Source organism: Bartonella eidoli (assembly GCF_036576145.1).
Lineage (GTDB): Bacteria > Pseudomonadota > Alphaproteobacteria > Rhizobiales > Rhizobiaceae > Bartonella.
Genome location: NZ_JBAFWX010000005.1, coordinates 26558 through 141900 on the forward strand (window position 1 = coordinate 26558; position 115343 = coordinate 141900).

The 115343-nt window shown below is 36.3% G+C and carries 87 protein-coding genes, 2 tRNA genes, 1 other RNA gene and 2 pseudogenes (1 of these 92 cut by a window edge); 52 read left to right on the forward strand and 40 right to left on the reverse strand.

Annotation, left to right across the window (positions count from 1 at the left end):
• The 7 genes and pseudogenes from V5N68_RS04355 to V5N68_RS04385 form a co-directional block, all read left to right on the forward strand.
• A pseudogene (locus V5N68_RS04355) lies at positions 1-234 on the forward strand (ABC transporter substrate-binding protein); the annotation flags it as partial.
• Positions 235-485: 251 nt separating this feature from the next.
• Complete coding sequence (locus tag V5N68_RS04360; protein ID WP_332065967.1) at positions 486-2120, forward strand: ABC transporter substrate-binding protein; 1635 nt, start codon at positions 486-488, stop codon at positions 2118-2120.
• A gap of 139 nt (positions 2121-2259) precedes the next feature.
• Positions 2260-3279: an ABC transporter permease gene (locus V5N68_RS04365; RefSeq protein WP_332065968.1), complete on the forward strand. Its 1020-nt coding sequence runs from the start codon at positions 2260-2262 to the stop codon at positions 3277-3279.
• A 2-nt stretch (positions 3280-3281) separates the two neighbouring features.
• The gene (locus V5N68_RS04370; RefSeq protein WP_332065969.1) at positions 3282-4211 is read left to right on the forward strand and encodes an ABC transporter permease; all 930 of its coding nucleotides are present in this window, start codon (positions 3282-3284) and stop codon (positions 4209-4211) included.
• Positions 4204-5079 carry an ABC transporter ATP-binding protein gene (locus V5N68_RS04375; protein WP_332065970.1) on the forward strand — a complete coding sequence of 292 codons (876 nt, stop codon included), beginning with the start codon at positions 4204-4206 and terminating at the stop codon, positions 5077-5079. Before V5N68_RS04370 ends, V5N68_RS04375 begins: the two co-directional genes overlap by 8 nt.
• Complete coding sequence (locus tag V5N68_RS04380) at positions 5076-5858, forward strand: ABC transporter ATP-binding protein (RefSeq protein WP_332065971.1); 783 nt, start codon at positions 5076-5078, stop codon at positions 5856-5858. The genes V5N68_RS04375 and V5N68_RS04380 overlap by 4 nt, the downstream gene beginning before the upstream one ends.
• A gap of 2088 nt (positions 5859-7946) precedes the next feature.
• Complete coding sequence (locus tag V5N68_RS04385; RefSeq protein WP_332065972.1) at positions 7947-8450, forward strand: DUF721 domain-containing protein; 504 nt, start codon at positions 7947-7949, stop codon at positions 8448-8450.
• Between the two features lie 83 nt (positions 8451-8533).
• Here the strand turns inward: V5N68_RS04385 and V5N68_RS04390 are convergent.
• Positions 8534-8610, reverse strand: a tRNA-Met gene (locus tag V5N68_RS04390).
• A gap of 163 nt (positions 8611-8773) precedes the next feature.
• Here V5N68_RS04390 and V5N68_RS04395 point away from each other — a divergent pair.
• Positions 8774-9730, forward strand: a complete 957-nt coding sequence (locus V5N68_RS04395) for a Gfo/Idh/MocA family protein (RefSeq protein ID WP_332065973.1) — start codon at positions 8774-8776, stop codon at positions 9728-9730.
• A gap of 53 nt (positions 9731-9783) precedes the next feature.
• On the forward strand, positions 9784-10902 hold the full coding sequence (locus tag V5N68_RS04400) for a DegT/DnrJ/EryC1/StrS family aminotransferase (RefSeq protein ID WP_332065974.1): 1119 nt from the start codon (positions 9784-9786) through the stop codon (positions 10900-10902).
• Positions 10903-10939: 37 nt separating this feature from the next.
• Here V5N68_RS04400 and V5N68_RS04405 read toward each other — a convergent pair whose 3' ends face one another.
• Together V5N68_RS04405 and V5N68_RS04410 are read right to left on the reverse strand one after the other, a co-directional pair.
• The gene (locus V5N68_RS04405; RefSeq protein ID WP_332065975.1) at positions 10940-11596 is read right to left on the reverse strand and encodes a hypothetical protein; all 657 of its coding nucleotides are present in this window, start codon (positions 11594-11596) and stop codon (positions 10940-10942) included.
• A gap of 26 nt (positions 11597-11622) precedes the next feature.
• Entirely contained in the window at positions 11623-12219 is a 597-nt protein-coding gene (locus tag V5N68_RS04410; RefSeq protein ID WP_332065976.1) for a DUF1134 domain-containing protein, read from the reverse strand.
• Between the two features lie 211 nt (positions 12220-12430).
• Between V5N68_RS04410 and chpT the strand changes: the two genes are divergently transcribed.
• Entirely contained in the window at positions 12431-13069 is a 639-nt protein-coding gene (gene chpT, locus V5N68_RS04415) for a histidine phosphotransferase ChpT (RefSeq protein ID WP_332065977.1), read from the forward strand.
• A 179-nt stretch (positions 13070-13248) separates the two neighbouring features.
• On the opposite strand, the gene ctrA is transcribed toward chpT, so the two are convergent.
• The gene (ctrA, locus tag V5N68_RS04420; RefSeq protein ID WP_332065978.1) at positions 13249-13950 is read right to left on the reverse strand and encodes a response regulator transcription factor CtrA; all 702 of its coding nucleotides are present in this window, start codon (positions 13948-13950) and stop codon (positions 13249-13251) included.
• Positions 13951-14531: 581 nt separating this feature from the next.
• On the opposite strand from ctrA, the gene V5N68_RS04425 reads away from it, so the two are divergent.
• Positions 14532-14918, forward strand: coding sequence for a flagellar export protein FliJ (locus V5N68_RS04425; RefSeq protein ID WP_332065979.1), 387 nt, complete (start codon positions 14532-14534; stop codon positions 14916-14918).
• Between the two features lie 123 nt (positions 14919-15041).
• On the opposite strand, the gene sciP is transcribed toward V5N68_RS04425, so the two are convergent.
• On the reverse strand, positions 15042-15317 hold the full coding sequence (gene sciP / locus V5N68_RS04430; RefSeq protein ID WP_332065980.1) for a CtrA inhibitor SciP: 276 nt from the start codon (positions 15315-15317) through the stop codon (positions 15042-15044).
• A 342-nt stretch (positions 15318-15659) separates the two neighbouring features.
• On the opposite strand from sciP, the gene mnmA reads away from it, so the two are divergent.
• Positions 15660-16838, forward strand: coding sequence for a tRNA 2-thiouridine(34) synthase MnmA (gene mnmA / locus V5N68_RS04435; protein WP_332065981.1), 1179 nt, complete (start codon positions 15660-15662; stop codon positions 16836-16838).
• A gap of 1308 nt (positions 16839-18146) precedes the next feature.
• Complete coding sequence (locus V5N68_RS04440; RefSeq protein ID WP_332065982.1) at positions 18147-19055, forward strand: cation diffusion facilitator family transporter; 909 nt, start codon at positions 18147-18149, stop codon at positions 19053-19055.
• A gap of 70 nt (positions 19056-19125) precedes the next feature.
• Here the strand turns inward: V5N68_RS04440 and V5N68_RS04445 are convergent, their stop codons facing one another.
• The 5 genes from V5N68_RS04445 to V5N68_RS04465 all read right to left on the reverse strand — a co-directional run bounded on the left by V5N68_RS04445 (position 19126) and on the right by V5N68_RS04465 (position 27097).
• Positions 19126-20019 carry a metallophosphoesterase family protein gene (locus tag V5N68_RS04445; protein WP_332066050.1) on the reverse strand — a complete coding sequence of 298 codons (894 nt, stop codon included), beginning with the start codon at positions 20017-20019 and terminating at the stop codon, positions 19126-19128.
• 241 nt (positions 20020-20260) lie between these two features.
• Complete coding sequence (locus tag V5N68_RS04450; protein WP_332065983.1) at positions 20261-22357, reverse strand: glutamine amidotransferase; 2097 nt, start codon at positions 22355-22357, stop codon at positions 20261-20263.
• Entirely contained in the window at positions 22357-25158 is a 2802-nt protein-coding gene (locus V5N68_RS04455) for a DUF4159 domain-containing protein (RefSeq protein ID WP_332065984.1), read from the reverse strand. Before V5N68_RS04455 ends, V5N68_RS04450 begins: the two co-directional genes overlap by 1 nt.
• On the reverse strand, positions 25155-26066 hold the full coding sequence (locus V5N68_RS04460; protein ID WP_332065985.1) for a DUF58 domain-containing protein: 912 nt from the start codon (positions 26064-26066) through the stop codon (positions 25155-25157). The genes V5N68_RS04455 and V5N68_RS04460 overlap by 4 nt, the downstream gene beginning before the upstream one ends.
• Positions 26066-27097, reverse strand: coding sequence for an AAA family ATPase (locus tag V5N68_RS04465; RefSeq protein WP_332065986.1), 1032 nt, complete (start codon positions 27095-27097; stop codon positions 26066-26068). Before V5N68_RS04465 ends, V5N68_RS04460 begins: the two co-directional genes overlap by 1 nt.
• 249 nt (positions 27098-27346) lie before the next feature.
• Here V5N68_RS04465 and V5N68_RS04470 point away from each other — a divergent pair, with 249 nt between their 5' ends.
• Positions 27347-28600 carry a CCA tRNA nucleotidyltransferase gene (locus V5N68_RS04470; protein ID WP_332065987.1) on the forward strand — a complete coding sequence of 418 codons (1254 nt, stop codon included), beginning with the start codon at positions 27347-27349 and terminating at the stop codon, positions 28598-28600.
• A gap of 214 nt (positions 28601-28814) precedes the next feature.
• On the opposite strand, the gene V5N68_RS04475 is transcribed toward V5N68_RS04470, so the two are convergent.
• Complete coding sequence (locus V5N68_RS04475) at positions 28815-29279, reverse strand: tRNA (cytidine(34)-2'-O)-methyltransferase (RefSeq protein WP_332065988.1); 465 nt, start codon at positions 29277-29279, stop codon at positions 28815-28817.
• Positions 29280-29802: 523 nt separating this feature from the next.
• Here V5N68_RS04475 and V5N68_RS04480 point away from each other — a divergent pair.
• Entirely contained in the window at positions 29803-30240 is a 438-nt protein-coding gene (locus V5N68_RS04480) for a PRC-barrel domain-containing protein (protein ID WP_332065989.1), read from the forward strand.
• Positions 30241-30370: 130 nt separating this feature from the next.
• Here the strand turns inward: V5N68_RS04480 and ychF are convergent, their stop codons facing one another.
• Positions 30371-31474: a redox-regulated ATPase YchF gene (gene ychF / locus V5N68_RS04485; protein WP_332065990.1), complete on the reverse strand. Its 1104-nt coding sequence runs from the start codon at positions 31472-31474 to the stop codon at positions 30371-30373.
• A 245-nt stretch (positions 31475-31719) separates the two neighbouring features.
• Between ychF and V5N68_RS04490 the strand changes: the two genes are divergently transcribed.
• Positions 31720-32451, forward strand: coding sequence for a L,D-transpeptidase (locus V5N68_RS04490; RefSeq protein WP_332065991.1), 732 nt, complete (start codon positions 31720-31722; stop codon positions 32449-32451).
• 153 nt (positions 32452-32604) lie between these two features.
• Here V5N68_RS04490 and pth read toward each other — a convergent pair whose 3' ends face one another.
• Complete coding sequence (gene pth, locus V5N68_RS04495) at positions 32605-33186, reverse strand: aminoacyl-tRNA hydrolase (protein ID WP_332065992.1); 582 nt, start codon at positions 33184-33186, stop codon at positions 32605-32607.
• A gap of 99 nt (positions 33187-33285) precedes the next feature.
• On the reverse strand, positions 33286-33894 hold the full coding sequence (locus V5N68_RS04500) for a 50S ribosomal protein L25/general stress protein Ctc (protein ID WP_332065993.1): 609 nt from the start codon (positions 33892-33894) through the stop codon (positions 33286-33288).
• 284 nt (positions 33895-34178) lie between these two features.
• Between V5N68_RS04500 and V5N68_RS04505 the strand changes: the two genes are divergently transcribed.
• Positions 34179-35678: a helicase HerA domain-containing protein gene (locus tag V5N68_RS04505; RefSeq protein WP_332065994.1), complete on the forward strand. Its 1500-nt coding sequence runs from the start codon at positions 34179-34181 to the stop codon at positions 35676-35678.
• On the opposite strand, the gene V5N68_RS04510 is transcribed toward V5N68_RS04505, so the two are convergent.
• The 4 genes from V5N68_RS04510 to lgt all read right to left on the reverse strand — a co-directional run bounded on the left by V5N68_RS04510 (position 35675) and on the right by lgt (position 39814).
• Positions 35675-36607: a ribose-phosphate pyrophosphokinase gene (locus V5N68_RS04510; protein ID WP_332065995.1), complete on the reverse strand. Its 933-nt coding sequence runs from the start codon at positions 36605-36607 to the stop codon at positions 35675-35677. The two genes, V5N68_RS04505 and V5N68_RS04510, sit on opposite strands and share 4 nt — an antisense overlap.
• Before the next feature lie 405 nt (positions 36608-37012).
• Entirely contained in the window at positions 37013-37801 is a 789-nt protein-coding gene (gene pgeF, locus V5N68_RS04515; RefSeq protein WP_332065996.1) for a peptidoglycan editing factor PgeF, read from the reverse strand.
• 85 nt (positions 37802-37886) lie between these two features.
• On the reverse strand, positions 37887-38969 hold the full coding sequence (locus V5N68_RS04520) for a class I SAM-dependent methyltransferase (protein ID WP_332065997.1): 1083 nt from the start codon (positions 38967-38969) through the stop codon (positions 37887-37889).
• Positions 38966-39814 (reverse strand): prolipoprotein diacylglyceryl transferase, encoded by an 849-nt coding sequence (gene lgt, locus V5N68_RS04525; protein ID WP_332065998.1) that lies wholly within the window; start codon positions 39812-39814, stop codon positions 38966-38968. Before lgt ends, V5N68_RS04520 begins: the two co-directional genes overlap by 4 nt.
• A 255-nt stretch (positions 39815-40069) precedes the next feature.
• On the opposite strand from lgt, the gene V5N68_RS04530 reads away from it, so the two are divergent.
• Positions 40070-40327, forward strand: a complete 258-nt coding sequence (locus V5N68_RS04530; protein ID WP_332065999.1) for an accessory factor UbiK family protein — start codon at positions 40070-40072, stop codon at positions 40325-40327.
• Between the two features lie 372 nt (positions 40328-40699).
• Positions 40700-41200 (forward strand): type III secretion system chaperone family protein, encoded by a 501-nt coding sequence (locus V5N68_RS04535; protein WP_332066051.1) that lies wholly within the window; start codon positions 40700-40702, stop codon positions 41198-41200.
• Positions 41201-42341: 1141 nt separating this feature from the next.
• Here the strand turns inward: V5N68_RS04535 and V5N68_RS04540 are convergent.
• Positions 42342-42467 (reverse strand): hypothetical protein, encoded by a 126-nt coding sequence (locus tag V5N68_RS04540; protein ID WP_332066000.1) that lies wholly within the window; start codon positions 42465-42467, stop codon positions 42342-42344.
• Positions 42468-43096: 629 nt separating this feature from the next.
• Between V5N68_RS04540 and V5N68_RS04545 the strand changes: the two genes are divergently transcribed.
• Positions 43097-43741, forward strand: a complete 645-nt coding sequence (locus V5N68_RS04545) for an MBL fold metallo-hydrolase (protein ID WP_332066001.1) — start codon at positions 43097-43099, stop codon at positions 43739-43741.
• An 81-nt stretch (positions 43742-43822) separates the two neighbouring features.
• Here V5N68_RS04545 and V5N68_RS04550 read toward each other — a convergent pair whose 3' ends face one another.
• The 3 genes from V5N68_RS04550 to V5N68_RS04560 all read right to left on the reverse strand — a co-directional run bounded on the left by V5N68_RS04550 (position 43823) and on the right by V5N68_RS04560 (position 47573).
• Positions 43823-44413, reverse strand: coding sequence for a BA14K family protein (locus V5N68_RS04550; RefSeq protein ID WP_332066002.1), 591 nt, complete (start codon positions 44411-44413; stop codon positions 43823-43825).
• A gap of 471 nt (positions 44414-44884) precedes the next feature.
• A complete protein-coding gene (gene uvrB / locus V5N68_RS04555) occupies positions 44885-47032 on the reverse strand; it encodes an excinuclease ABC subunit UvrB (protein ID WP_332066003.1) in 2148 nt (715 codons plus the stop codon).
• A gap of 232 nt (positions 47033-47264) precedes the next feature.
• A complete protein-coding gene (locus tag V5N68_RS04560) occupies positions 47265-47573 on the reverse strand; it encodes an SH3 domain-containing protein (RefSeq protein WP_332066004.1) in 309 nt (102 codons plus the stop codon).
• Positions 47574-47903: 330 nt separating this feature from the next.
• Here V5N68_RS04560 and greA point away from each other — a divergent pair, with 330 nt between their 5' ends.
• Positions 47904-48377, forward strand: a complete 474-nt coding sequence (gene greA, locus V5N68_RS04565; RefSeq protein WP_332066052.1) for a transcription elongation factor GreA — start codon at positions 47904-47906, stop codon at positions 48375-48377.
• Between the two features lie 62 nt (positions 48378-48439).
• The gene (locus tag V5N68_RS04570; protein ID WP_332066005.1) at positions 48440-49489 is read left to right on the forward strand and encodes a glycosyltransferase family 4 protein; all 1050 of its coding nucleotides are present in this window, start codon (positions 48440-48442) and stop codon (positions 49487-49489) included.
• A 433-nt stretch (positions 49490-49922) separates the two neighbouring features.
• Here the strand turns inward: V5N68_RS04570 and V5N68_RS04575 are convergent, their stop codons facing one another.
• Positions 49923-51317, reverse strand: coding sequence for a TrkH family potassium uptake protein (locus V5N68_RS04575; RefSeq protein ID WP_332066006.1), 1395 nt, complete (start codon positions 51315-51317; stop codon positions 49923-49925).
• 321 nt (positions 51318-51638) lie between these two features.
• Here V5N68_RS04575 and trxB point away from each other — a divergent pair, with 321 nt between their 5' ends.
• The gene (trxB, locus tag V5N68_RS04580; RefSeq protein ID WP_332066007.1) at positions 51639-52592 is read left to right on the forward strand and encodes a thioredoxin-disulfide reductase; all 954 of its coding nucleotides are present in this window, start codon (positions 51639-51641) and stop codon (positions 52590-52592) included.
• 48 nt (positions 52593-52640) lie between these two features.
• Positions 52641-53546 carry a LysR family transcriptional regulator gene (locus V5N68_RS04585; protein ID WP_332066008.1) on the forward strand — a complete coding sequence of 302 codons (906 nt, stop codon included), beginning with the start codon at positions 52641-52643 and terminating at the stop codon, positions 53544-53546.
• A 715-nt stretch (positions 53547-54261) separates the two neighbouring features.
• Here V5N68_RS04585 and V5N68_RS04590 read toward each other — a convergent pair.
• From V5N68_RS04590 to V5N68_RS04620, 7 genes are all read right to left on the reverse strand, one after another.
• Positions 54262-55464 carry a pyridoxal phosphate-dependent aminotransferase gene (locus tag V5N68_RS04590; protein WP_332066009.1) on the reverse strand — a complete coding sequence of 401 codons (1203 nt, stop codon included), beginning with the start codon at positions 55462-55464 and terminating at the stop codon, positions 54262-54264.
• A gap of 317 nt (positions 55465-55781) precedes the next feature.
• On the reverse strand, positions 55782-55991 hold the full coding sequence (locus V5N68_RS04595) for a cold-shock protein (RefSeq protein WP_332066010.1): 210 nt from the start codon (positions 55989-55991) through the stop codon (positions 55782-55784).
• A gap of 276 nt (positions 55992-56267) precedes the next feature.
• Complete coding sequence (gene carB, locus V5N68_RS04600) at positions 56268-59753, reverse strand: carbamoyl-phosphate synthase large subunit (RefSeq protein ID WP_332066011.1); 3486 nt, start codon at positions 59751-59753, stop codon at positions 56268-56270.
• Between the two features lie 1255 nt (positions 59754-61008).
• A complete protein-coding gene (gene carA, locus V5N68_RS04605; protein ID WP_332066012.1) occupies positions 61009-62211 on the reverse strand; it encodes a glutamine-hydrolyzing carbamoyl-phosphate synthase small subunit in 1203 nt (400 codons plus the stop codon).
• Positions 62212-63026: 815 nt separating this feature from the next.
• Positions 63027-63278: a GlsB/YeaQ/YmgE family stress response membrane protein gene (locus tag V5N68_RS04610; protein WP_332066013.1), complete on the reverse strand. Its 252-nt coding sequence runs from the start codon at positions 63276-63278 to the stop codon at positions 63027-63029.
• A gap of 571 nt (positions 63279-63849) precedes the next feature.
• On the reverse strand, positions 63850-65526 hold the full coding sequence (locus V5N68_RS04615) for a Na/Pi cotransporter family protein (RefSeq protein ID WP_332066014.1): 1677 nt from the start codon (positions 65524-65526) through the stop codon (positions 63850-63852).
• Positions 65527-65577: 51 nt separating this feature from the next.
• A complete protein-coding gene (locus V5N68_RS04620) occupies positions 65578-66804 on the reverse strand; it encodes a mechanosensitive ion channel family protein (RefSeq protein WP_332066015.1) in 1227 nt (408 codons plus the stop codon).
• Between the two features lie 132 nt (positions 66805-66936).
• On the opposite strand from V5N68_RS04620, the pseudogene dnaG reads away from it, so the two are divergent.
• The 3 genes and pseudogenes from dnaG (at position 66937) to V5N68_RS04635 (ending at position 72026) form a co-directional block, all read left to right on the forward strand.
• Positions 66937-68876 (forward strand): annotated as a pseudogene (dnaG, locus tag V5N68_RS04625) (DNA primase).
• Between the two features lie 345 nt (positions 68877-69221).
• Positions 69222-71234 carry an RNA polymerase sigma factor RpoD gene (gene rpoD, locus V5N68_RS04630; RefSeq protein ID WP_332066016.1) on the forward strand — a complete coding sequence of 671 codons (2013 nt, stop codon included), beginning with the start codon at positions 69222-69224 and terminating at the stop codon, positions 71232-71234.
• Between the two features lie 330 nt (positions 71235-71564).
• Entirely contained in the window at positions 71565-72026 is a 462-nt protein-coding gene (locus V5N68_RS04635) for a YcgN family cysteine cluster protein (RefSeq protein ID WP_332066017.1), read from the forward strand.
• Between the two features lie 26 nt (positions 72027-72052).
• Here the strand turns inward: V5N68_RS04635 and V5N68_RS04640 are convergent, their stop codons facing one another.
• A complete protein-coding gene (locus V5N68_RS04640; RefSeq protein ID WP_332066018.1) occupies positions 72053-72790 on the reverse strand; it encodes an SIMPL domain-containing protein in 738 nt (245 codons plus the stop codon).
• A 179-nt stretch (positions 72791-72969) separates the two neighbouring features.
• Here V5N68_RS04640 and V5N68_RS04645 point away from each other — a divergent pair.
• A tRNA-Ile gene (locus tag V5N68_RS04645) sits at positions 72970-73043 on the forward strand.
• A gap of 659 nt (positions 73044-73702) precedes the next feature.
• Here V5N68_RS04645 and V5N68_RS04650 read toward each other — a convergent pair.
• Together V5N68_RS04650 and V5N68_RS04655 are read right to left on the reverse strand one after the other, a co-directional pair.
• Positions 73703-73882, reverse strand: coding sequence for a YegP family protein (locus tag V5N68_RS04650; RefSeq protein WP_332066019.1), 180 nt, complete (start codon positions 73880-73882; stop codon positions 73703-73705).
• A 351-nt stretch (positions 73883-74233) separates the two neighbouring features.
• Positions 74234-74776, reverse strand: a complete 543-nt coding sequence (locus V5N68_RS04655; protein ID WP_332066020.1) for a helix-turn-helix domain-containing protein — start codon at positions 74774-74776, stop codon at positions 74234-74236.
• Positions 74777-75149: 373 nt separating this feature from the next.
• Here V5N68_RS04655 and V5N68_RS04660 point away from each other — a divergent pair, with 373 nt between their 5' ends.
• On the forward strand, positions 75150-76202 hold the full coding sequence (locus tag V5N68_RS04660; protein WP_332066021.1) for a DUF475 domain-containing protein: 1053 nt from the start codon (positions 75150-75152) through the stop codon (positions 76200-76202).
• Between the two features lie 47 nt (positions 76203-76249).
• Here the strand turns inward: V5N68_RS04660 and pncA are convergent, their stop codons facing one another.
• The gene (gene pncA, locus V5N68_RS04665) at positions 76250-76858 is read right to left on the reverse strand and encodes a bifunctional nicotinamidase/pyrazinamidase (protein WP_332066022.1); all 609 of its coding nucleotides are present in this window, start codon (positions 76856-76858) and stop codon (positions 76250-76252) included.
• 52 nt (positions 76859-76910) lie between these two features.
• Positions 76911-77441: a hypothetical protein gene (locus V5N68_RS04670; RefSeq protein ID WP_332066023.1), complete on the reverse strand. Its 531-nt coding sequence runs from the start codon at positions 77439-77441 to the stop codon at positions 76911-76913.
• A gap of 161 nt (positions 77442-77602) precedes the next feature.
• Between V5N68_RS04670 and ettA the strand changes: the two genes are divergently transcribed.
• The 23 genes from ettA to ligA all read left to right on the forward strand — a co-directional run bounded on the left by ettA (position 77603) and on the right by ligA (position 108775).
• Positions 77603-79252: an energy-dependent translational throttle protein EttA gene (ettA, locus tag V5N68_RS04675; protein ID WP_332066024.1), complete on the forward strand. Its 1650-nt coding sequence runs from the start codon at positions 77603-77605 to the stop codon at positions 79250-79252.
• Positions 79253-81677: 2425 nt separating this feature from the next.
• Positions 81678-82091: a hypothetical protein gene (locus V5N68_RS04680; protein WP_332066025.1), complete on the forward strand. Its 414-nt coding sequence runs from the start codon at positions 81678-81680 to the stop codon at positions 82089-82091.
• 788 nt (positions 82092-82879) lie between these two features.
• A complete protein-coding gene (locus V5N68_RS04685) occupies positions 82880-83392 on the forward strand; it encodes a lytic transglycosylase domain-containing protein (protein ID WP_332066026.1) in 513 nt (170 codons plus the stop codon).
• Between the two features lie 98 nt (positions 83393-83490).
• An RNA gene (gene rnpB, locus V5N68_RS04690) (RNase P RNA component class A) lies at positions 83491-83886 on the forward strand.
• A gap of 236 nt (positions 83887-84122) precedes the next feature.
• Positions 84123-85163, forward strand: a complete 1041-nt coding sequence (rsmH, locus tag V5N68_RS04695; protein ID WP_332066027.1) for a 16S rRNA (cytosine(1402)-N(4))-methyltransferase RsmH — start codon at positions 84123-84125, stop codon at positions 85161-85163.
• Positions 85160-85564, forward strand: a complete 405-nt coding sequence (gene ftsL / locus V5N68_RS04700) for a cell division protein FtsL (protein WP_332066028.1) — start codon at positions 85160-85162, stop codon at positions 85562-85564. The genes rsmH and ftsL overlap by 4 nt, the downstream gene beginning before the upstream one ends.
• Positions 85564-87315 carry a peptidoglycan D,D-transpeptidase FtsI family protein gene (locus tag V5N68_RS04705; protein ID WP_332066053.1) on the forward strand — a complete coding sequence of 584 codons (1752 nt, stop codon included), beginning with the start codon at positions 85564-85566 and terminating at the stop codon, positions 87313-87315. Before ftsL ends, V5N68_RS04705 begins: the two co-directional genes overlap by 1 nt.
• Before the next feature lie 29 nt (positions 87316-87344).
• A complete protein-coding gene (locus V5N68_RS04710) occupies positions 87345-88802 on the forward strand; it encodes a UDP-N-acetylmuramoyl-L-alanyl-D-glutamate--2,6-diaminopimelate ligase (protein WP_332066029.1) in 1458 nt (485 codons plus the stop codon).
• Positions 88799-90220: a UDP-N-acetylmuramoylalanyl-D-glutamyl-2,6-diaminopimelate--D-alanyl-D-alanine ligase gene (locus V5N68_RS04715; RefSeq protein ID WP_332066030.1), complete on the forward strand. Its 1422-nt coding sequence runs from the start codon at positions 88799-88801 to the stop codon at positions 90218-90220. The genes V5N68_RS04710 and V5N68_RS04715 overlap by 4 nt, the downstream gene beginning before the upstream one ends.
• A 19-nt stretch (positions 90221-90239) precedes the next feature.
• Entirely contained in the window at positions 90240-91310 is a 1071-nt protein-coding gene (mraY, locus tag V5N68_RS04720) for a phospho-N-acetylmuramoyl-pentapeptide-transferase (RefSeq protein ID WP_332066031.1), read from the forward strand.
• Between the two features lie 4 nt (positions 91311-91314).
• Complete coding sequence (murD, locus tag V5N68_RS04725) at positions 91315-92730, forward strand: UDP-N-acetylmuramoyl-L-alanine--D-glutamate ligase (RefSeq protein ID WP_332066032.1); 1416 nt, start codon at positions 91315-91317, stop codon at positions 92728-92730.
• A gap of 116 nt (positions 92731-92846) precedes the next feature.
• Positions 92847-93992, forward strand: coding sequence for an FtsW/RodA/SpoVE family cell cycle protein (locus V5N68_RS04730; protein WP_332066054.1), 1146 nt, complete (start codon positions 92847-92849; stop codon positions 93990-93992).
• A complete protein-coding gene (gene murG / locus V5N68_RS04735; RefSeq protein ID WP_332066033.1) occupies positions 93982-95118 on the forward strand; it encodes an undecaprenyldiphospho-muramoylpentapeptide beta-N-acetylglucosaminyltransferase in 1137 nt (378 codons plus the stop codon). Before V5N68_RS04730 ends, murG begins: the two co-directional genes overlap by 11 nt.
• Positions 95102-96529 carry a UDP-N-acetylmuramate--L-alanine ligase gene (murC, locus tag V5N68_RS04740; protein ID WP_332066034.1) on the forward strand — a complete coding sequence of 476 codons (1428 nt, stop codon included), beginning with the start codon at positions 95102-95104 and terminating at the stop codon, positions 96527-96529. The genes murG and murC overlap by 17 nt, the downstream gene beginning before the upstream one ends.
• The gene (gene murB, locus V5N68_RS04745) at positions 96507-97484 is read left to right on the forward strand and encodes a UDP-N-acetylmuramate dehydrogenase (RefSeq protein WP_332066035.1); all 978 of its coding nucleotides are present in this window, start codon (positions 96507-96509) and stop codon (positions 97482-97484) included. Before murC ends, murB begins: the two co-directional genes overlap by 23 nt.
• 268 nt (positions 97485-97752) lie before the next feature.
• Complete coding sequence (locus V5N68_RS04750; RefSeq protein WP_442879693.1) at positions 97753-98646, forward strand: D-alanine--D-alanine ligase; 894 nt, start codon at positions 97753-97755, stop codon at positions 98644-98646.
• Positions 98634-99542, forward strand: coding sequence for a cell division protein FtsQ/DivIB (locus tag V5N68_RS04755; RefSeq protein WP_332066036.1), 909 nt, complete (start codon positions 98634-98636; stop codon positions 99540-99542). Before V5N68_RS04750 ends, V5N68_RS04755 begins: the two co-directional genes overlap by 13 nt.
• Positions 99539-100840: a cell division protein FtsA gene (gene ftsA, locus V5N68_RS04760; protein WP_332066037.1), complete on the forward strand. Its 1302-nt coding sequence runs from the start codon at positions 99539-99541 to the stop codon at positions 100838-100840. Before V5N68_RS04755 ends, ftsA begins: the two co-directional genes overlap by 4 nt.
• Positions 100841-100910: 70 nt before the next feature.
• On the forward strand, positions 100911-102695 hold the full coding sequence (ftsZ, locus tag V5N68_RS04765) for a cell division protein FtsZ (RefSeq protein ID WP_332066038.1): 1785 nt from the start codon (positions 100911-100913) through the stop codon (positions 102693-102695).
• Between the two features lie 201 nt (positions 102696-102896).
• Entirely contained in the window at positions 102897-103772 is an 876-nt protein-coding gene (lpxC, locus tag V5N68_RS04770) for a UDP-3-O-acyl-N-acetylglucosamine deacetylase (RefSeq protein ID WP_332066056.1), read from the forward strand.
• Positions 103773-103939: 167 nt separating this feature from the next.
• Positions 103940-104839 carry an outer membrane protein assembly factor BamD gene (locus V5N68_RS04775; RefSeq protein WP_332066039.1) on the forward strand — a complete coding sequence of 300 codons (900 nt, stop codon included), beginning with the start codon at positions 103940-103942 and terminating at the stop codon, positions 104837-104839.
• Between the two features lie 6 nt (positions 104840-104845).
• Positions 104846-106513, forward strand: a complete 1668-nt coding sequence (gene recN, locus V5N68_RS04780; protein ID WP_332066040.1) for a DNA repair protein RecN — start codon at positions 104846-104848, stop codon at positions 106511-106513.
• 111 nt (positions 106514-106624) lie between these two features.
• The gene (gene ligA / locus V5N68_RS04785; RefSeq protein WP_332066041.1) at positions 106625-108775 is read left to right on the forward strand and encodes an NAD-dependent DNA ligase LigA; all 2151 of its coding nucleotides are present in this window, start codon (positions 106625-106627) and stop codon (positions 108773-108775) included.
• A gap of 162 nt (positions 108776-108937) precedes the next feature.
• Here ligA and V5N68_RS04790 read toward each other — a convergent pair whose 3' ends face one another.
• The 5 genes from V5N68_RS04790 to V5N68_RS04810 all read right to left on the reverse strand — a co-directional run.
• Complete coding sequence (locus V5N68_RS04790; protein ID WP_332066042.1) at positions 108938-110764, reverse strand: aminopeptidase P family protein; 1827 nt, start codon at positions 110762-110764, stop codon at positions 108938-108940.
• A gap of 15 nt (positions 110765-110779) precedes the next feature.
• Entirely contained in the window at positions 110780-111649 is an 870-nt protein-coding gene (locus V5N68_RS04795) for a 50S ribosomal protein L11 methyltransferase (RefSeq protein ID WP_332066043.1), read from the reverse strand.
• 30 nt (positions 111650-111679) lie between these two features.
• Positions 111680-112261: an SCO family protein gene (locus V5N68_RS04800; RefSeq protein WP_332066044.1), complete on the reverse strand. Its 582-nt coding sequence runs from the start codon at positions 112259-112261 to the stop codon at positions 111680-111682.
• A 605-nt stretch (positions 112262-112866) separates the two neighbouring features.
• A complete protein-coding gene (locus tag V5N68_RS04805; protein WP_332066045.1) occupies positions 112867-115182 on the reverse strand; it encodes an ATP-dependent helicase in 2316 nt (771 codons plus the stop codon).
• A gap of 132 nt (positions 115183-115314) precedes the next feature.
• Positions 115315-115343, reverse strand: the 3' end of a protein-coding gene (locus V5N68_RS04810) for a ribbon-helix-helix domain-containing protein (protein ID WP_332066046.1). The gene runs 223 nt beyond the window's last position; 29 of the gene's 252 nt are visible here — the last part of the coding sequence; the start codon falls outside the window, past its right edge; its stop codon occupies positions 115315-115317.

A 115343-nucleotide genomic window follows, 5' to 3' on the forward strand; every position in this document is an offset into this window, starting at 1 on the left:
TGGCAGAAGGGGTATTTTGATGCAAATATGAACCAGAAAGTCATGGATGCTTTATTTGAAAAGGATTTAAAGAAACGACTTAGCCTTTATGCTGATTTGCAGCGTGAAATGATGCAAAAAGGGCCTTATGCTGGTCTTTATCAAAGATATAACGTTGTAGCTATGTCACCTGTTGTTAAAAAGTGGGTTTGGAATAGTGCTCCACGTATTTTTTATAATGAAATTGAAAAATAAATGCGTGTTCGGTGTGTGAATATAGGGAGAAGTATGAACTGAATATAAGTGATAATAATGTAGCTATTCCTCTATAATTATGGAGCTATAAGGAGGGTAAAGTCCATTATCTATAGAGGATATTATTTTGATTATGATGAAAATCTGTTTTTTTGGGAGTTAAGAGGAAGAGTTTATAGTTTTGTTATTCAGTGATAAAATAGAGAAATCAGCAGTTCCTCATGTATAAAATTTTCAAAAGATGAAATAAAATGGGTAAAAAAAGAATATTAAAGAGATTTTTTATTTTATTAAGTGCGATTGGTTTTTTTAATGGATTTATGCCGTTAGCACTAAATGCATCGCCTGAAAATACATTGGTGATGGCGTGGAATATTGACGGGATTAGCAGTTTTGATCCGGCGCAAGCGATGGAAACTGTGACGAGTGAATTATTAAAAAATATCTGCAGTTCCTTGGTAGATTATGATAAATTAGATCCTACTAAATTTAGCCCTTCTATGGCTAAATCTTGGGATATTTATGATAATGGTAAAAGAATTGTCTTTTATCTTCGTGATAATTTGAGGTTTAACGATGGAAGAGTCGCGACTGCACAGGATCTTGCTTGGTCTATGCAGCGTGTTGTTAAATTAGGCATGAGCTATGCTCAGTTTTTTATGGACTATGGATTTACTCAGGATAATATAGAAACAAATATTCAAGCTCTTGATGATAAAACTTTACAATTAAAATTTGATAAGCCTTACCCTGATCAACTTATATTAGCTTTATTTGGGCAGTCTTATATTTCTACTATTCTTGACCGGAAAACGCTTGAAGAAAATAGTGTTAATGGTGATATGGGGAATAAATATTTATCTACTCACTCTGCTTGTGTTGGTCCTTATAAATTAGTGCGTTGGAACGCAGGGCAAGAGGTTGTCTTAGAGGCAGCAAAGCATTATTGGGGAGATGCACCAAAAACAGATCGCATTGTTGTGCGTCATATTGCTGAATCTGGGAGCCAGAGATTGCTTCTGGAAAAAGGCGATATAGATATAGCGCGTGACCTATCTTCAGAAGATGTTTTGGATATTGAAAAACAGGGAGGAGCGGTTAAGATTTCCCGTGTTTTGCGACCACAGTCTGTTTATTTGTCATTGAATAATAGGAATATGGTTTTTGCTAATGATAAAGTAAGAAGTGCTCTTCGTTATTTGGTTGATTATGAGGCGCTTGGGAGAACTGTTTTAAAGGGTATTGCTATACCACGTGCAAGTTATATGCCAATAGGTGTGTCAGGTGCTTTAGATGAAAAAGAGGGTGTTCCGTTTAAATCAGACTTAAAAAAAGCAAAAGAGCTGATGAGAGAAGCGGGTTATTCTAATGGTTTTAAAGCCAAACTTTTGATTGATAGTGTCCCTTATATGCAATCAGTCGCACAATTTCTTCAAGAGAATGCGCGTCAAATTGGTATTGATATTACAATTGAAAAATTGGCGAAGGTTCAGTTGTTAAGTCGTGTTCATAATGGAGATTATGATATGGCAATCATGAGGTGGGCAAGTACAGAGCCTGATGGACATCCTACTTCATATCGTCATATTTTCAATCCTGATCCGACGTTTACAAAAAAATACAATATGAATTTGGCTTGGCGTTCTGGTTATTATGATGAAACTGCCAATAAAATGGTGATGGATGCATTATTTGAAAAAGATCAGCATAAACGTATAGAAAAGTATCGTTCTTTGCAGCGTTATGTTCTCAAGAATGGTCCTATGATTTATTTATTCCAGACTTATTATACGATAGGTTTAGGGCCTTCTATAAAAAAGTGGGTCTGGAATAGCTTTAATATTTACTACAGTGATGCAGAAAAATATGCGCAGTCTGTTGAATAAAATTGTGTAAGTATTTGAGTTTGTTCAATTATGTGGCGAATGGGAGCGCCATGCGCATATTTATGGGTATGTAGGTATTATTAATATGACTTTATCATTACCAAAAGCCAATGTAACAGTTTTAGAAAGGTAGAAAAATTTGTATATATGGCCCTTTTTTTTAAAGATATTTAAGCTGTTGGTTTCAATATTTATTACATTGCTTGGTTTGGTAACCGTCACTTTTTTTATTGGTCACCTCCTACCTTTAGATCCTGTCATTGCTATTCTTGATGATAATATTAGTCAAGAAGCTTATGATACAATGTATATCAAGTTGGGTCTTGATAAACCATTGCTTGTTCAATATTGGAATTATGTTTGGAAGGTGTTTTTATTCGACTTTGGGGATGCCCTCATGTCGGGAAAACCAGTCTTAGAAGACATTGCGCGTGTATTTCCTGCAACGTTAGAGCTTGCAACAGTTGCAATGATTATCGGCACAAGTTTGGGAATTCCGCTTGGTATTTTTGCAGCGATGTATCGTGATACATATATTGATCACTTTGTTCGTGTTTTTACCCTCCTTCGTTATTCAACACCAACTTTTTGGCTTGGGTTGATGGCATTGTTGGTGTTTTACGCTAAACTTGATTGGATTGGTGGTCCGGGACGTCTTGATTTTATTTACGAGTATTCTTTTGAGCCTAGAACAGGATTTTTCCTGTGGGATACTGCTGTACAAGGGCAGTGGGAGGCTTTTTGTAATGCTTTTAGCCATCTAATTATGCCTGCTTTAATTCTAGCGTTTGGTGCTATGGCTTATATTACTCGTATGACTCGTGGGTTTATGATCGAACAGCTTAATCAGGAATATATTATTACTGCACGTGTTAAGGGGTTATCTTGGATGCGAACAGTTTGGTCTCATGCTTTTCGCAATGCTGCTGTTCAAATTATCACTGTTGTCGCTCTTTCTTATGCTGCCTTATTAGAGGGCGCTGTCTTAACAGAGACGGTTTTTGCTTGGCCTGGTTTTGGGCGTTATTTAACTAATGCTCTTTTAGCGGGAGATATGAATGCAGTTGTGGGGTGCACTTTGATTATAGGATTTATCTTTGTCGTTATTAATTTATTTTCTGATTTTCTGTATCGTATTTTTGATCCAAGGACACGTTGAATATGACACCAATGAACCATCATAAATCGCAATCATCATTTTCTTTAAAGTATTGGTTAAATGATCCCGTTCCGCGGTCAATAATTCAAGCAAATGTACAAAAAATTTATCATGCAACAATTAAATTTTTTCATAATATTTCGGCCGTATTTGGTTTGATCATTATTCTTGTTATCATTTTATGTGCAGCTTTTGCTCCATGGATTTCTACCCATGATTTTGTTAGTAATGATCTTTTAAATCGGTTGCAGCCACCCTCTAAATTCCATTATTTTGGAACGGATGAGTTAGGGCGTGATATTTTTAGTAGAATAATTTTTGGTGCGCGTATTACCCTTTATATTGTTTTTTTGACTACAATTATTGTAGGACCAATAGGGTTGATTGTTGGAACCGTGTCTGGTTACATGGGAGGATGGGTTGATACTGTCCTTATGCGTATTGTTGATATTTTTCTTGCTTTTCCAGGTTTGATTTTAGCATTTGCTTTTTCAGCAGCTTTGGGGCCAGGGATTGAAAATGCAGCTATTGCGATTTCAGTTGCGGCATGGCCACCGATAGCACGTTTAGCACGTGCTGAAACTTTAACTATACGCTCATCCGATTATGTTTCAGCAATTCGCTTGCAAGGAGCGTCTACTTTGAGAATTATTTTATTTCACATTGCACCGATGTGTATTCCTTCAGTTGTTGTGCGGTTAACATTGGATATGTCTGGAATTATTTTAACCGCTGCTGGTCTTGGTTTTCTAGGATTAGGTGCTCAACTTCCAAGTCCTGAGTGGGGAGCAATGCTTTCTACAGGTCGTGAATTTATGATGACAAGTTGGTGGTTAGCGGTAGTACCAGGTTGTGCAATATTACTTTCAAGTCTTGCCTTCAACCTTTTAGGTGATGGGCTTCGTGATGTATTGGACCCACGCAATGGATAAAAAGTTATTAGAAATAGAAAATTTACGGATTTCTTTTCCTGCAACGCGTGGCGTTTCGGAAGTTGTGCGTGGTGTTAGCTTTTCTATGGGAAAAGAAAAGATTGGAATTGTTGGAGAATCTGGATCTGGAAAATCCACAACAGGACGCGCAATATTAAAGTTGAGTGCCAAATCAGCAATTGTTAAAGCTGATAAAATGCGTTTTGATGATATTGATTTATTGTCAGCAAGTGAATCCCAAATGCAAGCTATTCGTGGAAAGCGTATTTCGATGATTTTACAAGATCCTAAATATTCGCTGAATCCACTAATGAGAATTGGTGATCAGATCATGGAAGCTTACCGTATCCATTATCGCGTTTCAAAGACGGATGCGCGTGAAAAAACAATTTCTATGTTAGAATCTGTTCAAATTCGTAATCCTGAGCACGTTATGCGGCTATTTCCTCATGAGATATCGGGTGGGATGGGACAGAGAGTTATGATTGCTATGATGCTCATTCCTGAGCCTGATTTGATTATTGCAGATGAGCCAACTTCTGCGCTTGATGTTACTGTGAGGTCTCAGGTTTTGTCAGTGTTAGATGAACTTGTGACAAAATCTGGAACAGGGCTTGTTTTTATTAGCCATGATTTAAATATGATTGCTGACTTTTGTGATCGTGTTTTTGTAATGTATGCAGGTCGTATCTTGGAAGAGTTGCAGGCGAGCGATTTATCGCGTGCACGTCATCCCTATACTCGAGCTTTATTAGCTAGCTTGCCAAGACTTGATAAACCAGTTGATGTTTTGGAGGTTCCTGAGAGAGATCCCAAGTGGCTATCTAGCTCAACGATTGTTAATGGTGTTGAAGGAGCATTACCGTGACCAATTGTGAAAATATTATTGATGTTTCTAATTTGTCTGTAGCTTTTGAGCATGGGCGCAAAGCAATAACAGTTGTGAAAAATGTCAATTTCCATATTAAACGTGGCGAATCTTATGGTTTAATTGGTGAATCAGGATGCGGAAAATCAACGATTTTAAATGCATTGATAGGGCTTATTTCCCATTATAGTGGGGAGTTTATCTTTGATGGAGAAAAGGTTTCAAAGAAAAAAAGAAAAGATTTTGTGCGCCGTATCCAAATAGTTTTTCAAGACCCTTACGCTTCACTCCATCCTAAAAAGATGGTGCATACTGTTCTTTTAGAGTCACTCATGATTCATGGTATGGATAATCGAAAGGAACGCGTGCATGATATTTTAAATGCTGTTGGTTTAGATTCTTCATTTCTTTATCGTTATCCACATGAATTATCTGGGGGACAACGTCAACGGATTGCTTTAGCCCGTGCTTTAATTATTGAACCAGAAGTTTTATTGCTTGATGAACCAACATCTGCTTTAGACGTATCGGTGCAGGCTGAAATTTTAAATTTATTGAAAACACTCAGGGAAGAAAGACAATTAACTTATTTGATGGTATCGCATGATCTTCCGGTTATTGCTCACATATGTGAACGCGTTGGTATTATGCATAAAGGTATTATTCTTGAAGAGCTTAGCAATGATGATCTACGTCATTTGCATGCAAAAAATGATTATACAAAAACATTTTTTGAAGCCAGTATTGACCCTATTGCTTATAGAGAAAGAAGAGTGTGATAGGGTTTTCAGAAATTTGAGTTGAATAAAGGGTTATACTTATTCTTAAAAAAGCAGGGCTATTTGTTTGAAGCTATTATTTTTAAAATATCTCGTAATATAGGTTATAGTGTTAGTCTGATCAGATCACAATAAATTAGAGATTTATTGATTTTGTTTTTATTTTGGCGGTAAAGTTAATTCTGCTACGATTGGTTGTGTAATTATTTATGTTCTGTGCAATAGGTTATAAGTGAATGCAACTGCGTGGGGCTGCAGAGTGAGGAAAAGAAGTGGATGAGATATCCTCTTTTAATATCAGAGCCTTATCAATTTTATTCTACGTTGATTAGTTTTTTAGTGGGACTCTAGGTTTATAATTTACCGGCTGACAATGATGTTAAAATCACTCGTTGGGTTTGTTTTTAGCAAATTTTTGTGATCGTAAAACAATTGATATGATTATCAAAAATTATTCATGTTGTGAAGTTTATCTGGGTAATTTGTTGGATCAGTGATTGTATCTATAGCATCCCTATGTCTGATATCTGGAGTTATTCCATTATCAGAAAAGATCAAGATTGTATTAGCTGTTTTGGTTCATCATACATATCCACTATATTCTGTTAATTTGTTGCTTTTTCTATAGAGAAGTAAGTTTCAAGTGCATTATCGACAGAGCTTTCTAAGAAATGCAAGCTTATACAATGGGAGGATATGAAGTTTATTTCGATTTATTATGAGTATTTGTTGTTTTGGTTTTAGAGGACCGCGCTCAAGCTAACTATTTATAAGGTTATTTAGTTATTATATCTATTAATCTAGGTTTTGCTCAATATGTTTTTTGCTGTGTGGTTTAAGTATTCTTCTACTTGAATTGATTATGTTTGATAAAAACAGTACGGGGGAATATTTTTGGAATTAAGGCGTACATTGTTCGTTTATTGTATAGTTAATACGAGTGATACATTTCTTTATGGATTTTTTACCAACGTTTTTGACTTGCAATTGTCATTGGTTATGCTGAGAATGAATATGATAGTACCTTCGAGGAAGAGTTTAATAATAGTGGCAACAATTTAGATATTTTTCCAAAAAAACGATCTCCAGGTTAGTTTTGATTATAAGTAGTGTATTTACACTTTTGTAGAGCGCTTTGTTATCGAATCGATTGAAAGTTTAAGCGATAGTAGTGGAGAAATATTGCAATATATTTGACAAAGTTATTTTAATGCACAAAGAAATTAAATATCGGGAAAAAGAGCATTGTGATGCCAAAACTGTTAGTGTAGCATTATTGAAACACTAACTAGTCAGCATCATCAGTGTCAAGCGAAGATTAACCCAGAATTTTATGAGTATATTTGTCTTATGTGATTACATGGATTAATTGACTATCAGGTTTTTATGCGACTTTTCGATTGGGTTGGGCATGATTTTTAATCAAGAATAATACATTTTATTTCTTGGTTGTGGTCATCTATTTACTAACGTTTTAAATTCATAAGCATCGTTGTTTTCATTAGAATCGTGAAGCTGGTATAGTTGAAGCCAGTTATTTTATCATACTAAAGGACAACGCTATAGATTAACATTAGTCAAGTTTTATAGAATCCGTGCATTTTTTACGTGATTTTTATCCTTATTAGAAGAAAGTTGTGGTGGTATCTGTTCTTAAAAGAAGATAGATTTTTTTATGGGCTTGGAAGTAGTTCGTTAATGATTGAAGAAGAGTTAATAAGATTATGTTTGATCAATCTCTTTTTTGACGTAGATTCCTTGAAAAAATTAATGGTAAGTGGAAAGTCTCTACATTTACGAATTGCTATCAAAAAAGCCAAAAAGTGTATAAATAAATATCATCTTAGAAGTAGACAATAAAGGAAGCAATGGTTCAACACAATAGCTGTATTTTCCGGCTATTATGTATGGAGGAGAGCAATTTTATTGCGCTATCATAAATTATCTAAGAATCAAAGAAGATGAGGGGCTTTGAATGATTTAAAAAAGAAGAACATAGGCATTTAAAAAGAACCTTTTAAAAAATTTGAAAGTCCTTTTAAAGTCATTTAAATTGTTACAAAAGTTAGTGAAGAGACAATTAAGAACATGAATAAACGATTTCAAAAACGCTCTTTTGATTCTCTTTCTGAAACTGTGTTGCTCATGCTTGATCCCATTTTACGCAAGCGCACGGGTCTTAATGTAGCACTCATAGAGCATTGGCCACAAATTGTAGGGCATGATATTGGTGATTATACAATGCCTCTTAAAATTATTTGGAAACGCCGTGCGGATCAAGATGAAGTTTTTTGTCCTGCAACGCTTGTTGTGGCTTGTGAAGGATTTTCTGCATTGAAAATACTTCATGAAACAGATGAACTTCTTCACAGAATTAATGGTTTTTTTGGGTATATAGCGATCGATCGCATAAAGATTGAACAAAGGCCCATATCTGTTCTTACCGATTGCTCGCTAGTAAAGTTAGTGCCAAATGAGGAGGAAAAAAAGTATGTGAAAAAGATGATTAAAGGGATTGCCAATGAAGGTTTGCGCCAGTCACTTTATGAATTTGGTTGCCACATTTTTGCAGAAAAAAAAGAAATAAAATAAAGCTCTAAGAAACTGTTAAAGTCTTCTTAAGGATTTTTTTATAAAGCTTGATAACAAGTTATAATATACTATAAACTCAAAAATGGTAGCGGAGGAGGGATTTGAACCCCCGACACAAGGATTATGATTCCTCTGCTCTAACCTACTGAGCTACTCCGCCAAAATAGACAATATTACCGGACTCATTTTGTCTTATGCGGATATAAGAGGTAGAATAGTGAGATGTCAAGCATCGTTTTTGCGCTTTTTTCTTGCCATTCTATTTTAGATTGGGTTTATAAGAATATGTTTTTTATATGACAAATGTAGGATAAATCGTAAAAATGGTGCCACGTATAGCGGTTTTGGGGTGTGGATATTGGGGTAAAAATCATATAAGAACACTTCAAAGTCTTGGAGTTTTAGCAGCGGTTTCTGATGTTAATATTGACCGCGCTAACAGTTTTTCTAATATGTATGGTGTTGAATCTATAGCACCTGATGATCTTTTTATTCGTAGAGATATTGATGCATTGGTGTTAGCATTGCCTCCGCAATTCCATACAGAAAATGTTTTAAGTGCTGTTAAAAATGGTAAAGATGTTTTGGTTGAAAAGCCTATTGCTCTGAATGTGGAGGATGCTGAAAAACAAGTTCAGGCTGTCAATAAGTATGGGCGGATTTTAATGGTCAGCCATACTTTGCGTTTTCATCCTGCTTTTGAAAAAATGTGTGAATTCGTGGAAAAAGGAGAGCTAGGTGATATTCGTTATATTTATTCTCACCGGTTAGGCTTTGGAAAGTTTCATACAGAAAGTGATGCTTTATGGGATCTTGCGCCTCATGATCTTTCAATGATTTTAGCTTTGACAGGATGTGAACCTTCTGAAGTTCAGGGAAAAGGAACAGCTGCAATTGATAAGCTTGCTGATTTTTCTCATATTCATATGGTTTTTCCAAATGGTGTACGTAGCCATCTTTTTACTTCTCGGCTTAGTCCTTATCGTGAAAGGCGTTTAACGGTTGTTGGTACGAAGGCTATGCTTATTTTTGATGATATGGAGCCGTGGAATCGTAAATTAGCATTTCATGGTTTTTCTGTTTGGAGAGAAAATGAAGAGTGGGCTTTTCATGCGGATCAATTGAATTACATTGATATTTGTGAGGATTTGCCACTTACTTGTGAATTGCAGCATTTCCTTCATTGTTTGAAAACGCGTCAATCGCCTCGTACAAATGGTGATGAAGCTATTGCTATCTTAAGGATTTTAGCTGCTGCTAGTGTCAATTATTGTAGATAAAAGAGGTAAATTGGCGTTTTTTGCATTATTGTAATGATATCGATGGAGTTAATATGCAGTTTGTAGATATTGGGGCGCAGCGTGTGCGCATTGAAGATAAGGTTAATGCTGCAATTGCGCATGTTGTAGCAAGTGGAAAATATATTTTAGGGCCCAAAGTAACAGAATTTGAAGAAAAATTGGCAAATTATCTTGGCGTTAAGCACGTGGTTGCATGTGCTAATGGAACTGATGCTTTGAAGATGCCCCTTATGGCTAAAAATATTGGTCTAGGTGATGCTGTTTTTTGTCCTAGTTTCACATTTTGTGCAACTGCTGAAGTTGTTGCTTTGGTGGGAGCTGAGCCTGTTTTTGTTGATGTTATGCCTGATACTTTTAATATTGACGTTGACAAACTTTGTGAATCTATTGAGATGGTAAAAAGAGAAGGACGTCTTAAACCAAAAGCAATTATTGCTGTTGATTTATTTGGGTTTCCTGCAAATTATGCTCAAATCTCTTCGATTGCGGAAAAGGAAAACCTCTTTATTCTTGAAGATAGTGCTCAATCGATGGGTGGTAAAAGCGGTGAAACTATGTGTGGAGCTTTTGGTGATGTTGCTGCGACTAGTTTTTATCCAGCAAAACCATTGGGCTGTTATGGCGATGGAGGCGCTATGATGACCAATGATGATGATTTAGCAGAACTTTTACGTTCTATTTTGTTTCATGGTAAAGGTGAAACGCAATATGACAATGTGCGTATTGGTTTAAATTCACGTTTAGATACAATTCAAGCTGCGATCTTGCTAGAAAAATTGGCTATATTCGAAGATGAAATAGAGAAACGTGCGGCAATTGCACAATATTATTCCGATGGCTTGAGAGATACCGTTACAGTTCCTGAAGTGGAAAAAGGAATCCGTCCTGCTTATGCGCAATACACTATCAAAGCGGAAAATAGAGATAAATTAAAGGAATATTTGCAGAAGCATTCTATTCCTACAATGGTTTATTATAAAACTCCATTACATCGACAGCCAGCTTATAAACGTTTTCCCTATGTAAAAGGTTCTCTTTGCGTTTCTGAGTCCTTAGGAAACTCTGTTTTAAGTTTACCTATGCATCCTTATTTAACACAAGATGATCAGGACTTTATTATTCAAAAAATAAAAGATTTTTACCATTCCTAAGAAATGCTATTATTTAAAAGGAGAGGTAGCTTTATGCTCAAGGTTCTTTTTTTGTGAGAGCTATTTTTTTGTGGATACGGGCTGCTAGGTCGTCTTTTTCTTGAGAATTTTCTGTTAGCGTGTTTATGGGTGAAGATTGTCCTTCTTGCAGAGCTATTTGTGCAGCCAATGTGGCCGCGAGTTCTTTTATTTCTTCGCGCAATTCATTTAAAAGCTGGGACTTAGTTGTTTCGTCACATTTATCTGTTTGGATTTTTTCTAAACATTGTAGATAGTATGTAATTTTTTTTCGTATAGTTTTTATTTCTATTGGGGAATTATTTTTTGCAAGATTATTTTGTTCATTTCTCATTATAATAGCTTCTTTTTCATGGGGAGTATAAGTGTTATATTGTGAGTGAGAACATAATTTGAAGAATTGTTCTGTTATTTGACTCAGTTTTATTTTTTGTTGGGCATACTTTTTTTGTAAGGAATTGTATTTTTGTTCATTGCGGACTAACTCGACAGCATGTTGCGCACGGAGAAAGTCATAGTTTGCTTGCATTTCCATAACTGATAATGGAGTTTGCTTAGAAACGATTTTTTTTGCAAAGTAAATAGCTCTGCGCCAAATAAGAGGGGAAAAAAGCGCTAGTAACCAACAAATAGAGGCAACTCCAAGAATAAAAAAAAGAAATGACTGAATAAGCATAAATTCCCCTTTCAATGAGATTCCATTTAAAATGGATTCCATGTTGGTGCGGGTGTTAATTTTAAATATCCTATATTGATACCGAGGCGCGCACCGATCCCTGTACGTACTGGAATTAGTATTATGTTATGTCTCTTAAGAACGTGAAAACCAACACCTGCAACTAAATAGGCCGAACCTGAAATTCCACCATAGCGTCCCCATAAATTATTTATATCATTAAAGTCATAAACTAAGATCATTAAACGAGAGCCTTGACCGCCAAAATCCCATCCTACAGAAGGCCCCTGCCAAAAAACTTTATACTGACCATAGTTTTTGGTAAAAAGCTTTCCTTCGCCATATGTTAATCCGGCAAAGAAAGCACCAGAAGCTTCTTCACCTAAGATATAAGCATTGGGATAGCCGTATTGTGAAAAGATATTTTCAATTGCTACTGCTATGCTATCTGCTGTTTTTCCAAAAAAAATATGGCCAGAATCAATAATTTCTTGCAAAGAATAATGTGGCTCATTTTTTCTGATTGATTGAGGTTGGGAATATGTAGAATTTATCGTTATAAATGAAAGAAATATCAAAGGTATAATACATTTATATCGACGTAACAGGAGAGAGAGAGCCATGAGTTTTTCCCTTTTATTAGTTACAAACAAGAATATAATATTATGGTTTTGATATGATTCAAATAAAATAGCGTATAAAGTTATTTAAATAATTGAATTTCTTCCTAAAGAAATTGAGCGTAATTGTTTAATTTTTCTTATATATAGCATTAAATGTTAAGAATTTTTCTTCAAAATAATCTTATTTTTCAATCTGGGAGTTATCAATATTATGACGCTTTCTTTTTCTTTAAAGCCTACCGATCTCGCTGCTTTGCTTTGTAGTCGCATTTGTCATGATTTGATTTCACCGGTTGGCGCCATTCAAAATGCCATGGAGCTTTATGATGAAGGAGGAATGGATGAAGATGCTCTGCAATTGGTGCGTTGGTCTGCTGCAAATGCTTCTGTTCGTTTACAATTTGCGCGATTAGCTTTTGGTTTTTCAGGAGCTGTCGGTTCTCAGATAGAGACGCGTTCCGCTGAAAAGGTTGCGCAGCAATATATGAAAGATGAAAAAGCAGTTTTAAAATGGCAAGTTCCTGCTTTATCTTTGCCAAAAGATGAAGTCAAACTCTTGCTTAATTTATTATTGATTGCAAATGCAACAGTTTCTCGTGGTGGTGAAATAGTTGTTATGATTTTGCAAAATGAAAACAAACGCTCTTTCCGATTTGAAATTTACGGTAAAAATTTGCGGGTTCCCCCTCATTTTATTGAGCTATGTAATGGAAAATTTCAGGAAGAATTAATCGATTCTCATGTTATTCAATTTTACTATACAGTGTTACTTTCTGAGGTGACAGCCATGAAAATAAATATAGATGAAACTGATAAGTTTATCATTTTAGAAAGTGAGAAAGATCTTTAAATAAAATAACTGTAAATCATACCTAGTGGGAATAGATGACTTGGAATATATCGGTAAATGATGATCTTTTAAATGCATTAATTTATTTGTAGCTTTTTCCTTTATATGTAAAAAAAATTTTAAAACAGAGAAAAAACCTCGGCCCGCTCCCCGAGATTTTATAATATGTATTTTATTTTTTAGGCGGTTTTTCGTACGTTTTCTTCAATTGGATCACGTAATACATAACCGCGTCCCCAAACTGTATCAATATAGTTTATACCAGAAGATGCTGCTTCCAGTTTTTTCCGCAATTTACAAATGAAAACATCAATAATTTTAAGCTCTGGTTCATCCATTCCACCGTAAAGGTGATTGAGAAACATTTCTTTTGTGAGTGTGGTCCCTTTGCGCAAAGATAGCAGTTCTAGCATCTGATATTCTTTACCAGTTAAATGAACAGGGTGTCCTGCCACTTCAACTGTTTTAGTATCAAGATTGACCGTGAGATCGCCGGTAACAATAATTGATTGTGCATGACCTTTAGAGCGACGCACAACTGCATGAATACGTGCTATCAACTCGTCTTTGTGAAAAGGCTTAGTCATGTAATCATCGGCCCCAAATCCGAAACCACGTACTTTATCTTCTATAGCTCCCATACCGGAAAGGATGAGAACAGGGGTTTTTATTTTTGCTAATCTTAAAGTTCGCAAAACATCATAACCTGATATATCAGGTAAATTCAGATCAAGCAAAATGATATCATAATCATAGAGCTTCCCTAAATCGACGCCTTCTTCACCTAAATTTGTGATATAAACGTTAAAATTTTCTGATTTTAGCATTAACTCGATGGTTTGAGTGGTTGCTTTATCATCTTCAATTAATAATACGCGCATCTTAGATCCCTCATTTAGCTCCTTTGGAATCAGGTGGAGCTGCTTTGTTTTACAACAATTGATAAAATCAATTTTTATAAAAAATTCATAAAAACAAACACTTAGTCAAAAGTGTCTATGAACATTTCAGCAGTACGCGTAACAATCACCACTGAATTTCCCAATATTTACGATAATTTCCCACTATGTACGATAGTGGTTAACAAAACATTTTTATTTTAAAAAGAGGTTAACAAAATTATTTTAGAAAAATTATGTATTTTACAATTATTTTAAAATTGAATTGCTTAATTTTTAAATTAATGGATTATTTTGAATTAATTTTTCATAATCGTAATATTTATTTACCGAGCTTTAAAGTTCTTCATTTTATAGTGAGTACGGATTATGGTGGGGACGAAAAGTAAAAGGGTGATTATTGTCCTTTAAAGTGGAGTATGTTCGCAAGTACTTTGAAGAGAGTTCAAAAATTCATAATTTCATTAACAATAGTGGTCTGTTTTTCTTGAAAGAAATAGCGGGCAAATGAGCAATGGTGCGAATACGAGTTATGGAGTTAGCGCACTCAAGGAGTAGAGAGTATGAAATCACGAGAAAGTATGGTGAAATTAAAGATGTTTCAAGTCCGTGGGAAGCGTCGTGAAATTGAACAGCTTGAGATGATGATTGCAGAATTTGAGCGAATAGTTTTAGAATTAGAAGAACAAATCATTAGTGAAGAGCGTAAATCTGGAAATAGTGATATTCATCATTTTGCTTATTCAGCTTTTGCGCGTGCAGCACGCCACAGACGTGATAATCTTATAAATTCGATTCATGATTTGCAGCTTCAGAAAAAAAATGCAGAAATTGCTCTTCATGAAATTAATACAGAGTTACAGCGTGTAAAGCTTCTCGATGTTCGAGAAAGTGAAACAGAAGTAGATTCTGGTCATACCTTTATACAATCTAATTCTATGACTGGATAATGAAAACAACTTTTTGATATAAGGTTCGAAAATGTATCTATCGAAAGAAAAAACAGCCAAACATTTATTAAGTTTGGCTGTTTTAATAGCATTAAAGATAGTTTTCAATCATTATCATAGCAATTAATGCCTGTAATGTTGAATTCTAGTTGTCCGCAATCCAGCTAAACCGTGTTCATCGATTAGGTTTTGCCATGAGAGAAATTCTTCCACAGTTAAACTATATCTTTGACACGCCTCTTCAAGACTTAATAATCCACCTCTAATAGCTGCAACAACTTCGGCTTTGCGACGAATCACCCAGCGCCTTGTTGTTTTCGGTGGTAAGTCTGTGATTGTAAGTGGACTTCCGTCCGGCCCAATAACATATTTCATTTGTGTTTTTGTTAAATCAGTCATTGTACTCTTCTACTTTTGGCCAAGGATTTGATTTGTTTTTAAAACATGAAATTTAAAAAAGAACTAAACTTGTTAAAGGAAAAATGAATACAATAAGTTAATACCTTAAATATAGAGTACAAAGACAATAGAACAGTCTATTATGGTATTTTGATTGATTTTTTTATCAATAACAGTGAAATTTTGTTTTGTCTTAATTTGCATCGGATTTTTCATTTTGAATCTATTTTTTAAAAAGTGATGCTATTGGTTGTGGAATAGATTAAAAAATAATATAAAAAAGATGAATAGCATGCGTAAATATTAATCCACAATGCATATTTAAATGTAGAGAATAAGTATATGTCTTTGAATAGTCTTGATTTGCCGGGGCCGCCTGAAGATTCCCGAATAGTTGTTGCGATGTCTGGTGGAGTTGATTCTTCGGTTGTTGCAGGGATCTTAAAAAAAGAAGGTTATAATGTAATTGGGATTACATTGCAGCTTTATGATCATGGTGCTGCAACACACCGGGTAGGTGCGTGCTGTGCTGGGCAGGATATTGAAGATGCGCGCCGTGTGGCAGAAATGTTGGGAATACCGCATTATGTTCTTGATTATGAGGAACGGTTTCGTGAAGCTGTAATAGATCCTTTTACGAAAAGTTACGTGCAAGGCGAAACACCTGTACCGTGTGTGGCATGTAATCAGACTGTCAAATTTGCTGATTTATTAGAAACTGCGCGCGAATTGGGGGCTGATGCTTTGGCGACAGGCCATTATATTCGTAGTCGTCTTCATGGTATGCATCGAGCACTTTTTCGTCCTCTTGATTTTGAGCGCGATCAAAGTTATTTTCTTTTTGCAACAACACAAGAACAGATTGATTATTTGCGCTTTCCATTAGGTGGTCTTTCGAAAGCACGTGTTCGCGAAATAGCAGCAGAAATGGGTTTTGTTGTTGCTAATAAGCATGATAGTCAGGATATTTGTTTTGTTCCTCAAGGAAAATACTCTGATATTATCAAAAAATTGCGACCGGAGGCTTCCAAACCTGGGGTTATCGTGCATATTGATGGAAAAGTTTTGGGCAAGCATTCAGGGATTGTCAATTATACTGTTGGTCAGCGTCGTGGCATTGGTGTTGCTACTGGTGAAGCGCTCTATGTTGTTTATCTAGATGTGGAAAATGCGCGCGTTATTGTTGGACCACGTGAAATGTTGGAGACACATCAGCTTTTTTTGCGTGATGTCAATTGGCTTGGTGATGAGCCGTTGGATAGTTTCCCTTCAGATGGTATTGAGGTGGCTGTAAAAGTTCGTTCAACGCGTCCTCCACATCTTGCTCGGTTATATTATAAAGATGGAACTTTTTTTGTTGATTTTTTGGAATATGAAAATGGTGTAGCACCAGGGCAAGCTTGTGTTTTTTATGATAGCAATAATAATGAAGCACGTGTTCTTGGGGGTGGATATGTTATATCCTCAAAACGTACTGCTGGTACTGAAATGATGTTGCAGCGAGTTTTGTGTAGCGTGTAGAGAAAGGTTACGATTCCCTTTAAATTTAAGGCAAAGTTTTGTATGGGAAGCTATTTTATCACTTAAGACGTTATTTTTTAGAGATGTTTAGCAAGGATAGAGACATATATTATTAATATGATGTCTGATTTTTCTTAAGCATTGGAAGTTTATGTTATGAATAACCATAAAATACGCGAAGTTTTTAGTTTCTGCCAAATATGGATTGATTAGCTAACGTTTTTTTTACGAAAAAATAAGTTTTTTCAAGATAGCTTCCTGATTGCTTTATAGATTTTTTTATTTGAGTATTGAGGAGCTGGAAAGGCAAAAACATATAACAATCAGGTATAATTCAATAAATACTATCATATCGGTGTTGTCCTTAGAGGCTTCTTAGAGTTGTATCAATAGAAATGCTAACTGATTGTCGGTAAATCAAATGATATAAAGTTTTAATTATATCATGATTAGTAAAAGCAGCCGCATTATGATTTAAAATGTCATGCAAAATTAGAATTCAAGTTTTTTTACGCAATAAAGCTGACAAAGATCACTTTGTTTCAAGCAATATTAATATGATTTTTAAACAAGATGTCTTTTATTAATGCAATGGTAAGCATTTGGTATGATTATTCATTAAGTAGATTGTTGTGATGCACGCTTTCATATAAAATTTGATGCTATTTTATAGCTTTCAAATATTGAGCGTTGGTTTTGTTAAGGAGTAAAGGATAAAAAAATATCTACTATACCTATGGTAGAATTTGTATTGACAAAATGCAACCATAGGTATAGTATGAAAATACCGGGTGCGGTGCAATACATTGTATTCGTATCGGGCATAGGGGTTAGGTCCCCGCTATTTCCTAATTCCTATGCGCCTTTACTTGCTAAGGGAAAAGAACCTGGGTCCCCCAATGCCCAGGTTCTTTTGGGGTAAAGATTTTCTTTTTTATTCATGAGATATGTTAAGGTTTCTTTGTAGTTTGTAGTCGCTCGTGCAATGCGAGCGGAAGGATGCAGTTGGATGAGAAGAAGGCTTTTTATGGTTTTATAGAGCTCTGACTTATAAAAAATAATATAGCTGCAGCCTATTTGCAGCAATAAACGCTTCTTTTTGAGAGCGATTTTTTCTTTTTTCAATAATATTTGTAGATCAGTTTCTAGGTTTTAAAAGCAATATCGAAAAGGGTAACAGCGTCTAGCATCATTTTATTGCTTTTTGAAAATTCTATATATTGAGGAAATATTTATAATATATCAAAATATCATAGGGCAGATACTTGAAATGGTATTATTTTTTGGTCAAGAAAAGGGTAGGTGGTTATGGTTGTAAAAATTAATATACAACGCTTAATTTTATACTCCATTTTTGTCGCTTGTATCGTTTTTTCTTTGAAATATTGGGCATATCATATCACCGGTTCAGTTGCGCTTTATTCTGATTCTTTAGAATCAATTATAAATGTGTTTGGGGCATTGGCTACATGGCTAGCCGTTAAAGTAAGCATGAAGCCAGCAGATCAAGATCACCCTTTCGGACATTATAAGGCAGAATATTTTTCTGCTATTCTGGAAGGTTTCGCGATTATCATTGCTGCGGTTTTGATTTTTCGAGAGGCATGGATGGCTTTTTCAAATGTTACAATGTCACAAAAACCTGGAGTGTGGATCGTTCTTCATCTTATAGCAAGTATCATAAATTACGCATGGGGTTGGATTCTTATTCAACAAGGAAAAATTCATCGTTCACCAGCTCTTAGGGCTGATGGAGTACATTTCGTAACAGATTTTTTTACTTCCTGTGGCCTTTTGATCGGTCTACTCACTGCTTTTGTAAGTAGATGGGATTTTTTGGATCCAATTTTAGCAATAATTGTTGCAGCTAATATTCTTTTTCAGGGGATAAAGTTGGTTAACAATGCAGTCCGTGGTTTAATGGATGTTGGTGTGGAATTTAATGAAGCTCTACGGATTCGTGAGCTTATTTCTGCAAATGCACATGGCGCGCTTGAAGTGCATGATTTGCGTACGCGTGTTGCAGGTAGGATTATTTTCATAGAGTTTCATTTAGTTGTTCCAGCTGTAATGCAAGTAGGAGAAGCACACAATATCTGCAATAAAATTGAAAATGTTCTTGAAGAGGAATTTGACAATGTGCGTGTTTCTATTCATGTAGAGCCTGAAGAGGAAGCTAAATTACCTCCTGGTACAACGGCTATTCTTTTTGTATGAAGAGTTTATGTTGGCTACATAATTAAAAAAATATGAAATCAAAAGATATTTTTATTTCTTGAGGATGATGTTAAAGATCAATTTTTTCAGTGCATGCTATTTCATTTTTTTGATTGATGATACTGTAACGTTGCAATTGGCAATGCCATTGATGATGAGAGCGCTGGATGGAAAATAAGTTGAAGCCAGCTGGTGGCTTTTGGAAACCAAAAGCTTGCGACGCTGAAGAAACTCCAACAATCGGAATTTTTTCTTCAACAATATTTAATGTGGGTAAATGAGTATGTCCGTGAAGGATAAGTTCGCAACCATGATGTTTAATAACTTTTAGAAAACGTTCTATTCCCCATAGTTTTTTATTCCAAGAGGTTGCATGGTGAACAGGTGGATGATGTAGCACTACGACACGAAAAAAATTATGTTCACCAGCTTCATGCAAAAGTTGTGATAATTTTTGAGCTTGTCTTCTTCCAAAATATCCAGATGCTTGAAAAGGTGGTGTCGCAATGGCTGAAGAAGCACCTATAATGGCTACATTATTGCGAATGCGCATGTAAGGGAAGGGAAGGGCATTTTCTGAGAAAGAATCACCCTGTATCCAAGGTTGAAAGAAAGAACACGCTTTTTTAAATGCTCCGAGAACGTAAGCATCGTGATTACCAAATGTTAAAGAAATATTCTGAGGTTCACCTTGGCTGATTAACCAATCATATGCTTGTTGAAATTCTTTATTTAATGAAAGATTGACAAGATCACCAGAAATGACCAGATGGTCAGGATTTTTCTTTTTTAGAGTGTTGGTTAGAGTATCTAGAACATCAGGTATCATCTGGTTTTTACGCTTTTTTTGCCAGTTAAGATAGCCAGTGAGGCGTTTGCCAAAAAGTTCTGGTAAGGAAGGCTGCGGTAATGGCGAAAGGTGTATATCTGATATATGGGCAAGATAAAACATAAGTATTAGAATAATATTCAAAACAATTTAAGCAATAAAAAAGATATAAGATAAGCTATTTAAAAGGAAAAAAGGATTATAAAATGAGAAGTCGTTTATCTAGAGTGCAGAAAACAATCTTTTAAATCCTCCACCTTGTTTGTTTTTGAACTCCCAAAGGAGGGAAATATGATGCAGTTTTTTATATCATTGGTATTATATTTCTGTTGAGTGAACTAGACTTTAAAAGCGATTAAATAGTTGTGCAATATTTCTAATGACTTTCACGATGCCACGCACTGATAAGTAAGAAAAGACAGGTGAGTAGTGCAAAAAAACCAGAAAAGATTGAAAAATAGGATGCGGAAATTAAACGGGTTTCCGTTGTTTCTTTCAGAACAATTGAATAAGTAGAGAAAGGTGTTTGTCCAGCTTTTGATCGAAGCAGTTTGATAGGAGGAATGTTGATATTTTCTTTTTTTGCATCGTGTAAACGCATGATATTTCCACCGGTGTGCTTAGCAATTGAAATGAGTTTTTCTTCTGTTGAAATTATGTCAGACAATTCAAGGTTATCGAGTACACCTACAGAAGAAAGAACTGTTAGATCACCGTTTTGGATGGTAAAAATTCCTGTTTCATTGGTGCTGATAGTTGTTGTAAATACACCTTCCTGTTCTTTGGTAAGGGGAATGCTTTCTTGTTTTCCAGAGGGAAAGGTTATTTTAGCTAATTCTGGATGATCTTTAAGTGTTTGGCGACGAATTGTTAAACGATGGTGATCACTTATTGTGCTTAATTTTTCTTCTTCAAGTCCGGGCTCTTTCATTAGCCAGTGGAAAATTCGACGATAAAGAGCTGCATAAGGGCCACCACCTTCAAAACTTCGTGCCCAAAGCCAGCTTTCATCAGAGAGCAACATGCCTACACGACCTTTATCAATGTGAGCAAGAAGGAGAAGTGGCTGTTCGTCAGCTCCCTTCATAAGAGCGGTCACTTTGTCTGCATTTTGGATTGCAATTTGTCGTAGCCATTTTCCCCATTGAGAAGATGGATAGGCTTGTGTTGCTAGACCTCGCGTAACAGGATGACGCTCACCTTCTTTTGTTATTGTGGGACGAAAAGGCTTTTGGATAATAACACCATTTGGTAATGCGGGTAAAATGCTTATCAAAGGAGTTTTAGCAAGTGAATTTTGCTGGGTAAACTCAGGTCCTGTTATCATTAGAAGTGCACCGCCATTTTGTACATATTGAGCGATATAATCATAATAAATTAATGGGAAAATAGGAGAATGTTGGTAACCATCAAGAATGATGAGATCAAAATTATTAATTTCTTCAACGAATAATTGTTTCATAGGAAACACTACGAGTGATAATTGGCTTAATGGTGTATTATCTGCTTTGCCTGGAGGTCGTAAAATAGTGAAGTGAACAAGGTCAATATTAGAATCACCTTTTAAAAGGTCACGCCACGTACGCTCACCGTTGTAGGGTGCACCAGAGATAAGAAGAACGCGCAGATTTTCTCTAATCCCTTCAATAACAGTTATAGCACGATTATTTTCGAAACTTAATTCATCCTTATGTGTATCGGTTGTCACTTGAACGATGTTTTTTTCAGCATGGGGGAGAGTGATTTCGGTTTGAAAAATAGCACCAGGAGTCACAGAATAATGACCGACTTCTTGGCCATTAACACTTAAAATAATGTTTGCTTGCGCTGGTAGAGTTTCTGGAATCTGTCCTTTGTCTTCCACTAAAATAGAGATCGTTTGTGGTTTATTTATAAGGGAAAAACGAGGAGGAGAAATAAATTTTATTTGGCGGTCAAATTCGTTAGGTGTTCCTGTTATAAGGGCATTGATAGGTGCTTTATGGTAAAGATTTGATAACTGTGGAATGTCATGCACTTGCCCATCGGTGATTAAAATTGTTCCTGCATAACGAGATAATGGTACATCTGATGTAGCTTGTGTTAAAGCATCAAATAAATTTGTGGAGGGTGCATATTGATTGTTTGATAATTTTCCAGCATCGATAAAGCGCGGTTCAAATTGGGGATAGCGAGTAAATAGATTGGTTAATTGTACAAGTGCTTCGTCACTATCATTTGTGCGTGAGCCAAATTTTTGGCTTTCGCTGCGGTCAATTACAATCCCTACAGTGCCTTTAAGTGGTTCATGTTCTTTTCTTATGATCATTGGATTAAGCAAAGCGAGAATAAGAGAAATTAATGAGATAAGACGTAAAAGGTATCCTTTCCGTTTCTTAATGAGCCCGATAATAACAAAAAGTGCAGGTATCCCGCCTAATAAAAGAATCCAAGAGATAGGTAAAACAGGTTGAAAAGTGAACAATGATATCATTATCTTCTTTCTCTATTAAAGCGTTCTAATAAAGCAGGAACATGGATTTGGTCTGCTTTATAATTTCCTGTAAGTACATAGATAACAATATTTAATCCTGCACGAAATGCCCACAAGCGTTGCATTGGATCATTGGGAATAAGTGGATATTTCCACATTCCTTTTTCGTCTAATGCCCAAGCACCAGCAAAATTATTTGCGGTAATAAAGAGAGAGCTTACATTATCACCGCTAGCAAGAAGATTTTTATTTTTTTTATTCATGGATGATGTTTCAACCCATAAAGGTGAACCACGGTAAAGACCTGGAAAATCTGGCATAATATAAAAAGAGCGAGAAACAACATGATCAGTTGATGCTGGTGCAATAGTAGGGATATTTAATCCTTTTAATATGGTTCGCAACTTTTGAGTTTCTGGAGTAGCTTCACCTTCAAGAGTAAGATTAGTGTTTATTTGATCGCGTGTGTCAAATAAAATTGTTCCTCCATGTTTCATAAAATTATTTATTTTTTCAAGACTTTTTTGTGTTGGTAAAGGGCTGTTAGCATCAATTGGCCAATAAATGAGAGGGTAAAAAGCAAGTTCATCTTTATCGAGATTAAGCGCTATTACAGGGCCTGGTAAAAGCATTGTACGCTCTGCAATAAATTGACTTAGTGCTTCTAATCCACTCTTACTTGTTGAATCGATTTCATGATTGTTTGTTACAACATAAGCAAGATGAGTGGTTCCAGCAGCTTGCACTGCGGTTTCATCGTAATTTTTTGTATTTTTTGCGTGAGTGATTGGAACATGCAAAAATAAGGCAATAAAACTTATCATGAAAGGAAAACAGAACAACATATTGTTTCGTCTGTTAAAGAAAAAAACTCCTGCCATCCATAAAACCAAAAAGTTATCAAAGGCAAATAATAAGAGTGCTAATCCCAAAAATACTCCAATGAGATTTTTCTCTTCAGTGTTATATGATAAGGGGGTATTACTGAAAGAAGCAGGAAGTGACGATTGCTTTATTAAGTTTGATGAACGATTTAAGAGATTAAGTGCATAAAGATTATTTTTATTGCCATAAAATCCAGGTGGGGTATGATAGGAAGGAAGCGGCGGGTTTTCTGCACCAATAATGAGTGGAGTAGTGTGAGAAGGTGGGGTTTTTAGGTGGCCATAAGCAGTTAATGTCCGCCAAGGGCGTTGTACCGTTGTTGTTTTCATATGTGTTGGATGTTTATTTTCATAGGGACTTAATGTGATTAATTTTTGCAGCATTTGTGTAAAAAAAACGGAAAGAGGAAGATTTGACCATGTAAGGTCAGGCACGATATGAATGAGAATGAGTAAGCCTTTTCCATGATTTGCTGCTGTAATCAAAGGTGTTCCATCGGTAAGACTAAGCCATGTTTTTTCAAAAAGATCTGAGCTGGGTTCTGCTAAAATTTGGCGTGAAATAGTAACGTCCTCTGGGAATGGAAGGTCAGAGAAAATACTATTTTTTGCAAAAGGGGCAAGTTTTTGTGGTTGAGCCCAGGACATAATACTTCCAAGCTGTCGTTTTCCAGGACGCAGTGGTACAGGTAGTAAGCTATCATGATGTTCTAGAGTACTTAAATTTTCTCCTGCAAAACGGATGAGTGTTCCGCCTTTTTTTACGAAGTCAGATAGCTTTTTTTCTGCTTCTTTTGACATATTAATAATATCGCCCAAAATAAAGACAGATGGATTTTGTTGAAGTAAGTGTTCAATATCAACTGAAAGTTCTCTTCCTTCTGCTGTTATAAGTTGCGTATGACCTTGTAACGCTTTTATAATATAATAAAATGGAGATAGAAGGGGCTGTGCCATTTCATTGATGCTTGGCGATAAGAGGGCAACACGATTTATTCGATTATGGCTATCAACTAAAAAGGTTGCAGCAGCGTGAGTATTGTTTGCTATTTTTATCCACGCAATATCGTTGCGTAATTCAAGTGGTAAGTTAAAAGGAATAACAGCTGTTGTTTTTCCTTCGTGGAAATTCGCTGTAAAATGGCCAAGGGGTCGATTATTGATATCATAAAGGTTTAATGTAACGGCATCCTCTCCATATGTGGTTGCACGAACAATATGGGCTACCGTCTTTCCATTTTTATTTTCTATGGCTGTGATGCCAGTTAAGCCAGAGACATCGGATAAATACCATAAGACTGTTTTTGGTTTCAATTGCTCCATAAGAAAAAAAGCTTTCTCATCTTCGTTTGTTTGTAATCCATCACTTAAGTATGCGATATCGATCAGCTTTCCTTTTGTTATTTCGGTAAGTTTTTTCAATGCGCGTACGCGGTTTACAGGCCAAGGTTGAGGATGCAAATGCATTAAATGTTGTTTTATTTCTTTTGCAGGTAAGGGGCCAATATTAGAAATATCATTTTCAGCTGTTGCAATCAGATAAACATTTTTTTTTTGTTTTTCTGCTTGTGCAAGAAGGGTTTCTGCAACATTTACACGTTTTTTCCATTCTTTTGCAGATGCCCATCCATTATCAATAATGATGGCCAATGATTGGGCCCCCGAAAGTATGATTGGTTTTTGGTTCCAAATAGGTCGTGCCAAAGCAACAATGATCAGTGCGGTTATAGCTAATCGTAACAATAATAGCCACCAAGGCATATGATTTGTAGCTTCTTGCTGATTGCTTGATTTAGGCAAAAGGCGCAAAGGGGGAAAAAGCTCTTTACGCGCAGCAGGAGGTGTTATTCTCAACAACCACCAAATGACGGGTAGAAATAAAAGACCTAATAAAACCAGAGGAGAACCAAAACTCACAATGACCTCCTTATAGAAGCTGAAGAGTTGCCTATTTTATTTGCAAGTTGCAACACTGTTTCTGTTAAGGGGCGATCGGTTGTATTTACATGATAAGACCATCCTTTGTATAAACAAAAATCTTCCAGTTTTTGTCGTCTTTCTTTATACAGTTTGCAATAGCTCTCGCGGATATCTTCTGCCTTCTTCAAAATATGCTTTTGTTTTGTTTCTGGGTCAAAAAATTCCGTATGGCCTTTATAAGGAAAATGCTCTTCTGCAGGATCGGAAATTTCAATTAAATGAGCGGTGACCTGTTTTGCAGATAAAACTTCTAAATGTTGAGTGATTGTTTCAGGATGGTCGAGAAAATCGCTGATGATGATGGCATGTGAAAAACGGGTGATGGTAGAAAAGTCTGGGAATGAATTTTCTGATCGATGATTTGTTAAAGCTAGTGCCATGCGTTCTATCACATTGGATGACATTGTGGGCGGCATTAAATTGGGAATAGCAATATGTTCGCTGTTTCGTGCAAGAATTGCTGCTAACGCAAACGCAAGAATGATGGCATAATCGCTTTTGGGGGTTTGGGAAAAGCGCGAACAATAATGCATAGAAGCGCTTTGATCAGGCCAAATCCAAATTGTTTGTGCTATTTCCCATTCGTGTTCACGTAGATAAGTGTGTTCATCGCGTGCTGAACGACGCCAGTCAATACGTGTGATAAATTCTCCTTCAACATAAGGGCGAAACTGCCAAAAATTCTCTCCATTACCGCATTTACGTTTGCCATGCCCTCCAGTTATAAGTGTATTGGCTATGTTACGTGCTTGTAGAAGGAAATATGGTATCTTTTCCGCATTTTCATTCAGTTTTGCAGCAAGTGATAGTGGAGATTTTTTTGAAGTTTTTGTGCTAATAGCCATTAGAGGGCATCTTTCACAAGATTTTTAATAATATCTTTTATGGTTATATTTTCGGCACGTGCAGAAAAATTGAGTGCCATACGGTGTTGTAGTACAGGTTGAGCCAACGTTTCAACGTCATCAAGTGAAGGAGCCAAACGTCCATGATAAAGTGCACGAGCACGTACACAAAGTGAAAGTGCTTGTGATGCCCGAGGACCAGGACCCCAAGAAATATAAGTGTTGGCGAGGATATTGTCTTTATGAGGGCGAGCTGAACGGACTATTTTTAAAATGGCTTCAATGACATTTTCAGAGATAGGCATTTTACGGATGGTTTTTTGAATTTTTTGTAGTTTTTGGGTTGATAAAATTGGTTTTACACTTTTATTTTTTTCTGCTGTTGTTTCTACAATGATACGCCGTTCTGTTGTTAAATCAGGGTAATCAATATCGATTTGCATTAAAAAACGATCCAGCTGTGCCTCTGGGAGTGGATAAGTTCCTTCTTGTTCAAGAGGATTTTGGGTTGCAAGTACATGAAAAGGCTGTGGCAAATCGTAGCGGGTACCAGCAACAGTGACATGATATTCTTGCATAGCTTGTAAGAGAGCTGATTGAGTGCGTGGAGAGGCGCGATTAATTTCGTCAGCCATGAGCAGTTGGGTAAAAATAGGGCCTTGAATGTAACGGAAAGAGCGTTTACCGTTTTTATCTAAGTCCATGATTTCAGAACCGATAATATCTGATGGCATCAAATCAGGTGTAAACTGGATGCGTTTTTCATCCAGTCCCAGTACTTTTCCTAATGTTTCAACAAGACGCGTTTTAGCAACTCCTGGAACACCGACGAGAAGGGCATGCCCACCAGCTAAAATGGTCGTTAAAGCATATTCAATTACATAGTTTTGACCAAAAATAACTTTATCAATTTCTTGTTTTAGAATATCCATTTCTTTGTGCGCTGCATCAATATCATTAATGAGCTCTTGCGCTTCACTCTTTATAATGGCTTCCTGAGGAGAGTTGGATTGTATATCATTTTGACTCATATTCTTTCCTTAAGGCATTTGTCGCAAAATTGATAATTTTCTCTGCATGATAATGAATATTTTATGATTTGTAGCAGAAAATGAAGAGAAAAGAAGTATAATACTTTGTTTTTTAATTCGTGCACATATAGAAAAATCTATTTTTGATGGGTAACATCGTCTTATATTTAAGTGTACCGTAGAAGGTATTATCTGAAAAACAGCAGCGCATGCCGGAGGAGGGATGGTTTTATTTGAAAGGTTAAAGGGGTGAGCGTAACACAAAATTTTAAATATGTTGATTGGTTACAGCGTAGTTGTATTCAAAAACTTCTTCACGTTTTGTCTTTAGATGGTGAAGAGGCACGTGTTGTGGGTGGGGCGGTGCGTAATCAGCTATTAGGGAAACCTATCAGTGATATTGATATTGCTACAACCTGTTTACCGCAACAAATTATAATGCGTGTAGAAAAAGCAGGGTTTAGAGCTGTTCCTACAGGTATTGCCTTTGGTACAATAACTGTGGTAGCTGAGTCATGCTCTTATGAAGTTACAACGCTTCGCTCTGATATTGAAACCGATGGCCGTCATGCAAAAGTGTTATTCGGTCGTGATTGGAAAAAAGATGCTGAACGGCGGGACTTTACTATTAATGCACTTTATTGTGATGCTGCTGGTCAATTGTATGATGTAGTAGGGGGATTGAACGATATTGCTAGTCGGACAATACGATTTATTGGTCCCGCAGAGAATCGTATTCGGGAAGATTATTTACGTATTTTGCGGTTTTTTCGTTTTTTTGCTTGGTATGGAGAGGGAAGACCTGACGCAGAAGGGCTAAAGGCATGTGCTTGTTTAAAAAATGGTTTGAAAAAACTTTCATCTGAGCGTATTTGGGCAGAGGTCAGAAAACTTCTTACTGTTTCAGATCCAATACGTGCTCTTTTATGGATGCGTCAAAGTGGAGTTTTGACAATTATTTTGCCTGAAACAGAAAAATGGGGTATTGATGCAATCCATTCACTTGTGAAAATAGAACGAGTCTTTGGTTGGGAAATAGACCCATTGTTACGGCTAGAAAGTATTGTTCCTCCGGATTCTGTGCGTCTTCATAAAATGGCGAATCGCTTGCGTTTATCTAATAAAGAAGCTGCCCGATTAAAAGAATGGGCAGAGTTAGAAGCGATTAATGAAAATTGTTCAGATCACTTTTTACAAAAACTGATTTACTCTCATGGGCGACAGCCCATTTTAGATCAATTGTCTTTATCTATAGCAGCAGCGTATGTTGATGTTATGGAAAAGAGTGAAGCTTTAAAAAAAGCAGAAAATTATATTAAGCTTTATCAGCTTGCTCAAAAATGGAAAATTCCGACTTTTCCTGTTAGTGGTAAGGACTTGATAAAAAAGGGTTTAGCTCAAGGAGCCCTCATAGGACAAATGCTAAAAAAATTAGAAAGTATATGGATTGAAAGTGGATTTTTGATAGACCGAAATGAATTATTAGAGAAAATTAATTTATGATATTATGTTCCAATGAATAATTTTCATTCTATTTATTCCTTATTTGGTTTTTATGATATTGCTTTAGAGCTATTGATGGTAGTAAATTTTAGTTATGTTGTAAAATCCTATTAGAGACTTTATTTTTTCACAAGGTTGTTGGTTTTGCGTCATGCGTTAACACTTTTCTGATAGGTCGGAGATATTGGAAAAGTTTTATATTTTTATAAAGTGGTTATTTTTTATCATAACCAATTTGGCGGAGTGCTTCACCTGTTGTTATGGCTACGCTCATTGCGAGATTTAAAGAGCGCGCATATGGTTGCATGGGAATTTTTAACATATAATCAACAGTTTGATTAACATAATCTGGCACTCCTGCTGATTCACGACCGAAGAGTAAAACATCGTTTTGTTGGTAGCGCATTTCTGTATAGCACGTTGTTGCTTTTGTGCTTAAAAGTAAAAGGCGACGATTAGATTGTTTCATGCTGCTTTTAAAATGTTGCCAATCAATATGTCGTTCTAGTGAAGCATATTCGAGATAGTCCATGCCTGCTCGCTTGAGATTACGATCTGAAAGATTAAAGCCTGCAGGTTCGATAATGTGTACGTGTAAACCAAAACAGGCGCTAAGACGCAAAATTGTTCCAGTATTACCAGCAATATCAGGTTGAAAAAGAGCAATGTGAAGTGTCATGCATTATATTACGTTTTTACTTTATGATTCGTAAAGGAGCTAAGAATCCTATTTCAGAGATATAATTGAAGGGAATAGAATTTTGTATTATGTTATCATTATATCTTAAATTTTAGAGAAAAAGTTATCTACACCTAATATAAAAAAGTTTAGATATTGGGTGAATTGAGGTATAAAAGGTTGTGTGATGTTTATTGACTGGTGTTTATAATTCCAGTTCGATTAAGGTTGTAAGATCAAGATTTATGCAAAAGCTTATTACAATGATATTTGTGCGGTTTTGTATAGATAGTTGATTTATACAGAGAAATCCGAAAAAAGATGTTTTTTCCTTATTAAAACAATCGTTTTAAGAGGCATTTTTATATTTAAAATATTAGAATTTATATGGTTAAGAAGAAAAATTAAGAAGAAGGTGTGAGATTAGAGAAAAAGAAATAAGATTAGTGATCTAAAAAAGCATAGGGAACAATTTTTTTTATAAAGCATTGATACTCTGTAAAGTAAAAACGGAGATGTTACAATGAAGAAAATTGCTATTACTTTTATATCTGCTTTAATGGTTTCTAGTGTTTGTGCTCAACCTGCCTTAGTATCTTCTGAACCTGAAATAATTTCTTCAACGGGTATCGTAAAGGTGAACCCAGATATGCCTGCGCGTTACGTTACACCTTTGGCAACCGACTTTGTTGCTTCAAGTCTTATTGGGGCACATGTGTACAATATGGAAAATCAGAATATTGGTGAGGTGAAAGACATTATTCTGCGTGAAAACAATATAACGGGGATTGTTGTTGCTGTTGGAGGCTTTCTTGGTCTAGGAGAAAGTTATGTAGTTGTTTCTCCAGAAACAATTCAAATGACAAATGATTATGGTAAGTGGAGACTTATGACTAATGCAACAAAAGACTCTTTAAAACATGCCCCAACATTCAAATATGAAGGACGTTGGGCACGTTAATTTTTTATGGGGAATAGCCATAAAATGTGTGAGATGGTGTTTTTGTAGAGAAGAGTCCTTAAAAAGCTACAATATTGTATTGTAAAAATTTTCCATTTTTTAAGACGGATATCTTTCAGCTAGAGCGCAATCAAGTATTATGTTTAAATAACATGATATCACCATCTTGCACGATATATTCTTTACCTTCGCTGCGCGCTTTTCCCGCTTCTTTTGCTCCGTTTTCTCCGCCTAAAGAAATGTAGTCTTCGTAGCTGATAGTTTGAGCACGAATGAATCCTCGTTCAAGGTCTGAGTGGATGACACCAGCAGCTTGGGGAGCTTTTGTATTACGCACAATTGTCCACGCTCGTGTTTCTTTAGGACCGCATGTAAAATAAGTGATGAGATCAAGCAAATGATAGCCGGCACGAATGAGGCGATGAAGACTTGGTTCAAGGAGCTCTAAAGCATTAAGATATTCTGTAGCTTCTTCATCAGTGAGTTGGGTAATTTCAGCTTCGATAGCAGCAGAAACAATAATACTTTGGGCATTTTGCTCTATTGCCATTTTTTCAACTTCTTGGGTAAAGTTGTTTCCATGAGCAGCATCTTTTTCGCTGACATTGCAAACATAAAGCACAGGTTTTGAGGTTAAGAGGTTTAAACTGTTAAGAATTTTTTGCTCATCAGAGGAAATATTTTTAAGCAATAATCGGACAGGGTTTCCTTCTTGCAACAAATTTAATGCAGCCTCCATCATAGGAAGAAGTTCCAGAGCTTCCTTGTCTTTTCCAGCTGCACGTTTGCGTGTTTGTATAATTCGTCTTTCAAGACTTTCAAGATCTGCAAGCATAAGCTCCGTTTCAACTGTTGTAGCGTCGGTAATGGGATCAATTTTTCCTTCTACGTGAGTAATATCTTTGTCTTGAAAACAGCGTAAAACATGGATAATGGCATCAACTTCTCTAATATTAGCTAAAAATTTATTGCCTAGACCTTCGCCTTTTGAAGCACCACGTACAAGTCCGGCAATATCAACAAAGTTGATGCGTGTAGGAATAATTTCTTTTGAGTGAGCGATAGATGCAATTTTTTTTAGACGTAAATCTGGGACTGCAACTTCACCTGTATTGGGTTCAATTGTACAAAAAGGATAATTAGCAGCTTGCGCTGTAGCTGTTTTTGTTAATGCATTAAAAAGGGTTGATTTACCAACGTTAGGTAATCCGACAATACCGCATTTAAAACCCATAAGTCTCTTCTTTTCTATTTATACGATTTAAAATAAAGTTTTTAAACATTTTTATAATATATTGGAAAACAGTTATAGTCTTTAGTTCTATAAAAGAGAGAAAATATGCTAAGGAATGGTTAACTTTTTATCGCCATATTTCAAATTTTTTCTATCTTAATCATGGTGGAGTTTTTGTTAATGTTAGTAATGTATTAAATTTTTCTAAATACACAAGTTTACGTTATGAATTAATCGGAGAAAATATGACAGTATTGTCTCGTCGTGCTTTTTTAATAGCAACACCTTTGGCTTTGGTTGCATGTGCCACACGTCAGTCAGATATGCCGCTCGTCTCTTCTCAACAATCCTGGTATATTCCAGAAGAAGTGCGAGCTTTATATGGGCCTATAGTGAATGAACCTTATTCATTACCAGCTATTGATCTTTCCACAATTGAACCAAGATTTTGGCGCCAGCAAGTAATTTATTATACATCTTATCCGCCTGGTACATTAGTTGTAGATACGCAGCAGCGTTTTCTTTACCTTATTGGTCAAAATGGGCATGCTATTCGTTATGGTATTGGTGTGGGGAAAGAGGGGTTAGAATTTGAAGGTGAAGGGGTTGTACAGCGTAAGCGTCAATGGCCAAGTTGGGCTCCTACTGCAGCAATGATGGCTCGAGAACCAGAGCGTTATGGACATTTAGGGAATGGGATGCCACCAGGACCTGATAATCCACTAGGAGCCCGGGCATTATATCTTTACAAAAATGGGAAAGATACACTATTTCGTATTCACGGTTCGCATGAGTCATGGTCGATAGGTCTTGCTGTTTCAAGTGGTTGTATCCGTTTGCTTAATCAGGATATTATTGATCTTTATGATCGTGTTCCTATCGGGGCTCGTGTAATTGTATTGCAAAATAATGATAATGAAACTTACTTTCCAAATGGAGAACAAAATTTCAGTGATCCTCTATTATCAACTTTATAAAATCTAAGTAAATTATTTGAGCTTTAGGGGAAAGGAATACAGATTTAGATTAGTGCCATCTAGTAGACTTTGTTACTATTTGGTGTTTTTCTGAAATCATATTCAAAAATTTTAGTGAACAATATTAGCTTTTTTGTGTATAAAAAAACGTTATTATTGCAGGTTTTTATTTTTCATTGTTCGTGAAATTTCATTCATAAAAAGGCTATTATCACCGTTTATGAGGAGGGCAATATTTTTTGCAAGTGTTTCTAAGAGGGGAAGTAACCATTTTTTTTCAGCTTCTGAAAAGTTTCCTAAAACATGTTGAGAAACAAAATCTTTAGAACCAGGATGTCCAACTCCTAATCGTACGCGGCAGTAATCCGTGCCACAATGGGAGGTTACGGATTTAATGCCATTATGTCCATTATTCCCCCCACCGATTTTTACACGCACTTTCCCAGGAATAAGATTTAGTTCATCGCAAATAACAATTAAATTTTGTAAGTCTAATTTATAAAATCTTAAAATTTCGCCAATAGCTTGACCAGATAGGTTCATAAAGGTTTGAGGTTTTATAAGGAGGACTTTTTCACCATTTATGAGTCCATTAGAAATTTCGGCTTGAAATTTTTTCGACCATGGAGAAAAAGAAAAAGATTGGTAAATAGCATCAATCGCCATGAAACCAATATTATGGCGGTTATTTTGGTACTGTAAACCAGGGTTACCAAGACCAGCGATAAGCCACATATAGACCTTTAGTTTAATATTACAGATTTAAAACTATTTAAAGCGAAGGCAGAAAAAATTCTGCCTGCTCAATTTTATTAAGTTTATACGTTATTTTACTTAATCATCTTCCTGTTCTGAATTTTCATCACTGGTGTCCATAGTGGCGGGAGCTACGATGGTTGCGATAGTAAAGTCACGATCTTGGATCACCGGGAGAACACCTTCCGGTAGCTTCACCGCTGAAATGTGGATAGAATCACCAATAGAATAGTCCGCAAGATCAATTTCGATTGCTTGAGGGATAGCATTCGCTGGAGCGGTACATTCAACTTCATGGCGAACAATATTCAAGACACCCCCTTGCTTGATACCGGGAGCTGTATCTTCATTAATAAAGTGTACAGGGATATTTACATCTACAACTGATTTTTCTGATACACGTAAAAAATCAATGTGTATGGGAAAATCCCGAACAGGATCAAGTTGATAATCTTTTGCTAGAACTAAAATTTTCTTTTTGTCAATTTCAATAGTGGAAACCGTGGTACGGAAACCTCCAGCACGAATTTTATGAAAAATTTCTTTATAGGAAACTGCAATTGCTAAAGGAGGTTTTTTGTCACCATAAATGACAGCTGGAATGAGACCGTTGCGACGTAATTCACGAGAGGACCCCTTACCAACTCGTTTACGTATTTCGGCCTTAAGAGTGTAGCTTGTGCTCATGATTTAAGTCCTTATTGTAATTTTATATTGCTGGAGATTTTAAAAATTAATAATAATTTTTGATATGGAGTATACGCCAATAAGCGGAGATTGCTCCATTTCTGCATTGCCTCCAAGGGTGTCTACGCAGAGATTGACTCTATAAGTTAAATCTTTAAACAATGCAAGAGCTGTGGGCAAAATTCACGATTTCTAACGTAAAAGCAGAATAAATGTTACAAATACATTAATGGGGAATCAATCATGCTCGCTCGATATATTCAAAATCATATACTGGAGACATTATGAAGGTAGAGATTGCCTTAGGTGAGATATCAAAATCTAGTGCTTTGCATGGATTAACGCCAGCACTCATTGATCTTGAAGAGTTATTGGCCACACGCCTTCTTGTACAAGGGAATTCTGGTTCAGGGAAATCGCATCTTCTTCGACGTCTCCTTGAGCAAAGTTCTTCATGGGTGCAGCATTGTGTGGTCGACCCAGAAGGTGATTTTGTAACTTTATCCGATAAATTTGGTCATGTTATTGTTGAGGCTGAACGTAGCGCACAAGAATTAACGCGTATTGCTCATCGGGTTCGCCAACATAGGGTTTCTGTGGTTTTAAATCTTGAAGGTTTGGATCATGAACAACAAATGCGTGCTGTTGGTACTTTTCTTGGAGCCTTGTTTGATGTAGAGCGCGATTATTGGTATCCTATGCTCATTGTGGTTGATGAAGCACAATTATTCGCTCCGGCTGCAGCGGGAGAAGTTTCCGATGAAGCGCGTAAAATTTCACTCGGTGCTATGAGCAATCTTATGTGTAGAGGGCGTAAACGTGGTCTTGCTGGTGTTATTGCTACGCAGCGTTTAGCAAAGCTTGCAAAAAATGTAGCTGCTGAAGCTTCAAACTTTTTAATAGGGAGAACTTTTTTAGATATAGATATGGTTCGTGCCGCTGATCTTTTAGGAATGGAACGTCGTCAAGCAGAAATGTTCAGAGATCTTGAACGAGGTCATTTTATCGCTTTAGGACCTGCTTTATCTCGCCGTTCCTTGTCCATTAAGATTGGTTCTGTTGAAACATTAGCACGCTCATCTAGCCCCAAATTAATGCCGCTTCCAGAAGAAAGGGCAGACGTAAAAGAACTTGTTTTCACTGCTTCCCCAGATGAACCTTCAATTTCATTAAAACATTCACAAGAGCCTGTCAAAAAGAAGTCAGTTCATGAAATGTTAGAAGAAGTTGTACATAAAAAACAAGAGTTGTTGGAAAAAGAGACAGGTGTACTTCCTGAAACTTCTTCTGTTGATCGTGATAAACAAGTAGAACGTGTTATTCGTGAAATTATGGATGATCCTGAAGCTTCTTATCGTTCAACAGCAGTACTTTACCAAGATTTTTTGGTTCGTTGTCGCATTCATGGTATTTCAGGTGCGCCTTTTCCTCTTTCACAATTCCGGCGTAAAATGGCTATCGCTCAGGCTTGTATCGATGAAGAGACTGCTGTTAGTGAAAGCTGGCAACGAATTTTGCATATATCTGAAAGTTTGGAAGACGATGTGCAGGGTGTTTTTTTAAATGTAGCGCAGGCCGCTATAACTGGAAAGCCATGTCCATCAGATGCATCTTTAGCGCGTCTTTATGGAACATATTCTTTAAGTCGGGCACGTCGGCTTTTAACCTATTTTGAAGAGCGTGGACTTGTTGTTATTCGAACGCATTTAAATGATCAACGCACCGTAGCTTTTCCTGACCTTGGTTTGGAAACAGCTCCAGGAGATACGAAAGATCTTCTTTAAATGAATAAGCTTGAGACGGATTGTTCAGCTGCTGTTCTTGCAATAGCTTCTCCAATTAAGTCAGAAATTGATAAAACACGGATGTTATGTGCGCTTTTAATTGCTGTTGTTGGCATAATTGAATCAGTAACGACCAATTCTTTCATTTCTGAGTTTGTAATGCGTTCGACGGCATTGCCAGAAAGAACTCCATGGGTGATGTAAGCTGTGACACTGTTTGCTCCATGTTGGAGTAGAGCGCTTGCTGCGTTACATAGGGTTCCACCTGAATCAACAATATCATCAAGCAAAATACAATCTTTTCCAGATACATCTCCAATAATATTCATTACCTCTGATTCACCAGGACGTTCACGACGTTTATCAACAATAGCTAATAAACAGTTTAAGCGTTTAGCTAAGGAGCGTGCGCGTACTACACCACCGACATCAGGCGAAACAACAATAACATTTTCAAGAGAGTAATGCATTTTAATATCGCGAGAAATAACTGGAACAGCATAAAGATTGTCTGCTGGAATATCAAAAAATCCCTGGATTTGTCCCGCATGAAGGTCCAATGTCAAAATGCGGTTGGCTCCTGCTTCAGTAATCAAGTTAGCAACAAGTTTTGCAGAAATAGGGGTGCGTGGTCCAGGCTTACGGTCTTGACGAGCATAGCCAAAATAAGGGATAACAGCTGTGATACGACGCGCTGAAGAACGACGGAGAGCATCGATCATGATGAGCAATTCCATCAAATTATCATTTGCAGGATAAGATGAGGATTGTAGAATAAACACATCTTGTCCACGGACATTTTCATGTATTTCTACAAAAATTTCTTGATCAGCAAAACGCTTCACTGTAGCCTTTCCTAAGGGAATGTTTAAATATTTTGTAACGTCTTCAGCAAGGCATGGATTAGAATTGCCGCAGAAAAGTTTCATGATAAAGCCTTTAAGTAATCACAACAGAGTATTATATGATGTTTAGCTTGTTATTCTCAGATTGCAAGAAAACAATGACAGGAATATTATAATTTTCTTGATTATTATTAAAAAGAGGCACGTTTTCATTTTTTTATTTTAGAAAAAAGCTATTGGATTGGAAAAAAGATTAGTTCAGGTTCTTCTGTTTCCTTAATAAAAAAGGTTTTAATATTAGCAATATCATGTGTCTGATATGAAATAAGAGAGATATGTTTTAAAAGCACCTTATTACGGACTGTTCAATTAAACATTTATAACGGCTACAGTTATTACATTGTATGGGCTTGTGATTGTTTTTTGAAAAAAAGCAAATTTTTTATAAAGAGAAAAATATATTTTGTAGTTTGAATGTTCTGTTAAGTTTTACAGGCCTTTATTTTTGTTTGTGAGCATAATAGCAGAGATTTGCCTTCCGCCATTAGGCTTGTTGTGGTGCATTGCACGGCGATAGGAGAAAAAACTCTGTTCATTTTGATAAGTACAAAGCTCTAAACAAGAAGCATTGACTTTTGCTTCTTTTAGTCGATCCATAATGAATGCCCATAAGTTAAATCTAAAACGATCTATTGTATTTGTTTTTAAAAAATATGTTTGGAATTTACCCTGACAGTTAATAAACTGATCGTAAAATTCGCTTGTAACTTCGTAATGACAAGGACCAATACAAGGTCCAAGAACTGCTGTTATTGATTTCCGTTTTGCCCCTTGTTGTTCCATAACAGAGATTGTTTTTTCTACGATTCCATTTAAGCTTCCTCGCCAACCAGCATGTGTGGCAGCAATAACCCCTGCTTGTGGATCAAAAAATAAAATTGGTCCGCAGTCTGCTGTAAGAATGCCAATTGCTAGTTCTTTTGTAGTTGTAACGAGAGCGTCAGCTTGAGGTATCTTGCCGGAAAAAGCTTGATTAACAACAATAACATCACAGGAATGTATTTGATTGACTGTAACTAAATTTTGCTTCTTAATATCAAAATAATCAGCGATCAAAGCACAATTATATGCACTATATTCAGAAATATTATTTAGATTATTTTTCACATCAAGGTTTGTTGAAATATTCCATTGGCGTGTAAAAAAGCCATGTTTTATTCCATATTTGTGCAAATTGGAGAGATTTTTTGCAAGGATGGGGGCAAGTGTAGAATTCATAAAATCTCTTTATATGATTATTTTCAAATGGGAACATTGCGTAAAAGATGTTAGTATTTGTTTGATGAGCTGTCTATAATTAGAGTCAAAATTTAGGAGGGATCGGGATATTTTTATCGCTTATATGCAAAACTTTAAATAATTTTCCCATTTGATCTGGAGCAGCTAATCGTTTTACATCATGGTGGATTTTATTTTGCAGTGTAGCATCTTTATTAGCTCCAAGCTGTTTTGCACGTTGCAGGAGTCCCATTTTAATAAGAAAATCTCCTTGTTCTAAAATTTCAACAAAACATCCCTGTTCTAGGGCTATTGCTTTTAAAAAAGAGAAACCGACATGTGATGTTAAGTCATGTTCTCCAGGAGCGGAAAATATATCCTGAAATTTATGTTTTGAGATAGCTTGTAGCGTATCGCCAAATGCCAATTCAGCAGTCCCGTAGTCAATGAGTAAAGCAGAACCTGTCATTTTTCTCAAATGGGTACTGATTTGTTGCATCAATTGGTGCCGTAAGGGTGCATGCTCGAAAATTGTTCCATTTGGTATTTCAGCGTAGTAGGGTTTCTGTAGGGAAGAACAAGGAAGTTTGGCTTCGTGAGCAATGAATGTGAAATCTCCATTTTTATTAACTGTAATGCGTCGCTCTTTCCATTCTCCATTGAGTTTAATATATTGGTTGATGGGAAGAGCATCGAAGAGTTCATTGGCAATTAAAAAGAGAGGCTTCGATGGTATTTGGCTAAAGTTTTCGATACTATGAATTTGTTTTTTATAAGGGAGAAGGCAATTTTTTTGTTCTTTTGCAAGATGTTCACTCACTTCGATAAGAAAAATTTCAGCAGAATTAAATGCTTGAGTACATAACTTTTGAATTGTACGTAATATATCACTCATAAGAGTTCCACGTCCTGGACCTATTTCAGCTAAAATGAAAGGATGGGGGCAATTATGGGCGTTCCAGCTTGCAAGAGCCCAAATTCCAATCATTTCTCCGAATAGTTGGCTTATTTCAGGGGCTGTAATAAAATCACCAGAGCATCCAAAAGGTGTTTTGGTTTGATAATAACCAAATTGAGGATCTGTGAGTGCTAATGTCATGTATTGGCTGACGGTAATCGGCCCATTGAGAGCAATAATCTTTTTAATTTTTTCTTTGAGAGTGGTCATTTTTTATGGGGAGTAAGGGCTTTAAAAAGTAAATAAATACCTAAAATAAGCATGGGAAGAGATAAAGCCATGCCATAGGTAAATCCCGTGGAATGAAACAGGGCAGAAAACCATTCTGGATCTTCTTGAGGGACACGGTAAATTTCTGAGATGCTACGTGCTATTGCATAGCTTATAATAAATGTTCCAGATACGGTACCAGCACGTTTTAATGCTTTGAAATTAAAAATAATAATAAACAAGATGATAAAGATAATAAATCCTTCCATCAGTGCTTCATAAAGTTGGCTTGGATGGCGCGGCAGATACTGAGGATCTTGAGGAAAACAAACAGCCCAAGGTACAGAGGTAATATTGCCCCATAATTCTTGATTAATAAAATTGCATATTCTTACAATACCAATACCGATTGGAGCACCTGCAGCAACTATATCAAACATCTGTTGTACTTTGAACTTGTTTTTACGCGCAAATAAAATCATTGCGATGGTGATCCCAATAAATCCACCATGAAAAGACATTCCTCCATTCCATACTGCTATGATATCTTTTGGATGGTTAAAATAGTAAGCGGGATCCCATACAAGGACTTGTCCTAGACGGCCTCCAATGATGATACTGATGACGGACCATACAACAAAATCTTCTATCTTTTTTTTATCCATAGGAGGTTGGTTTGCATGCCATAAAGATCGTTTTTGTAATAATTTTTGTGCATACCACCAAGCAAAAAGAATGCCTATAACGTAACCAAGTCCGTACCAATGTAAAGATACAGGACCTAAATGAACAATGACGGGATCGAGAAAAGTAGGAAAAGCAATGGCGGGACAAGAATAGTTCATGAAAAAGCGCTTTCCATTAATAAGGTTACAGGACGATTAGAAATGACAGATGTATCTATGCTGGTCAAGTCAAGAGAGTGATAGACTGATATTATGTGTAACGGTAAAAATTATGCTGGTAAAAGGGATATAAAAATGTCAAACAATACAAGAAGAGCTCTGTAAAGTGAAGAGAGCGGATACGGTATCTAAATATTATTGAAGTGCATTATATTATACTGTGTGGGTTAATATTACAAATTAAAGGAAAATCACATGCGTAATGGATCAAACCGTATTCTTGATGAAATAGCAAAATTAGCAATAGATGCAGTTGATGCAGCACAAGGTGTACGACGTGAAGCTGAGACTGCTTTTCGTTTTCAGGCTGAAAAGATAGTAAACAAACTTGATATTGTTTCACGAGATGAGTTTGAAATGCTTAAGGAAATGGTCTTGAAAGTACAGGCTGATAATGCTGATTTGAGACAACGTCTTGATAGTTTGGAAAAAGTGCAGACGCAAGATAAGTAAAGTAATTTCCATAAAATTATAAATTCACAAAAATATCCCCAGCTTTTAAGTGTGTTGTTTGAAGCTAAAAAATGCTTAATCCTGAATCTGTTAGGGTAGATTATTCATTTATTTTTTGTAAAAAAAATACTTTTTTTGAATCAAAGGGCTAGCGCTATCAAATTGTATCAATACACTGAAAAGGATTTTTGATTCGTTTTATTATTATCAGTTTTTTATTATGGGAAGCATTATTCGTTTCTCAGTAGCGTGTATTGTCGATTTTTAATGCGTATTTGTTTGGTGTAAAGGCTTTAATTGTAACATGTCATTGTTGTGATTTTGGCAGTTTGAATTCTATTAATAACGTTTGCATATTATTGAGGGTTAATGATGAGGCTTGCATTTTGCGCCACAGAAAGGGAAGAACATCCTGTTGATTGTATTGAACAGATTGCCTATAAGTACGATTGGTCTTTTGAGCGGAATGCAGAAGATGAAATTAGTGTTTGTGTAGAAGGGGCGCGTACAAATTATCGTCTTTCTTTCTCATGGATGGATGATCACGAAGCGCTTCATTTGGCTTGTGCATTTGATCTTTTTTTAGAAAGTGCGCGGACGGCGGAAATGCATCGCTTATTGTTGGCGATTAATGAGAAGCTGTTATTAGGGCATTTTGATTATTGGCAGGAGGAAAATTCAGTAATTTATCGGCAGGGTCTTCTTCTCGCTGGTGGAGTTCACCCATCTCATAAACAGGTTGAGACATTGTTGATACATTCATTGAAAGTCTGTGAAAGCTACTATGCTGCGTTTCAAATGGTTGCGTGGACTGGTGAGAGTGCGTACAAAGCGTTGCAATATACTTTATTTGAAACTGTAGGGAATGCTTAAACTATTAACAGATATGTTGATTGTTTTTTATATTTAATTCATAAATTTTTTTTCATAAGGGGGTATGGATAAGGGTGTATAATCAATCTTCCAGTTGGATGTTGTCTTTATGATTGCATATGATATTTTGGGAGATAGAAAGGTCAAATCTTATTCTACTGGGATTTTTATTTTATATTTTCAAGTTTAGAGAATGGTTTGAATACTTTTGTATGCGTATTTTTATGAATGTTAAAATATAATGGTATGAAAATTGTGGTTTCTACAAGTGGGCGTTAACTGGGAATTTTTAATATTTTTACTTGCCTAGTCACATACTAAGACAGGATAATCTTCTAATCTGGTTTCATATATGGGCGAAGTTTAAGATATGTGAGAGTATTTTTTGAATTATGATTAGCGTTCGGATAGCATTATAATATGCTGTTCAATTTGTTATTCAATTCGTTTATACGTGCATAAAAAGTAATAGAAGCGCGAAAGATATTTCTATAGTTTTTTGCGGTTGATATCTTTTTGATAAGTGATGATCACGTTTAAAATTTTTGGTGGCTTTATTCAATTATCGTACAGATTTATTATATGGTTTTGTAAAAAGTAAATTGCCATCAGCAATAAGACAAGAGCTGTTTCTGCCATTTAGTTTGATATTGAGTTTTTTCACTAAGTGGGAAGAGTTTTGGGCTGGTGAGGAGTAGGTGGTGATTTATTGTTTTTATATGTATTTTTTACCATGAAATGCATATTTCATCAAATTGGATTTTGATACCAGAAAATTGAAGAAAGTGCGAAAATTACAAAAATTGCAATTTTTAGCAAAAAGAGAGGAAAGATTTAAAAAGGCTTTGAATATTTTAAATCAATTTTTGAAAGCATAAAAAATCGTCTTTTTAAAAAATCATATAAAGAGTGAAGTTAGCCTCAAAAGTAGAAAAAAATTCCATAGGGGCATAGAAATTTCTAAATAACGATAAAAAATATTACTTATCAGCTTATTATACTATTTTCTTGATGTAAAAATTTTCCATTTTTATATTTTAAATGATCGTTAAGCTTTACCTTCTTAAATTTTTAGATTTTCTTTTTCAGCTTTAATTTGATGTTTCAAATGCTGTTTTGTAAGTAGAAAAGTCGCTTTGATCTATTCCGTATAGCCGATGTTTTGAATAAATTCACGCGATTTTCTATAGAGCTCCATCGCGGGGGTTTCTACTATATCTTCAGGAGAAAATTTTATTTTTGCATCACGATAGGTCGTATAAATCATGAAATTGAGCTTTATTTTCTGAATTTACACTACGCGATTAAAAATATACAAGGTCTCAAACCAATTGTCCAATTAGGCCTGGTTGAATGAAAAGTTGCATCGTCAAATAGTATTTTGATGTGTAGTAAAAGCTTATGAAGATCAAACGTTTTTATAAGATGGTTATTTGTGATTGCATCTATTTCGTGAATAGAATTTTTTGTTTTTGATAAAACTGTTAGGATAAGAAAGGGGACGTCTTTTATTTGACGCAATAGACGGGTAAGATTAGAGGTCATTTTTTCCAATTCTTGTTACGTGAATTAAGGAGATGTCAAAATATAAGCTGGCAAGTTTTCGCTTTTTTGTCAGTATTGGTGGAGATTAAAATACAATATCTATTTCATCCAAGAGATTGAAGTAAAAGATTGTGGGTATGAGTGTTATCATCAATGACAAGAAAGTGAAGTGCATCGTTATAAAAAAATTGAATTTGATTAGTCACTTTTAAAAACCTTGATAAAATTTATTTCATATAAAGGTATAATTTACATAAGTTGCATAAAGCTCTCAGGCAGGTTATTGCTATAAAAGAACTGAGAAGAGTATCATTTATACGATTGGAAATATTTCTTTTGGGGAAGGATATCATGAAGAACCTGAGTGTACATATTATTCCAGTTACGCCTTTCCAACAAAATTGCACTTTGCTTTTTGATAGTGAGCATAAAACAGGTGTTTTAGTAGATCCAGGTGGTGATTGGCCTCAGATTCATGAAGAAATCAAAAAGATGGGCGTTATAGTTGAGGCTATTTGGATAACACATGGTCATTTTGATCATGTAGGAGCGGCAATGCAAGCTAAAAAAGCTCTTGGTGTCAAAATTATAGGTTCACACCGTGATGATAAGCCCGTAATGGATGCAGCAAACGAAATGGCTACAAGTTACGGCATGGGTAAAACGAGCATTTGTGTTCCTGATCAGTGGTTGGAAGATGGTGATAGTGTTAATTTTGCTGGACATGTATTCAATGTTTTTCATACTCCAGGACATTCTCCTGGTCATGTTATTTACTTCAATGAAAAAGAGCGCTTTGCTTTATTAGGAGATGTACTTTTTCGTGGTTCTATTGGACGTACGGATTTTCCATTTTGTTCTTATGAACTATTGATGAAATCTATTAAGGACAAAATTTTACCTTTAGGAGATGATATTAGTTTTATCTGTGGGCATGGCCCAGGAAGCTGTATAGGTTATGAGCTCCAGTGGAACCCTTTTCTGCAAGAAGTTTAAGAGACAAAAATAAGAAAAAACCGCCCTGCGGCGATTTTTTCTTGTCGCTTATGATTTTCCCCCGTTCATATAGGATGGAGTCTAGTTGCTAATTGTGACAGGAGCGTAACAAAAATGCTCTTTCCCATCATAGCCCTTAAAAGTTCCTGTTTTCGGGTTAAACGAACGATATTTTGCCTTACAATATTGAACCCATCCAGATGTCCACTGTGGGTTTTGAGGTGTCACTACTGTTGGTGCTTGATAAACTACCTGTGTCTGTGGCACTTCATGGTATATTACTTGATGTTGCGGTGGTGCGACTTGGTAAATGATTTGTGGCTGTTCTGGTTTTTTTAAAACATTGCCCAAAAGTGTACCTGCTGCAAGGCCGAGAATTCCTGCTGCTAAAGTATCACCCGAGTCGTTACGCTCCACAAAATGTTGGTGTACATGCTTGTGACGCTCTATATGAGTGTAATTGTGTGTTTGTTTTTCATGGCGTGTTTGATGACGATTAATATGGGTTCGTGTTTGTATCTGGCGACCGTGATCAAAAAAAGGATCAACTGTTGTTGTTCTTGTGATTCTTTCATCAAATACTGATGTGGTATCCGCAAACGTTGTATTTGATGGGAAAACAGTTGCAGTGGATACTGCTGATAATATTGCTATCTTAATAAACTTTCTCATAGCGACACTCCTTTGTAATTCGTATTTTCTTATCCTACACACTTCAAACTGAATATAGCCTGAATGATTTTGGACTTTATTAGGGCAAAACGAACGAAGAGCCATTTAGTTGAGTTAATTTATGAAATCATAAAATATGATTACGATCAACATACGAGTTTTTAAAATATACTACGCTCAGAATTCTTTTATAAAGACCGTATTTATAAACTAATATAATATTCTTGGGTAATATTGAGACAATTTGAGAAAAGTTTTTAAAAGAGATAGATTGTATTTAAAAAAATTAAAATTTTTGGATTGTCTATTAGGTAAACTCCTTTTTATCTGACTTGGTAGCTGTTACACCAATGATGTTGTTCATTATTAGCCTTTTATTAAATTAATTTTTTAAAACTCTCATTGACTGTAGATATTATGTATTAAACTTCAGTTTAGAAAAAAGTTTTGATTGTAAAAAGGCGAGTGGAATTAGTCGCTATGGTGCATTAAAGGATTGTCAGTAATTGTTAGTTCTATTTTCTGTAGTTGTTTGATTTTATCACGAAGTTGTGCAGCTTCTTCAAAATTCAAGTCAGCTGCTGCTGCACGCATTAATTTTTCAAGACGTTGAATGTGGGATGTTAAATTCTTACCAACCATATCATTCTTTGTAGTAAAATCAGGAATATTTGTTTGGGTATGGCCATTTTCGCATTCTGAAGCAAGAATATCATTAATATCTTTTTTGATGCTTGTAGGGACGATATTATGTTCTTCATTGTATTTTATTTGCTTTTGTCGGCGTCTTTCTGTTTCTTGTAAAGCTCGTTCCATGGAGCCAGTGATTGTGTCTGCATAAAGGATAACTCGACCATCTATGTTACGTGCAGCGCGTCCAATTGTTTGTATGAGTGAAGTTTCAGAGCGCAAAAAACCTTCTTTATCGGCATCTAAAATAGCAACAAAACCGCATTCTGGAATATCTAGGCCTTCTCGGAGTAAGTTGATACCAATTAAAACATCAAAGGTACCAAGCCGCAGATCACGCAGAATTTCAATGCGTTCTAATGTGTCAATGTCAGAGTGCATATAGCGTACACGAATACCTTGCTCATGGAAATATTCTGTTAAATCTTCAGCCATACGCTTCGTCAATACCGTTACTAATGTACGGTAGCCTTTTTGCATTGTTTTACGAATTTCGTATACAGTATCATCAACTTGGCTGCATGCTGGGCGGACTTCTATTCGTGGGTCAATAAGCCCTGTCGGACGAATAACTTGTTCAGCAAAAATACCGTGAGACTGTTCTATTTCCCAACTTCCTGGTGTTGCAGAGACAGCGATTGTTTGTGGACGCATAGCATCCCATTCTTCAAAGCGTAAAGGACGATTGTCCATACAAGATGGAAGGCGAAATCCATATTCTGCTAGAGTAGCTTTTCGTCTAAAGTCACCGCGATACATACCACCAATTTGTGGAATGGTGACATGGCTTTCATCAATAAAAACAAGAGCATTATTTGGAATATATTCAAATAAAGTTGGAGGTGGTTCGCCAGGCTTTCGTCCTGTCAAATAGCGTGAATAATTTTCAATCCCAGGGCATGAGCCAGTTGTCTCTAACATTTCTAAATCAAAAATTGTACGCTGTTCTAAACGTTGTGCCTCTAAAAGCCTACCAGCTGTATTCAGTTCATCGAGACGATGGGCTAATTCCATTTTTATTGACTTTATTGCCTGATTTAACGTTGGTCGTGGGGTGACATAGTGTGAATTCGCATAAATCTTAATGAATTGAAGGTCATCTGTTTTTTGTCCTGTTAGAGGATCAAATTCAGTAATTGTTTCTACTTCATTGCCAAATAATGAAATACGCCAAGCGCGATCTTCGAGGTGAGCAGGAAAAATCTCTATTGTATCGCCTCGAACACGAAAAGAACCACGAATAAAGTTTATATCTTGTCGGTGATAGTGCTGAGCAACTAAATCAGAGAGTAATTTACGTTGGTCAAGCCTGTCACCTTTTTTTATTTGTAAGGTCATAGTAGTGTAAGTTTCTACTGAACCAATACCGTAAATACAGGATACAGATGCAACGATAATGACATCGTCACGTTCTAATACGGCGCGTGTTGCTGCGTGGCGCATGCGGTCGATTTGTTCGTTAATGGATGATTCTTTTTCAATGTAAGTATCAGAGCGTGCAACATATGCTTCTGGTTGATAATAGTCATAATAAGAAACAAAATACTCAACAGCATTGCTGGGAAAAAAGTTTTTAAATTCTCCATAGAGTTGAGCAGCTAGAGTTTTATTGGGTGCTAAAATTAAGGCTGGTCGTTGTGTTTTTTCAATGATTTTTGCCATTGTGTAGGTTTTTCCGGAGCCAGTGACACCTAAGAGAACTTGAGTATGCTCATTTTTTTCAATTCCCTCAATCAAAGTTTTAATTGCTTGAGGTTGATCCCCTGCAGGTTCAAAAGATGTTTTTATCTGAAATGGAATACCGCCTTCAGATTTTTCAGGACGAATAGGGCGGTGAGGTGTCCATAATTCTCCATTTTTAAAAAGAGGATTTCCTGATGCAATGAGTGCAGAAAGAGCTTCCACTGTTGCTGTGACACCATTTTTCATTTTTACATCCTTTGATATAAAACTTCTGTTGTTTTGAAGTAAATACTCACTAAATTTTATAACTCAATTAAGATAGCGGAAAAGTATTATTAAGAAAATTGAGTTGATTTAAATATAAGTTGGTTAATTGAAGGCAGAAATTTTTATTATAATAATAAGCGTACTATTGTTTGTAATTTTTTTGTGTACAATGATCAAATGTAATATTAATTTATATTTACTAAAACTGCTATTAATAATGGATGTTATTTGTGAATGAAAGTCTCGTATATGAACGATAAAGGTCATTTCCATCTTTAAATGAAAGGTAACGAGATGATACCCATCCTGTTTGGGCATTATATCTGATGTAGCACCATTCTTGTCTACAAACTTGGACAAATATCAATTGTCCTGCAGGAATTAAACCACGGAATGCAGATTGCACACTTGGTCCCATTCTAAAATTAAGATTTTCCGTAACAAAAGCATCTATACAGTTGCCTGTTTTTGTAAACAGAAAGAGGAAGCTAAACGCAAAAAAAAATATCAACTTTTTCATTTTCTCAAGAAGATTCTTATCCAGAATTTTCTCCTTCTCACTTTTATGCAAGATACCTTATGCTAGGTTAGGACAAAACAGCAAAAAAGACAATTGTTTCTTCCATTTCTCTTTTTTTTAAAGAGCTTAGTTAGTGAATTTTGGATTTTGAAAATGATATGAACCCGATTAGGAAATGCTTTGCTTTGATCATTTTTTATTTTTATATGGAAAACAAAGATGCTGTACTATATAATAAAAGAAATTGTGGTTTTCGGATTCCAAAAGTAATTTTGGGAGCCGTTTTTTGTGTTTTTATTGAGCCTTCCATGTAACAGAAAGGGACGGATGATGGAAAAAGTTCCGATGACTACAACTGGTTTTGAAAGTCTAAAAGAAGAATTGCGTTGGCGTCAACAACAGGAGCGTCCACGAATTATTGAATCAATCTCTGAGGCGCGGGCGCACGGTGATTTATCTGAAAATGCTGAATATCAAGCTGCTAAAGAGGCGCAAAGTCATAATGAAGGGCGTATAAATGAGCTTGAAGATTATATTGCACGTGCAGAAGTAATCAATGTCTCACGCCTTTCTGGTGATAAAATTAAATTTGGAGCCACTATAAAGCTTTTAGATGAAGATACTGAAGAGAAAAAGGTATATCAAATTGTTGGCGATCAAGAGGCTGATGTAAAAACTGGTAAAATTTCTATTTCTTCTCCTATTGCACGTGCACTCATCGGGAAGCAAGAAGGTGATGTAATTGAAGTAAATGCTCCAGGTGGTTCGCATAACTATGAAATTATTCAGGTTCAGTATATTTGATTAGAGAATGGTAGTTGAGCGGATGATATTTAAACTAATTTAATTTCTTATTGTTTATTGCTATGCATGTATCGTTGGAAGATACAGAAATTATTGCACCTCATTTTAAAAGGCGTTTATCAGGGGTGACGTCTACAATTATTCAGCTGGTTCCGTTGCAACGAAAGAATAATGTGCGCATATCTACTTTCGGGGTGGGGTTGCCGCAAGATTTACCGGCTATTTCCTGTAAGGATCTCTTAGGGCTTTGGAAAGGCCCTAAAGGGAAACCATTTCGTATTTGGCATGCTCGACGTAATATTGAAATGTTGTTCGGGGTGTTCTTGCGAGATATTCTGCGAATGAAGCTTAGACTTGTTTTTACATCGGCATCTCAACGTTATCATAAGCCTTTTACAAAAGGGCTGATTCGTTGTATGGATCAAGTTATTGCAACCAGTGTACGGACAGGATCTTATCTAAAAGTGCCCCATCATGTTATTATGCATGGGGTGGATGTTAGGCGTTTTTCACCTCCTAAAAATATTGATGATTATTTTTCTTCATCTGGGTTGCCTGGGAAGTATGCGATAGGGTGTTTTGGGCGTGTGCGTCATTCTAAAGGCACTGATTTGTTTGTGGAGGCAATGATAGAATTGTTGCCACGCTATCCTGATTGGACAGCAATTATTGCTGGTCGTACTACGGTGCAGCATTTTCGTTTTGAAAAAGAGTTGCGCTATAAAATTTCTGAATCCGGTTTAAATGATCGCATTATTTTTCTCGGTGAGGTGTTGGATACACCTTTGTGGTATCGTCGTTTATCGCTTTATGTGGCACCTTCTCGAATAGAGGGTTTTGGTTTGACCCCATTAGAAGCAATGGCATCTCAAACGGCTGTAGTAACTAGCGATGCAGGGGCTTTTACAGAATTAGTGGTAGAAGGAACAGGAACGGTTGTAAAAATGGGAGATGGATTGGCTTTAACCTCGGCGATAGAACCTTATCTTTCTGATTTAGAAAAAACACGGTTAGCAGGGAAAAAAGCTTTAGACCATGTTCGTACTCACTTTCCTTTGGAAAAAGAGGCCTTTGCAATTGATAATGTTTATAAAACAATGTTTACAGAATGAATGCTAGAAATGTACTTAAAGGTTTTAGTGAACAACAAGTAAATAAGTATTTTTATGTGATTTGATATTATAAAATAAAGAGTATATTTAAAAATAGTAATAAATTTGTATTTTTTAATTTATATAAATTTTATACGTACTGTTTATTTTGACAAATATAAGGCTATACTTTAACGCTGTTAATCTATCTATTTTAAAATAGAAGTATTATAACTTATATTGAAAACTTCTATTCAAAAATAAGAGTTATTTATTTTATATTGTAAAATTTATTCAATCATAATTTATAGTTTTGGCTTAAGTATAGTTTGGAATATTTGATGTATGTAAGATGAGGTTGTGAGGGGAAAGTTCTCATATCATTTTTGTCGTTGGTTATTGGTTTGAAGTTATTTCATCAGTTTAATTGCTTAAAATTAGATGTTACAATATATTAAAATTGTTCACGCCAGAAGGCAGGGATAAAAAATATAAATATTGTTATAATTTCAAGACGACCGGCTAACATCATAAAGCTTAAAATCCATAAAGCATTGTCATTGATTGTAGAAAAATTGCCAACAGGGCCAATAATGTCTCCGAAACCTGGTCCAATATTGGACAGTGCAGTTAAAACACCCGTAAAGGCAGAGGTAAAGTCAAGACCAGTTGTGAGTAGAAGTGCAGTTCCAATAATAAGACAGAACATATAAAGGCATACAAAAAATAAAACGGCTTTAGAAACATCACTAGAGATATTAGAATGATCATAGTGAGTTTTTACAATTATATTAGGAGAGAGAAGTTTTGCCATATTTGTTTGTGCAATACGCCAAAGTATGATTAAGCGATTGATCTTCATTCCACCAGATGTAGAACCAGCGCATCCGCCAGTAAAGGAAATAATGAAAAAGATACCAAGTGCAAAAGGTCCCCAAAGTTGATAATCTTCAGCACTATAGCCAGTAGTGCTAATGATAGATGAAAGATGAAAAATTACATCAAGGAAAATCCAATAAAAGGTACGGTGCTCATGAAATCGCATCCATGCCGCTAAAGCAAAGCTAAAAAGGAGAACAATATTTAGAAAAACAATTACTTGAGGATCAATACAGCGCTTAGAGCGACCAGGAAGCACTAATTTAACATAAAGCACGAAGGGTAAAGCAGAAAGTAACATGAAGGTTGTTGCAACAATCAAAATAGCTGGCTTATCAGCAAAATAAGCAAAAGAAGTATCGTGAGTTGAAAAACCAGCTGTTGCGATTGTGCTCATCGCATGGTTTATTGCATCAAATAGGGTCATACCAGCAGCAAAATAGGAGAGCGTGCAAGCAAGTGTTAATCCAACGTAAGCTATGATAATTCCATTGGCGATTTGGTTAATACGAGGCAGTATTTTTTCAGATTTATCTGATGATTCCATATGAAAAAGCTGAACACCTCCAACGCGGAGTGAAGGCAAGAGCAATAGTGCTAAACCAACAAAACCAATACCTCCAATCCAGCACATAATAGAACGCCATAATAAGATACTACGCGATAAATGATCAAGACCATTAATTACTGTAGAACCTGTGGTTGTAATTCCAGAAACCGACTCAAAAATTGCTCCTGCAAGAGAAATTGGAAGAGAAGAGAGATAAAGGGGTAAAGCGCCCATAATGCTTCCTGTTAGCCAAAGACAAGCAGTAAGCATGAAGCCAAGTCGCGCTGAAAAACGACAAGTAACACCCCTTGTTGCCAAAAGAACCAGTGTTGCCAACATAGTAGTCATGACACAAGAATAAAGAAAAACCTTCCAGTCCCGATTGCCATCGTGTAAATCTATAAACACTGGCAAAAGCATCGCCATTCCCATGATTAACGCAAAACGCGCACAGACATTAATAATAAATTGAAAAATGATTATTCCCTATCTTTTGTTATTTTGTTCCAGTTTCCTTACCTATTTGGAATCTCTTGCTCACAAGATAAAGCCAAATTTCTACATTAAGAAGTGTTTTCTGATAAGTCGATAAGCAACCCTTTATAAAAAATAAGAAAGATATGTATACACATTTAAGTTAAGCTGTTGAAATAAGTTAAGCTGTTGAAAAGTGTTTTTTTTAAGGCTGTATTTTATTATAACTTATAAAGTAATAAAAAGACAAGAAGTGAAAGGGGTTTTATGGTGCAATCGCATATTCGCTTGCTTATTATTGGCTCGGGAGCGGCTGGTTATACAGCTGCGATCTATGCTGCTAGAGCAATGCTTCAACCGGTCTTGGTTACTGGATTACAGCAGGGTGGGCAGTTGACGATTACAACTGATGTTGAAAATTATCCAGGTTTTTCTACTCCAGTTAAAGGACCATGGTTGATGGAGCAGATGGCAAAACAAGCTGAACATATGGGCACAAAAATCATTTATGATGTCATTGTAAAAGCTAATTTATCAGAGCGTCCTTTTGTTTTATATGGTGATTCAGGAACGCAGTATTTTTGTGATACGTTGATTATTGCGACAGGAGCACAGGCGCGTTGGCTTGGTTTAGAAAGCGAACAGACATTTATGGGAGGGGGTGTATCTGCTTGTGCTACATGTGACGGTTTTTTCTACCGTGATAAAGATGTTCTTGTTGTAGGAGGTGGAAATACAGCTGTTGAAGAGGCTCTTTATTTATCAAATTTAGCTAAAACCGTAACTATCATTCATCGGCGGGATTATTTTCGAGCAGAAAAAATTTTGCAGGATAGGCTGCTTTCTTGTGATAATGTACATGTCATGTGGAATCATGTGGTAGAAGAGATTATTGGTTTGTCAGGTCAGACTTCAAGGGGAGCTATGGTAACGGGCGCACGGCTTAAAAATATTAAGACTGATCAAGAGGTAAAGGTAAATGCAGATGGAATATTTATTGCTATTGGGCATGATCCTGCGGTCTCTTTATTTGAAGGGCAGCTGAAGCAGAAGCAAGGTGGCTATTTGTGGACAGCTCCGGATTCAACGGCAACAAGTGTTGCTGGTGTTTTTGCTGCAGGAGATGTTGCAGATGATAAGTTTCGCCAAGCTATAACAGCAGCTGGAAGGGGGTGTATGGCTGCGTTGGAGGCAGAGAGATTTTTAGATTTGCAGGTGTAAATACGTAAAACCAGACATCCATAAAAATAAAAAATTGAAGGAAAAGTTGTGATGTCACCATTGGATTGGGATAAGTTAAGAATTTTTCATGCTGCAGCAGAGGCGGGTTCTTTTACGCATGCAGCTCAAAAACTTCATTTATCTCAGTCGGCAATTTCACGACAAGTTTCAGTTTTAGAACAGGATGTCGGGGTGTCTTTATTCCAGCGTCATGCGCGTGGTTTGATTTTGACAGAACAAGGTGAAATTCTTTATCGTACAGCGCGTGATGTTTTGGTAAAGCTTGAAAGAGCACGCTTGCAGTTAGGTGAAAGCTGTGAAAAGCCAACTGGGTGTTTGCGTGTTACATCGACCTTTGGAATGGGAGCAGGATGGCTTGTAGAGCATATGCCTGAGTTTCTTAGTCTTTACCCAGATATGCAAATTCAACTCTTGTTTGCCGATGAAGAACTTGATCTGGTAATGCGTCATGCAGATTGCGCAATTCGCTTATGTCAACCTCAACAGCCTGATCTGATACAAAGAAAATTATTTACGATTCATATGCATGTTTATGCTTCAAAAAACTATATTAAAAGTTACGGTAAACCAGAAAAATTATCTGAGTTGGATGCACACCGCATCATTTCATTTGGTGAACCTGTTCCAGCTTATCTATCTGGCTTAAATTGGCTGACAAAGGCTGGAAGAAATGATGGATATATGCGTGTTCCAGTATTACAAATTAATAATATTATTTCAATTAAGAACGCACTTATACATGATCTTGGTATTGCTGTGCTCCCTGACTATATTGTGAATAATGATGATCGATGTGTACGGCTTTTCCCTGATATAGCTGATATTCCTTCTTTTGATACTTTCTTTTGTTATTCTGATGCTTTAAAAAATGTGGCAAAATTAAAGGCTTTTCGAGATTATATTTTTCTCAAAGCGCGTAAATGGCCTTTTTAGTGGTGAATATATTTTAGCTATGTGTTTATTGCATAGCAGGTACGCGTAAGTTTTTATTGTTCTTCTTCGTAGAAAATGACATAAAATTACCATCTCTTGATTATGTTGCCTCCCATTGCATTTTCTTGAGTGTTCCCTTGTAAGAATTTTCAGATTGATTTTATCTCTGAGAATTTATAACTTTGCCGGGCATTTTTGTCCGGTTTTTTTTGTTTTTGAAAAAATAGAAAATTGATTTAAAAATTATGAGGGAGATAATTTGAAATATCTTAAGAATGTTTAAGTACTCTAAAAATGGTCAAATCTTTGGAACAGAATTGAAAATACTTTGGTTAGTCAGTTACTGTAAAATAAAAATGTAATAGATCATATACTGTAAGTATCAAATTTTTAAAATCACAGATTACAAATTTCAGTAGCTATAATATTTGATGACGTATAACAATCTGAGAAAAGCTATTTTATCTTATAAATTAAAGCAGTTAGCCGTTTTGTTTTAACATGAAAAAGAGTTCTATTCTATGTAGATATCATGTTAAAGTTGTTTGCACATTATGTAGCCGAAAAAGCATTTAAAAAACTTTAATTTTTGAGATCATATCACTTTTATTAATATGCAATTTTCTATGGAATGTAATAGTTTATCCATATTCAACTCGCAAAAAATATCATTCAAAAGGAACTATAAATCTAAAACATGGATATATCTCAAGCTTTAAAGCAAACTATCACAAAAGCGTTGGATACGTAAGCAAGCTTCTTTAAGTAGTTTTTCTGACGTTGCATAAGAAATACGAAATGCTGGACCAAGTCCAAAAGCGGATCCATGAACTACAGCTACAGATTCTGTTTCGAGAAGCGCTATTACAAAGTCTTCGTCATTTTTTATAACCTGACCTGAGGGGGTTTTTTTTCCGATGAGCTTTGCACAGGAAGGATAAACATAAAAGGCACCTTCTGGTGTTGGGCAGTGAATGCCAGGAGCTTGATTTAACATGGAAACAACGAGATCACGGCGTGCTTGAAAAATACTTTTATTTCGAGAGATAAAGTCTTGTGGACCATTGAGTGCCTCAACTGCTGCCCATTGCGAAATAGAGCTTGTACCAGAAGTTTGTTGACCTTGAATGGTATCCATAGCTTTAATTAATTGTTGTGGTCCGCCTGCGTAACCAATTCTCCAACCTGTCATAGCATATGCTTTTGAAACCCCATTCATTGTGAGGGTTCGATCGTAAAGCTTTGGTTCTACTTGAGCTGGTGTGACAAAATTAAAGCCTTCATATGTTAAATGTTCATATATATCGTCAGTAAGGATATATACATGAGGATATTTCAATAAAACATCTGTTAGCTTTTTTAATTCATCATAGGTATAAGCTGCTCCTGATGGATTTGAAGGGGAATTAAAAACAAACCATTTCGTTTTATCTGTAATGGTAGACTCTAAATCTTGGGGTTGTAGTTTATAAGAAAATTCAGCTTTTGTTTCTACAAAGCGAGCTATACCACCGTTAAGAGTGATCATTTCTGGATAACTTACCCAATAAGGAGATGGAATGATAACTTCGTCTCCTTTATTTAAAGTTGCCATAAATGCATTAAAGAGGATTTGTTTTCCTCCTGTCCCAACAATGATTTGCTCTGGTTCATAAACAAGATTGTTTTCTCTTTTGAATTTTGCAGCAATTGCTTGACGCAATTCTGGAATACCAGATATAGGCGTATATTTTGTTTCTCCACGCTGAATAGCTTCTATGGCAGCATTTTTGATGTTGTCTGGCGTATCAAAATCAGGTTCTCCAGCGCTTAAAGCAATGACATCACGACCTAATGCTTTTAAGTTACGTGCTTTTTGAGAAACAGAAATTGTTGCAGAAGGTTTGATACAAAAAAGCTTATCGGCGATAAAAGCCATAATCAGATTCCTTATGAAATGTGAGAAAATTTCAAAGATATTTTAGAAGATATTATATTATATGCAATAAAAAATTGCAGAAATATTATCAAAGGATTTTATTTCAGGTTAAGTGGTATTTTTTATAATTCTTTAAGCAAGCAGTTTTGGATGATAAAATTATGAAAGCTTTAAGGAGAAGGGGAAAAGCATATTCATTAATGGTTCTTACAAGGACGGATGGTGAGGTTCATAAGTTAAAAATTGAGCTTTTATGAAAAAATCCTTACTTTATAGGTAAGGATTTGAAAATATAAATAGCAGAAAAACCTAAAAAATCAAAGGACTGTAAGGTTATTCGCAGCCAATTTTCCTGAACGACGATCTTGAAGAACTTCGTAAGAAATTTTTTGTCCTTCTTTTAGATCATTTAAACCAGAACGCGAAACGGCGGAAATGTGCACGAACACATCTGCACTTCCGTCATTAGGTTGAATAAATCCAAATCCTTTTGTAGAATTAAACCACTTAACTGTTCCTGTAGACATAGGAAACTCCTTAGAATAATACATTATTACATACTGAAGCCAAAAGCATTCAATACAGTTCTCAATCGAAATTAGGTGGGAGAAGTCTCGTCAAAATGCATGCCGCTTAAAAATGAGCGAAAGCCATACAGGAAAGAAAGTCACATAACCGAAAGTTCGACTTGATACTCTTAATTTTTTTTTGAATGAAAAGCAAGCTTTATTAAATATCTTTTCATATAAAACGATAAATAAAAATGTAGAAGATGATATGCTTTTGCGCATAGGAAAACTTTTTTAAGTAAAATAACTTTGCAATGAGCGTACTTCGAGACTATTTTTTTTGAGAGCCTTTATGGCTTTACTTGCAGCTTCAGCACCGGCCACTGTTGTGTAGTATGGGACTTTTTGCATAAGTGCTGCATAGCGCAGAGATTTAGAATCTGAAATAGCACTGGCGGTGTTAGTTGTATTAAAAATTAATTGAATTTGTCGATTGTGAATAGCATCTTCAATGTGAGGGTGTCCTTCTAGGACTTTATTGATTTTTTCTGCCTTAATGTTATGTTCGGAAAGAAATTTTTGTGTTCCACTTGTTGCTAAAACAGAAAAGCCAAGTTCCGTTAGATGCTTAACAGGAGTTAAAATGCGTTTTTTGTCGTCATCTTTGACAGACACGAACACAGTTCCTTCTTGTGGAAGTTCAACACCAGCTCCAAGTTGAGCTTTAGCAAAAGCAAGTGCAAAATCATAATCAAGCCCCATAACTTCACCTGTTGAACGCATTTCAGGACCAAGCAGTGTGTCGACGCCTGGAAAACGTGCAAAAGGAAAGACAGCTTCTTTTACAGCTATACGTTGTTTTTGTTGTATAGATGGTAATCCACCATAAGCTTGGAGAGTGCTATGAAGTGTTTCTCCTGCCATAATACGTGCAGCCATTTTAGCAATGGGACGGCCAATTGTTTTTGCAACGAATGGAACAGTACGCGAAGCACGCGGGTTGATTTCTAGAACATAAATCATTTCATTTTTTATGGCATATTGTATATTCATAAAACCACGAATATGCAATGCTTGTGCTAATGCTTTGGTTTGACGTTCCAATTCAGTTACTAATGCACGTGAAAGTGTACGTACTGGTAAGGAACAGGCTGAATCGCCAGAGTGAATGCCGGCTTCTTCAATATGTTCCATGATACCAACGATTAGCGTTTCTTTTCCATCACACAGACAGTCAACATCTACTTCAATAGCTTCTGTAAGATAGGTATCGAATAAAAGAGGATTTTCCCCAAGCAGTATATTGATCTGTCCTGTTTTATCATTGGGATAGCGGGCTTTGATGTCTTCTGATATTAATTCAGGAACTATTTCGAGTAAATAGTTTTGCAAGGTTTTCTCATCGCGGATAATTTGCATAGCACGCCCTCCTAGAACATAAGAAGGACGTACGATTAATGGAAAACCTAATTCATGGGCAACAAGGCGGGCTTGTTCAATTGAGTGAGCAATACCATTTTTTGGTTGTGTTAAATTAAGTTTGCGTAATAATTTTTGAAAGCGATCTCTATCTTCTGCTAAATCAATAGCATCAGGTGAGGTTCCTAAAATAGGGATATTATTTTTTTCGAGTGCACTTGCTAGTTTTAAGGGCGTTTGTCCGCCAAATTGAACAATAACACCAATCAATTCTCCTCTTTCTTTTTCTGTGTTTAAAATTTCTAAAACATCTTCTGTTGTCAAAGATTCAAAGTAAAGACGGTCAGATGTATCATAATCAGTTGAGACTGTTTCGGGGTTACAGTTAATCATAATGGCTTCAAAGCCTGCATCTTGTAATGCAAAAGCAGCGTGGCAACAACAATAGTCAAATTCAATGCCTTGTCCAATACGATTGGGGCCTCCCCCTAAAATTGCTACCTTTTTTCGTTCAGAAACTTGCGCTTCTGAATGTTCAATCCCTGCAAAGGGAACTTCATAGGTTGAATACATATATGCTGTGGGAGAATAAAATTCAGCTGCGCAGGTATCAATACGTTTAAAAACAGGTTTGACATTTAGTGCTTTGCGCAAATCAGCAATATCATCAGGTTCTTTCCCGGTAAGAGTGGCTAATCGTGCATCCGAAAAACCCATAGCTTTTAACATGCGTAAATTATATGCATCTTCAGGTAGCCCATGAGTGCGGATGCACTGTTCCATTTCAATGATGGAAGCTATTTGTTCTAAAAACCATTGGTCAATTTTGCTAATTTGGTGAATTTCATGTAAGGATAAACCCATGCGTATTGCTTGAGCTATATAGCGTAGACGATCGGGACTTGGTATCGCGATGACAGACCGTATAGAGTTTTGTTCATCACCTTCAGCATGTTCAGGAATTGTAATTTCATCAAATCCTGTAAGACCTGTTTCAAGTCCGCGTAAAGCTTTTTGCAAGGATTCTTGAAAAGTTCGGCCAATCGCCATGACCTCTCCTACAGACTTCATTGCAGTTGCTAAAACAGATGATGAACCAGGAAATTTTTCGAAAGCGAAACGAGGAATTTTGGTAACAATATAATCGATAGTAGGTTCAAATGATGCTGGTGTTGTTCCACCTGTAATATCATTTTTTAATTCATCAAGTGTATAACCAACTGCTAATTTAGCTGCTACCTTGGCGATTGGGAAACCTGTTGCTTTTGAGGCAAGTGCTGAAGAGCGAGAAACACGAGGGTTCATTTCAATAACAATCAAGCGACCATCTTGGGGATTGACAGCAAATTGTACATTAGATCCTCCTGTTTCCACGCCAATTTCACGCAGTACAGCTATCGATGCATTCCGCATACGTTGATATTCTTTATCGGTTAAAGTGAGGGCAGGAGCTACAGTAATGGAATCACCGGTATGTATTCCCATAGGATCAATATTTTCGATAGAACAGACAATGATACAGTTATCGTTTTTGTCACGGACGACTTCCATTTCATATTCTTTCCACCCCAAAACACTTTCTTCAATCAGAACTTCTGTTGTGGGTGAAGCTTCAAGGCCGCGTTCAATAATTTCGTAGAATTCAGAGCGATTGTATGCAATTCCACCACCTGTACCACCAAGAGTAAATGAAGGACGGATAATGGCTGGAAGACCAACGATATCAAGAGCTTGAACAGCTTTTGCGGTAGCATGTGCTACATAGTGTTTTTTACGTTCCGTTTCTGCATGATGCCAATTTTTTTCAAGTTTTTCTAATGCCTCATCGAATGCATCACCAGAAAGTTGCGCTTTAAGTTCATCACATTTTTTTGCGTATAGTTTGCGATTTTCCTCTTTAAGCTCAGTGGCATTGGCTAAGATAGAGCGCGGTGTTTCTAAACCAATTTTTTCCATTGCTTGACGAAATAAGGCACGATCTTCAGCTTTATCAATTGCTTCAGCATTTGCACCTATCATTTCAACATTATAGCGGTCTAATATCCCCATGCGCTTTAATGATAAAGCGGTATTGAGTGCTGTTTGTCCTCCCATAGTTGGCAAGAGAGCATTAGGGCGCTCATGAGCAATAATTTTAGCAACTATCTCAGGTGTGATGGGTTCAATATATGTTGCATCAGCTATATCTGGATCCGTCATAATAGTGGCAGGATTGGAATTAACCAAAATAATTCGGTAACCTTCTTCTTTTAATGCCTTACAAGCTTGTGTTCCAGAATAGTCAAATTCACATGCTTGACCAATGATAATAGGTCCTGCTCCAATGATAAGAATAGATTTTATATCTGTACGCTTTGGCATATTCTCTTCCTATGACAAACACCCGTGCTTTGCTATTGCGGAAAGCAAAGTATTTAAATTTGCTGCTAAAATAGTTTTATAAGTTAATAAACAAAGAAAGTAAGTTAGAAAATACTTTTTCCATGTTTTTTTCATAATTGGAAAAACTAACATGGTTAGCAGAACATAAATAAGCATTTGTTTGTGATAAATGAAGTTTTCAAGTGATAAGTAAGTTTCTTATATGCAATGGTATATATTGCATAACATGTTGGTTCTTTTAAGTTTTTTTGTTCAATCTTTTTGATGTTTTTAAAATTCAAACCAAAAACAAGTAACAACCATAGTTAATTTATTGTAAAAATATCCTAAAATGTGAATTTTTTTTAATGTGATGTACGATATTATATTTTTATTTTTATGACGATTTTTTTGTATGATGAGTTTCCATAGGTATACAAAAATTGGGACTGCTATTTTTCAATTGTACATCTTCTGTATTATATTTCAGATTTAGCTAGATTTTGTTAGATGATAACATTGCAAAAAACATTGTATGTATTTTACAAAATTGGTTATTATACTTCATAAAAATTTTTTTATAGTTTATTTTAAAAATAACTGGTTTAAAGTCACAAAACTCTACATATGAACTTATTTCAGAGATATATAACCTTATGTTTTTAAATACCCTTATTATAAATCAAAAAAAATTGTTTAGTGATTGGGTCATAAAAAAGGGGATATCCCATCATATATTAAAAAAAATGGTGGTAGAATGGCTGAATCTCAACGATGAAAAGATTATTTAAATGCAGTAGGAATTATTAAAAAGAAAATATTATTATTCTACTTGGTGTATTGCTTTATAAATATGAAAATGATGTTCGTTGATAGATATTGTGTTATATTCTTCTCTATGAATATTGTTAAGATATAAGATTAAAAATAAGAGAGACTATCTTTTATAAATTAAATTCCTAGCACAGATAATATAATATTGTTGCTTTAAGAAAGTTATTTATTGTATCAATATGGAATGTTATTAGCGATATAATTTTCTATTTATTATAAATATATATTAAAATAAGAGTATTTAAATTTTTTGCTTTTATTAATTAGTATAACAATAATTTTATATTAATACTTTTAACAATAAAGTATTGTTCTAACAATATATAATATAAAAATTGATATTACATTAAAATAAGAGTAAATCACTCAATTTATAAAAAGAAATAATTCTTTACAAAAAAAGAATAAAAGATGAGGTTATTTAATTCAACTGCTTTTTATAGTCCATAATGAGATTGTAAAAACGTTGAAATAAATAATGGCTGTCTTGTGGACCCGGAGAAGCTTCAGGATGATGTTGAACAGAAAAAATTGGCTTTCCGATAATTCGAATACCACAGTTTGAACCATCAAAGAGAGACACATGTGTTTCTTCAACACATTGTGGCAGAGATGTGGTATCTACAGTAAAACCATGATTCATGGACACAATTTCAACTTTTCCAGTGATAAAGTCCTTAACGGGATGATTAGCGCCATGATGCCCTTGATGCATTTTGATGGTTTTAGCTCCAACAGCAAGAGCTAAAAGTTGATGTCCGAGGCATATGCCAAAAAGCGGTATATTACTTTCAATGAGTTCTTTAATGGTTGGAACAGCATAATTGGCTGTGGCAGCTGGATCTCCTGGCCCATTAGAAAGAAAAATACCATCAGGTTTCATTGCAAAAATTTCTTTTGAAGTTGTATGTGCTGGTACGATAGTTATGCGCGCACCTTGTGCAGCGATAAGTCTAAGAATATTACGTTTAATACCATAGTCAATTGCAACTATGTGAACATTATATGTGTTATTTGCGCTATAGCCTTTATTCCACACCCACGGTTTTTCATTCCATTCTACCAGCTGTTTTGATGTGGCTTCCTTTGCTAAATCAAGATTGATAAGACCAGTCCATTTTTGTGCACGTTCTTTTAAGAAATTGATATCAAAATTTCCGTTTTGGTCATGAGCAATGATACCATTTAGCATTCCTTTTTCACGGATTAGAGTAGTTAACGCCCGTGTATCAATGCCATGAAGTGCAATAATTTGACGTGCTTTGAGCCATTGGTTAAAATTTTTATTTGCACGATAATTAGAAGGATGAGTGATATCTGCTTTAAAAATAGCCCCAACTGCACCATGGAAATTTAGAGGTGTAAGATCTTCGATATCTTCACCATTTGTGCCTACATTGCCGATGTGAGGAAAAGTGAAATTAACGATTTGTTTCTTATATGATGGATCTGTAAGGATTTCTTCATAGCCCGTCATCGCAGTATTGAAGCATATTTCGGCTTCGACAATACCTGTAGCACCTGCTCCTTTACCTTCAATAATTGTTCCATCTGCCAATATCAGCAACGCTGTTGGTTTGCTCCTTATATTCCAAGGATTGTGAGATGAGGTAGTTTGTGTCATAATTTGTGCCCACAATGCGTAATTGAAAGGTATAATGATAGCATTATACGAAAAGAACGATAGATTCTGTGTGTATTGCTATTGCGATATTCTATTTTGAAGTGAAAGTATAGGTATATTCCCTTAAGAGGTAAAGTCCTGTTTTGGATTTTCTAGGGTTTGGTATTATTTTTTATAATGTATAATATCTATGTCAGAATTTTAGGATATTGTTATTCTTCTTTAATAAATTGAATAGAGTGGTCGTATAATCGGATTGTACAGCTGAAGAGGATGATATATCCTATTAAATCGGTTTTCATGATTATAGAGATATAATACCATTTATTACATTGAAAAATAGCCAAAAATGATACAAGGCAAATTTTTTAAGCCTTAGTATAGCTTATGCAGACTGATATTCATTAACTATTCTATTATCGCAGCTCTATTCGAAATATTCAATTCTGTTATGGATGTATTTATTTTATAAATTTGGATTATTAGCACTTATACCAGAGTCATAATACATTAAGGCATTGAATATTTCGAATATAATTGATATTTAATAATAAATTATAGAAATATAATGAGCGTTTCTGATATTAGAGTCATTGTTGACGTAAATTTTTCTCTTTATGTATGACTGGATGTGAGTAAAAGAAGAGATATGTTTCTCAAGGATTTTTAGTTAATCATTTAAAATATAACTATAATCACTCACAAAAATCACTCACAAAATTTTTTATCCGTTAATTTTAACTCTCCTTGCTGATAATGGCAGTAGTTTTTACAATTAAAAGGATGTAAAATTTCGAAAATTTTTCCTGAAAAGACTATAACCGAACTTTACGTCCCAACCATATGAGGATACATGCTCCAATAAAGCCTGAAATAAGATAGCCTATCCAACCTGAAAGGTTAATTCCAAAAAGACTTAAAAGAGAGCTTGCTAATGCAGCTCCAGCAATTCCTAAAAAAACGTCTAGAAGTATTTTAGTTTGACTTTTCATAACGTATTGGGCTGCCCAACCGGCTAATCCACCAACAACAATAGCTGCAATCCATCCAATATGTGTGTCTTCCATTGAATCCCCCTTTTTCCTTATACCTAAACTATTTTCACAGTTAGGGTGTCTTTTATAAAGTTCAAGCCTTTTTAAGTTTGAGGAACAGATGTCATCGGTAACAATTTTTTTTACAAATAATCCGATCGTACTGTGAGTTCAGTGCTAACTTCAGAAATATATTTGTACAATATGTTTTTGGTCATGGTTTCAAAATCTCTAAAGCCAATAGTCATTTTATTAAAAAGATTAACTGATTGCTGTAAAGAAGCTAAAGAGTATAAAAGAGTGTACTCGTATGCAGTTTTTCTAATTTTTGAACAAATAAAAAGAATAAAATACAATAGCGCAAGCAATGAATTTTTTTCTTAAAATATTAGAAAGGAAGTTTTTAAATTCATATCAATAATATGTAAATTGGTATAAAAAAATTTTACTTAAATTGTTCAATTGGCTTTGTAATTTAAATTGGTAAAGTACATTATTTTAGTTAAGTTTATATTTTATATTTTGATAATGTACTTCTTCCATGGAAGTAATAACTATTCATTTCTTTGATAATGAATGATTTTCAAAATAACGGTTTTTCCATTTATTGTTTAGGAGGATTCCGTAGACGGGAACTTTTGAGTAGTCCCTGTGCTTCTAAAATTGGGTAAATCATTGAGGTCAAAAGAGAGTTTATCTGTTTCAGATCATGCACAGTATCGAGATGAAGACTAGACGATTCTATATTCTTTAAGCCGCTCTCACGGAGACGTTTAAAATGCTTAAGACCCATCTCTTTTTCCAAATTTCGAAGATGATCTTTTTTTTGCACCAATAAATGTGCCGTGTGTGTGTCACGCGAAACAAGGACATTAAATGCGATATGCGCATTGGCTAAGACAATGGAATGAAAACGAAGTAGGTCATTCCATCCATCATCGCTGAATTGTAAACCTTTTTTTTGTTTCTTTTTGACCAACATCAGCATATTATGAATGATAACATCTCCTGCTTGATCTAATTTTATACAAGCATCTAACAGTTCTTGCATTTGAAAAGCTTCTTCATCGGATAACTTTTGTCCAGCTAACCGTGCAAGATAAAGTTTGATGGCAGTATGCTTTTTATCTAATATGGTATTCAATTGGTTGAGTTCACGTATGATATTGGGATCCGGCTTTTCATAAAGTCCCATAATTTTTTCAAGCATAATGTCTACAAGATCACAAATATGGATCACTTCACGCATAACGTTAGAAAGTGCTAAAGTTGGGCGTTCAATAACGCTGTCATCAAGAGCTGTTTGATCGGATAAATTAATACTTTTATTAATTTGCTTTTTTTTTGTAGTGATATGAATAATTTTAGTTGTTAATTTTAAAATCCACTTTGATAGTGGTATTCCAGCAAATAGCGTAAGAACATTAAAAGCAATGTGAGTGTTAACCACTTGAGTAGGGGCATCACGACCAAGCCACGTGATGGACGGTTGAAAGTAGAGAAATAAAATAAGGATCAGTATTGAGCCAGCTCCGCGCATAAGTAAATTGCCCAATGGAATAATGCGAGAATCAAGAGGAGCATTGCGTGTTAAAAGTGGCGCTATGAGAGAAGAGCCGAAATTGACCCCAAGAACCATTACGACACATAATTGGGTCTGAATGAGGTGGTAGTTGGCGAAATTGAGTAGCAAGATAATTCCAGCGATGGACGAGTGCAAGACATAGGTCAATGTGGCCGCTAACAAAAAAGAGGAGATAGGATCAGTTGAAAGATAGTTAATAATGCTAGGCAAGATTGCACTATCACGTAAAGGTTCTGTGGCTGCACTTATCATTTGTAAAGATAGAACTAAAAGGCCAATACCAATAATGATCCGTCCTATTTGACGCCAGTCACTTTTTTCAGTTGTCATGAAAATAAAAGTGCCGATTAAAAGACATAACGGTATAACGATAGTGAGGTCGTAAGAGAGAATTTTGATAACTAATGCTGATCCTAATTCTCCTCCACGCACAGCCATAAGTCCTGCAAGACCAGAGACAAAACCAGAATTGACAAAAGAGCCAACAAGGAGTGTTACTGCTGTAGAACTTTGTAAAATCATTGCTGTGAAAAGTCCAAAACCCACAGCAAAAAATGGATTGGACATGAGATAGTACATTTTAAACTTAAGCTTATCTCCATAGGCGCGTTCAACCCCTGTGCGTACCATGCGAGTGGCCCAAAGAAGTAAAGAAATAGCACCTGCAAGATGAATGAGTACCAATGAACCATTCATGCGCACTTTTCTCCATGATTATGGATATGGACTGATAAAAATCTGATAAAATTAAGATTTATCATTCCGTTTTTCTTTCAGTGCATGAATAAAATCATGTCCGCTTGGATTTTGAAAAACTTTTAGACCAAAGCTGGGAAGAATAGAATAAAGGTGGTCAAAAATATCGGATTGAATTTTCTCATAATCTGTCCAGACAGTTGTATTGGTAAAACAGTAAATTTCTAAAGGTAATCCGTTTGATGTAGGAGGTAATTGTCGCACTATTATGGTTGCATTTTGTTTTATATAGAGATGTGTTTTTAGATAGGCCAAGACATAAGCACGAAAGGTTCCAATGTTGGTTAAACGGCGTGTATTGGCTAGTACGTTTTTATTTTTATTTAATAGAGAATTCCATTCACTGATTTGTGGTATTTTTTTTTCAAAATAATTTTCTAACAAATTAAATTTGGATAGATATTCTTGTTCTTTTTCTGTGTGAAAACGGATACTCAATTGGTCAATAAATAAGGATCGTTTGATACGTCTTCCACCCGATTCTATCATTCCACGCCAATTTTTGAAAGAATTGGTTACTAATTTACGGATAGGAACTGTCGTGATTGTGTTATCAAAATTTCGAACTTTTACAGTATGAAGTGCAATTTCAATTACATCACCATCCGCATTGAGATCGGGAATTTCAATCCAATCGCCAACACGCACCATATCGGTCGAAGAAATTTGAATACCTGCGACAAGTGAAAGCAATGTATCTTGAAAAATCAGCATGAAGACAGCTGCCATTGCACCAAATCCAGAAAAGAGAATAAGGGGCGATCGATCAAGTAATGTCGCTATCATTAAAACTGCTGCGACAGTAAAAAGCGTAACTTTAGCGATTTGAATATAACCTTTTATTGGTTTCAATCGTGCTGTTGGCTGCTGCTCGTAAAGAGTGTTAACGATATTAAGAAGAGCAGAAATTGTTAAGACCACGAAAACAATAATAAAAGCGTTAGAAACATTGCGAATAATAATATTGATTGTTTGGGGTAATGTAGAGATAAAATGAACACCATTTGACAGTATAAAGGCTGCAAAAATATCTGCCATGTAATGAATAGTTTGTTCAAGATCAGTTGTTGTATTTTTAGGGAGAAAAGAAGAAAGTTGTTTTGCTGCGCGAGAGAGTAGATTTCTTGCCAATAAATTTCCTAAAAATGCGGTAAAAGCAAGAATAATAAGCCAACAAATGGCTTCTAGTAACGGATATTGAACAAGAAATTCTATCAATTTTCTATCTCCATTTCTGAATTATATGCAATTGAACTTTTAGAAGGTGTCAATTATTTTATATTAATTATTTAAATTATGCTTTAAAGTCATGGAATATGCAAAAAGGAAGTTAAAACTTTGTGAGAGAGAATGCGTTTTCCGTCCGATTTTCTTGATGATATCCGCACAAAATTACCGATTTCAACAGTTATTGGCAAAAGGGTGGTGTTTGATTCTCAAAAAAGTAAGCCTTCGCGAGGTGACTTTTGGTGTTGTTGCCCATTTCATTCTGAAAAGACTCCAAGTTTTCACTGTAATGATCATAAAGGTCGTTATTATTGTTTTGGTTGTGGTGTAAGTGGTGATATCTTTACTTTCCTTTGCGAACTCGATGGGCTGCGCTTTTCAGAGAGTGTAGAGCGTTTGGCTGATTTTGCTGGAGTAAAATTACCTGCTTTTGATCCAAAAAGCCATAAACTTGATGCGGAAAAGGCTGATCTTTATGATGTTATGAAAATAGCTACAGATTTTTTCCAAGATAGCTTACATCAGAAAGGTGGGGAGCAAGCACGTCGTTATCTTTATGAGCGCGGCGTGACGGAAAAACTTATAGAACGTTTTCAGATTGGTTTTGCTCCAATGAATCGTACAGCTTTAAAAGAAGCTTTAGGTGCACGTGGTATTTCAATAAAACAAATGGAAAATTGTGGACTTCTCACATCGCGTGAAGGGGATGTGACGTCCTATGATCGTTTTAGAAATCGTATTATGTTTCCTATTAAAGATTTGCGTGGACGTGTGGTGGCGTTTGGAGGTCGTGCGCTGGATGAAAATACACCAGCAAAATATCTCAATAGCCCTGAGACAACGCTGTTTCATAAAGGAAATATACTTTATAATGCTGCTACTGCACGAAAAAATATTTTCTCTGTTGGCGATAAAGAGGTCCGTTCTATTCTCGTTGTCGAGGGTTATATGGATGTGATTACGTTGACTAAGGCTGGTTTTGAAAGAGTTGTAGCTCCTTTAGGAACAGCACTAACGGAAGCACAAATTAAGATTTTATGGCAGATGAGGGCTGATCCAATTTTATGTTTTGATGGGGATAATGCTGGTTTGAAAGCTGCTTCTCGCGTTGTTGATCGTGTGCTGCCTTTTTTAAAGGTAGGAGTATCTATACGTTTTGTTTTATTGCCACAAGGTAGAGATCCAGATGACATTATTCGTTCTGATGGTGCAGAGCTTTTTTCTTCTTTTGTGCAAAAGTCAATTTCGTTAATTGAGTTTTTGTGGTGGCGCGCTACTCATGGCAAGCGCTTTGAAACTCCAGAAGAACGAGCTGCTTTGGAAAAACAGCTGAAGCAGCAAATTTTCATGATTAAGGATGAGGATATACGTCGTTATTATTTGCAAGATATAAAGAGACGGCTTTTTACCTTTTTTTATCCATCTTTTGCTAAAAGAAAAGGTATCAGGCGATACAATCCAGATTTTAAAAATAAAATATTTAAAGACTCATTTTTTCCTACGTTGGAAAATTCTGATATAGTGCAAACTTTGTCGCGTGCTATTCCCCTGCGTGAAGCAGTTATTTTACTTATTTTAGTTTATTATCCTGAGTTATGGGATGAAGACTTTGACTCTCTTTTTCAGTTGGAGTTACAGAATCCTCAATTAATAAGCTTGCATCAATCGATGTTAGAAATTCTTGGGAGTCAGCAGTCTTATGATCAAGAAAAAATGATTGCATTTTTAGAAAAAAGAGGGTTTAAAATCCTTTTAGAGCGTATGAAGAATCTTGTACGAAATGTTGGGATGCATGTAATTTTTTCTGGGGGGGGTATAGAAGGTGTTCGTGCTGTATTAAAACAGGCCCTCTACTTGCATCTTCGAGAATACCACCTACATAAAAGATTACAAGATATTGAAGAGCAGCTTGTGAAAAATCCGAGTAGTGAGATTTTTGATCTTTTTCGTGAAATAAAAATAGAGCTGGAGCAGATGCAAGCGACAGGAGCTTTAATTAAAGGGTTTGAAAGCTGGTTTGATGAAAAAAAATAGATGGGAATAAACAAGATAATATAAAATGATTCGCTTTTTTAGAGCGAATCAGTCACCTAAAGCTTAGTATGAAGAATTTTATGTAGCGCAGTATTTAATAAAATAGCAGTGGGCTTTTGGGATAAGCGGGAAATTGGTTCTTATTATATGGTTTAGAGATTGTTTCAGAAAAGCTGAAAGGTGTCGGGGAAGCTTCCAGAGTTTTCCCGCGTTTTTGTGTGAATGAAGAGTGTGTATAAGATGTATTTTTTATAAAAATTTCTTTTAAGAGGGCAGATGAGAAATTTTTGATATGCTAAGTTGAGGATGCAAGCAGGCTGGTCACATGGAAATTGGGTTAAGTGATTGCGTAGTGATCAAGTGGAGTTTACGGTATGGCAACAAAGGTTAAACAGAAAGACAATACGGAAGCAAAAGGTCAAGCAAGTTTGGATCGTCCGCTTCTTGATTTTTCTGATGATGCCATCAAAAAAATGGTTAAAATTGCCAAGAAAAATGGCTACGTAACAATGGATGAATTGAATGCAGTTCTTCCTTCTGATGAGGTTACATCTGAGCAAATTGAAGATATTTTGTCGATGTTTTCTGAGATGGGCATTAATGTTGTGGATGATGAGGAGGATGTTGAGTCTGAGCATGATGAAGAGGAAAATACTGTAGAGGGTGGCGATTTAGTAGAGGCTACTAACTATGCTGTGGCAACAACTGTTAAGCGCGAGGTTACAGATTCTACAGATGATCCAGTGCGCATGTATTTGCGGGAAATGGGGGCTGTTGAGTTACTTTCTCGGGAAGGCGAGATTGCTATCGCTAAGCGTATTGAAGCGGGGCGTGAGACAATGATTGCTGGACTTTGTGAAAGTCCCCTAACTTTTCAGGCTCTCATTATTTGGCGCGAAGAATTAAAGGAGCAGCGTATTCTACTTCGTGAAATCATTGATCTTGAAATGACTTATGCTGGTCCAGAGGCTAAGCAGGCTCCCGTTATTGAACGAAGTGAAGTTGAAAAAATAAAAGATGAGAAATCAACTTCTGGAACACGTGATATAGAAGATCTTGTAGGGGGTATTGGTATCGATGATGATGAAGAGGATGAGGATGATGAAGCCAATTTATCGCTCGCTGCGATGGAAAATGAGCTATATCCTCAAGTTATGGAAACATTGGATTTTATTGCTGAAACTTACGTAAAGTTGCGAAAATTACAAGATCAGCATGTTGAAAGCAGTTTAGCCGAGCATAAAGAAGGAGCTCTTTCACCTTCTCAAAAGAAGAAATATATTCATTTAAAGGGTGAATTGGTTCAAGCGGTAAAATCTCTTTCTTTGAATCAAAATCGTATTGAGGCTCTAGTTGAGCAGCTCTATGATATCAATAAGAGATTGATCCAGCATGAAGGTAAGTTGAAGCGTCTTGCTAGTAATTATGGTGTGGGCCATGAAGATTTTCTAAAAGAATATCAAGGCCGTGAGTTGGATGCAGATTGGATTAATTATATTACAACTTTATCAGGACGTGGTTGGAAAGAATTTTCTGTTCGTGAAGCTAAAGAAATTCAAAACTTGCGCAGTGAAATACAGAATCTTGCCCAAGAAACTGCTATTTCAATTGGTGAGTTTCGTAGGATTGTTACGCAGGTACAAAAAGGTGAGCGCGAGTCAACAATTGCTAAAAAAGAAATGGTGGAAGCTAATTTACGTCTCGTTATTTCAATTGCAAAGAAATACACCAATCGTGGTTTGCAGTTTCTCGATCTTATTCAAGAGGGAAATATTGGTTTAATGAAGGCCGTGGATAAATTTGAATATCGACGTGGATATAAGTTTTCAACTTATGCAACATGGTGGATTCGTCAGGCAATTACGCGTTCAATTGCTGATCAAGCACGTACCATTCGCATTCCTGTTCATATGATTGAAACAATTAATAAGATTGTGCGTACATCACGACAAATTTTACATGAAATTGGACGTGAACCGACATCGGAAGAATTGTCGAGTAAACTTTCTATGCCGTTAGAGAAAGTCCGGAAAGTACTTAAGATTGCAAAGGAACCTATTTCGCTTGAAACGCCCGTTGGTGATGAAGATGATTCTCATTTAGGTGATTTTATTGAAGATAGGAATGCGTTATTACCGATTGATGCGGCTATTCAGGCTAATTTACGAGATACAACGACTCGTGTTCTTGCTTCACTAACACCACGTGAAGAGCGTGTTTTGCGAATGCGTTTTGGTATAGGAATGAATACTGACCATACGTTGGAAGAAGTGGGACAACAATTTTCAGTTACACGGGAACGGATTCGTCAGATTGAAGCAAAGGCGCTTCGCAAATTAAAGCATCCAAGTCGTTCACGCAAATTACGTAGTTTTCTTGATTCTTAAGTAGCATATTACTCATTTTCAAAGGCGTATGGGTTTTCTTAAAGAGGAATAATGCGCTATTGTGCGTGTATGAAGGAGCCTATTTATATAAAATATATTATAAGTCAATTTTCAACCAGGTATTTTTGCGATAGCATTTATGAAAAAAAGCAGCTCACTTAAATATCTGGATGTATAAGAATTTTTGCTTGGATGATGTTATAACTTTATTAAGCATGATTTGTGTTTGTATTTATTTTTTCAAAATTTTTTTGAATTCTGAGAAGTGAGTTGAATCATTTTTGGGGTAGATCGTCTTGTTTTTAATTTTTAAAAAGTACAGTTAGTGTTATGGATGAAGAGATTCCTTTTTGGAAGGTAAAAAAATTAGAAGAAATTTCTCCTTCTGAGTGGGAAAGCCTCTGTGATGGCTGTGGACATTGTTGTTTGCACAAAGTAGAGGATGATGATACGGGAGATATTTATGCTACGAGTGTTGCTTGTCGTCTTTTAGATAGGGAAACATGCCGATGTCAGGATTACGCTCATCGTAAATCAGTTGTTCCAGATTGTATATCCTTGGATGTTGCAGTAGTTAAAACAGCTCGCTGGCTTCCAGAAAATTGTGCTTATCGACTGATTAATGAGGGAAAAGATCTTCAATGGTGGCATCCACTGGTATCAGGAAATTATCAGACAGTGCATTTAGCACAGTTTTCTGCGCGCGAACAGATAGAAATTTATGATGACGAATTATCATCTGAAGAAGATTATTCTCAACATATCACCGGAATTCTCAGTAAAGGCCGATGATATGATTATTCTAAACAAGGGCAGATTCATTCTATAGAGAACGTTACGGTGATGCTGACATTATAATTTAATTCACCACTTGAAAAGTTTGTATCTGTATAGCTTTTATTTGCTATAGTCATTAGACGGGGTGTTGGTGTATAACTATTATCGTTTTCACTAATTTTAATAATTGGCCCTAATTTTAGGTTCGCTGCTTGTGCTATAGTTTCGGCTTTTTCAATGGCTTCAGAAACAGCTTTTTTACGAGCTTCTTGATAAAGTGGTTTTGTATTACCGTTGGTAAAGGTAATGCCATTTACTGCATTAATGCCAAGAGCCATTGCTTGATCAAATATTTTCCCAGTCTTAGAAAGATCACGTATACGCACTGTGAGAGAATTTGAAACATGATATAGAATATCGTTATTATTTTTTTTACTATATTCATTAGAGTTAGTTTGATAAATGGACAAGCCTGATGTGTACAAATCATTTTCTTGGATGCCATTGTTTTTAAAGATGCTGATAATATTATTCATAGATTTATTATTAGCTGCTAATGCTTTTTGGGCTGTTTTATTTTGAGTAACAATAGCGAGATTGATTATTGCTGTATCCGGAGTTGCGTGGCTTTCGCCAATTGCAGTAACCGTAATCGTTTGGCTTTTTACTTTTTGTTCTTCAGCGCATACATTAAATGAAGTGGCGAACAGTGTGAGTACTATCGTTATCGCTGCTGTAATCGTATAGCTGCTGAACGACTGGAAAGTAGTTTTTGTCATAGCTGTTCCTTTTATTTATATCTACTTTATTTATTAGATATATGATTCTCTCATTTTCTATAGTTGTTGTAAAGAAGTTAGGGTGTAGGACAAATTTTAATATAAAAAAAATATGGGTTATAATTAAAGCAGGCTCTTGTATCATAGAGCGTTTTAGTTTAGAGAAAGATAGTCTTGTGGGGCCTGTAGCTCAATTGGTTAGAGCCAGCGGCTCATAACCGCTTGGTTGGGGGTTCGAGTCCCTCCGGGCCCACGTTATCCCCATAAAATTGATAATTTATCTTAGTTCGTATTCTTGGCGAAGTTGCGAATAGTTGGGTTATAGGGATTTTTTATCATTTCAGAATTTTAAATTATTTGTAAGATTATTTTTGAGCCGGTGATACTGGCAATCTTTTTTCTTTTAGATAGGTTAACTGAATGAAAAAAATCAGCGAGTTTTGAGTTTACCTCATCGTTTTTTATAAATTTGAGCTTTTATGAAAAAGGTAATACTCTTTTATAGTTGGGTATAATAAATCGTATTTTTATTTAAAAGTACAAGGTTTTCTTATTTTATTTATACAAATTTATTGTTGAGATTCACTATAAGAGAATATACAGGATCATTGCTACTGTTGATTATCATTGATTTATTTTTTTTAAAAATTTTTGTTGTGTATTTAAACGCAAGAGAAATTTTTTAACAAAAATAAAGCAAGTTTAGCTAGCTCAGTAACTAAACCTTCTTTATTTTATTCTAAATGGACAATTAAATCAACGTGAAGAAACAGGATAATCGCTTATAATAAACTCTTGCTCTAAAACTACTTTACAGCATAACTCCAATAACTGCACACATTTTTTATTTTGTGACTGTAAAAAACTTTGTTTATTATAAAGCGCAATGCAAACAAAAATTTTGTAAAAAAGTTATGATTGTATCTCTCTAATAAGGGCTTTATGCGTAATTTTTTTAATTTGTTCAATATTCATAAGGATATCTTGTTTTGTGGGATATCCTTTACTGGAGAAGGCGATTTTTTGTTCATCTCGTGAGACTAAACGCCAGTACCATTGATTGTGAACTCCTTGGAATACTTCAAAATACATGCTTTTCACCTCATAAAACAATCTCCCATTCATGATATTGATTATTAAAATCATTTAATCATGGATATTAAGTATGTCCCTATAATGGGTGGTCAATATATATTTTTTATCACGATAACTTTTATAAAGTCACATTCTGTAATCAAATATCCTTTTGGCAAATATAAAAAATTTTATTTTGATAAGAAGTTTTACTTTATTAGTTGCACAAAGTCACATCTTTATTCAAAACTTTCCTTACAAGACATAATTTCTATAATACACTACACCTTATAATAATATAAAAGAGTAAAAATTCTCCTTTCCTATACCTACAATAAAAATCTTTTTTGTTATTTTTAAATGTCACATTTATTGATTAGCAACAGCTTCTTTTTGAGATATGCTCCTAATAAGTAAATCGATAAACAGGCTAAGAGTATAAGAATTTGCCATTTTCGCTTTCATATCAATTAAAGAAGTTGATGCTTTCGAACTAAGCCCATTATTAGATGAGCCCTGTCCCAATAAATATTGTTGTAGCTTTTCATAAGAGTTTTTAACTTTCTCTTTATCTATTTCTTCACCACGATCGCTGTTGACAAGTATTTCTTCAAGTCCTTCAATCTTTTTTATAAAGTAATTCCAGTCAAAATCACCCTTAGTATATTCTGTATCAAACATTTTCCCTTGTCCAGTTAAAAGCCAATTAATATTGACTCCGTACAAGGTACGATACGTTTGTAAAACACTAAGATTAGGTTCTCGTTCTCCACGCTCATAAAAAGCAATAGAATTTTTAGTCATGCTAAAGCTTTTAGCTAACGCTTCACGTGATGGATCCCCTAAGGCGAGACGGACATAACGCAAACGTTTTCCAAATATAGTTTTTGCTTCAGTTTCAGGACGTGCCACGAATTATCCTCCCTCATTAAATCATCATGGTATAAGCTTTGGCTGATAAACACACACTATGTATTAATAACTCATTATGTAATGTCAATATTTGTAATCAATATTTACAACTTTTATTTCTTTTTAATCATTAAATTAGTGGATAAAAGGTGATTTTCAACTTTTCGTATATTCAACTTATCATATATATTACGTGATAGTAGCTATATTACGTGATAGTAGCATGCATTTCAAATGCAAGGTGTATTTTTCTGATTCTTCTCTTAATTTTTTCTTGGGGAGATTTCATATAAATTTATCGTATCTACTCTGTGTTTGTACTATAAATTTGCATAATGTTTGGATAAATTTAAATAAATCTTGAGGAATGATTATGGCCCTATTAGGCTATTTCAAGTGGGCTTTTTTTTTCACAGTTATAGGGGTTTTTTTAGGGGGAGTCGTTGGTTGGCTTGAAACAGGAAGCATTACAGGTTTTCTTAAATATTTTTTTATTTGTTGTGTTTTAGGTATTTTAGAAATTTCTTTGTCTTTTGACAATTCTATTATCAATGCACGTATCCTTAAAGAGATGAATCATTTATGGCGTCGTCGTTTTTTAATATGGGGCATTTTAATAGCAGTGTTTGGGATGCGGATTGTTTTTCCATTATTGGTAGTTGCTATTGCTGCTTGTGTTAATCCAATATCAGCGGTGAAATTGGCAATATGGGAACCACATAAATATGCTGCAATCTTGATGGATGTGCATATAGGTATTGCCGCTTTTGGCGGAACTTTTCTCATGATGGTTGGTTTAAGATATTTTTTTGATCCTAACAAAGAGGTGCATTGGTTGGCTTTTGCAGAGAAGCCAGTTCAGAGATTTGGGTCATTCATTGGAGCTGATATTGCAGTTGTTTTAATCTTGATACTGTTTTTTGGGGGACAAGTTGCAGCAGAAGATAGAACGGTTTTTTTATTGGCTGCGCTTTATGGCCTTTTGGCATTTATTGTGGTTGGAGCCATCGGATCACTTCTCGATGCCCCTCAAAAATCTTTTTCTACAGCTGCCAAGGGAGGGGCAGGGGCATTTCTTTATCTAGAAGTTTTAGATTCTAGTTTTTCTTTTGATGGTGTTATCGGTGCCTTTGCTTTTTCACATAACCTTTTCATTATTGCAATTGGTCTTGGTATAGGTGCATTTTACGTTCGTTCTATGACTATTATGTTAGTTGAATCAGGGATATTGTTGCATTATCGTTATTTAGAACATGGTGCTTTTTATGCAATCTTGATACTTGCAATAATTATGTATTTGCAAACTATTACATCAGTTCCTGAAATATTAACAGGATGCGTTGGAGCAGGCATTATTGGAATAGCATTTTATTCTTCCATTCGCTTTAAACGTCATGATGTAAATAAAGATGCCGTATCGAGGTAAAGGTTATGAGATATTGTTATTATCGGAATAATGATAGAGAAAACGTTTTAGGAGGCCATCAAAAGTTCTACACCAGTTTCATTCATGACTTTTAGCATCGTATTAAGAGATCCATTTAAATCAATACCAGCACAGGCATTTAATGAAACACTTACTTTAAATCCACATTTTATGGCATGAAGTGCAGAAAACCCAACACAAAAGTCAGTTGCTAAACCGCATAGAGCGAGTTTTGCGAAATTGTTTTCTTTGAGATAAGCATGTAATCCTGTTGGGGTTTTTTGATCATTTTCAAAAAAAGCAGAATAGCTATCCATATTTTTATTATAGCTTTTTCGAAAAATAAGTTGTGCCTTTTCAACTTTAAGAGATGAGTGGAACTCTGCTCCTTGTGTTCCTTGTATACAATGGTCAGGCCACAATATTTGAGAACCATAGTCAAGATTTATTGTATCATACGGTATTTTCCCATGGTGAGAAGATGCGAAGCTACAATGGCCTTGTGGGTGCCAGTCTTGGGTTAAAATAATATGATCAAAATGGTCGATGAGCTTATTAACAGCAGGAAGAATAGTATCTCCTTGTGGTACTGCAAGTGCTCCACCTGGTAAGAAATCATTTTGAACATCAATAACGATTAAGGCTTTTTTTTCCATGAATATATTCCTGTGAAGGAGCGAATTTAACTATAGCCTTTAAAGATTACGCTTAGTTTTGAAGTTTTGTGATAATATGGCGGATTGTGACGCTGTTTTTGCAATTATCAAGCCAAAAGAGTGGGAGAGGTAGATGTCGAGAATTCGCTTTATAGCTATTTACTAACTCCAACCAAGTACCAATGGAAAGTGCATTATATTCGCTTACAGCTATATGTCTTTGTAAGGCTTTCATAATCATAGGGCTTGGTACATCAGATCCCATAAGACGACGGTTATTTTTTAAATGCAATTTGAGCCATATTAAGGCAAGAGGTGAATACCACTGCTTTCCATGGCACCAAAGTGATGAAAAGAGATGAGGATTTTCCACAGCGTAATGTAAGGCCCATAAAGCAAGAAAAGAAGGGGCATAGAGAATTGCTTTTCTTGAGGGGACTATGTTACATTTATAGGTTGGTTTTATGCGGTAAAAACATAGGGTTACGTTGGGTATGGAGGAAAAAAATGATGGCTGATAGCATGTTTCAGGTATGGCTAAAAAGATTTTTTTTTTGTTTTTTGTAGGGAGATTTTTTTGCATTCAAAATTACAGTGGGGCTTGTGAGATTAGAAAAAATGTATCAATATAAAACTAGCAGTCTTTAATGTGACACAAATGTCGCTTATCGCGAATTATTAAGAGAAGCGCAAGTAATTTTTAAAAATTCTAGCCTTTAATACCGAAAAAATTGAGAGAATTTTATGGCACGTCAATTTATTTATCATATGGCTGGGCTTAATAAAGCTCATGGCAATAAAAAAATTTTAGAAAATATCCATTTATCTTTTTATCCAGATGCAAAGATCGGTATTTTAGGACCAAATGGTGCAGGTAAATCAACCATTTTACGTATTATGGCTGGGCTTGATAAAGAATACACAGGAGAGGCTTGGCTGTCTGAAGGTGCACGTTGTGGCTATCTTCCACAGGAGCCTGTTCTTGATCCGAGCAAGGATGTGCGTGGCAATGTAATGGAAGGTGTTGTAGATAAGCAGAAGATTCTAGAACGCTATAATGAATTGATGATGAATTATAGTGAAGAAACAGCTGATGAAAGTGCGCGACTTCAAGATATTATCGATAGTCAGGGTCTTTGGGATTTAGAAAGTCAAGTAGAAATGGCGATGGCTGCTCTTGATTGTCCACCTGGAAATGAGGATGTAACAAAACTTTCAGGAGGAGAAAAAAGGCGTGTTGCACTTTGTAAGTTGCTTTTATCAAAGCCTGATTTATTGCTTTTGGACGAGCCTACAAACCATTTGGATGCTGAAACTACAGCTTGGCTTGAAAGGCATTTGCGTGAATATCCCGGAGCAATACTTTTAGTAACACATGATCGTTATTTTCTTGATAATGTAACGGGTTGGATTTTAGAATTAGATCGTGGAAAAGGTATTCCTTATGAAGGGAATTATTCTTCTTATTTGATGGCTAAGGCTAAACGTATCGCTCAGGAGAGTCGGGAAGAGGCTGCTCGTCAGCGTGCATTATCGCGTGAGCAAGAATGGTTAGCTTCTAGTCCAAAGGGAAGGCAAGCAAAATCAAAGGCTAGGGTTAAGGCTTATGATGAGTTAGTTCGGGCTGCGCATGATCGTCGTCCTGGTGAGGCACAAATTATTATTCCTATTGGCGAAAGGTTGGGGCAGGTTGTTATTGAAGTTGATAATCTCTCTAAAGCATATGGAGAGCGTATACTGATTGATTCACTTTCTTTTAAACTTCCTGCTGGTGGAATTGTTGGAGTCATCGGTGCTAATGGTATGGGGAAATCCACCTTGTTTAGAATGTTGACAGGACAGGAGCAGCCAGATTCAGGCCAAATACGTATCGGAGAAACAGTTCAGGTAAGTTATGTTGATCAGAGCCGTGATTCATTAGCCGGTGATAAAACTGTTTGGGAGGAAATTTCTGGCGGAAATGATATTATTAAGTTAGGGAAATATGAAATGAATAGCCGCGCTTATTGTGGGGCATTTAATTTTAAAGGTTCAGATCAGCAACAAAAAGTGGCAAATTTGTCAGGGGGACAACGCAATCGCGTACATTTGGCTAAACTTTTAAAAGAAAGAGGTAATGTTCTTCTGCTTGATGAACCAACGAATGATCTTGATACTGAAACTCTGGGCGCTTTGGAAGATGCATTAGAGAACTTTGCTGGTTGTGCGGTTATTATATCACATGATCGTATGTTTCTTGATCGATTAGCTACTCATATTTTGGCTTTTGAAGGGAATGGTCATGTAGAGTGGTTTGAAGGTAATTTTTCTGAATATGAAGCTGATAAAGTTCGTCGTTTTGGTTCAGATGTCCTTAATTTAAAACGTGTAAATTATAAGCCACTCACACGTTAGTATTTTCTACTTTTAGGAGTTTAACAGAAAAAATGCAGGTGGTGTAGATATTGTTTTAAAAGGGCAATTCTATGCTACCACATGGAGTTTAGGGTAATTGTGTACCTGAGGTGGAAAAAAGCGTGGGGCTGTGATTATCTTATTTTTTGATGAACATAGTTAGATTCTTATCTTAATCTATTGATGATATGATATTTATCATTCCATCTTGAAAAGAGAGAAAGTTTTTAGGACAAATTAAGTGCTTTAAGATAGTTATGATGATGGCTATTATTTTTAGCAATTGCTCCATTCAAGATGATATTTTTTTGATAGATGTAGATATACATCTTAACACTGGAGTTTTATGAATTAGAAATATCCATTTTTGTGATTGGAAAGATTTTAGGAATAGTCTAGTTTGAGTGCGATGTTTTATATTTTTGAGAAAGCGGTGATCGGTTCAACGTTGTTTGACTTTCTTTCCATATTATAAAAATCAGTGATTTTGAATGCTATCCATTTGTCTCCAGAGGAAACATATATTCCAAGTACTTATTTGTATGAAGTGCAGTTGGTTGAGGTGTATAGAGGGCGAATTTATTTTGAATTTTGTCATGCTTGTTTAGGTAAATATTATATAATGTAGCTGATTACTCTTACAATTTTCAAAAAGTGACTAAAAGTAAAGTACAATTTAGCATAATTGATGAAAATAAATATTTAAAAGGGATTATCCAGAGTAGGGATATTGCAAAGTTTTATGCGATAAGGTTGGTCGTGGGGTCGTATATTATAGATTACGTTATATAAAATGCCTTTAAAGAGTGATTAGACATAAAATATTTGAGGTGAGATTGGCACATCAATAGCGCAAGCATGTTTGGCATTTTTATGTCAATTTATTATATATATCAGATTATGATAAGTATACATATAGTTGCAATTTCTCATTGGGTATTTTCTTTATTAAAGATATCGTTTTCATTAAAATTAATATTTCTTGGAAATGCGGGAGGTATTCTTCAATGAAGCTTGTTTTACGTTCAAAGAGATAGTTGATTACGGTTTCGGGCATTGATCTTTTAGATTCAAGAATAGCCTTATGGGTAAGGAGTTGAATCGATTTTAGAATAATTAGTTTATTTATTCTTCAAATTAAAGTCATGAAAAAAATGGTGCAAACTTGTCTCTTCATGTCATGGTCTTACAATTTAAGGTAGGCGATATAAAAGAGTAACGAGCGGAGTTTGTCATAATCATATTTATTCAAGCATCTTTATTCTGTTTTTTTAGTTTTAAGTGCGAGGATGGTGTTATGTGGGTGCCTCATAAGATAGTTACTTCATTAATATTGATTGATATTATAGTTATAGTGCGAAAATTTTTACTTGGTCATTCCGTAGAATAGTGGAAAAAATGGAAAGAGGAATGCCTGCATTGATTTTTTTGATATGGCTAAGCGTTATTTGGTTTATTGATTTTAAAATAACTATGGTCGTTTTAGAATATAATGAGTGGGAATTAATTTAGAGCTTTAGCTTTTTGCATAATTAATTACTGGGCTTACTATTGATTCTCGTTTTGTATAAATCACTTTATAGTGTTTTATTACTATCAATTTAAATATTTAAAATAAAAAATGTCAGCAAATATATAGAGATATTTGTATTTTTTGTCTGGAAACTTTTATATATCTTTCTTATCCCTTTGGATGAATAAAAACAATTTTATGTTTACGTTAAGTCGTATATTTCTATTTTTTCTCTTAGAAAATAAATGCTCTAAATTTTCTATATTTTGATTTAATAATCAATGTTTTGAATAATGAGTGTGTTGAATAATTTTCTCTTTTATTAGAGATGCATATTATAAAGAGGGCGTTTTTGTATTTTAAAATTGTATAATGATGGTTTTTATTATGAAATAATTAAGATCATTTTAAAATGACCGTTGATGTATTTAAAAACAATTTTGCTTCAAATTGGATCATTTTTTATAGTTTTTTGCCTTAAATTTTCCATTTTTTAGGAAATTTATAATTTTTTTTTATTTTTTATTGCAAGATAACAAGAATTTCTTGTCGTTTGTAATATTTTATTTCATAGCAGGATTATTGCATTGGCTATCTTAGCAAATGCGAAAAGACGATCAGGGAACCTCCTCCCCTCCCCCCGCGTGGATCCCTTAGATTGTCCGGCCTGACTGAGGGAAATCCTCAGCCGGGCCTTCATAAATTCAGTGAATAATTTGATAAAGTGTTTTCGGCAGAATAGCTAAAGGATGGAAGCGTCTAACGTGTTCGGGGTATATTGTATAGAAAAGAGCGAAAAGATGGTTGGAGCGTGATTATTTTGTAACGGTTTCAATTATTAAAAGATGTTTTCTGCTAAGGGGTTAGGAAATTGGTCGCAGGGAATGTATTTTGCAATATGAGTGAGAGATCATGGGTTTTTTAGGGCGCCGGGGTGTTTTTATTTTAGTTATATTTCTGCTTTTTGGAGCTAATTTTCTGTTTTCTGGGAGTAAAACTGTTCATAAATTTATACGGAGCAATATATTTCCTTCTTATCAAGCTGATGTGGGGTCTTCTTCTCATCAAGATATGGTTTTTACAGATTCAGCGGAGCATGTTATTTTAGAAAGGTTAGCGGTGTCTTTTCCGGATATTATGGAAAATATCTCTAAAATGAATCCTCAGCAAAAAAAACAATTAATCGAATTGGTGCGTCGAGATGCGATTGCTTCTGCTGTTGCAAATGGTCATAGTGAGGCAGCTGCACGAAAATATGGTGAAGCTGTTGCTATGGTTTTATCAAAGATAGCTTTTAATTCATCTATTGGTGATGATTATTTTTAGTATTTATATATTTTGGAAAAAGCTGTACGTTTGTAATTTATTCACGGAGTTTTTGTGAGAAAAGGTGCTGTGAAAGATTGTAATTTTTTAAGCATTTGTGGGTAAGGGATCAGTTAAAATACTATTTTTATGATAGAGCTATTTCTTTTAAAGAGAAGATGTTTGCTCATGATATTTTAGGGTGGTAAATATAACTGATAATGGGGATTAAAAACATTTATAATCTTATCAATTGAATTAAGACTGCTCTCGTTTTTAGTCTTTTATGAAACTTCCAAAAAATATTTGTGACATAGGTCATTGGTAAAAGCTTTATGTAGCATTGTGTATGGTAGAAGATATTTTTACTATATTTCTAATAGTCGTAATTTATATTAATATTTATAGTATTAAAAGTACTTTTATGAACAGCACTTCAATGTACATTTGGTATTTTTACTTATAGAAAAATACATGTAGATGTTTAATTTATTACTTAAAATAACAAAAAAACTTTTAGGGGTTTTACTTTCTGATGTTTTTGTAGTATATCGAATGTATCAGTAAGTGATATGGTACATTATTTTTATTTTGCTATATTAAATTTTATTATAGTTTCTTTATTTTTTTGATCTTTAATAAGATATAAAATGAATAAATTGATGGATTTTCTTTTTATACAAACAGTTATCTTAAAATGGTCTTAGTATTTTCGTTTTAGAAACATTTTTTAGCTTTTTTTTTACATATAATGTGTTCACGGTACTGTTTAGTTATAATTTAAGATTGTCTTGTTAAAGAGAAAGAAAATGCGACTTTTAAAAATTATTTTAAATGCGGCGTTTATTGTTGTGTGTTTTGGGTTTTACGTAAATTTTGCTTATGCAGTGTTGAATGTAGGAAGCTCAGGTCAAAGCTCAGCTGTAACTACATCTAAAATGTCTGCTCGTCCTTATGAGTCTCTTATTAAAAAATTGGCAAATAAATACAACGTTCCTGTTAATTTAGCACATGCTGTTGTAAGTATTGAGAGTAATTATAGAGCACATATAAAAGGTGCTGCTGGTGAAATAGGATTGATGCAAATTAAGCCATCTACTGCACGAGGGTTGGGTTTTAATGGTTCTGTGCAAGATCTTTATGATCCAGCAACTAATCTTGAATACGGTATGCGTTATTTGGCGCGGGCATACAAGTTAAGTGGTGGCAATACATGTGGCACAATTCTTAAGTATAATGCAGGTCATGCTGCAAAAAAAATGAATTCTATCTCAGCTAAATATTGCTCGAAAGTTAAAACTTATCTTGCTTCATTTAAGTGATAACTTCCTGTTAAATAATAGCAGTTTTGGGGAGTGATTTATAATATTCTGAGAGAAGCTATTTTCACTTGGTAAAAAATGTTCTATAAGTAGATATGTCAGTCGGCCGGGCAGCCGCGCTTGTCTAATGTTTGATAAATGGCAGGTGAGGAAAGTCCGGGCTCCATGGAAAAACGGTGCCGGGTAACGCCCGGCGGGGGCGACCCTAGGGAAAGTGCCACAGAAAGCAAACCGCCTATTTACATAATAGGTAAGGGTGAAAGGGTGGGGTAAGAGCCCACCGCGCATTCAGTAATGGGTGTGGCAAGGTAAACCCCACCGGGAGCAAGACCAAATAGAAATGACGTGCAAGCGCTTAACTTGCAGCCAGTTTCCAGGTGAGTCATTCGGGTAGGTTGCACGAGGCGGATGGTAACATCCGTCCTAGATGAATGGTTGCCATGTAGAGTGTGAGCTTTACCATACAGAACCCGGCTTACAGGCCGACTGATATCTATATTTTTGATATTATGTTAATTTTATACACTGAATATATATTTACACGAAGAGTTCATTTTTTGAATTTTGCACTGTTCAGATAATAAGTTTGTTTTTTTCAATCAATTATAACATTTTTTTAAGTATAATGCGTCAATATACGCATTGGATCAACTTTAGTTCTCTTTCTTTATATTTATTATGATAGATGTGAGAGTTAAAGTTTTTGTTATTATGATATCAGTTGCCATGGATGGTTATTGATTGGATAAAACATAAATCAAGACGGATTACTTTGATAAAAAATGGTAATAAAGCTGAACGCCATATTCCGGTATTATTACAGTCAGTTTTAGCTGGTCTTAAACCATTGGCGGGAGCAACAGTGATTGATGGAACCTTTGGTGCCGGTGGTTATACGCGCGCTCTATTAAATGAGGGTGCTGATGTTATTGCCCTTGATCGTGATCCTCATGCTATTTGTGAGGGACAATCGCTTATTGATGAATTTTTTCCAAGGCTTCGTTTAGTGCAAATGGAGTTTTCACAACTAGACAGTGTAGCTGAGGAAAAGGTAGATGCGGTTATTTTGGATATAGGTGTATCATCAATGCAGCTCGATGAGGCAGAAAGAGGGTTTTCTTTCCAAAAAGATGGTCCGTTGGATATGCGAATGGCTCAAGTTGGTTTCACAGCTAGCGATGTTGTGAATAATTTTAAAGTATATGATTTAACTCAGATTTTTAAGATATTAGGAGAAGAACGCCATGCGAGCCGAATTGCAAGAATGATTGAACGGCGCCGTTGTGTTCAACCTTTTTTGCGTACAGTTGATCTTGCTGATGCTATCGAGGCTTTAATAGGTCGTAAACCAGGAGATCGCATTCATCCTGCAACACGTGTGTTTCAAGCTCTTCGCATATATGTGAATGATGAAATTGGTGAACTTGCACGCGGCTTGTTTGCTGCTGAACGTGTTTTGAAAGCGGGAGGTCGTTTAGGTGTGGTTAGTTTCCATTCTCTTGAAGATCGCATGGTAAAAAGGTTTTTTTCTGCGCGTTCTGGAAGATGTAGTAGGTCACGTTATCTTCCTGAAATTAGCGCATCTCCAACAACATTTCTTCCTTTGTTTAAGGGGGGGATAACTGCAAATGAAGAGGAGGTGAAAAAAAATCCTCGTGCACGTTCTGCAAGGTTGCGTATTGGAATACGCACTGAGACGGATAGTCTTTCTGAAGATATGAAATTATTTGGTTTAACAAAAATTGTCAATTTTGAAGGCAAAAAAAAATGACAGTTTTTCGTACATTAGATATGATTTTAGTGATGGTCATGATCTGCATGGCAGGTCTCACTTATAAAGTAAAATATGATGTTCAAAAGCGAATTAGTGAAGTTCGTCATCTTGAACATGAGATTTTTGCAGAGAAAAATACCGTTAGTATGTTTCGTGCTGAATGGGCTGTAATGATAGAGCCTTCACGTATGCAAAGACTTGCCAAACGTTATCAAAAAGAACTTGGTTTAGATATTATTCAACCTCATCAAGTTGTTGAGCTTGAAGATATTCCTACGCGTATACATGATCCCATTAAAGAAGTAATTGAACAAAATACCTTTAGGAAAAATAAAGATTTTATAGCAAAAAATTGTGTTTCATGTATGAAGGGCTTTGTTGAAGAGGGTATACAGTGATAAGGCTACCGTTCTTATTTCTATGGAAAAAAAAGCGCTTAAATGATCAATTAAGTATTGATAATTTTTCTGTTCGTCGCCCATCTTCTGGTCGCGCACGGTTGCTTTTTTCTTTACTGTGTTTTCTTATTTTGTACGGTATTATGGGGGCGTGTCTTATTTCTTATGGGATTAAAGGGGGACAGATTGAAGAAGCAAAAGGACCATTAGTTTTTCCATTAGCTGCGCGACCTGATATTGTTGATCGCAACGGTCGTTTATTGGCAACAGATATTAAAACTTATTCTCTTTTTGCTGAACCGCGACGCATTATTGATGTAGATGAAACTATTGAATTACTTTCAACAGTTTTGCCTAATTTGAATTGGCGGGAAACTTATAAACGTTTAAAAAGAAAATCTAATTTTTCCTGGATACAGCGCGGATTAACACCAATGCAAAGAACAAAAATTATGGCGCTTGGTATTCCAGGTATTGGTTTTCGTACTGAAATTCGTCGATTTTATCCAAGTGGGTCTGTGACTTCGCATATTCTAGGCATGGTTAATGTTGATAATCAAGGGATAGCTGGCATGGAAAAATATATTGATGACGCTGGTTTGAGTGTTTTGCGTGTTGCTGGTCTAGCAACTGAATCGTCATTAAAGCCAGTTCAACTTTCAATTGATATTCGTGTTCAGACAATTGTACATGATGAATTAATGAAGGCAATGAAACGTTACAAGGCAATTGCTGCAGGAGCAGTGATTTTAAATGTTCACACTGGTGAAGTTTTAGCTATGGCGTCTATTCCTGATTTTAATCCTGGAAATCCTGTTGAGGCTTTAAAAAGTAATCGCTTAAATCGAATGACGGCTGGAACTTTCGAAATGGGATCTATCATTAAAAGTTTTACAACCGCAATGGCACTTGATTCAGGTCTTTTTCATTTAAATAGCATTATTGATGCTTCACGACCTCTACAAGCAAGTCAGAATTATTTTATTCGCGACTTTCATGGAAAAAATCGTCCTTTAACATTGTGGGAGGTTTTTATTTATTCTTCTAATATTGGTTCTGCTAAAGAAGCGTTAGAGATAGGGGTTGATGGACATCGTGATTTTTTAAAACGATTGGGTTTACTTGATCGTATGAAAACAGAGTTACCTGAGGTTGCTCATCCCGTCGTACCGCGTCATTGGTATGATATTCATTCTATGACAATTTCCTTTGGACACGGGATGGCAACGACCCCTTTACAAACAGCAGTCGGTGCTGCCGCTTTGATGAATGGTGGTCAGTTAATCCCCCCCACGTTTCTAAAACGTACAAAAGTCCAAGCTTTAAAACATGCAAAATTAGTGCTGCGTGCTAAAAAAACGAGTCAAGATATGCGTTATCTGTATAAATTAAATAGCAGTATTGGTTCTGGGCGTAATGCAAAAGTAGAGGGGTATCGTATTGGTGGGAAGACAGGGACAGCTGAAAAAGTTGATAATGGAAAATATTCTAAGACAAAAAATTTCAATAGTTTTCTTGCTGCTTTTCCGATTGATGATCCCTCTTATGTTGTTTTAACAATTATTGATGAACCTCAGCCTGAAGATGGAAAAAAGTCGGCAACAGCAGCAATGAATGCGGGACCGATGCTTGCTAATATCATTCGCCGTTCAGCTAGTTTTTTAGGAATTAAGTCAGACTTTAAGAAAGAGTATGAGCCAATTTTAGGTACGAATAGCAATGAGCGGTATGGGGTTATAAAAAAGTGGTGAAAAATTAATATAAAGATAGGTGTGTGGTCATGTTACTTGGAGCACTTTTTACGGAGTACATTAAAGAGGAGTATCTTGGTCTTATTGAAGTTACAGGAATAAGTGCAGATTCTAGGCAAGTGTTGCCAGGTTATGTCTTTGTTGCTGTTCAAGGGCATCAGGGTGATGGTAGGCAATATATAAATGATGCAGTAAAACGTGGTGCGCGAGCAATCGTTACAGATGATAGTTTCGTTTTTGATAATTTATCTATTTCAGTTCCAGTTTTGCGCGTTTCTGATGTTCGCCATAGTTTGGCAATAGCAGCTGCGCGTTTTTATGGTGCTCAACCTGAAACTGTGGTCGCTGTTACAGGAACAAGCGGTAAAACATCGGTTGTTTCTTTTCTTCAGCAAATTTGGAAATATGCTGGATTTTGTGCAGCTAGTATAGGAACAGTAGGTGTTATTTCTCCTAAACGAATTGATTATGGGTATCTTACGACACCAGATACGATAATTCTGCAGCGTTTATTATGTGAAATTACTAAAGATGGTGTAACTCATGCAGCCCTTGAGGCTTCCTCACATGGGCTTGATCAAAGTCGACTTGATGGGGTGCATTTAGCTGCTGCTGCATTTACTAATTTAGGCCGTGACCATATGGATTATCATACGGATGTGGAGGATTATTTACGTGCTAAAATGAGGTTGTTTGATACACTCTTGCCAGAGGATTCTCCTGCACTGATCTTTGCAGATGATGTTTATTCACAAAGGGTTATTGATTATGTTCAACAAACATGTCGTCGTATATTAACAGTTGGGCGTAAAGGGAAATTTATTACAATTAATCGTGTTGAACACCAACGTTCAAAACAGTGTGTTGAATGCCGTATAGGAAATGATATTTATATATTTAATTTGCCTTTGGTTGGAGATTTTCAGGTAGCCAATGCACTTGTAGCTGCGGGTTTGGCTATTGCGACAGGGGTTCCCACTGATAAAGTTGTTTGTTCTCTTGAAGCTTTGAAAGGAGCACCTGGTCGGTTAGAGCTTGTCGGAAAAACACAGGATAATGCTTCTATTTATATAGATTATGCACATAAACCAGAAGCTTTAGAGCAAGTGTTGCTTTCTGTTCGTCCTTTTACACAAGGACGTTTAGCTCTTGTTTTTGGTTGTGGTGGAGATCGTGATAAAGGGAAAAGACCTTTGATGGGGAAAATTGCAGCTAAGAGAGCGGATATCGTAATTGTAACTGATGATAATCCTCGTACTGAAATGCCTCAAAAAATTAGGAAAGATATTTTACAGGCAGTGCCAGAGGCAATAGAAATAGCAGATCGGGGTGAAGCAATTTCCTATGCAGTTGGTCTTCTTAAAGCTGGAGATACATTGATTATAGCTGGGAAAGGTCATGAGGACGGTCAAATTATAGGACAAAAAACTTATCCTTTTTCAGATCGTTTACATGTACTTTCTGCTTTAAAGGAAAGGCATCGATGACCGCTTTATGGGATAAACAGACACTTCTAAGTGCAGTGGAGGGTTTTGCTATTGGAAGTTTGCCAGAAACTTTTATGGGCATTTCCATTGATAGTCGGACGCTTGTAAAAGGAGATATTTTTTTTTGTATAAAAGGCGATCGTTTTGATGGTCATGATTTTGCTGCACAAGCTTATGCTCAGGGTGCTGGAGTGATTGTAATTGCGCAAGATCATTTATCTGAAATGAAAAAATTAGCTCTTCCATTTATTGTTGTTCCTGATGTATTGAAAGCATTAGAAAAGCTTGCGCAGGCAGCACGTAAACGCTCAAAAGCTAAAATTATAGCCATAACAGGTTCTGTTGGAAAAACAACAACAAAAGAAATTCTGAGACAAGCACTTGAGACTGTTGGCAAGGTTCATGCTAATTTTTCTTCTTTTAATAATCATTGGGGGGTACCACTAACTTTGGCGCAGATGCCTGCAGATAGTGATTATGGTGTTTTTGAAATTGGTATGAATCATAAAGATGAAATTCGTCCTTTAGTCAAACTGGTTCGTCCGCATGTGGCTTTGATTACTTGTATTGCTGCTGCACATATGGGTTTTTTTAAAAACCTTGAGGAAATTGCAGATGCAAAAGCTGAGATTTTTGAAGGAATTGTTGAAGAGGGTGTTGCTGTTCTAAATGCAGATGATAATTCTTTTTCTTACTTAGTTCAAAAAGCAAAAAAATGTGGTGTGAAGAAGATTTTGAGCTTTGGAAAAAGTCAATATGCTGACTATCAGGAAAAAGAAGTGCGTCTTTTAATGGATTCTTCTCACATGGCGGCATGTATTTCTGGCCAAGATATGATGGTTAAAATTGGTGCCCCTGGTCAGCATCTTGTCCACAATAGTTTAGGTGTTCTTGCGACTTGTGATGCTATTGGTGCTGATTTAACACGGGTCACACTTGCTTTAAGTCGCTTTTCTCCACTAAAAGGTCGCGGTATGTGTTATCGGTTGTCTTTACCAGATGGTGGTATCTTTCATTTAATTGATGAGAGTTATAATGCTAATCCTACTTCTATGCAAGCTGCTCTTAACCTTCTCTCTATGGGGCCAATAGGAAAGAAAGGGAGGAGAATTGCTGTTTTAGGCGATATGCTTGAGTTGGGAGTTTGTAGTGAAAAATTTCATCGTGAATTAGTAAAACCAATATGTATGTCTGGTGCTAATCCGGTCTTTTTATTTGGTGAGATGATGAAGCTTTTAACTGTAGATCTGTCTGCTCAGATTAAAGTTTATTATGCTGAAAATATTGAAAAGATTTTGCAGCTTATTTTTTCAGAAATTTCAGATGGGGACCTTATTATGGTTAAATCATCCCGCAGCGTCCGCTCTTCAGATATTGTGGTTGCAATTTTGGATTATTGTAAGGCGAATTCTTTATAATTTTAGTGGGTTTTTACTTATGATGCTATTTTTTTCTGCATTTAGTGATTGGCTTCCAGGCGTTAATGTTTTTCGTTATATTACTTTTCGTACTGTGGCAGCGATGCTCACATCGGGTTTAATTGTATTTTTGTTTGGCCCCAGCATTATTGCTGCTCTTAAATTGAGGCAGGGAAAAGGACAGCCAATTCGGGCTGATGGTCCTCAAACGCATTTTAAAAAAGCTGGAACACCTACTATGGGTGGGTTGATGATTTTAACTGGGATCGTGGTATCAGCGCTTTTATGGTGTAATTTATCAAATATTTATTTTTGGGTATCGTTGCTCGTTATGCTTTTTTTTGGGGCAATTGGTTTTTATGATGACTATCTTAAGGTAACAAAACAAACAGAAAAAGGGCTCTCTGGTAAAGCACGCTTAAGCTTGGAGTTTATAATTGCAGTAATTGCTTCTTGCGTTATTTTACAAATAGGGTCACCTGGATTAGCTTTACCCTTTATGAAAGACTATTTTATCAATTTAAGTTGGTTTTTCCTTCCTTTTTCTGCTGTTGTTATTGTATCAACTGGTAATGCAGTTAACTTAACAGATGGTCTTGATGGACTCGCTATTGTTCCTGTAATGATTGCTGCTTTGTCTTTTGCTTTGATTGCCTATCTTTCTGGTAATATAATTTTTGCTGATTATTTACAGATACACTATGTGCCTGGAACAGGTGAGCTGGCTGTTTTATTGGGAGCTGTTTTTGGTGCTGGACTTGGCTTTTTATGGTTTAATGCACCTCCAGCAGCTATTTTTATGGGAGATACTGGTTCTCTAGCGCTTGGAGGATTATTGGGCATTGTTTCTGTAGCAACAAAGCATGAAATTGTTTTGATTTTTATTGGTGGGCTTTTTGTTCTGGAAGCATTTTCTGTTGTTATTCAAGTTGGTTATTTTAAATTGACACGAAAGCGTGTATTTCTTATGGCGCCGATCCATCATCATTTTGAAAAAAAAGGATGGACTGAAAGTCAAATCGTGATACGTTTTTGGATTATTTCTATTGTGCTTGCCTTGATTGGTCTTTCAACACTTAAATTACGGTGAGATTTTGATTTCTGTTGAGTGCTATAAAGGTCAGAAAGTTGCTCTGTTTGGATTAGGGCAGTCAGGATTAGCGGCAGCGCAAGCATTGATGAGCGGTGGTGCAAAGGTCGTTGCGTGGGATGATAACCCTATTGGCGTAGAAGCAGCTTCTAAGGCAGATATTCCAACAAAAAATCTTCAGTATGAAAATTGGTCAGAGTTTAGTGCATTAATTTTAGCACCTGGCGTTCCTTTAACTTACCCAAATCCTCATTGGGTTGTTGGGAAAGCACGTGAAGCAGGTATAGAGATTATTGGTGATATTGAATTATTTGTTCGTACACGTAATCAGTTTTTAAAAAAACATGTTTTTTGCGATCAGGATATTCCATTCATTGCGATTACGGGTACAAATGGAAAGTCAACAACGACAGCTCTATTGACTCATCTTTTAGAACAGATGGGTTATGATGTGCAAATGGGGGGAAATATTGGAACTGCAATATTAACACTTCAGCCATTTGTTAAAAACCGTATTTACGTGATTGAATGTTCATCGTTTCAGATTGATCTTACACCGTCTATTCAGCCAACTATCGGTCTTTTATTAAATTTGACACCTGATCATATTGATCGCCATGGTAGTTTTTCTCATTATGTAAAAGCTAAAAGGCGTTTAATATCTAGAGCTTTGCATTCTTTTATTTCCGTTGATGATACGGCTTGTCAGGTTTTGTTTCAGGAATTAGTGCATGAAGGTCACAAAGTTATGGCAGTTTCCAAGGATCATTTTATTGAAAATGGTTTTTATGCAGATGGAACAAAACTTTTTTCTGTTTATCATGGGCAACGCCAGATGCTTGCAGATATTTCTCATATAATTTCATTGCGTGGTAATCATAATGTGCAAAATACTCTTATGGTATTAGCTGCGTTACAGGCTTTAAAAATAACTGATTCACATATAGAAAATCATTTGGCGAGTTATAAAGGGTTAGCTCATCGTATGCAGCAGGTGTGTAAAATCGGATCAGTTTTATTTGTAAATGATAGTAAGGCTACTAATGCAGATGCATCAGCTCCTGCACTTTCTACGTTTGATAATATTTTTTGGGTTGTTGGTGGGCAAGCAAAAGAAGGTGGGATCGATGCTCTTAGAGTTTTTTTTCATAAGATTCGTAAAGCTTATTTGATCGGGACTTCAGCAGAAGAGTTTTCTGGTGTTATTGGAGATGCTTTTCCTTTTTCGATGAGTTTAACGTTAAAAAATGCAGTGCGTGAAGCAGCTGCTGATGCAATGTGTTGTCGGGAAAAAGAAGTTGTCGTCCTTTTTTCACCAGCTTGTGCCAGTTATGATCAATTTAAAAATTATGAAGAACGTGGAGAAAAATTTATTTCTCTTGTTATGCAGTTAAAGGAAGAAAAAATCGTAAAAAAATGACTTTATGTTAACATTCCAGAATCCTTTTTCATGTAACTTAGTATTTTAAGAGTCTGCTAAAAGTGGGTCAATCGTATTACTTAAGTTAAAGGTATGAAAAGGGTAACGCGAATATGATGATTACTCGTGCAAATCGAGATCCAATCGCTAATTGGTGGTGGACAATTGATCGTTCTATTTTCGCTGCTTGTTTGATTTTGATGGGAATTGGAATCATGCTGTCTTTTGCAGCAAGTCCCACTATTGCAAAAAAAATTGGGATTGCTGATAATTTTTATTTTGTTCGTTGGCACATCATTTTTAGTATTTTTGCATTTTTTACTTTGATTACGATCTCTTTTTTTTCACCCCGTAATATTCGTCGTTTGTGTATTATTTTGTTAATTACGACGCTTTTCCTTATGATTATAACTTTGCTTTTTGGTCCAGAGTTAAAGGGGGCGCAGCGGTGGATTCGTGTGTTTGGTGTTTCTATACAGGCTTCTGAATTTATGAAGCCAGCTTTTGTCGTTATGTCAGCTTGTTTTTTTTCAAAACAGATACGAATGAAGAGTATTTTTAATTATACACTGGCTATTCTCCTTTATGCTTTTTGTTGTGTTCTTCTTATTTTACAACCTGATATTGGTCAAACCGTTTTGATTAGTGCAGTGTGGGGCGGTTTATTTTTTGTTGCAGGTGTATCCTTTATCATTATTTTGTTATTTATTATTTTAGGTGTTGTTGGGAGTATTTTAGCATATATTTTTCTTCATCATGTACGTGAACGTATTAACGGTTTTTTGACTGGTAAGGGTGATACCTTTCAGGTAGATGTAGGACGTGAAGCTATTTTGAACGGTGGTTGGTTTGGACAAGGGCCAGGCGAGGGAACAGTGAAACGTATTATTCCTGATAGCCATACAGATTTTGTATTTTCTGTTGCTGCTGAGGAATACGGTATAGTTCTCTGTTTATTGATTTTGATGCTTTTTGGCTTTATCGTTACACGCTCACTTTATATAGCAATGAATACGCGTGATTCCTTCACGCGACTTGCTATTGCTGGCATAGCGATGATGATTGGTTTTCAATCAGGGATTAATATGGCTGTTAATCTACATTTAATGCCTCCAAAAGGTATGACTTTGCCGTTTATTTCTTATGGTGGTTCATCTATGGTGGCGATTGCTATCTCTATGGGTATTTTGCTCAGTTTGACGCGACGTTGGCCAGAGGCGCGTCTTTCATCTGTTGTTTCGGATGCTGCTTATGACACATAAAAGGGTTATTGTTTTAGTTGCTGGTGGTACAGGTGGGCATCTTTTTCCTGCAGAGGCGCTCGCTGTTGAATTAAGACAGCGCGGATATGATGTTCATTTAGCAACTGATGAAAGAGCAAAGGGTTTTGTGCGTCATTTTGATGAAGAACATATTCATATTATTTCATCGGCAACTTTTCAGCGGCGTCATCCTTTTGCGTTCATAAAGGCATTTTGGCGTTTGCTGAAAGGAATAGGGCAATCATGTATGCTTTTTTATAGATTACGTCCTGTTCTTGTTGGTGGCTTTGGTGGTTATCCTACTATTCCTCCGCTTTTCGTTGCTTCTTTTATGAGATGTATAACATTTATTCATGAACAAAATGCTGTTATGGGACGTGCTAATCGGGTATTAGCAGCTATGGTATACGCTATAGCGGGCGGTTTGTTATCAACAAAAGGCGTTTATGCTCGTAAAATGTTTTTGACTGGTAATCCTGTGCGCGAAGCTGTTCTTGAAGCGGCTAAAGTTCCTTATCGTCCCTCTCTTGATGAAAAGCCATTTCATTTGTTGGTTTTCGGTGGAAGCCAAGGTGCTTCTTTTTTTTCAAAAATTGTGCCAGAAGCAGTTGCTTTTTTGGATGATAAACTACGTAAACGCTTACGGATTGTACAACAAGTTCGAGGTGAAGCTGAAAATTTGATAGAAATTTATCGTAATATGGGAGTGCAAGCGGAAGTTGCTCCTTTTTTTGATAATATCGCTGAGCGTATGGCGTTATCTCATCTTATTGTGTCACGTGCTGGCGCATCATCTGTTTGTGAGATAGCTGTGATTGGTCGGCCTGCTTTACTTATTCCGTATCCCTATGCTTTAGATCACGATCAAGCAGCGAATGCGGCACTGCTTTCTGCAGCAGGAGGTGCTAAAATTATATCAGAAAAAGATTTAAATGCGCAAAAACTTGCGTCCCTTTTAACAGAAGTTTGTTATGCACCACATTTATTGGAAAAACAGGCTCTGGCTGCAAAAAAGGTAGGGCAGCCTCACGCAACCATCCGCTTGGCTGATATGGCTGAAGCGTTGATTGCGAAGCGACCCTTGTCAGATATTAGAGAGGAGTTTTTTGATGAAAATGCCGCTTGATATCGGTCTTATCTATTTCATTGGAATCGGTGGAATTGGCATGAGTGGAATTGCTGAGGTTTTTCATAATCTTGGTTATCAGGTTAAAGGATCTGATCAGGCTGAAAATGCGAATGTTGAACGTTTACGAAGTAAAGGAATAGAAGTTCATATTGGTCATCGTGCTGAAAATTTGGGGGATGCAGAAGTTGTTGTTATTTCTACAGCTATTAGAAAAATAAATCCTGAATATATTGCTGCAAAGAAGAGGCATCTACCAATTGTGAAACGAGCCGAAATGCTGGCTGAGTTAATGCGTTTTCGTCGAGCAATTGCTGTCGGGGGGACACATGGGAAAACAACGACTACGTCAATGATAGCGGCACTTCTTGATGCAGGTCGTTTTGATCCGATGGTAATTAATGGTGGTATTATTAATGCTTACGGAACCAATGCTCGTATGGGAGATGGCGATTGGATGGTGGTTGAAGCCGATGAAAGTGATGGTACATTTTTAAAATTACCTGCTGATATTGCTGTTGTTACAAATATCAATTCTGAGCATTTAGATCATTATGGGAGCTTTGATGCTGTTCGTGATGCTTTTCAGGAATTTGTAGAAAATGTTCCTTTTTATGGTTTTGCTGTTTTGTGTATTGATCATCCAGAGGTACAGACATTGGCGAGTCGTATTGATGATCGTTGGGTAATTACCTATGGTGCAAATCCACAAGCCGACGTCCGTTTTCTCAATCTGACTATGGATGGCCAAAAAACATATTTTGATATTGTTATTCGCTCTCGGAAAACAGGGAAAGAAACTGAATTTAAAAATTTTGTTTTGCCGATGCCTGGGCGGCATAATGTTTCTAATGCTACTGCAGCAATTGCAATTGCTCATGAGCTTGGTATTTCATATGAAACTATAAAACAAGGTTTAGCAGGATTTGGTGGAGTAAAACGGCGTTTTACACAGACAGGAAGTTGGCGTGGTATTGAGATATTCGATGATTATGGGCACCACCCTGTTGAAATAAAAGCTGTTCTACGTGCAGCTCGTGAAAGTACAAGAGGAAAGGTCATTGCTGTTGTACAGCCGCATCGTTATTCACGTTTGCGTGATTTGTTTGATGACTTTGCTGCTTGTTTTAATGATGCAGATACGGTGATGATTGCACCGGTTTATGCTGCGGGTGAGGAACCAATCGCTGGTTTTGATGCTAAAGAATTGGTTGAGCATATTCAAATGGCAGGTCATCGTGATGTGCGCTTAATTAATGTTATGGAGGATGTTGTTTCGATTGTCTCCACATTTGCTAAGCCTGATGATTATGTTATTTTTCTTGGAGCTGGCAATATTACACAATGGGCTTGTGCGTTGCCTGATCAGTTGGCAGCACTTGATAATAATGATGAGTTTTCGATCTATTGATGGTGAAGCGCTGCTTGCGCGATTACAGCCGATGTTGGTAGGTGTAAAAGGAAAGCTTACACCTAATCTTGATATGAGGAAGGTGACTTGGTTTCGTACCGGTGGACTGGCTGAGCTTTTTTATCAGCCCGCTGATGAAGCGGATTTGGTGTTCTTTCTTCAAGCCTTACCAGATTGTGTTCCTATAACAACTGTGGGGATTGGTTCTAATCTTTTGGTGCGTGATGGGGGAGTTCCTGGGGTTGTAATTCGTCTTTCAACAAAGGGATTTGGGCAAATACAGCAAGTTTCTTCAACACGCTTTTTGGTTGGTGCTGCTACAGCAGATAAACATTTAGCAGCTGCAGCTTTGGAAGCTGAGATTTCAGGGTTTCATTTTTATCATGGTATTCCTGGAAGCCTTGGAGGTGCACTCAAAATGAATGCGGGGGCTAATGATTTTGAGACGGCTGCACGCGTTATTGAAGTTCATGCGCTTGATCGTAAAGGACGACGTCATATCTTAAATTTATCAGATATGCATTATTCTTATCGTCATTGTGGCGTTTCTGAAGATTTCATTTTTGTTTCTGCTTTATTGGAAGGAAAAAGAGGAAAGAGAGATGATATTCAGGATGCTATGAATGCCGTTTCACTCCATAGAGAAACAGTACAGCCTATTCGCGAAAAGACGGGTGGTTCAACTTTTAGAAATCCTAAAGGTACATCTGCATGGCGTGTTATTGATGAAGCGGGATGTCGTGGTTTGCAGATTGGTGGTGCAAAAATGAGTGAAATGCACTGTAATTTTATGATTAATACAGGTCAGGCAACAGGTTATGACCTTGAAGCTTTGGGTGAGGCAGTGCGTGCTCGTGTTTTTTCTCATTCAGCCCACCTATTACAGTGGGAAATACAGCGTATAGGTCAGTTTGAAAAAGGCCGTATAGTTTCCTCTTTTGATCAATTTAATTAATTGGTGCAGAACGTAAAAATTATATAAATAAAAAATTGAGTCATTTCAAAGAGATAATAAGAAAAATTCATTAAGAATCAATAAATTAACATAGAGGCTCTTGCGTCATGCGTTTGAGTCTGATTCATTAAGGAAAATGCTAGGTTGTTGATTCGCAAAGATAAATCTTGGTCTTTCCTGTATATGGTGTTGGTGATTTCTATGTGATCTATATATAGTATACAAAGGAGGATGAGTTGTGGTGAAGGATGGACATATAGCTGTGTTGATGGGAGGGTTTTCCTCTGAACGGTCTGTAAGTTTGTCTTCAGGAGCTGCTTGTGCCGATGTCCTTGAATCTCAAGGGTATCGTGTGAGTCGTGTTGATGTTGATAGTCATGTTGCTTCTGTTTTGGAGCAATTGCAGCCTGATATTGCTTTTAATGCATTGCACGGACCGTTTGGTGAGGATGGTTGTATTCAGGGTGTTCTGGAATATTTAAAAATTCCTTATACTCATTCTGGAGTTATGGCGTCCGCATTGGCAATGGATAAGGGGCGCGCAAAAATTATTGTTGCTAGTGTTGGGGTTTCAGTTGCTCACTCTTTTGTGATGAGCCGCTTTTCTATGGGAAAATTGCATCCTATGGAACCTCCTTATGTGATTAAGCCTGTGTGTGAGGGATCGAGTTTTGGTGTTATTATTGTGAAAGGAGATGAGCTTTCGCCGCCGCGTAATATTATGAGTGATAAATGGAGTTACGCAGATGAGGTGATTGTTGAAAAATATATCCCTGGTCGTGAGCTTACTTGCGCTGTTTTGGGAAATGAAGTTTTGGATGTGTGTGAAATTTTACCAGAACAGCATTTCCAGTTCTATGATTATGAAGCCAAATACAAATTTGGTGGCTCTCTTCATGTTTGTCCTGCGCAGCTTTCATCAAATATTTACCAAAAGGTGCAAGAAATGACTTTAGCAGCGCATCAGGCGATAGGCTGTCGAGGTGTGAGCCGTTCTGATTTTCGTTTTAATGAGAAAACGGAAGAGTTGGTTTGGCTTGAAATTAATACGCAGCCGGGGATGACATCAACATCTCTTTTTCCTGATATCGCAAAAGCAGGTGGTCGTACTTATAGCGATATTGTTCAGTGGATGGTGGAGGACGCGTCGTGTATGCGTTAAATGTGAATAAATCAGATATTCAAGTGGTGCTGTCAGTGCCGATGCTTCCGCGTCTTTATCGCCGCTTTGTTCGATTTATGTTTGAATTTATTTTTACTGCGGTTCATGTGCCTCGTCATTTTGGTTCTTTCGCGGTTGTATTTCTTTTCTTTGTTACGATGCTTTATGGCATTTCAGCCAGTGGTCGTATGGAAGTGATTGTGAAGACTACGTTATCAGATATTGGTTTTGTGGTTACCGATGTTGATGTCAGCGGCAGTAAGCGCTTAGTAAAACAAGAAATTTTAAAGATTCTAGGGCTTGATGTTTCTCCATCGATATTTATTTTTGATGTTGATAGGGCGCGTTCTATTTTGGAGAAACAAACTTGGGTTAAGTCGGCTCATGTGCAGAAAATTTATCCTAATCGAGTGCGTGTTTCAATTGTGGAGCGTGAACCGTATGCAATTTGGCAGCATAATGGGATGATGGATGTTATTGATAATGTAGGGCGCGTAATTGTACCTTATCAAGGAGGATTGGTTCAGGGGTTGCCTCTCGTGGTGGGTCAAGGTGCGCAAAATTTTGCTAAAGAATTTATTGAAGCACTTTCTGCATACCCTCAGTTATATGATCGTGTTCGGGCTTATGTGCGTTTGGGGGATCGGCGTTGGGATATTATTTTGGATAATGGTATTCGCGTTATGTTACCTGAAGATAGAGCCCTTGAAAGGATTGCTTCTCTTATTAAGACTGGTGTTGCACAAGATCTTTTTTCGCGTGATGTTTTGAGTATTGATTTACGTCTTTTTGATCGGATTACAGTTTCTTTGTCAGATGAAGCATTGGAACGCCGTAATGCTTCTTTTGCAGAAGAAGAGCGTCTTTTAAAAGCGCGAAAGGCAGGAGGATTATGATATTATCGGGATCACATCATGTAGGGGGGCGTAAAGCGCGTTTTTTAACGATTCTTGATGTGGGGTCGAGTAAGATTGTTTGTCTTATTGCTTGTTTGCGTCCTTTGAAGCATACGCAACATTTGCATGGTCGTACGCATTCTATGGAGATTTTAGGTTTTGGAGTACAGCGTTCACGCGGTATAAAATCGGGTGTTGTCATGGATATGTTTGCGGCAGAACAATCTATACGGTTGGCTGTTGATGCGGCGGAAAAGATGGCTGGTTTGTTGGTGGATTCAGTGATCGTAAGCTTTTCTTCAGGTCGGTTGCAAAGTGCTCTTGTTGGTGGTGTGGTACGTTTAAATGGTCGTGAAGTAACTATGCGTGATACACGCATGGCATTAGCGGATGTTTCGCGCAAAGCTTTTGATACAGAGCGTCGTGTTATGCATTCAGTGCCAATATCTTATGTGTTGGATGGGGATAAAGGAATTTCTGATCCTATTGGAATGATGGGCGAATTATTTGGTGTGGATGTTCATGTCGTAACAGCAGAAACGGCGGCTCTTCGTAATTTAGAATCTTGCATTAATCGTGCACATTTAAGTGTTGAAGCAATGGTTGCAACCCCTTTAGCAAGTGGGCTTGCTGTTTTGGTTAATGATGAGGCGCGGTTAGGGGCTGCATGTATTGATTTTGGTGGTGGAACAACGACGTTTTCCGTGTTTTCTGAAGGAAAATTTGTTCATGCGGGCGCACTTGCAGTTGGTGGACATCATGTAACCCTTGATGTTGCACGTGGTTTTTCTACCTCTATTGAGGAAGCGGAGCGTTTAAAAGTTGTGTACGGCTCAGCGCTTTTGGCGAGTGTTGATGATCGTCATATGATTAATGTGGCTGAAATCGGGAATGAACAGCGTGAAACGCAATATCCGCGTGCTGTTCTGGGTCGCATCATTCGTGCACGTGTCGAAGAAATATTGGAGATGGTGCGTGATTGTTTGAACCGTTCTGGTTTTGGTCATATCATTGGAAAACGTGTTATTTTAACAGGGGGGGCAAGCCAGTTAATTGGATTGCCAGAGGTAGCACGTACTATATTGGGAAGAAATGTTCGCATAGGGCGGCCTTTAGGTATTTCTAGGCTCCCATCTCTTGCAAAAGGGGCGGCATTTTCATCTGCTGTTGGACTGTTGATTTATCCGCAATTAGTGGGTTTTGAAGAAAGAACGGTGCAGGCTGCAGTAAATCATTTATCGGTAGGCACGCGTGGGTGTTTTCAGCGTGTTGGTCAGTGGTTGCGTGAGAGTTTTTAAGTAAAGTTTATTTGGGTAAAGTTAAATTTCATCGCTTTGGTTTGCGGTGTCTTATGAAAAGGAAAAGAAAATGACGATTAATCTGCATCGGCCAGATATCGCGGAGTTGAAGCCACGCATTACCGTTTTTGGCGTTGGTGGTGGCGGCGGAAATGCCGTGAATAATATGATTAATGCTGGTCTTCAGGGAGTTGACTTTGTTGTTGCTAATACGGATGCACAAGCTTTGGCGATGTCAAAAGCTGAGCGTGTAATCCAGCTTGGTGCGGCGGTTACGGAAGGTCTAGGGGCGGGAGCTTTGCCAGAAGTTGGGCAAGCGGCTGCAGATGAATGTATTGATGAAATTATTGACCATCTCGCAGATTCCCATATGGTTTTCATTACTGCAGGTATGGGAGGAGGTACCGGAACAGGAGCAGCGCCTGTTGTTGCTCGCGCTGCACGTGAAAAAGGTATTTTGACCGTTGGTGTTGTGACAAAGCCGTTTCAGTTTGAAGGTGCTCGTCGTATGAAAACGGCAGAGGTTGGTATTGAAGAGCTACAAAAATCGGTTGATACATTGATTGTTATTCCCAACCAAAATCTTTTTCGTATTGCTGATGAAAAAACCACATTTGCTGATGCTTTTGCTATGGCGGATCAGGTGCTTTATTCTGGAGTTGCTTCTATTACGGATTTGATGATTAAAGAGGGGTTAATTAACCTTGATTTTGCTGATGTTCGTTCTGTTATGCATGAAATGGGTCGTGCGATGATGGGAACTGGTGAAGCCTCTGGTGAAGGGCGCGCTTTGGCTGCTGCTGAAGCTGCTATTGCAAACCCACTTTTGGATGATACTTCTATGCGTGGTGCTCGCGGTCTTTTGATTTCCATTACTGGTGGTCGTGATATGACGTTATTTGAAGTAGATGAAGCTGCTAATCGTATTCGTGAAGAAGTGGATGCTGATGCAAATGTGATTTTTGGTGCCATTGATGATGAATCATTGGAGGGTGTTATTCGTGTTTCAGTGGTTGCGACGGGCATAGATCGTGAAGTGAGTGATGTGGTTCAACCTCCTCATCCTAAACTACAAAAACCTGCTGCTCCAATTCGTAAAAATGATCCTGGAATTTCGCAAGGTTCTTTCCATCCCCATCCCCATCCTCATCCTCAGCCATTACGTTCGGAAACAGCAGTGGGAACGGAAAGTCTTGAAGTTGAAATGGAGAAGCCTGTTGAAGAAAAATTTCATCCAAAAAGTCAAATTTTCGCACAGGCTGCAGAAGCAGTCTCTACGCGCAGTATGAATATTCCTTCTTCTGGTTCTGGGGCAGGTGTTGTACATGGGCAAGGGCAGACATTAAATGCACCGCGTATGCAAGTTAATCGCGCCTCTCAGCAGCAGCCTATGTCTTCTGCAGCTGTGGATATGGAAGCAACAGCGCATGCTATTGATGAAATGAAAGGTGTTATGAAGCAGAGTGAAAGGCAACAGGTGCAACAGATGCAGACTCGCTCAATGCCAGTGCGTATGCCTAACTTAAAGGATTTTCCTCCTATGGCTCATAGCCATGATGATAAATCCTTTTCTGATGATCAAGGTCCTCGTAATCTTTGGCAGCGTTTAAAGCAGAGTTTAACATCTCGTGAAGAATCTGAACCAGAAGCTCGATTGGAACCTGCTGTGAGATATTCTCAACAACAAGCAGCTCATGTTTATAATAAAAATTCTCAAGCATTTTCTCAAGAAGCTTCTAGCTATGTCCCACGTCGATCTGGTGAGTTGCATCCGCATGCATCTCAAGATCAGCGTACTATAAGTGAAGAGGATCAATTAGAAATACCAGCTTTTTTACGTCGTCAAGTACAATAGTTGGAAATTTAATAAAATGAGAAAAAAGAGTTTTTTATTCTTTTATAGTTAGATAAAAATGTTATACAGATCAATTTTCTGTACTTTTGGGGAAGTTTTTATGCTTTTTATAAACCCGCTTGTTATAAGCGGGTTTCTTATTGGTTATAGCTATATAATTTTTTAATATTTTAAAAAGAGTATAAAAATTAATGAAATAAGATCATGAAATTAATGCAAAAATATCAATCCACTCTTAAAAACACAGTAATATTTCAGGGTTACGGTATTCATAGTGGGCGTTTGTCTACGGTAAAAATTTGTCCAGCAGATGTTGGGTGTGGTATTATTTTTAAACGTTATGGAGAGGGTGGAACAGAACGAATATTTCAAGCAAAGGCATCAGAAATAGGTGAAGTTGAATTATCAACAGTGCTTGGATGCGGAGATGCAAGAATTGAAACAATTGAGCATTTAATGGCTGCAATTGCAGCTTATAATTTAGATAATCTTATTATTGAGGTCTTAGGTAATGAGATACCTATTTTAGATGGTTCTTCATGGCAGTATTGCCAAGGTTTTGAAGAAGTTGGTGTTGTACAGCAAGATGCTTTACGCTTTTATTATATTATAAAGAAGCCATTGCGGGTTGAAGTCGGAAGTAGCATTGCAGAATTTTTGCCATTTAATGGGTGTCATTTTGATGTAACGATTTCTTTTTCTTCTTCTTCTATTGGTAAGCAGCAATTGAATTTTGATCTTACTGCACAAGGATTTCGCGATAATTTGGCACGTGCACGTACTTTTGGTTTTATCAAAGATGTCGAAAAATTACGTGCTGTTGGAAAAGGACAAGGTGCTTCTTTAGAAAATGCTCTCATTATTGGTCTTAATGATGAAGTTATTAATCCCGGTGGTCCATACTGGAAGGATGAATATGTTAGGCATAAAATGCTCGATGCAGTTGGTGATACTGCTTTGCTTGGAGCTCCTTTTATTGGTTTATTTCGTTCATATTGCAGTGGGCATAGGGTTAATATACAATTGGTTCGGGATCTTTTGGAAAATCAATCATGTTATGAAAAGATCCATTTATAAATAAAATGAGAGAAAAAATTCGAAAGATTTTATTGTAGTCTTTGGATTTTTAAGGGGATGATTGACCTAGGCTTGTAAATTAGTTAGTGGGTTTAAAAGTGATGTGTTATAAAATCTTTTACAAATAATTTTCGCTACAAGGTGTGTTTCTGGAGGCCAAAAAAAATATGACTAAATCTCACATACGTATTAGCAATATGGCATATGGGAAATTTAATTTTAATATTGTGTGCAAAGTGTTGAACGGGGTTCTTTTGAGTAGCACTTTTTTGTTAGCAGGTTGTTTATTCAAAGATAAAAATACTCTCCCTTCATCTGCATATGTTTTAAAAATTGATCCACCGGATGTTTTGTATAATCAAGCTCTTGATAATCTTAACAGTGGGCGACTTGGTGAGGCAGCAAAAAAGTTTCTTACGATTGAAACGCAGTACGCTTATACTAAGTGGGGTCGCAAATCCTTAGTGATGGGGGCTTTTACAAATTATCGACTAGCTAAATACGATGATGCAATTATCATGGCTCAGCGTTACATTACTCTTTATCCTGGGGCAGATGATTTAGCTTATGCTTATTATATTATTGGTCTTTCTTCTTTTAATCAAATTCTTGATGTTACACGCGATCAAAGAGGAACTAAGCGTGCTATTGCTGCTATGCAGCTTCTCGTTGAACGTTATCCAAACTCTAAATATGTTGTAGATGCAAAAGCTAAAATACGTTTTGGGCGTGAGCAATTGGCTGGTCATGAAATGCAGGTTGGTCGTTATTATGAAGAAGGACGGCGCTATCTTGCAGCAAGTAAAAGATTTCGTAAAGTTGTTGAGGAATATTCAGATACCAATCAAATTGAAGAAGCTCTTTTTCGCTTAACTGAAGTTAATCTTGCACTTGGGTTGGTCACGGAAGCTCAAACAGCAGCTGCTATTTTAGGACGTAACTACCCCAAAAGTGAATGGTATAAATTTTCTTATAATTTACTGAAAAAACACAAGGTATTGCCACAGGAACATAGGTCTTCTTGGATATCACAAGCTTTGAGTAGCGATAAACATAGGGTACATTGATTCTATATGTTAGTACAGCTTTCGATTCATGATATTGTTTTGATCGAAACGCTCGATATTCATTTTACGGCAGGTTTATCGGTTTTAACTGGAGAAACTGGCGCAGGGAAATCTATTTTACTTGATGCTTTATCTCTCGCTCTTGGTGGACGTGGAGATGCTTCACTTGTACGTCAGGGTGTGGCACAAGGGCAGGTAACAGCTGTTTTTGATGTACCTATTTCACATCCTGCACGGAAGATTATTTGTGAAAACGGGTTTGATGATGAAGGTGATATTATTTTACGCCGTATACAGTCAAGTGATGGCCGTAGTCGTGTTTTCATTAATGATCAGGTGGCTAGTGTTGCGTTAATGCGGAGTGTCGGGCGTTTGTTGGTTGAAATTCACGGACAGCATGATGATCGTGCGCTTGTTGATGTTTCTGTGCATCGCCAGTTATTAGATGCTTTTGGTGGACTTGAAAGTGAAGCAGAAGATTTACGTCAATGTTATCAGGTATGGCGTGAATTTGAAGATCGTTTGCAGGAACAGCGTATTAAAGTAGAAAATTCTGTTCGTGAAGTTGATTATCTGCGTGCGTGTGTGGAAGAGCTTAATAAGCTTAATTTTCAAATTGGAGAAGAGGATACTTTATCTCTTCGTCGTGCAGATATGCTAAAACTAGAAAAAATAGCAACAGATATTAAGGAGGCAGATGATCTTTTAAGTGGTTCGAAATCACCAATCCCTGTTCTCTCTAATTTAGTGAGACGTTTAGAGAGAAAGATTCCTGAAGCACAAGAATTGATTGCGCCTATAGTGAAGTCTATTGATGATGCATTACATGCACTTGCTACAGCTCAAGAAGGTATAGAAGTGGCAATGCAGGAATTGGATTTTGATACCGATGAATTAGAACGAGTAGAAGAACGCCTTTTTGCTCTTCGGGGGATCGCTCGTAAATACCAGGTTTCTTCTGATGAATTAATCCAGTTACGTGATAAAATGGATACTGAACTTATTAGTTTTGAGGAAGCTCAGATCATATTGGTGCGCTTTGAAAATGAGGCGAGGGAAGCGCAAAAAAAATATGATGAATTAGCGCAAGCGTTATCAATAAAGCGTCGAGAAGTAGCAAATCGATTGTCTGAAAGTGTTATGGCAGAGTTGCCTGCATTGAAATTAGAAAAGGCAGAATTTATTGTTGAAGTGCAGAGTGATGCTGAAAAACGTAGTGCTGAAGGTATAGATCGTGTTGAATATTGGGTTCGGACAAATCCTGGGACACGGGCGGGGCCAATGTTCAGTGTAGCTTCTGGTGGTGAATTGTCTCGTTTTTTATTGGCGTTAAAGGTTGTTTTATCTGATCGTGGATCTGCTCCTACGCTGATTTTTGATGAAATTGACACGGGAGTTGGTGGAGCTGTTGCTGCTGCTATTGGGCAACGGTTGCAACGGTTATCAAAAACTGTTCAGGTTTTTGCTATTACGCATGCACCGCAGGTGGCATCAAAGGCTCATAGCCATTTTCTTATTTCAAAAGTTACGAGTAGTGATGAAGGGCGTTTTATTACGGCTGTTCATAAAATGGAAGAGCATGAGCGTGCAGAAGAGATTGCACGGATGTTAGCGGGGGAACGGATTACTGAAGAGGCACGCGCAGCTGCTCAAAAGCTTCTTGCACAGACATAATTCATAATCAACGAAACAATACTGATGAGAATGCGTTTATGTGTCTATTCATGGTGTAAGGAATTTGGATTCTTATGGCCATTAATTAGTCTATGATTTGGAATAGATTTTATGAAAAAGGATGAACTTAAAAATTTAACTGCTCTTGCTGCAAAAAATGAATTAGAATGGTTAGCAAAAGAGATTGCGCGTCATGATGTTCTTTATAATACTGATGATCATCCTGAAATTTCTGATGCGGAATATGATTCTTTGCGTCGTCGGAATGCTGAAATTGAATCTTTATTTCCTGAATTGATTCGATCTGATTCTCCTTCACATAAAATTGGAGCACCGGTTTCTGAAAAATTTGAGAAAGTTGTGCATGCACAAGCGATGCTTTCACTTGATAATGCATTTAATTTAAAAGATGTTAGCGAATTTATTGAACGTATTCGTCGTTTTTTACGATTGCCCAAAATGCAGACGTTGGAAATAACAGCTGAACCAAAGATTGATGGTTTATCTTTGTCTTTACGTTATGAAAAAGGGAGGCTTATACGCGCTGCAACACGGGGTGATGGAAATGTAGGTGAAAATGTTACTGCAAATGCAAAAACAATTTCTGGCGTTCCAAAAATCTTGTGCGGTAAATACCCCGAGATTATTGAGGTTCGCGGTGAAGTTTATATGGGGAAAAAAGATTTTCAAATACTTAATGTAAGTCAACAGGAAAATGAAAAGTTTGTCTTTGCTAACCCTAGAAATGCAGCGGCTGGTTCTTTGCGTCAGCTTGATTCACGTATCACTGCTAGCAGGAAGCTTCAATTTTTTGCTTACGCTTGTGGCGAAGTAAGTGAAATGTTTGCGGAAAGCCAAATGGGTATGATAAAAAAATTAAAAGAATATGGTTTTATTATCAATCCATTAACAAAAGTATTTACAACGGTTGAAGATATTATGTCATATTACCATGATATTGAAGAATATCGTCATTCTTTAGATTATGATATTGATGGTGTTGTCTATAAAGTTAATGATTTGGCACTGCAAATGCGTTTGGGATTTGTATCTCGTTCGCCACGGTGGGCAATTGCGCATAAATTTCCAGCAGAAAAAGCTATGACGCTTTTGGAAAGCATTGATATTCAGGTCGGTAGAACAGGTGCATTAACTCCTGTTGCGCGTTTGTCTCCTATCACGATTGGTGGTGTGGTGATTACGAATGCTAGTTTGCATAATGAAGATTATATTAAGGGGATTGGTCATAAAGGTGAGTTAATTCGTGAAGGACGTGATATCCGTGTAGGAGATAGTGTGATTGTCCAACGTGCTGGTGATGTAATACCTCAAATTGTAGATGTTATTATTAAAAAGCGTCCTAAAAATTCTTCTTCTTTTGTTTTTCCTCATTTGTGTCCTGCTTGCGGAAGTCATGCTGTTCGTGAAGAAGGGGAAGTTGTGCGCCGGTGTACAGGCGGACTTATTTGTCCAGCGCAAGCGATTGAGCGTATTCGTCATTTTGTTTCGCGCGATGCTTTTGATATTGAGGGGCTTGGTAAAAAGCAGGTAGAGTTCTTCTTTAATGTTCAAGATAGAGCGCTTTGTATTCAGACACCAGTTGATATTTTTACTTTACAACGACGTCAAGAAAAGTCTTTGACACGTTTGGAAAATATAGAGGGTTTTGGTGCTGTTTCAGTGAATAAACTTTATGATGCTATTAATTCCCGTCGAAAAATTTCTTTGAATCGTTTTTTATTAGCGTTAGGAATTCGCCATGTTGGAGCGGTTAATGCACGGCGTCTTGCACGCGCGTATCAAAGTTATACAGCTTTTGAGACTGTGGCGATGGCAGCCACTATGCCGTGTGATGAGGGGGGAGAAGAGGGTAATGAAGCTTGGAAAGAGCTTACCAATATCGAAGGGATTGGATCTCATGTAGGTAAGGCGATTGTTAATTTTTATAAAGAAGTACACAATCGTGAAATTGTATCTTCTTTGCTTAGAGAGGTTATGCCTTTTTATAAGGAAGATTTGATAGTATCTCATTCGCCAATAGCAGGAAAGATAATTGTTTTTACGGGAACTTTACAAAGTATGTCACGTGATGAGGCTAAAGTATTGGCAGAACGATTAGGTGCTAAAACGTCTAGTTCTATTTCTAAAAAAACGGATATTCTTGTTGCAGGGCTTGATGCGGGGTCAAAACTGATTAAGGCTCAAGAATTAGGTATAAAGATTATGGATGAAGACGCTTGGCTTCAGTCGGTTGAAAGATAAGATTTTTCTTTTTGAATACGTTATTTTCGTTATTTTGCCGAGAGCTTTTATTTTATTTTTAAATATTTTGGATAAAATCACTTGTATCAGAAATATTTTTATATTTCTGATACAAGTGAAAAAGTGATCTTTTATAGGAATAAATAGAGAGCATTAATTTATTTAGAGAGGCATTGTTGCTTCTCGTGCCCATTTTTTGTCTTCCTCATTTAAATAAGGTTCATTGACGTGATAAACATGAGCGTGGTAATCATTAAGCCACTGTTTTTCTTGTAGGGTCAAAAGTTCTGGTAGAATTAGCTTTCGATCAATGGGACAATTTGTGAGTGTTTCAAACGATAACATCTCTATATCTCCATCGTTAATTTTTTGTGCGGGCTTCACAATCATTAAATTTTCAATACGGATACCAAAAGCATTTTCGCGATAATACCCAGGTTCATTAGAGACAATCATTCCAGGTATTAATTCTTGTTTTCCACGACGCGAAATATTTTGTGGTCCTTCATGAACAGAGAGGTAAGATCCAACTCCGTGACCAGTTCCATGGGCATAATCAAAACCAGCTTTCCACAATGCAATGCGTGCTAAGACATCAATATCTTGCCCGCGCGTGCCTTTTGGAAATCGTGCGGTTGAAAGAGCAATCATACCTTTGAGGACAAGAGTAAAACAGCGTTTTTCTTCTCTTTTAATATCCCCAATTGCTACTGTGCGCGTAACATCTGTTGTACCATCACGGTATTGTCCACCTGAATCAACAAGATAAAGCTCACCTGCATTTAATGGTTTATTAGTTTCAGTTGTTACACGATAATGAATAATTGCACCATTTGCACCCGATCCTGAGATTGTATCAAAGGATAGGTTTTCGAGTTTTGTTCCTATTTCCTTTGCTGTTGTTATGCGAAATTCTTCTAATTTTTGAGCAGAAGAAATTTCATTGACTGTGCCGGGTGTTTGTCTATCTAGCCAAGAAAGAAAACGGGTTAGTGCTACCCCATCGCGCAGATGAGCTTTACGTGCGCCATCTAATTCTGCTGCATTTTTAACAGCACGTGGTAGGGCAGCAGGGTCAGTCAGAGGGACGAAATATTTACCTTCTTCTTCAATAACAATGCGTAATTTATCACATGCCAGTCGTGGGTCTAAGGCAAAAGTCATTCCTCTTTGGGCATAATCCTTTATTTTTGAAATTAGCTGTTCTGGTTGAAGTAATTTTGTATAATTTTCTAGATATTGCTTCTCTTTTATACCAAGCTTTTTGTTATCAATAAATAAGGTGGGCGTTTCTTTTATTGGAATGAGAGCAAAGCAAAGAGAAAGAGGTGTATTGGAGACATCATTACCGCGTATATTGAATGTCCATGCAATAGAGGAAGGATCTGTAAAAATAAAAGCATCTGCATTCGCTTGTTGTATATTTTTACGAATTAGTTCTAATTTTTCATCGGTGCTATAGCCTGCATATTTGAGAGGCTGAATTGATAAAGCCGATTGTGGTAGGGGCGGTTGATTATGCCAGATCAAGTCAATAGGATTGGATTGAACTACGATAAGTCTTCCATTTGTTGCGGTTTCTAATGCTTTTTTCAATAAATTTACTTCAGTAATTGTGTGAAGCCACGGATCAAAACCAATAGAAAGTTTTTCTTTATTTTGTTCAAGCCATTTAGATGGTGGACAAGTTACTAAGTCTTCATAGTCGAAAATATGCGGATCCGTTTGTTGACGAACTTGGAGCTTATAACGACCATCTGTGAATATAATGGCTTTATTTTTTAAAATGAGTGCAATACCTGCTGATCCAGTAAAACCAGTTAGCCAGCTGAGGCGTTGAGCATGTGGAGGAACATATTCTCCTTGATGCTCATCTGCACGTGGAACAAGAAAACCATCCAGTCCAAGGCGGTTGAGCTCTTTACGAAGAGAAGAAATGCGTTCTGCAGCATAAGTTGGATTTGTCTTCGCCTCAAAAGATTGATACATAAAAATGTCCTTTTTTTATCTTAAGTGTATAGTAACCCATCCTTGATGGTTGTATGTTTCAATGTGTTTTAGGCTCTGATTGACATAAGCTTCTAAAACATGACCACATTGTTCTTCGACAATTCCGGATAATATAAGAGATCCATTTTCTTTGAGTGCTTGTCTTATATCTTGTGCAAGCTCAATGAGAGGGTTTGCTAGAATATTTGCAACAATGAGATCAAAGGGAGCATGTGATGTAATTGTATTATGGTTAAGGCCTGTGGCTGTTACAGTTGTAATATATTTTTGTACATCATTAAGTTGGATATTGTGTTGTGCAATTTTAATAGAAATTGGATCAATATCAGATGCAAGTATGGGAATGGGCTTAAGCTTTGCGATGCCAATAGCGAGTACACCACTACCTGTGCCAAGATCAAGAGCATTTTGTGGATTTTCATTTTGTACTACTTTAGCTATCATTTCTAAACAGCCGGCTGTCGTTCCATGGTGCCCTGTACCAAAAGCTTGATTAGCTTCAATTTCAATGGGAAGAACATGATGTGGAATATCATTTCGATGATGGCTGCCATGAAGAAAAAAAGGTCCTGCACGTACAGGTGTTAATCCTTCTAGACTCTTTTTTACCCAATCAATATTGGGCAAAATTTCTATGTTAATTTTATTAGTATCTAAAGATAGAATATGTGCAAAGCGCTGTAAGGAGCTTTCTTGATTTATTGTGTCTACGTAAAGTGATAGTTCATATATAGCATTTTTTTCATCTATTTCCACAAGAGCAAGAGGGTATCCTTCTTCATCAAAGGCTTCTTCTATGAGAGTATAAAACCGCTCTGCTTCGCTTTTATAAGCGGCATAATACAAACGAACTTGTTGAGACATTATATTCTTTCTTCTGGATGGCTTTACAGTTTATTTTGAAGCCAATTTTTTAAGCCGTTTAAGGGCAATATCATCTTCTAACTCATAGTCACTTTCTTTTGTATTATAAGGGATAGTTCCAGCCAGCTTTCCACCTTTTTTTAGTAAGAAAATTGCTGCCGTATGACTATAAGTATAGTCTTCATCGGCTCCAGGTATTTTTTCAGCAACTACGTTAAAAGAATCTATCATTTTATGAACTTTTTCGGGATCTCCGCTGATACCAATAATTTTATTATTAAAGTTATTGAGATAGTCATGAAGTACTTCTGGGGTATCACGTTCAGGATCAACAGTAACAAACCATACGTTTAAATTATCAGCATCTGGTCCAAGTTCTGTTAGCCATCGATCAAGATTGGTTAGTGTAGTAGGACAAACTTCAGGACACATGGTAAAGCCAAAAAAAACGACTGATGGCTTTTCGCGAATATCAGCTTCAGTGATAGTTCTTCCATTAGAATCCGTTAGTATGAAATTATCACCTAAAGGTTTGTTTTTATACGCATCATAAATAAAAACTCCAGCAAGGAAAATGATCGTTATCCCCAAGATGCGCATTACATTTTTCATAGCTAACTCTCTTTAAATATCAAATTGGGCGGGTTAATTCTACTGCTTTTGTATCATCGATTGCATTTGTTTAATTAGTACAGTCTCTCACATTCTTTGCTGAAAAACAATCGGTATAATGAAGTAAATAAACGCTTAGAAAAATTTTTAACTTTAAAAACCCTTAACGGGTACTATGCTAATATGATTGTATGGCTATAAATTGGCGTGGTATACAGAAATAAATTGGCAGATATTTTATTAATCGTGGGAAAAGAATGGCATTAGAGTTATTTATAGAGGATGTTATCTGTTCTTTATATAACGTAAAATATTAAAGTAGATTTTGAAGAACAGTTTTAATGCTTAAATGATATATTATTCTCGTTAACATTTTCTCTGTGTAGCATTAAATGATCTTTTTTCTAAAACATTATATGAAATGCGCTATTTGACCGGTTATGCTATGGATCGGTACGCCTTAAAATTGAGGGTAATATATTACCTTTAACATCAAGATTTGCTCTGGAATTTTTACAAAATAACCATCAAGAAGAGCTCAAAATAAAAGGGGGAGAAAGAGCTTTTAGTTGAAAGAAATAGCTTTCATTATACATAATATACTTTTAAGCTTTTTTAACAAAGTTATCGAGCACACGTTTTTCACCGGCTTTTTCGAACATAATAGTTAATTTACGATCATCTATTGCTGAAATACGACCATAACCAAATTTTATGTGAAAAACTTTATCGTTAATTAGAAAATTTGATGGTGCATCAGATGTTGAGTGGATGGTAACTTTTTCGTCAATTTTTTTTTGCGTTGAATAACCATTATAGTATGGCTGTGCCTTCTTAAAGCGCAGTTTTCCATATTCGCCATAAGATGTTTCTGTCTCGACTACTTCTATATGCTCTTCTGGTAATTCATCAAGAAAGCGAGAAGGAATTGAAGATTGCCAAAGTCCATGAATTCTTCGATTGGATACAAACCATATATGTAAATGTTTTTTTGCTCTTGTTAGCCCTACATAAGCTAATCGTCTCTCTTCTTCTAATCCTAAGCGCCCACCTTCATCTAATGATCGTTGATGAGGGAAAAGTCCTTCTTCCCAGCCAGGAAGAAAAACTGTTTCAAATTCAAGTCCTTTGGCTGAGTGAAGAGTCATAATGTTGATGGCGTCTATATTTTTTTCATTATTTTCAGAATCCATTACCAGTGCAACATGTTCTAAAAAACTATGCAGACTTTCAAACTGCTCCATAGAACGGACCATTTCTTTGAGATTTTCTAGTCTTGTTGGTGCTTCTGGTGAACGATCCTCTAACCACATAGCAGTATAACCTGATTCATCAAGGATTATTTCAGCAAGCTCTTTGTGGTGTGTGTATTGTAACATCTTTTTCCAGCGTTGAAAATCCTCAATGATGCTTCGTAAAGAACTGCGGGCTTTAGGAGTTAACTCATCTGTTTCAATTATTTCAGAAGCTGCAACAAAGAGTGGAATAGCACGTGCACGTGCACTTTCATGAAGATAGCGTAAAGTTGCATTACCTAAACCACGTTTAGGTGTATTGATAATGCGTTCAAAAGCTAAATCATCTGCTGGTTGAAAAACAACGCGTAAATAAGCCATAGCATCACGGATTTCCATTCGCTCATAAAAGCGTGGTCCACCAATAACGCGGTAATGAAGACCAAGTGTTACAAAACGATCTTCAAATTCGCGTATTTGAAATGATGCTCGCACTAATATGGCCATATGATTTAATGAATGGCCAGCTTTGTGTGCTCTTTCAATTTCTTCCCCTATTGCCCGTGCTTCTTCTCCTGAATCCCATGCTGTATGAATCTTTACTTTCTCTTCTTCAGTTTTGATTTTATTGGAAAAAAGTGTTTTTCCTAATCTTCCCTGATTATGAGAAATGAGATGAGAAGCTGTTTTAAGAATGTGTGACGTTGAACGATAATTATGTTCTAAACGAATAATTTTTGCAGAAGGAAAATCTTTTTCAAAGCGCAATATATTTTCAATTTTAGCACCACGCCATCCATAAATAGATTGATCATCATCGCCGACATAACAAAGATTGACATGTTGTTTTTGGGGTTGTTGAGCCAAAAGACGAAGCCAAAGATATTGTGCTGTATTCGTATCTTGATACTCATCTACAAGAATATAGCGAAATTTAGAGTGATATTCGTGAAGAATATTCGGGTGATGTTGGAAAATAGAGGTGGGATGAAGAAGAAGATCGCCAAAATCACAAGCATTAAGGCTTTTTAATCTATTTTGATAATCGCAATAAAGTTTGCGCCCCATGCCATTTCCAAAAGAATAAGAATCACTTTCTGAAATATGTTCTGGTGAAAGTCCTTGATTTTTCCAAGAATCAATCATCATAGCGAAATTACGTGCTGGCCACCGTTTATCATCTAATCCTTCAGCTTGAATGAGTTGTTTTAAAAGACGAATAACATCATCGCGATCAAGAATTGTAAAATTGTTTTTCAAACCAACAAGTTCTGCATGGTATCGTAAAATTTTTGCCCCAGTGGAATGGAATGTTCCGAGCCAGGGCATACCTTCAACTGTTTCTCCAATAAGTTCACCAATACGCATTTTCATTTCACGTGCAGCTTTATTCGTGAAAGTTACAGCAAGTATCTGCTTATGCGATGCAAGTCCAGAGCGCAAAATATGAACAATGCGAGTGGTTAGAACGCGTGTTTTTCCAGTACCAGCACCGGCAAGAACCAAAAGAGGCCCTTCTGTATACATGACAGCTTGTTTTTGTGCAGGATTGAGTTTTTCTAAATAATCGATATTACACTGTGTTTTTTCTTCTACTGTTAAATCGTTTGTGGCTAATCCAGAGTTATTCTTATGGGCAAGAATCTCATCTTCAAAAAATGGTTTATGATCGGAAAAATTACTCATTGCACCTTTGGTGTACTACTTTTTTGATTTAAACGCTAGATATAAAAAAGAAAGAAAACCATATTAATAAAGAAAGGAAATCGTAATAATTGAGATTAAAAACAAATTGTCAAAGCAACAAAAGCATTAATATTAAAGACGTTGAGTCAGAATGCTTTGAA

Excerpts from the sequence above, each read along its gene's own strand:
- ettA (WP_332066024.1), top strand. The coding sequence starts at position 77,603 with ATGGCACGTCAATTTATTTATCATATGGCTGGGCTTAATAAAGCTCAT.
- V5N68_RS04795 (WP_332066043.1), bottom strand. The coding sequence starts at position 111,649 with ATGTCTCAACAAGTTCGTTTGTATTATGCCGCTTATAAAAGCGAAGCA.
- V5N68_RS04540 (WP_332066000.1), bottom strand. The coding sequence starts at position 42,467 with ATGATTTATACGACCTATCGTGATGCAAAAATAAAATTTTCTCCTGAA.
- V5N68_RS04615 (WP_332066014.1), bottom strand. The coding sequence starts at position 65,526 with ATGAATGGTTCATTGGTACTCATTCATCTTGCAGGTGCTATTTCTTTA.
- V5N68_RS04560 (WP_332066004.1), bottom strand. The coding sequence starts at position 47,573 with ATGAAAAAGTTGATATTTTTTTTTGCGTTTAGCTTCCTCTTTCTGTTT.
- ftsZ (WP_332066038.1), top strand. The coding sequence starts at position 100,911 with ATGACGATTAATCTGCATCGGCCAGATATCGCGGAGTTGAAGCCACGC.
- lgt (WP_332065998.1), bottom strand. The coding sequence starts at position 39,814 with ATGAACTATTCTTGTCCCGCCATTGCTTTTCCTACTTTTCTCGATCCC.
- uvrB (WP_332066003.1), bottom strand. The coding sequence starts at position 47,032 with ATGAAAAATGGTGTCACAGCAACAGTGGAAGCTCTTTCTGCACTCATT.
- V5N68_RS04490 (WP_332065991.1), top strand. The coding sequence starts at position 31,720 with ATGACAGTATTGTCTCGTCGTGCTTTTTTAATAGCAACACCTTTGGCT.
- murG (WP_332066033.1), top strand. The coding sequence starts at position 93,982 with ATGACACATAAAAGGGTTATTGTTTTAGTTGCTGGTGGTACAGGTGGG.
- mnmA (WP_332065981.1), top strand. The coding sequence starts at position 15,660 with ATGTCTTTGAATAGTCTTGATTTGCCGGGGCCGCCTGAAGATTCCCGA.
- rsmH (WP_332066027.1), top strand. The coding sequence starts at position 84,123 with ATGGTTATTGATTGGATAAAACATAAATCAAGACGGATTACTTTGATA.
- V5N68_RS04535 (WP_332066051.1), top strand. The coding sequence starts at position 40,700 with ATGAGGCTTGCATTTTGCGCCACAGAAAGGGAAGAACATCCTGTTGAT.
- pgeF (WP_332065996.1), bottom strand. The coding sequence starts at position 37,801 with ATGAATTCTACACTTGCCCCCATCCTTGCAAAAAATCTCTCCAATTTG.
- pth (WP_332065992.1), bottom strand. The coding sequence starts at position 33,186 with ATGTGGCTTATCGCTGGTCTTGGTAACCCTGGTTTACAGTACCAAAAT.
- V5N68_RS04635 (WP_332066017.1), top strand. The coding sequence starts at position 71,565 with ATGGATGAAGAGATTCCTTTTTGGAAGGTAAAAAAATTAGAAGAAATT.
- rpoD (WP_332066016.1), top strand. The coding sequence starts at position 69,222 with ATGGCAACAAAGGTTAAACAGAAAGACAATACGGAAGCAAAAGGTCAA.
- V5N68_RS04395 (WP_332065973.1), top strand. The coding sequence starts at position 8,774 with ATGGTGCCACGTATAGCGGTTTTGGGGTGTGGATATTGGGGTAAAAAT.
- trxB (WP_332066007.1), top strand. The coding sequence starts at position 51,639 with ATGGTGCAATCGCATATTCGCTTGCTTATTATTGGCTCGGGAGCGGCT.
- ctrA (WP_332065978.1), bottom strand. The coding sequence starts at position 13,950 with ATGCGCGTATTATTAATTGAAGATGATAAAGCAACCACTCAAACCATC.
- ftsL (WP_332066028.1), top strand. The coding sequence starts at position 85,160 with ATGACAGTTTTTCGTACATTAGATATGATTTTAGTGATGGTCATGATC.
- mraY (WP_332066031.1), top strand. The coding sequence starts at position 90,240 with ATGATGCTATTTTTTTCTGCATTTAGTGATTGGCTTCCAGGCGTTAAT.
- V5N68_RS04510 (WP_332065995.1), bottom strand. The coding sequence starts at position 36,607 with ATGAAACTTTTCTGCGGCAATTCTAATCCATGCCTTGCTGAAGACGTT.
- V5N68_RS04680 (WP_332066025.1), top strand. The coding sequence starts at position 81,678 with ATGGGTTTTTTAGGGCGCCGGGGTGTTTTTATTTTAGTTATATTTCTG.
- ftsA (WP_332066037.1), top strand. The coding sequence starts at position 99,539 with ATGATATTATCGGGATCACATCATGTAGGGGGGCGTAAAGCGCGTTTT.
- V5N68_RS04670 (WP_332066023.1), bottom strand. The coding sequence starts at position 77,441 with ATGCAAAAAAATCTCCCTACAAAAAACAAAAAAAAAATCTTTTTAGCC.
- V5N68_RS04460 (WP_332065985.1), bottom strand. The coding sequence starts at position 26,066 with ATGGCTATTAGCACAAAAACTTCAAAAAAATCTCCACTATCACTTGCT.
- V5N68_RS04410 (WP_332065976.1), bottom strand. The coding sequence starts at position 12,219 with ATGGCTCTCTCTCTCCTGTTACGTCGATATAAATGTATTATACCTTTG.
- V5N68_RS04800 (WP_332066044.1), bottom strand. The coding sequence starts at position 112,261 with ATGAAAAATGTAATGCGCATCTTGGGGATAACGATCATTTTCCTTGCT.
- V5N68_RS04685 (WP_332066026.1), top strand. The coding sequence starts at position 82,880 with ATGCGACTTTTAAAAATTATTTTAAATGCGGCGTTTATTGTTGTGTGT.
- V5N68_RS04650 (WP_332066019.1), bottom strand. The coding sequence starts at position 73,882 with ATGTATTTTGAAGTATTCCAAGGAGTTCACAATCAATGGTACTGGCGT.
- V5N68_RS04450 (WP_332065983.1), bottom strand. The coding sequence starts at position 22,357 with ATGATATCATTGTTCACTTTTCAACCTGTTTTACCTATCTCTTGGATT.
- V5N68_RS04595 (WP_332066010.1), bottom strand. The coding sequence starts at position 55,991 with ATGTCTACAGGAACAGTTAAGTGGTTTAATTCTACAAAAGGATTTGGA.
- carA (WP_332066012.1), bottom strand. The coding sequence starts at position 62,211 with ATGACACAAACTACCTCATCTCACAATCCTTGGAATATAAGGAGCAAA.
- V5N68_RS04520 (WP_332065997.1), bottom strand. The coding sequence starts at position 38,969 with ATGACCACTCTCAAAGAAAAAATTAAAAAGATTATTGCTCTCAATGGG.
- V5N68_RS04385 (WP_332065972.1), top strand. The coding sequence starts at position 7,947 with ATGAATAAACGATTTCAAAAACGCTCTTTTGATTCTCTTTCTGAAACT.
- ligA (WP_332066041.1), top strand. The coding sequence starts at position 106,625 with ATGAAAAAGGATGAACTTAAAAATTTAACTGCTCTTGCTGCAAAAAAT.
- V5N68_RS04575 (WP_332066006.1), bottom strand. The coding sequence starts at position 51,317 with ATGCTTTTGCCAGTGTTTATAGATTTACACGATGGCAATCGGGACTGG.
- V5N68_RS04640 (WP_332066018.1), bottom strand. The coding sequence starts at position 72,790 with ATGACAAAAACTACTTTCCAGTCGTTCAGCAGCTATACGATTACAGCA.
- V5N68_RS04530 (WP_332065999.1), top strand. The coding sequence starts at position 40,070 with ATGCGTAATGGATCAAACCGTATTCTTGATGAAATAGCAAAATTAGCA.
- V5N68_RS04370 (WP_332065969.1), top strand. The coding sequence starts at position 3,282 with ATGACACCAATGAACCATCATAAATCGCAATCATCATTTTCTTTAAAG.
- recN (WP_332066040.1), top strand. The coding sequence starts at position 104,846 with ATGTTAGTACAGCTTTCGATTCATGATATTGTTTTGATCGAAACGCTC.
- V5N68_RS04425 (WP_332065979.1), top strand. The coding sequence starts at position 14,532 with ATGAAATCACGAGAAAGTATGGTGAAATTAAAGATGTTTCAAGTCCGT.
- V5N68_RS04775 (WP_332066039.1), top strand. The coding sequence starts at position 103,940 with ATGACTAAATCTCACATACGTATTAGCAATATGGCATATGGGAAATTT.
- V5N68_RS04545 (WP_332066001.1), top strand. The coding sequence starts at position 43,097 with ATGAAGAACCTGAGTGTACATATTATTCCAGTTACGCCTTTCCAACAA.
- V5N68_RS04570 (WP_332066005.1), top strand. The coding sequence starts at position 48,440 with ATGCATGTATCGTTGGAAGATACAGAAATTATTGCACCTCATTTTAAA.
- V5N68_RS04375 (WP_332065970.1), top strand. The coding sequence starts at position 4,204 with ATGGATAAAAAGTTATTAGAAATAGAAAATTTACGGATTTCTTTTCCT.
- V5N68_RS04480 (WP_332065989.1), top strand. The coding sequence starts at position 29,803 with ATGAAGAAAATTGCTATTACTTTTATATCTGCTTTAATGGTTTCTAGT.
- murB (WP_332066035.1), top strand. The coding sequence starts at position 96,507 with ATGATGAGTTTTCGATCTATTGATGGTGAAGCGCTGCTTGCGCGATTA.
- pncA (WP_332066022.1), bottom strand. The coding sequence starts at position 76,858 with ATGGAAAAAAAAGCCTTAATCGTTATTGATGTTCAAAATGATTTCTTA.
- sciP (WP_332065980.1), bottom strand. The coding sequence starts at position 15,317 with ATGACTGATTTAACAAAAACACAAATGAAATATGTTATTGGGCCGGAC.
- V5N68_RS04805 (WP_332066045.1), bottom strand. The coding sequence starts at position 115,182 with ATGAGTAATTTTTCCGATCATAAACCATTTTTTGAAGATGAGATTCTT.
- chpT (WP_332065977.1), top strand. The coding sequence starts at position 12,431 with ATGACGCTTTCTTTTTCTTTAAAGCCTACCGATCTCGCTGCTTTGCTT.
- V5N68_RS04405 (WP_332065975.1), bottom strand. The coding sequence starts at position 11,596 with ATGCTTATTCAGTCATTTCTTTTTTTTATTCTTGGAGTTGCCTCTATT.
- V5N68_RS04360 (WP_332065967.1), top strand. The coding sequence starts at position 486 with ATGGGTAAAAAAAGAATATTAAAGAGATTTTTTATTTTATTAAGTGCG.
- carB (WP_332066011.1), bottom strand. The coding sequence starts at position 59,753 with ATGCCAAAGCGTACAGATATAAAATCTATTCTTATCATTGGAGCAGGA.
- V5N68_RS04505 (WP_332065994.1), top strand. The coding sequence starts at position 34,179 with ATGAAGGTAGAGATTGCCTTAGGTGAGATATCAAAATCTAGTGCTTTG.
- murC (WP_332066034.1), top strand. The coding sequence starts at position 95,102 with ATGAAAATGCCGCTTGATATCGGTCTTATCTATTTCATTGGAATCGGT.
- V5N68_RS04715 (WP_332066030.1), top strand. The coding sequence starts at position 88,799 with ATGACCGCTTTATGGGATAAACAGACACTTCTAAGTGCAGTGGAGGGT.
- greA (WP_332066052.1), top strand. The coding sequence starts at position 47,904 with ATGGAAAAAGTTCCGATGACTACAACTGGTTTTGAAAGTCTAAAAGAA.
- V5N68_RS04440 (WP_332065982.1), top strand. The coding sequence starts at position 18,147 with ATGGTTGTAAAAATTAATATACAACGCTTAATTTTATACTCCATTTTT.
- V5N68_RS04400 (WP_332065974.1), top strand. The coding sequence starts at position 9,784 with ATGCAGTTTGTAGATATTGGGGCGCAGCGTGTGCGCATTGAAGATAAG.
- V5N68_RS04465 (WP_332065986.1), bottom strand. The coding sequence starts at position 27,097 with ATGAGTCAAAATGATATACAATCCAACTCTCCTCAGGAAGCCATTATA.
- V5N68_RS04590 (WP_332066009.1), bottom strand. The coding sequence starts at position 55,464 with ATGGCTTTTATCGCCGATAAGCTTTTTTGTATCAAACCTTCTGCAACA.
- V5N68_RS04475 (WP_332065988.1), bottom strand. The coding sequence starts at position 29,279 with ATGACACTTCACATTGCTCTTTTTCAACCTGATATTGCTGGTAATACT.
- V5N68_RS04710 (WP_332066029.1), top strand. The coding sequence starts at position 87,345 with ATGTTACTTGGAGCACTTTTTACGGAGTACATTAAAGAGGAGTATCTT.
- V5N68_RS04730 (WP_332066054.1), top strand. The coding sequence starts at position 92,847 with ATGATTACTCGTGCAAATCGAGATCCAATCGCTAATTGGTGGTGGACA.
- V5N68_RS04660 (WP_332066021.1), top strand. The coding sequence starts at position 75,150 with ATGGCCCTATTAGGCTATTTCAAGTGGGCTTTTTTTTTCACAGTTATA.
- V5N68_RS04750 (WP_442879693.1), top strand. The coding sequence starts at position 97,753 with ATGGGAGGGTTTTCCTCTGAACGGTCTGTAAGTTTGTCTTCAGGAGCT.
- V5N68_RS04790 (WP_332066042.1), bottom strand. The coding sequence starts at position 110,764 with ATGTATCAATCTTTTGAGGCGAAGACAAATCCAACTTATGCTGCAGAA.
- V5N68_RS04550 (WP_332066002.1), bottom strand. The coding sequence starts at position 44,413 with ATGAGAAAGTTTATTAAGATAGCAATATTATCAGCAGTATCCACTGCA.
- V5N68_RS04500 (WP_332065993.1), bottom strand. The coding sequence starts at position 33,894 with ATGAGCACAAGCTACACTCTTAAGGCCGAAATACGTAAACGAGTTGGT.
- V5N68_RS04610 (WP_332066013.1), bottom strand. The coding sequence starts at position 63,278 with ATGGAAGACACACATATTGGATGGATTGCAGCTATTGTTGTTGGTGGA.
- ychF (WP_332065990.1), bottom strand. The coding sequence starts at position 31,474 with ATGGGTTTTAAATGCGGTATTGTCGGATTACCTAACGTTGGTAAATCA.